The organism is Aureimonas endophytica (assembly GCF_014642635.1).
Classification (GTDB): Bacteria; Pseudomonadota; Alphaproteobacteria; order Rhizobiales; family Rhizobiaceae; genus Plantimonas; species Plantimonas endophytica.
Genome location: NZ_BMIQ01000005.1, coordinates 111,933 through 223,011 on the forward strand (window position 1 = coordinate 111,933; position 111,079 = coordinate 223,011).

Annotated in this window: 107 protein-coding genes and 1 pseudogene (1 of these 108 running past the window's edge); 60 read left to right on the forward strand and 48 right to left on the reverse strand. The window is 70.4% G+C overall.

Annotated elements, in window-relative coordinates; genetic code table 11:
• Positions 1-802 carry the 5' portion of a putative bifunctional diguanylate cyclase/phosphodiesterase gene (locus IEY14_RS16200; protein ID WP_188910315.1) on the reverse strand. Its footprint begins 620 nt before the window's first position, so the window shows 802 of its 1,422 coding nt (coding positions 1-802); its start codon is at positions 800-802; the stop codon falls past the left edge of the window.
• 83 nt (positions 803-885) lie between these two features.
• The gene (locus tag IEY14_RS16205; RefSeq protein ID WP_188910317.1) at positions 886-1,833 is read right to left on the reverse strand and encodes a hypothetical protein; all 948 of its coding nucleotides are present in this window, start codon (positions 1,831-1,833) and stop codon (positions 886-888) included.
• A 396-nt stretch (positions 1,834-2,229) separates the two neighbouring features.
• On the opposite strand from IEY14_RS16205, the gene IEY14_RS25760 reads away from it, so the two are divergent.
• Positions 2,230-2,370 carry a hypothetical protein gene (locus IEY14_RS25760; protein WP_210318479.1) on the forward strand — a complete coding sequence of 47 codons (141 nt, stop codon included), beginning with the start codon at positions 2,230-2,232 and terminating at the stop codon, positions 2,368-2,370.
• A 117-nt stretch (positions 2,371-2,487) separates the two neighbouring features.
• Here the strand turns inward: IEY14_RS25760 and IEY14_RS16210 are convergent, their stop codons facing one another.
• Entirely contained in the window at positions 2,488-3,381 is an 894-nt protein-coding gene (locus tag IEY14_RS16210) for a LysR family transcriptional regulator (protein WP_188910319.1), read from the reverse strand.
• Positions 3,382-3,486: 105 nt separating this feature from the next.
• Between IEY14_RS16210 and IEY14_RS16215 the strand changes: the two genes are divergently transcribed.
• The 9 genes from IEY14_RS16215 (at position 3,487) to IEY14_RS16255 (ending at position 14,260) form a co-directional block, all read left to right on the forward strand.
• Positions 3,487-4,365, forward strand: coding sequence for an SDR family oxidoreductase (locus IEY14_RS16215; protein ID WP_188910320.1), 879 nt, complete (start codon positions 3,487-3,489; stop codon positions 4,363-4,365).
• A 148-nt stretch (positions 4,366-4,513) separates the two neighbouring features.
• Entirely contained in the window at positions 4,514-5,290 is a 777-nt protein-coding gene (locus IEY14_RS16220) for a class I fructose-bisphosphate aldolase (RefSeq protein WP_210318455.1), read from the forward strand.
• 98 nt (positions 5,291-5,388) lie between these two features.
• Positions 5,389-6,156 (forward strand): GntR family transcriptional regulator, encoded by a 768-nt coding sequence (locus IEY14_RS16225; RefSeq protein WP_188910324.1) that lies wholly within the window; start codon positions 5,389-5,391, stop codon positions 6,154-6,156.
• A gap of 125 nt (positions 6,157-6,281) precedes the next feature.
• The gene (locus tag IEY14_RS16230) at positions 6,282-7,622 is read left to right on the forward strand and encodes an FGGY family carbohydrate kinase (RefSeq protein ID WP_188910327.1); all 1,341 of its coding nucleotides are present in this window, start codon (positions 6,282-6,284) and stop codon (positions 7,620-7,622) included.
• Complete coding sequence (dhaL, locus tag IEY14_RS16235; RefSeq protein ID WP_188910329.1) at positions 7,622-9,319, forward strand: dihydroxyacetone kinase subunit DhaL; 1,698 nt, start codon at positions 7,622-7,624, stop codon at positions 9,317-9,319. The genes IEY14_RS16230 and dhaL overlap by 1 nt, the downstream gene beginning before the upstream one ends.
• Before the next feature lie 98 nt (positions 9,320-9,417).
• On the forward strand, positions 9,418-10,356 hold the full coding sequence (locus IEY14_RS16240) for an ABC transporter substrate-binding protein (protein WP_188910331.1): 939 nt from the start codon (positions 9,418-9,420) through the stop codon (positions 10,354-10,356).
• Positions 10,357-10,435: 79 nt separating this feature from the next.
• Positions 10,436-12,013, forward strand: coding sequence for a sugar ABC transporter ATP-binding protein (locus tag IEY14_RS16245; RefSeq protein WP_188910333.1), 1,578 nt, complete (start codon positions 10,436-10,438; stop codon positions 12,011-12,013).
• Positions 12,010-12,999 carry an ABC transporter permease subunit gene (locus IEY14_RS16250; RefSeq protein WP_188910335.1) on the forward strand — a complete coding sequence of 330 codons (990 nt, stop codon included), beginning with the start codon at positions 12,010-12,012 and terminating at the stop codon, positions 12,997-12,999. Before IEY14_RS16245 ends, IEY14_RS16250 begins: the two co-directional genes overlap by 4 nt.
• 52 nt (positions 13,000-13,051) lie before the next feature.
• A complete protein-coding gene (locus tag IEY14_RS16255) occupies positions 13,052-14,260 on the forward strand; it encodes a transglutaminase-like domain-containing protein (RefSeq protein WP_188910337.1) in 1,209 nt (402 codons plus the stop codon).
• A gap of 228 nt (positions 14,261-14,488) precedes the next feature.
• On the opposite strand, the gene IEY14_RS16260 is transcribed toward IEY14_RS16255, so the two are convergent.
• Positions 14,489-15,241: a glycosyltransferase gene (locus IEY14_RS16260; protein WP_188910339.1), complete on the reverse strand. Its 753-nt coding sequence runs from the start codon at positions 15,239-15,241 to the stop codon at positions 14,489-14,491.
• Between the two features lie 98 nt (positions 15,242-15,339).
• Here IEY14_RS16260 and IEY14_RS16265 point away from each other — a divergent pair, with 98 nt between their 5' ends.
• Positions 15,340-15,708 carry a hypothetical protein gene (locus tag IEY14_RS16265; protein WP_188910341.1) on the forward strand — a complete coding sequence of 123 codons (369 nt, stop codon included), beginning with the start codon at positions 15,340-15,342 and terminating at the stop codon, positions 15,706-15,708.
• Positions 15,705-17,060, forward strand: coding sequence for an SGNH/GDSL hydrolase family protein (locus IEY14_RS16270; protein WP_188910343.1), 1,356 nt, complete (start codon positions 15,705-15,707; stop codon positions 17,058-17,060). The genes IEY14_RS16265 and IEY14_RS16270 overlap by 4 nt, the downstream gene beginning before the upstream one ends.
• Here the strand turns inward: IEY14_RS16270 and IEY14_RS16275 are convergent.
• Genes IEY14_RS16275 through IEY14_RS16300 form a run of 6 tightly spaced genes read right to left on the reverse strand, consistent with a single transcriptional unit; the run spans position 17,053 to position 21,964 of the window.
• Positions 17,053-17,352: a lipoyl domain-containing protein gene (locus IEY14_RS16275; RefSeq protein WP_188910345.1), complete on the reverse strand. Its 300-nt coding sequence runs from the start codon at positions 17,350-17,352 to the stop codon at positions 17,053-17,055. The two genes, IEY14_RS16270 and IEY14_RS16275, sit on opposite strands and share 8 nt — an antisense overlap.
• Entirely contained in the window at positions 17,349-18,368 is a 1,020-nt protein-coding gene (locus IEY14_RS16280; RefSeq protein ID WP_188910346.1) for an alpha-ketoacid dehydrogenase subunit beta, read from the reverse strand. The genes IEY14_RS16275 and IEY14_RS16280 overlap by 4 nt, the downstream gene beginning before the upstream one ends.
• Positions 18,358-19,284 carry a thiamine pyrophosphate-dependent dehydrogenase E1 component subunit alpha gene (locus IEY14_RS16285; RefSeq protein WP_210318457.1) on the reverse strand — a complete coding sequence of 309 codons (927 nt, stop codon included), beginning with the start codon at positions 19,282-19,284 and terminating at the stop codon, positions 18,358-18,360. The genes IEY14_RS16280 and IEY14_RS16285 overlap by 11 nt, the downstream gene beginning before the upstream one ends.
• On the reverse strand, positions 19,281-20,150 hold the full coding sequence (locus IEY14_RS16290; protein ID WP_188910348.1) for a hypothetical protein: 870 nt from the start codon (positions 20,148-20,150) through the stop codon (positions 19,281-19,283). The genes IEY14_RS16285 and IEY14_RS16290 overlap by 4 nt, the downstream gene beginning before the upstream one ends.
• On the reverse strand, positions 20,143-21,168 hold the full coding sequence (locus IEY14_RS16295) for a glycosyltransferase family 2 protein (RefSeq protein WP_188910350.1): 1,026 nt from the start codon (positions 21,166-21,168) through the stop codon (positions 20,143-20,145). Before IEY14_RS16295 ends, IEY14_RS16290 begins: the two co-directional genes overlap by 8 nt.
• Positions 21,158-21,964 carry an SGNH/GDSL hydrolase family protein gene (locus IEY14_RS16300; RefSeq protein ID WP_188910352.1) on the reverse strand — a complete coding sequence of 269 codons (807 nt, stop codon included), beginning with the start codon at positions 21,962-21,964 and terminating at the stop codon, positions 21,158-21,160. The genes IEY14_RS16295 and IEY14_RS16300 overlap by 11 nt, the downstream gene beginning before the upstream one ends.
• Positions 21,965-22,334: 370 nt before the next feature.
• On the opposite strand from IEY14_RS16300, the gene IEY14_RS16305 reads away from it, so the two are divergent.
• Positions 22,335-22,580 carry a hypothetical protein gene (locus tag IEY14_RS16305; protein WP_188910354.1) on the forward strand — a complete coding sequence of 82 codons (246 nt, stop codon included), beginning with the start codon at positions 22,335-22,337 and terminating at the stop codon, positions 22,578-22,580.
• Here the strand turns inward: IEY14_RS16305 and IEY14_RS16310 are convergent.
• Positions 22,568-23,041: a DUF4126 domain-containing protein gene (locus IEY14_RS16310; protein WP_188910356.1), complete on the reverse strand. Its 474-nt coding sequence runs from the start codon at positions 23,039-23,041 to the stop codon at positions 22,568-22,570. The two genes, IEY14_RS16305 and IEY14_RS16310, sit on opposite strands and share 13 nt — an antisense overlap.
• A gap of 437 nt (positions 23,042-23,478) precedes the next feature.
• On the opposite strand from IEY14_RS16310, the gene IEY14_RS16315 reads away from it, so the two are divergent.
• Positions 23,479-23,790 (forward strand): hypothetical protein, encoded by a 312-nt coding sequence (locus IEY14_RS16315; protein WP_188910358.1) that lies wholly within the window; start codon positions 23,479-23,481, stop codon positions 23,788-23,790.
• A 51-nt stretch (positions 23,791-23,841) separates the two neighbouring features.
• Entirely contained in the window at positions 23,842-24,183 is a 342-nt protein-coding gene (locus IEY14_RS16320) for a CsbD family protein (protein WP_188910360.1), read from the forward strand.
• On the opposite strand, the gene IEY14_RS16325 is transcribed toward IEY14_RS16320, so the two are convergent.
• The gene (locus tag IEY14_RS16325) at positions 24,180-24,935 is read right to left on the reverse strand and encodes a GntR family transcriptional regulator (protein WP_188910362.1); all 756 of its coding nucleotides are present in this window, start codon (positions 24,933-24,935) and stop codon (positions 24,180-24,182) included. The two genes, IEY14_RS16320 and IEY14_RS16325, sit on opposite strands and share 4 nt — an antisense overlap.
• Before the next feature lie 218 nt (positions 24,936-25,153).
• Between IEY14_RS16325 and IEY14_RS16330 the strand changes: the two genes are divergently transcribed.
• From IEY14_RS16330 to IEY14_RS16370, 9 genes and pseudogenes are all read left to right on the forward strand, one after another.
• Complete coding sequence (locus IEY14_RS16330; RefSeq protein WP_188910364.1) at positions 25,154-26,143, forward strand: ABC transporter ATP-binding protein; 990 nt, start codon at positions 25,154-25,156, stop codon at positions 26,141-26,143.
• A gap of 49 nt (positions 26,144-26,192) precedes the next feature.
• Complete coding sequence (locus tag IEY14_RS16335) at positions 26,193-27,479, forward strand: ABC transporter substrate-binding protein (RefSeq protein ID WP_188910366.1); 1,287 nt, start codon at positions 26,193-26,195, stop codon at positions 27,477-27,479.
• A 191-nt stretch (positions 27,480-27,670) separates the two neighbouring features.
• Positions 27,671-28,549, forward strand: a complete 879-nt coding sequence (locus IEY14_RS16340) for an ABC transporter permease (protein WP_188910368.1) — start codon at positions 27,671-27,673, stop codon at positions 28,547-28,549.
• 2 nt (positions 28,550-28,551) lie between these two features.
• Entirely contained in the window at positions 28,552-29,436 is an 885-nt protein-coding gene (locus IEY14_RS16345) for an ABC transporter permease (RefSeq protein WP_188910370.1), read from the forward strand.
• Between the two features lie 9 nt (positions 29,437-29,445).
• Positions 29,446-30,054: pseudogene (locus IEY14_RS25985) on the forward strand (aspartate/glutamate racemase family protein); the annotation flags it as partial.
• A gap of 48 nt (positions 30,055-30,102) precedes the next feature.
• Positions 30,103-30,501, forward strand: a complete 399-nt coding sequence (locus IEY14_RS25990; protein ID WP_188910790.1) for a nuclear transport factor 2 family protein — start codon at positions 30,103-30,105, stop codon at positions 30,499-30,501.
• Positions 30,502-30,696: 195 nt separating this feature from the next.
• Positions 30,697-31,251, forward strand: coding sequence for a Panacea domain-containing protein (locus tag IEY14_RS16360; protein WP_188910372.1), 555 nt, complete (start codon positions 30,697-30,699; stop codon positions 31,249-31,251).
• An 18-nt stretch (positions 31,252-31,269) separates the two neighbouring features.
• Positions 31,270-31,659, forward strand: a complete 390-nt coding sequence (locus IEY14_RS16365) for a hypothetical protein (RefSeq protein ID WP_188910375.1) — start codon at positions 31,270-31,272, stop codon at positions 31,657-31,659.
• A 153-nt stretch (positions 31,660-31,812) separates the two neighbouring features.
• Complete coding sequence (locus tag IEY14_RS16370) at positions 31,813-32,373, forward strand: YciE/YciF ferroxidase family protein (RefSeq protein WP_188910376.1); 561 nt, start codon at positions 31,813-31,815, stop codon at positions 32,371-32,373.
• Between the two features lie 32 nt (positions 32,374-32,405).
• Here IEY14_RS16370 and IEY14_RS16375 read toward each other — a convergent pair whose 3' ends face one another.
• Both IEY14_RS16375 and IEY14_RS16380 read right to left on the reverse strand, forming a co-directional pair.
• Positions 32,406-33,911, reverse strand: coding sequence for a DUF2252 domain-containing protein (locus IEY14_RS16375; protein WP_244639522.1), 1,506 nt, complete (start codon positions 33,909-33,911; stop codon positions 32,406-32,408).
• Between the two features lie 207 nt (positions 33,912-34,118).
• Positions 34,119-35,417, reverse strand: coding sequence for an MFS transporter (locus IEY14_RS16380; RefSeq protein WP_188910378.1), 1,299 nt, complete (start codon positions 35,415-35,417; stop codon positions 34,119-34,121).
• 413 nt (positions 35,418-35,830) lie between these two features.
• Between IEY14_RS16380 and recQ the strand changes: the two genes are divergently transcribed.
• Together recQ and IEY14_RS16390 are read left to right on the forward strand one after the other, a co-directional pair.
• A complete protein-coding gene (recQ, locus tag IEY14_RS16385; RefSeq protein ID WP_188910379.1) occupies positions 35,831-37,636 on the forward strand; it encodes a DNA helicase RecQ in 1,806 nt (601 codons plus the stop codon).
• A 130-nt stretch (positions 37,637-37,766) separates the two neighbouring features.
• Positions 37,767-38,738 (forward strand): dihydrodipicolinate synthase family protein, encoded by a 972-nt coding sequence (locus IEY14_RS16390; RefSeq protein WP_188910381.1) that lies wholly within the window; start codon positions 37,767-37,769, stop codon positions 38,736-38,738.
• Positions 38,739-38,766: 28 nt separating this feature from the next.
• Here the strand turns inward: IEY14_RS16390 and IEY14_RS16395 are convergent, their stop codons facing one another.
• Entirely contained in the window at positions 38,767-39,075 is a 309-nt protein-coding gene (locus IEY14_RS16395) for a hypothetical protein (protein WP_188910383.1), read from the reverse strand.
• A gap of 633 nt (positions 39,076-39,708) precedes the next feature.
• On the opposite strand from IEY14_RS16395, the gene IEY14_RS16400 reads away from it, so the two are divergent.
• From IEY14_RS16400 to IEY14_RS16450, 11 genes are all read left to right on the forward strand, one after another.
• Complete coding sequence (locus IEY14_RS16400; RefSeq protein ID WP_188910385.1) at positions 39,709-41,115, forward strand: LLM class flavin-dependent oxidoreductase; 1,407 nt, start codon at positions 39,709-39,711, stop codon at positions 41,113-41,115.
• Between the two features lies 1 nt (position 41,116).
• Positions 41,117-41,887, forward strand: a complete 771-nt coding sequence (locus tag IEY14_RS16405) for an ABC transporter ATP-binding protein (RefSeq protein WP_188910387.1) — start codon at positions 41,117-41,119, stop codon at positions 41,885-41,887.
• An 11-nt stretch (positions 41,888-41,898) separates the two neighbouring features.
• Complete coding sequence (locus IEY14_RS16410) at positions 41,899-42,780, forward strand: branched-chain amino acid ABC transporter permease (protein WP_188910389.1); 882 nt, start codon at positions 41,899-41,901, stop codon at positions 42,778-42,780.
• A gap of 6 nt (positions 42,781-42,786) precedes the next feature.
• Entirely contained in the window at positions 42,787-43,842 is a 1,056-nt protein-coding gene (locus IEY14_RS16415) for a branched-chain amino acid ABC transporter permease (protein ID WP_188910391.1), read from the forward strand.
• Between the two features lie 52 nt (positions 43,843-43,894).
• Positions 43,895-45,232 carry an ABC transporter substrate-binding protein gene (locus IEY14_RS16420; RefSeq protein WP_188910393.1) on the forward strand — a complete coding sequence of 446 codons (1,338 nt, stop codon included), beginning with the start codon at positions 43,895-43,897 and terminating at the stop codon, positions 45,230-45,232.
• 32 nt (positions 45,233-45,264) lie between these two features.
• Complete coding sequence (locus IEY14_RS16425; protein WP_188910395.1) at positions 45,265-46,041, forward strand: ABC transporter ATP-binding protein; 777 nt, start codon at positions 45,265-45,267, stop codon at positions 46,039-46,041.
• 22 nt (positions 46,042-46,063) lie between these two features.
• Entirely contained in the window at positions 46,064-47,320 is a 1,257-nt protein-coding gene (locus IEY14_RS16430; protein ID WP_188910397.1) for an acyl-CoA dehydrogenase family protein, read from the forward strand.
• Positions 47,321-47,494: 174 nt separating this feature from the next.
• A complete protein-coding gene (locus tag IEY14_RS16435) occupies positions 47,495-48,046 on the forward strand; it encodes a flavin reductase family protein (RefSeq protein WP_188910793.1) in 552 nt (183 codons plus the stop codon).
• Positions 48,047-48,099: 53 nt separating this feature from the next.
• Positions 48,100-49,275 carry an FMNH2-dependent alkanesulfonate monooxygenase gene (gene ssuD / locus IEY14_RS16440; protein ID WP_188910399.1) on the forward strand — a complete coding sequence of 392 codons (1,176 nt, stop codon included), beginning with the start codon at positions 48,100-48,102 and terminating at the stop codon, positions 49,273-49,275.
• Between the two features lie 7 nt (positions 49,276-49,282).
• A complete protein-coding gene (locus IEY14_RS16445) occupies positions 49,283-50,725 on the forward strand; it encodes an FAD/NAD(P)-binding protein (protein WP_188910401.1) in 1,443 nt (480 codons plus the stop codon).
• Between the two features lie 17 nt (positions 50,726-50,742).
• Positions 50,743-52,101 carry an LLM class flavin-dependent oxidoreductase gene (locus IEY14_RS16450; RefSeq protein WP_188910403.1) on the forward strand — a complete coding sequence of 453 codons (1,359 nt, stop codon included), beginning with the start codon at positions 50,743-50,745 and terminating at the stop codon, positions 52,099-52,101.
• Positions 52,102-52,127: 26 nt separating this feature from the next.
• Here the strand turns inward: IEY14_RS16450 and IEY14_RS16455 are convergent, their stop codons facing one another.
• The 7 genes from IEY14_RS16455 to IEY14_RS16485 form a co-directional block, all read right to left on the reverse strand.
• Complete coding sequence (locus IEY14_RS16455) at positions 52,128-52,979, reverse strand: ABC transporter permease subunit (protein WP_188910405.1); 852 nt, start codon at positions 52,977-52,979, stop codon at positions 52,128-52,130.
• Positions 52,976-53,764, reverse strand: a complete 789-nt coding sequence (locus IEY14_RS16460) for a taurine ABC transporter ATP-binding protein (protein WP_188910407.1) — start codon at positions 53,762-53,764, stop codon at positions 52,976-52,978. Before IEY14_RS16460 ends, IEY14_RS16455 begins: the two co-directional genes overlap by 4 nt.
• 74 nt (positions 53,765-53,838) lie before the next feature.
• Positions 53,839-54,849: a taurine ABC transporter substrate-binding protein gene (tauA, locus tag IEY14_RS16465; protein WP_188910409.1), complete on the reverse strand. Its 1,011-nt coding sequence runs from the start codon at positions 54,847-54,849 to the stop codon at positions 53,839-53,841.
• Positions 54,850-54,996: 147 nt separating this feature from the next.
• Positions 54,997-56,457, reverse strand: a complete 1,461-nt coding sequence (locus tag IEY14_RS16470; RefSeq protein WP_188910411.1) for a sensor histidine kinase — start codon at positions 56,455-56,457, stop codon at positions 54,997-54,999.
• A complete protein-coding gene (locus IEY14_RS16475) occupies positions 56,454-56,747 on the reverse strand; it encodes a circadian clock KaiB family protein (protein WP_244639524.1) in 294 nt (97 codons plus the stop codon). The genes IEY14_RS16470 and IEY14_RS16475 overlap by 4 nt, the downstream gene beginning before the upstream one ends.
• 52 nt (positions 56,748-56,799) lie before the next feature.
• On the reverse strand, positions 56,800-58,479 hold the full coding sequence (gene kaiC / locus IEY14_RS16480; RefSeq protein WP_188910415.1) for a circadian clock protein KaiC: 1,680 nt from the start codon (positions 58,477-58,479) through the stop codon (positions 56,800-56,802).
• 135 nt (positions 58,480-58,614) lie between these two features.
• Entirely contained in the window at positions 58,615-60,270 is a 1,656-nt protein-coding gene (locus IEY14_RS16485; RefSeq protein ID WP_188910417.1) for an NAD(P)/FAD-dependent oxidoreductase, read from the reverse strand.
• A gap of 276 nt (positions 60,271-60,546) precedes the next feature.
• Here IEY14_RS16485 and IEY14_RS16490 point away from each other — a divergent pair, with 276 nt between their 5' ends.
• A complete protein-coding gene (locus tag IEY14_RS16490; protein ID WP_188910419.1) occupies positions 60,547-63,000 on the forward strand; it encodes a putative bifunctional diguanylate cyclase/phosphodiesterase in 2,454 nt (817 codons plus the stop codon).
• Positions 63,001-63,110: 110 nt separating this feature from the next.
• Positions 63,111-64,316 (forward strand): multidrug effflux MFS transporter, encoded by a 1,206-nt coding sequence (locus IEY14_RS16495; RefSeq protein WP_188910421.1) that lies wholly within the window; start codon positions 63,111-63,113, stop codon positions 64,314-64,316.
• Between the two features lie 7 nt (positions 64,317-64,323).
• On the opposite strand, the gene IEY14_RS16500 is transcribed toward IEY14_RS16495, so the two are convergent.
• The 4 genes from IEY14_RS16500 to IEY14_RS16515 are packed head-to-tail and all read right to left on the reverse strand — an operon-like array spanning position 64,324 to position 68,376.
• Entirely contained in the window at positions 64,324-65,334 is a 1,011-nt protein-coding gene (locus IEY14_RS16500; RefSeq protein WP_188910423.1) for an aldo/keto reductase, read from the reverse strand.
• Between the two features lie 24 nt (positions 65,335-65,358).
• The gene (locus tag IEY14_RS16505; RefSeq protein ID WP_188910425.1) at positions 65,359-66,861 is read right to left on the reverse strand and encodes a mannitol dehydrogenase family protein; all 1,503 of its coding nucleotides are present in this window, start codon (positions 66,859-66,861) and stop codon (positions 65,359-65,361) included.
• Complete coding sequence (locus tag IEY14_RS16510) at positions 66,861-67,601, reverse strand: SDR family NAD(P)-dependent oxidoreductase (RefSeq protein WP_188910427.1); 741 nt, start codon at positions 67,599-67,601, stop codon at positions 66,861-66,863. Before IEY14_RS16510 ends, IEY14_RS16505 begins: the two co-directional genes overlap by 1 nt.
• 31 nt (positions 67,602-67,632) lie before the next feature.
• Positions 67,633-68,376, reverse strand: coding sequence for a GntR family transcriptional regulator (locus tag IEY14_RS16515; protein ID WP_188910429.1), 744 nt, complete (start codon positions 68,374-68,376; stop codon positions 67,633-67,635).
• A gap of 139 nt (positions 68,377-68,515) precedes the next feature.
• Between IEY14_RS16515 and IEY14_RS16520 the strand changes: the two genes are divergently transcribed.
• The 4 genes from IEY14_RS16520 to IEY14_RS16535 all read left to right on the forward strand — a co-directional run bounded on the left by IEY14_RS16520 (position 68,516) and on the right by IEY14_RS16535 (position 73,173).
• Positions 68,516-69,538, forward strand: coding sequence for a sugar ABC transporter substrate-binding protein (locus IEY14_RS16520; RefSeq protein ID WP_188910431.1), 1,023 nt, complete (start codon positions 68,516-68,518; stop codon positions 69,536-69,538).
• 79 nt (positions 69,539-69,617) lie between these two features.
• Entirely contained in the window at positions 69,618-70,649 is a 1,032-nt protein-coding gene (locus IEY14_RS16525; RefSeq protein ID WP_188910433.1) for an ABC transporter permease, read from the forward strand.
• Positions 70,646-71,653, forward strand: coding sequence for an ABC transporter permease (locus tag IEY14_RS16530; protein ID WP_188910435.1), 1,008 nt, complete (start codon positions 70,646-70,648; stop codon positions 71,651-71,653). Before IEY14_RS16525 ends, IEY14_RS16530 begins: the two co-directional genes overlap by 4 nt.
• Positions 71,650-73,173, forward strand: a complete 1,524-nt coding sequence (locus IEY14_RS16535; RefSeq protein WP_188910436.1) for a sugar ABC transporter ATP-binding protein — start codon at positions 71,650-71,652, stop codon at positions 73,171-73,173. The genes IEY14_RS16530 and IEY14_RS16535 overlap by 4 nt, the downstream gene beginning before the upstream one ends.
• Positions 73,174-73,201: 28 nt before the next feature.
• On the opposite strand, the gene IEY14_RS16540 is transcribed toward IEY14_RS16535, so the two are convergent.
• Positions 73,202-74,437 carry an ROK family transcriptional regulator gene (locus IEY14_RS16540; RefSeq protein ID WP_188910438.1) on the reverse strand — a complete coding sequence of 412 codons (1,236 nt, stop codon included), beginning with the start codon at positions 74,435-74,437 and terminating at the stop codon, positions 73,202-73,204.
• Between the two features lie 242 nt (positions 74,438-74,679).
• Here IEY14_RS16540 and IEY14_RS16545 point away from each other — a divergent pair, with 242 nt between their 5' ends.
• The 3 genes from IEY14_RS16545 (at position 74,680) to IEY14_RS16555 (ending at position 78,665) form a co-directional block, all read left to right on the forward strand.
• A complete protein-coding gene (locus tag IEY14_RS16545; protein ID WP_373288997.1) occupies positions 74,680-75,693 on the forward strand; it encodes a substrate-binding domain-containing protein in 1,014 nt (337 codons plus the stop codon).
• Between the two features lie 65 nt (positions 75,694-75,758).
• Positions 75,759-76,844, forward strand: coding sequence for an ABC transporter permease (locus IEY14_RS16550; protein ID WP_188910440.1), 1,086 nt, complete (start codon positions 75,759-75,761; stop codon positions 76,842-76,844).
• Positions 76,845-77,114: 270 nt separating this feature from the next.
• Positions 77,115-78,665, forward strand: a complete 1,551-nt coding sequence (locus IEY14_RS16555) for an FGGY-family carbohydrate kinase (protein WP_188910442.1) — start codon at positions 77,115-77,117, stop codon at positions 78,663-78,665.
• Positions 78,666-78,697: 32 nt separating this feature from the next.
• Here IEY14_RS16555 and IEY14_RS16560 read toward each other — a convergent pair whose 3' ends face one another.
• Positions 78,698-79,072: an ArsR/SmtB family transcription factor gene (locus IEY14_RS16560; RefSeq protein WP_188910444.1), complete on the reverse strand. Its 375-nt coding sequence runs from the start codon at positions 79,070-79,072 to the stop codon at positions 78,698-78,700.
• A 107-nt stretch (positions 79,073-79,179) separates the two neighbouring features.
• Here IEY14_RS16560 and IEY14_RS16565 point away from each other — a divergent pair, with 107 nt between their 5' ends.
• Positions 79,180-79,926, forward strand: a complete 747-nt coding sequence (locus IEY14_RS16565) for a glucose 1-dehydrogenase (protein ID WP_188910446.1) — start codon at positions 79,180-79,182, stop codon at positions 79,924-79,926.
• 35 nt (positions 79,927-79,961) lie between these two features.
• Here IEY14_RS16565 and IEY14_RS16570 read toward each other — a convergent pair whose 3' ends face one another.
• Entirely contained in the window at positions 79,962-80,345 is a 384-nt protein-coding gene (locus IEY14_RS16570; protein ID WP_188910447.1) for a winged helix-turn-helix transcriptional regulator, read from the reverse strand.
• A gap of 104 nt (positions 80,346-80,449) precedes the next feature.
• On the opposite strand from IEY14_RS16570, the gene IEY14_RS16575 reads away from it, so the two are divergent.
• The 3 genes from IEY14_RS16575 to IEY14_RS16585 all read left to right on the forward strand — a co-directional run bounded on the left by IEY14_RS16575 (position 80,450) and on the right by IEY14_RS16585 (position 85,968).
• Positions 80,450-81,463 (forward strand): zinc-binding alcohol dehydrogenase family protein, encoded by a 1,014-nt coding sequence (locus IEY14_RS16575; RefSeq protein WP_188910450.1) that lies wholly within the window; start codon positions 80,450-80,452, stop codon positions 81,461-81,463.
• Between the two features lie 115 nt (positions 81,464-81,578).
• A complete protein-coding gene (locus IEY14_RS16580) occupies positions 81,579-82,760 on the forward strand; it encodes an efflux RND transporter periplasmic adaptor subunit (protein ID WP_244639525.1) in 1,182 nt (393 codons plus the stop codon).
• A gap of 25 nt (positions 82,761-82,785) precedes the next feature.
• Positions 82,786-85,968 carry an efflux RND transporter permease subunit gene (locus IEY14_RS16585; protein WP_188910454.1) on the forward strand — a complete coding sequence of 1,061 codons (3,183 nt, stop codon included), beginning with the start codon at positions 82,786-82,788 and terminating at the stop codon, positions 85,966-85,968.
• A 34-nt stretch (positions 85,969-86,002) separates the two neighbouring features.
• On the opposite strand, the gene IEY14_RS16590 is transcribed toward IEY14_RS16585, so the two are convergent.
• The 5 genes from IEY14_RS16590 to IEY14_RS16610 form a co-directional block, all read right to left on the reverse strand.
• On the reverse strand, positions 86,003-86,887 hold the full coding sequence (locus IEY14_RS16590; protein ID WP_188910456.1) for an ROK family protein: 885 nt from the start codon (positions 86,885-86,887) through the stop codon (positions 86,003-86,005).
• A 94-nt stretch (positions 86,888-86,981) separates the two neighbouring features.
• Positions 86,982-87,995 carry a sugar-binding protein gene (locus IEY14_RS16595; protein ID WP_188910458.1) on the reverse strand — a complete coding sequence of 338 codons (1,014 nt, stop codon included), beginning with the start codon at positions 87,993-87,995 and terminating at the stop codon, positions 86,982-86,984.
• Positions 87,996-88,039: 44 nt separating this feature from the next.
• On the reverse strand, positions 88,040-89,020 hold the full coding sequence (locus IEY14_RS16600) for an ABC transporter permease (protein WP_244639544.1): 981 nt from the start codon (positions 89,018-89,020) through the stop codon (positions 88,040-88,042).
• A gap of 41 nt (positions 89,021-89,061) precedes the next feature.
• Positions 89,062-89,805: an ATP-binding cassette domain-containing protein gene (locus IEY14_RS16605; protein WP_188910462.1), complete on the reverse strand. Its 744-nt coding sequence runs from the start codon at positions 89,803-89,805 to the stop codon at positions 89,062-89,064.
• A gap of 167 nt (positions 89,806-89,972) precedes the next feature.
• Positions 89,973-90,443, reverse strand: a complete 471-nt coding sequence (locus IEY14_RS16610; RefSeq protein WP_188910464.1) for a MarR family winged helix-turn-helix transcriptional regulator — start codon at positions 90,441-90,443, stop codon at positions 89,973-89,975.
• A gap of 138 nt (positions 90,444-90,581) precedes the next feature.
• Between IEY14_RS16610 and IEY14_RS16615 the strand changes: the two genes are divergently transcribed.
• The 4 genes from IEY14_RS16615 (at position 90,582) to IEY14_RS16630 (ending at position 92,984) form a co-directional block, all read left to right on the forward strand.
• Entirely contained in the window at positions 90,582-90,950 is a 369-nt protein-coding gene (locus tag IEY14_RS16615) for a nuclear transport factor 2 family protein (RefSeq protein WP_188910466.1), read from the forward strand.
• A gap of 119 nt (positions 90,951-91,069) precedes the next feature.
• The gene (locus IEY14_RS16620; RefSeq protein ID WP_188910468.1) at positions 91,070-92,080 is read left to right on the forward strand and encodes a lysylphosphatidylglycerol synthase domain-containing protein; all 1,011 of its coding nucleotides are present in this window, start codon (positions 91,070-91,072) and stop codon (positions 92,078-92,080) included.
• Between the two features lie 122 nt (positions 92,081-92,202).
• Positions 92,203-92,547 carry a hypothetical protein gene (locus IEY14_RS16625; RefSeq protein WP_188910470.1) on the forward strand — a complete coding sequence of 115 codons (345 nt, stop codon included), beginning with the start codon at positions 92,203-92,205 and terminating at the stop codon, positions 92,545-92,547.
• 104 nt (positions 92,548-92,651) lie between these two features.
• Complete coding sequence (locus IEY14_RS16630) at positions 92,652-92,984, forward strand: hypothetical protein (protein ID WP_188910472.1); 333 nt, start codon at positions 92,652-92,654, stop codon at positions 92,982-92,984.
• Between the two features lie 48 nt (positions 92,985-93,032).
• Here IEY14_RS16630 and IEY14_RS16635 read toward each other — a convergent pair whose 3' ends face one another.
• The 3 genes from IEY14_RS16635 to IEY14_RS16645 form a co-directional block, all read right to left on the reverse strand.
• Complete coding sequence (locus IEY14_RS16635; RefSeq protein WP_188910474.1) at positions 93,033-93,365, reverse strand: type II toxin-antitoxin system PemK/MazF family toxin; 333 nt, start codon at positions 93,363-93,365, stop codon at positions 93,033-93,035.
• 3 nt (positions 93,366-93,368) lie between these two features.
• On the reverse strand, positions 93,369-93,596 hold the full coding sequence (locus IEY14_RS16640) for an AbrB/MazE/SpoVT family DNA-binding domain-containing protein (RefSeq protein ID WP_188910476.1): 228 nt from the start codon (positions 93,594-93,596) through the stop codon (positions 93,369-93,371).
• A 198-nt stretch (positions 93,597-93,794) separates the two neighbouring features.
• Positions 93,795-94,016, reverse strand: coding sequence for a hypothetical protein (locus IEY14_RS16645; RefSeq protein WP_188910477.1), 222 nt, complete (start codon positions 94,014-94,016; stop codon positions 93,795-93,797).
• Between the two features lie 86 nt (positions 94,017-94,102).
• Here IEY14_RS16645 and IEY14_RS16650 point away from each other — a divergent pair, with 86 nt between their 5' ends.
• On the forward strand, positions 94,103-94,324 hold the full coding sequence (locus IEY14_RS16650; RefSeq protein ID WP_188910479.1) for a hypothetical protein: 222 nt from the start codon (positions 94,103-94,105) through the stop codon (positions 94,322-94,324).
• Between the two features lie 89 nt (positions 94,325-94,413).
• On the opposite strand, the gene IEY14_RS16655 is transcribed toward IEY14_RS16650, so the two are convergent.
• Entirely contained in the window at positions 94,414-95,532 is a 1,119-nt protein-coding gene (locus tag IEY14_RS16655) for an ABC transporter substrate-binding protein (protein WP_188910481.1), read from the reverse strand.
• 354 nt (positions 95,533-95,886) lie between these two features.
• Here IEY14_RS16655 and IEY14_RS16660 point away from each other — a divergent pair, with 354 nt between their 5' ends.
• Complete coding sequence (locus tag IEY14_RS16660) at positions 95,887-96,459, forward strand: DUF4142 domain-containing protein (protein WP_244639526.1); 573 nt, start codon at positions 95,887-95,889, stop codon at positions 96,457-96,459.
• A gap of 117 nt (positions 96,460-96,576) precedes the next feature.
• Here IEY14_RS16660 and IEY14_RS16665 read toward each other — a convergent pair whose 3' ends face one another.
• Positions 96,577-97,695: a hypothetical protein gene (locus IEY14_RS16665; protein WP_188910483.1), complete on the reverse strand. Its 1,119-nt coding sequence runs from the start codon at positions 97,693-97,695 to the stop codon at positions 96,577-96,579.
• Positions 97,696-97,743: 48 nt separating this feature from the next.
• The gene (locus IEY14_RS16670; protein WP_373288990.1) at positions 97,744-99,297 is read right to left on the reverse strand and encodes a xylulokinase; all 1,554 of its coding nucleotides are present in this window, start codon (positions 99,295-99,297) and stop codon (positions 97,744-97,746) included.
• 293 nt (positions 99,298-99,590) lie between these two features.
• Between IEY14_RS16670 and IEY14_RS16675 the strand changes: the two genes are divergently transcribed.
• The 4 genes from IEY14_RS16675 to IEY14_RS16690 all read left to right on the forward strand — a co-directional run bounded on the left by IEY14_RS16675 (position 99,591) and on the right by IEY14_RS16690 (position 103,518).
• Complete coding sequence (locus IEY14_RS16675; RefSeq protein ID WP_188910801.1) at positions 99,591-100,205, forward strand: glucose-6-phosphate isomerase; 615 nt, start codon at positions 99,591-99,593, stop codon at positions 100,203-100,205.
• A gap of 82 nt (positions 100,206-100,287) precedes the next feature.
• A complete protein-coding gene (locus IEY14_RS16680) occupies positions 100,288-101,172 on the forward strand; it encodes a shikimate dehydrogenase family protein (protein ID WP_244639545.1) in 885 nt (294 codons plus the stop codon).
• A 5-nt stretch (positions 101,173-101,177) separates the two neighbouring features.
• Entirely contained in the window at positions 101,178-102,068 is an 891-nt protein-coding gene (locus IEY14_RS16685; protein WP_244639527.1) for an MBL fold metallo-hydrolase, read from the forward strand.
• Between the two features lie 4 nt (positions 102,069-102,072).
• Positions 102,073-103,518 (forward strand): FAD-binding oxidoreductase, encoded by a 1,446-nt coding sequence (locus tag IEY14_RS16690; RefSeq protein WP_188910487.1) that lies wholly within the window; start codon positions 102,073-102,075, stop codon positions 103,516-103,518.
• Positions 103,519-103,895: 377 nt separating this feature from the next.
• Here IEY14_RS16690 and IEY14_RS16695 read toward each other — a convergent pair whose 3' ends face one another.
• The 8 genes from IEY14_RS16695 to IEY14_RS16730 all read right to left on the reverse strand — a co-directional run bounded on the left by IEY14_RS16695 (position 103,896) and on the right by IEY14_RS16730 (position 109,819).
• Positions 103,896-104,282, reverse strand: coding sequence for a response regulator (locus tag IEY14_RS16695; RefSeq protein WP_188910489.1), 387 nt, complete (start codon positions 104,280-104,282; stop codon positions 103,896-103,898).
• 142 nt (positions 104,283-104,424) lie between these two features.
• Positions 104,425-105,312 (reverse strand): Hpt domain-containing protein, encoded by an 888-nt coding sequence (locus tag IEY14_RS16700; RefSeq protein WP_188910491.1) that lies wholly within the window; start codon positions 105,310-105,312, stop codon positions 104,425-104,427.
• Between the two features lie 35 nt (positions 105,313-105,347).
• A complete protein-coding gene (locus IEY14_RS16705; RefSeq protein ID WP_188910493.1) occupies positions 105,348-105,716 on the reverse strand; it encodes a response regulator in 369 nt (122 codons plus the stop codon).
• On the reverse strand, positions 105,713-106,018 hold the full coding sequence (locus IEY14_RS16710) for an STAS domain-containing protein (RefSeq protein ID WP_188910495.1): 306 nt from the start codon (positions 106,016-106,018) through the stop codon (positions 105,713-105,715). Before IEY14_RS16710 ends, IEY14_RS16705 begins: the two co-directional genes overlap by 4 nt.
• Positions 106,019-106,320: 302 nt before the next feature.
• Positions 106,321-107,130: a helix-turn-helix domain-containing protein gene (locus tag IEY14_RS16715; RefSeq protein ID WP_244639528.1), complete on the reverse strand. Its 810-nt coding sequence runs from the start codon at positions 107,128-107,130 to the stop codon at positions 106,321-106,323.
• 730 nt (positions 107,131-107,860) lie between these two features.
• Complete coding sequence (repB, locus tag IEY14_RS16720) at positions 107,861-108,868, reverse strand: plasmid partitioning protein RepB (RefSeq protein ID WP_188910497.1); 1,008 nt, start codon at positions 108,866-108,868, stop codon at positions 107,861-107,863.
• Complete coding sequence (locus IEY14_RS16725) at positions 108,865-109,449, reverse strand: nucleotide-binding protein (RefSeq protein ID WP_244639529.1); 585 nt, start codon at positions 109,447-109,449, stop codon at positions 108,865-108,867. The genes repB and IEY14_RS16725 overlap by 4 nt, the downstream gene beginning before the upstream one ends.
• Positions 109,334-109,819 carry a hypothetical protein gene (locus tag IEY14_RS16730; RefSeq protein ID WP_188910501.1) on the reverse strand — a complete coding sequence of 162 codons (486 nt, stop codon included), beginning with the start codon at positions 109,817-109,819 and terminating at the stop codon, positions 109,334-109,336. Before IEY14_RS16730 ends, IEY14_RS16725 begins: the two co-directional genes overlap by 116 nt.
• Between the last annotated feature and the right edge of the window lie 1,260 nt (positions 109,820-111,079).

The following is a 111,079-nucleotide window of genomic DNA, read 5'->3' on the forward strand; positions in this document are numbered from 1 at the left end:
CATCGGTGATCCGCAGGCCGAGCAGCGGATGGCGCAGCGCATCGGAGAAGTCCTGCGGGCCGACGATGCCGTTCCGGCGGGTTTGCAGCCGCACCAGCGCCTCGACCCCGATGATCCGTGCCGTGCGCGTGTCGACCAGCGGCTGGTAGAACGGCACGATGCGCCCCTCGTTCAAGGCGCGGCCGACGCGCTCGGCGACGGAATTGGTCCGGGCGAAGGCGCGGCGCATGCCGGGGCGATAGGCGAGAAAGTCGCCGCGCGCATGTTCCTTCGCATAGCAGAGGGCGAGATTGGCTTCCCGCAGCAGGCGCCGGGGATCGCACGGGCCGTCCCCGCCGAGCGCGCCGCCCATCGTGACCTTCGGCAGGCTCGCCGCCGCCCCGGCTTCGGCGACCATCAGCGCGTCGAGGATGGCGGCGGCGGCGGCCTCCAACTGTTCCGGCACCGCGCAGTCGTCGAGAAGAAGGGTGAATTCGTCGGAGCCGGTGCGGAAGGCCGCGAGCTTCGGCGCTTCGGCGAGGCGGCGGGCGATGGTCCGGAGCACCGCGTCGCCGGCCGGCCGGCCCTCGGTCTCGTTGACGATGCGCAGATGGTCGATGTCGAGGACGATCAGCGCCACCCGCCGCGCCGGCTCCGTGTCCAGCCGGCGCAGCGCGGCATCGAGGCCCTTGCGATTGGCGAGCCCCGTCTGCGGATCGGTCTCGCCGAACGTGCCGTAGATCGCCGCCAGGCGGGTGACGGCCGTGATCCGCCCGAAGGCTTCGTGCTGGTGATGCGGATCGAGAAGGAAATCCTCGCGCATGAAATCGTCCCGTCCAAGGTGAGGGCCCGCGGGCCATGGGAAGGAAGCCGGCCGCGCCGGAACGCGGCCGGCAAAAACGCGGATCAGCGCAGGAGCCGGCAGACCTGGACGAGCCCGTCCTCATAGGCGTCCGGGCTGCGCATGATGCCGCGACAGGTTCGGCGCATCTGGGTGCGCTCCCGGTCGCTCATGTCGCTGATGCGCAGGGCGGCGTCGCGGCGGAAGAGCGGACGCGGCGACCATGTCCAGCCGGGCATCTCCACCGCCGCCGGGCCGCGCGGCCGCGTCGGCGTCGCGGCGGGCGGCGTCGATTCGCCCGTCACGCCGCCTCCGCCGCCGCCGCTCCCGCCATCCGTGTTCCCGCCGCCCCCGACGCCGCCGCCCGGCCCACCGCCGCTTCCCGAGCCGCCGAGGCTGGCGCCGAGGCCCGCCCGGATGCCGCCGGTGCCGAGCGCCGCGCCGAGATTGGCCGACACGCCGTCATTGCCGCCGAGATTCGCCCCGGCCCCGGCGCGGATGCCGCCGCGTCCGCCGATCGAAGTTCCGAGATTGGCGGAGACCCCGTCATTGCCGCCGATCGAGGTTCCGAGCCCGGCATTGATGCCGCGCCCGCCGCCGATCGAGGCTCCGGCGCCGGCGCCGATGCCCTGGCTGCCGCCGACGGAGGCGCCGAGGCCGGCCCGGACGCCGCCGGTGCCGCCGACGGACGCCCCGGCGCCGAGGCCGAGGCCGCCGCCGGTCGCGGCGGAGGACGATCCGCCGCCGCCATTGCCGCCGATATTGGCGCTGACGCCGCCATTCACGCCCCGCGATCCGCCGAGGCCGAGCCCCAGGCCGGCGCCGATGCCGCGCGAGCCGCCGACGCTGACGCCCGCCCCGAGCCCCAGGCCGCCGGAGCCGCCGGAGCCGCCGAGACTGGCGCCGAGGCCGCCGTTCCGCGGGCCGCCCGCCTCCTGCGCCTGCGCGAGTGCCGGAAGCGTCATGGCGACGACGACGGCGGCCAGACATAGCATGCGATTGATCTTCGACATTGGGTTCCTCCTTTCTATACTTGGACTTCCGGAGGAATAATCATCGCAGCAACTCGTTGTTTCACAGCGATAATTCCGACATTTCATGATGGTTCACGAACCGTTAACGGCCTGGAGACAGTCGTTTCTGTCGGATTTCAAAGTAACATTCTGTAACGTTGCTTTCTTCCGCAATATACGTCAGTGAGCCCATCCGAGGCGGCACCTGGTACGGACGATCGTCGGCGACATTCCGCGAGCTAAATCAGACTCCTAGATCGGCTCTCAGCTATTCAGTAGATCCATCGACACCTTCGGGCCGCCGCAGGACGCGACGGGACGGGTGGGGCGGGGCGCGAGACGGCCTACGAATTGTTGAGGCGGCCGCGTCGAAAGCATGCGAGGCTGCGCCGTCGAGTGAGGAAGGAGCAGCCCATGGGTGAAAAACGGATCGCCTCCAAGGAAGCGCGCAAGCCCAAGAAGGAGGTCAAGAAGACGATCGCCGCGGCGCCGAGCCTGAAAGGCGGCCTCTCGGCGCCCGGCAAGCCGGCGAAATAGCCAGCGTTCGACGAGGCGGCGGCGCCCGCCGCCTCGTCACCCCCTCGCCGCGAGCGCGACGCGGCGAAGCGATCGCCAATCCCGGCTCATCGGTGCCGGTGCGGCGCCGGCGGGCGGTCACGATCCGACATAGGCGGCGAGCTCGTCGGGCGTGCCACCCGGAAAGGCCTCCTTCAGGAAGTCGAGAAAGGCCGAAACGCGGGCGCTGAGCAGGCGGCGGCTCGGATAGAGCGCCCAGAGGGCGATCTCCGATCCCTCGACATCACCCCAATGCGCCAGCCGGCCGGCGGCCAGATCCTGGCCGACGAGGGAGATGGGCAGGCGGGCGACGCCGACGCCCATCCGCACCGCGTCGCGGATCATCACCAGCGAGGACAGGCGCAGGACAGGCTCGACGGCGAGGCGCGACCGGCCCGTCGCGGTCGCGAGATCCCAGAGCGCCGCCGGATCGGCCGAGCCCCGCACGACCGCCGGCACGGGCGAGCCGTCCGGCGGCGGCGCGAGGCCCGGCCCCGCCACGACCACCAGCCGGTCGCGCAGGAAGACGCGGCCGACGAGACTCTCGTCGGGTTCCGGGTTCACGCGGATCACGAGGTCGAAGGCCTCCTCCACCATATCCACCGGGCGATCCTCGGACGTCACCTCCAGCCGCACGTCCGGATATTTCAGGGCGAAGCCGGCGGCGAGACGGCCCATCGCCACCTGCGAGAAGAGGAGCGGCGCGCTGAGGCGCAGCCGGCCGCGCGGCCGATGGCCGCCGGACGCGATGGCCGAGGCGGATTCCTCCAGTTCGGTCAGCAGCATCGCCGTGCGCTCGAACAAAGCGCGCCCTTCCTCGGTGAGCTTGAGCTGGCGCGCGCCGCGCTCGAACAGGCGCAGGTCGAGCGCCGCCTCCAGCTCGGCGACGCGCCGCGACAAGGTCGCCTTCGGCCGGCCCGCGGCGCGCGCGGCGCGGCCGAACCCGCCATGCCGGGCGACGAGGTTGAAATCGGCGAGCGCCAGCAGATCCATCCGTTCCACCCATGAGACGGCCCGTCCCGATCGAGCGTCTATCGGTCGGAATGTGGATCACCGATCTTCGCCTTGTCCACTCGGGACAAGCAAGGGAGAGTTTCCATGACCATTCTCGTCACCGGCGCCACCGGCCGCGTCGGCCGCCATGTCGTCGAAGAGCTGGCCCGGCGTGGCGCGGCGACGCGCATCCTGACGCGCGATCCCTCGAAGGCGCGGGTCCCGGCCGGCGTCGAGACCGCCGAGGGCGACCTTCTCGACATCGACGCCCTGCGCCGCGCCTTCGCCGGCATCCGCACGCTGTTCCTTCTGAACGCCGTCACGGGCGACGAATTCACGCAGGCCTTGGTCGCCCTCAATCTCGCCCGCGAGGCCGGCGTCGAGCGGGTCGTCTACCTGTCGGTGATCCATGCCGACCGCTTCGTCAACGTGCCGCATTTCGCCGTGAAGTCCGGCGCCGAGCGCATGCTGGCGGCGATGGGGTTCGGCGCGACGATCCTGCGCCCGGCCTATTTCATCGACAACGAAGCGATGATCCGTGACGTCGTCCTCGACCACGGCGTCTATCCGATGCCGATCGGCTCCAAGGGCGTCGCCATGGTGGATGCGCGGGACATCGCCGAGGTGGCCGCGATCGAGCTGATCCGCCGCGACGAAGCCCCCGGCCTCCTGCCGAGCGAGACGCTCAATCTCGTCGGCCCGGACACGCTGACCGGCCCGGGGATCGCCGCCCTCTGGTCGGAACGGCTCGGCCGTCCGGTCGCCTATGGCGGCGACGATCCGAGCGGATTCGAGACGATCATGGCGGGCGCCATGCCGAAATGGCAGGCCTACGAGATGCGGCTGATGGCCGAGCGCTGGGTCAGCGACGGCATGGTGGCCGCGGCCGGCGACGTCGAACGGCTGGTCGGCATCCTCGGACGCCCGCTCCGGTCCTATCGCGATTTCCTCGCCGGCATCGCCGAGCGCGGCCCCGGCGAATGAAAATCGGCTTGACGGGCCGGCCCGCCCGGTCCTAGATCGCGCTCGTACCTATTGTCCGTACAGAACGTACGAGACGACGGGCGCGAAACGATCGCGAGGGCGGGCCGGAGGGGCCCGTCTCCGCAGAGGGAGGTCCGACCCGATGTCGATGGAATACCGTCTCCGCCGCACGCTGCCGAGCGACCGCGTGGCGATCATCATGCCGGTCGACCATGGCCTGATCTTCGACCGGATCGCCGGGCTGGAAACGCCCTCCTCGCCCTTCCCGGCCTGGGCGGACAAGGACGTCACCGGCTTCATGATGACGCCCGGCCAGGTCCGGCAGACGGAAAAGTTCTTCGCGCGCCATCCGCATCTGACGCGCGTCCTCACCATCGACACCTATTACGACTATCGCGAACTCGACGGCACCGGCTCGCACGGGCTTATCACCAGCGTCGAGGAGGCGGTGCGCCTCGGCGTCGACGCGGTGAAGATGCTGTTCCCGTGGAACATGTCGAAGAAGGAGCGCGTCGAGATGTGCACGCGCGTCGGCAAGGTGATCGCCGCCTGCGACCGCTGGGACATCCCGCTGGTGCTCGAGCCGGTCATCATGGGCGCGCCGCGCACCGAAGAGGTGGTGGTCGAGGAGGAGAAGGTCGCCCGCATCGCCTACGATCTCGGCGCCCATATCATCAAGATCGCCTTTCCGGGCGAGGAGCGCACCCGGCGCCTCGTCGAGGAGCTGAAGGTGCCGCTCGTCATCGCCGGCGGACCGCTGGCCGGCGCGCCGGGCGAGACCATCGAGGCGGTGGCCGGCACGATCCGCGCCGGCGCGCGCGGCGTCATCGTCGGGCGCAATATCTGGCAGCGCGAGCCGGGTCCGGCGGGCGAGGTCCTGGCCGAGATCGCCAGGCTGACGCGCGCCACTCGTTTCGACGACTAACGGCTCCCGCCGCATCCCGCCCCGCCCGCCCCTTGCCAAACGGCACGGCGGGCGGAATCCATGACATCCGCACTGTACGAACAGGACGGACGGGAAGGATGAACCAAGAGGCCGCGATCGATCGCTTCGGGTCCGAGCCCTATTATCTGCAACTCCACCGCCTGGTGGAGCGGCAGATCCGGGAGGGGGTGCTCGCGGCCGGCGATCGGCTTCCGTCGGAAAGCGAACTGTGCCGGACCTACGACCTGTCGCGGTCGACGGTGCGCGAGACGCTGCGCAGCCTCCAGGACAAGCGGATCATCAGGATGGTGCCGCGCCGCGGCGCCTTCGTGCTCGATCCCGCCGAAAGGAGCTGGCGGCTCCAGGTTCCCGCCGGCTTCTTCGAGGCGGAGGTGGGGGGCAACCATCGCAGCGTCGAGACCACGGTGCGCGAAGCGGCCCTGCGCGAGCTGCCGCCGGAGATCGGCAAGGCGCTCGCGCTCGGCCGGGGCGAGAAGGGCTTCGTGCTGGCGCGCCTGCGGCGCCTCGACGGAAGGGTGGCGCTCTATTCGGTCAACTATCTCCTGCCGGAGATCCGCGACCTGCTGCTGCCGAGCGGCGTCCTCGAAGGGCGCGCCTCGCTGAACCGCACGCTGCGCGAGGCCGGCTTCTCGGTCTTCGGCGCCCGGCGCTCGGTCGCGGCGGTGGCGGCCGACGCGGAACTTTCCGGCCTTCTCGAAGTCGAGCCGCGCTCGCCGCTGCTCCTCGTCACCTCGGTGTCATGGAACCGTGAGGGCCGGAACTTCGACTATTACACATCATGGATCCGGAACGACGTGGTGCAGGTCACGGTCGAGGCGGAGGCGGATTCATCGGGGACTGCATGAGCCGCGTCTGAAGGCGGCTCGCCAGGGAGGGAGACCATGGCGGTTTGGGAGAGCGGCCGGGCCTTGCGGAGCCTGCGGCGCGGCGGAAAGCCGGCCGGGCGCGCGGCCGAGTGCGGCCCGGCATCATGACCGCGCTCTGCTGCGGGCTCGATATCGGCTCCACCAATCTGAAGGCCGTTCTCGCCGACGCTTCGGGCCGCGTGCGCTGGGCGAAGGCCGTCGCGACGCCCCGGATCGAGGCGGACGGCGCGGTCGCGACCTCGGCCGAGGCGCTTCTCGGTGCGGCCGAGACGCTGATCCTCGAAGGCTGGCGCGCGACCGGCGCCGGGGCGCCGCTCGCGGCCGTCGCGACGGCCGGCGTCGGCGAGGACGGGCTGGCGCTGACGCCGGATCTCGTTCCGGCAGCGCCCGCCCTCCCCTGGTTCGACGAACGGGCGAGCGCCGAGGCGGAGGAGCTCGCCGCCGGCTCGGCCGCCTCGCCCCGTCTCGGCCTCGCCGTCGACCGGTTCCGCACCGCCGCGAAATGGCTCTGGCTGGCGCGCCATCGCACCGAGGCATCGAACAAGGACGCGCTCTGGGTGGCGCTGACGGACTATCCGGCGATCGCCTGGAGCGGCCGGCCCTTCATGAGCGAGACGCTGGCGGCCCGCACCGCTGCCTACGACGTCTATCGCCGCGCCTGGGACGCGCCGATGCTGGAAGCCGCCCGCGCGCCGCGCCTGCCCGCCACCGTCGCGGCCGGGACGGTGCTCGGCCCCCTCCGGCCGGGTCCCTTGCGCGACGCGGGCGCGGCGGATGCCGAAACCCTCGTCGTCGCCGGCGGCCACGACCATCCGGTCGCCGCCTCCTATATCCGCCGCTTCGAGCCGGGGGCCGTGATCGATTCCATGGGAACGGCCGAGGTCGTCTATGGCGAGAGCGCCGCGCCCGCCCGTCCCCGCCTCGATCCGCGCCTCGCCTTCTCGGTGCCGGTGCTCGGCGGTCCGGGCCTTGCCTGCCTCGGCGTCCTCGAATTCGCCGCGACGCTCGCGCCCTATCGCGAGGGTCCGCATGGCGACCTCGTCGCGGCCTTCCTCGCCGGCGAGCGGCCGGCCGGCGGCGCGTCTCCGGGCGAGGCGCCGGACGGCGCGGCGCCGCCGGTCGCCGCCCTCGATCGCGACCGGGCGCTCGCCGCGACGGCGGCGGCGATCGCCGGGCTCGTCCGGGCGAGCGCCGACCTGATCGGCGCGATCGGCGCCACCGGCGATCTCTATACGACGGGCGGCTGGTCGCGCTCCGACGCCTTTCTGCGGCTGCGGGCCGAGGCCTTCGCGCGGCCGATCTTCCGGTTCGACGAGGACGAGCTGACGGGCGCCGGCGCCGCGCTGATCGCGGCGAGCGGCCGGGCGCCGCTCGACCCAGCAACGCTGGCGCGCCCGAGCCTCCGGCGTTTCGACCCGCCCCCGAGAAGCGAAGCGAGACCGTGATGAAGAAGCTGATCAACGATCCGAGCCGTGTCGTCGTCGACATGATCGAGGGCCTGGTGCTGGCGGCGGAGGGGCTGGCGCTCCTGGAAGACGAGCGCGTGGTGGTGCGGGCCGACGCGGACGCGTTCCGCGCCTCGGGCACCGTCGCGCTGATCTCCGGCGGCGGCTCCGGCCACGAGCCGGCCCATGCCGGCTATGTCGGGCCGGGCCTCCTGACGGCGGCCGTCTGCGGCGACGTCTTCACCTCGCCCTCCACCGACGCGGTCCTGGCGGCGATCCGCGCCGTGACCGGGCCGGCGGGCGCGCTGCTCATCGTCAAGAACTATACCGGCGACCGCTTGAATTTCGGCCTCGCCGCCGAGCTCGCCCGCAGCGAGGGGCTGGACGTCGAGATGGTGGTCGTCGCCGACGACATGTCGCTGGCCGCCGGCGGCGAGAATGCCGGGCGGCGCGGCATCGCCGGCACGGTCCTCGTCCACAAGGTGGCGGGCGCTTCCGCCGCCGCCGGCCAGCCGCTCGACGCGGTGAAGGCGGCGGCCGGGCGCGCCATCGCCGGACTCGGCACGATGGGCGTCGCCCTCCAGCCCTGCACCGTGCCCGCCGCCGGCAAGCCGAGCTTCACGCTCGGCGAGACCGAGATCGAGCTCGGTCTCGGCATCCATGGCGAGGCCGGCGTCGAGCGCGTCGCGATGGAGCCGGCGGACGCGCTGGCCGAGCGGCTGATCGAGCGCGTCGCGGCCGGGCTCGGCCTTGCCCGGGGCGACCGCGTCGCGCTTCTCGCCAACAATCTCGGCGCGACGCCGGCGATGGAGATGCAGATCGTCGCCCGCGGCGCGCTCGCCGCCGCGCGGCGGCGCGGGCTCGAGGTCGAGCGGATCTTCGCCGGCACCTTCCTCACCGCCATCGAGATGGCCGGCTGCTCGCTGTCGCTCCTGAAGCTCGACGAGGCGATGCTCGCCGCGCTCGACGCGCCGGCCTCGGCCGCCGCCTGGCCGGGCCGGGGCGCCCGGCCGCCGGCCGAGCCGCCGGTTCTCGCCTTCGCCCATGCCGGCGCGCCCGATCTCGCGGCCGGCGCGGCCGATCCCCGGCTCGTCGCCGCGATCCGCGCCGCCGCCGAACGGCTGATCGGCGAGGAGGAGCGGCTGACCGAGCTCGACCGCGCGGTCGGCGACGGCGATCTCGGCGCCAATCTGGCGAGAGGCGCGCGGGCGGTCCTCGCCGAACTCGGGACCTACGAGAACCGGAGCGCCGCCGCGGTGCTGCGCGCCCTTTCCGCCACGCTGCGCCGCACGGTGGGCGGCACGTCGGGCGCGCTCTACGCGGCGGGGCTCCTGCGCGCCGCCGGCGCCCTGGAGGGCAAGGCGGCGCCGGGCGCGGGCGACTGGGCCGGCGCCCTCGCCGCCGGGGCGGGCGCGATCGCCACGCTCGGCGACGCGAAGATCGGCGACCGGACGATGCTCGACGCGCTTCTGCCGGCGGCCGAGCGCCTGGGCGGCGCGGCGCCGGGCGATCTCGCGGCGGCCGTTTCGGCGGCGCGGGACGGCGCGGCGAGGAGCGCCGACATCGCGCCCCGCCGGGGCCGGTCCAGCTATCTCGGCGAGCGCGTCCTCGGTCTGCCCGATCCTGGCGCCGAGGCGGTCGCCGCCTGGCTGGCGGCGATCGCGGCGGCGCTCAGGCCCCGGCCGGGCGGCGCATGAGGTTCAACGGGCGGCGCTAGCGCCGTTTCTTGAAGGCGGCCCCCGAACCCGGCGGAGGACGGGTGGGCCGGTAGAGTTCCGCAATGGGAGGACCATCCATGAAGATCATCAAGACAATCGTCGCGGCCGCCGCGATCGCCGCCGCCATGTCGGGCGCGCAAGCCCAGGATGCCGACATGCAGGTCGGCGTCACCGTCGGCACGCTCGGCAATCCCTTCTTCGTGCCGCTCGTCGCCGGCGCGAAGGACGCGATCCTGAAGGCCTATCCGAAGGCCAATCTGACGGTGCTCGGCGCCGATTACGATCTCAACAAGCAGACCTCGCAGATGGAGAACTTCATCGCCTCCGGCGCCAAGCTCATCATGCTGAACGCCGTGGACGTGAACGCCATCGCCCCGGTCGTCGCCCGGGCGAAGGCCGCCGGCATCACGATCGGCGCCTTCGACGTCGCGGCCAAGGGCGCGGACGTCACCGTGATGACGAACAACGTCCAGGCCGGCCAGATCGCCTGCGACTATCTGGCGGAGCGGCTGAACGGCAAGGGCGAGGTCGTGATCATCAACGGCCCGCCGGTCTCCTCCATCGTCGACCGGGTGAAGGGCTGCAAGGACGCCTTCGCCAAGCACAAGGACATCAAGATCCTGTCCGACGACCAGGACGGCAAGGCCTCGCGCGAAGGGGGTCTCGCGGTGATGCAGAGCCTTCTCACGCGCTTCCCGAAGATCGACGCCGTCTTCGGCGCGAACGATCCGACGGCGATCGGCGCCGATCTGGCGGCGCGCCAGCTCGGGCGCAGCGAGATGATCATCGCCGGCGTCGACGGCGCGCCGGACGTCGTGACGGCGCTGAAATCCGGCTCGACCCGGATCGTCGCCTCCTCCTCGCAGGACCCCTACGGCATGGCCGAGAAGGCGGCGCAACTCGCCCTCGGCGTCATCAAGGGCGAGAAGCCGGCCGAGACGACGGTGCTGCTCGACACCAAGCTGGTGACCGCCGACAACGTCAAGGACTATGTCGGCTGGGACGCCAAGCGCTGATCCTCGCCGACGCGAGATCCGCAACCCCGGCCCTGGCGCGATCCCGGGCCGGGGCCCGAAGCCAGCACAGGACGATGGGATGAATCCTTCTGCCGCTTCCGCGCCCCGGCTGGAGATGCGGGGCATTTCCAAGACCTTCGGGCCGATCCGGGCGCTGAGCGGGGTGACGCTGAGCGCCCATGCCGGCGAGGTGCACGCCCTGATGGGCGAGAACGGCGCCGGCAAGTCCACCCTGATGAAGATCCTGTCCGGCGCCTATCGCGCCGATCCGGGCGGCGAGGTGCGGATCGACGGCCGGCCGATGCCGATGGGCGACCCGATCCGCGCCAAGGCGGCGGGGGTCGCGGTCATCTATCAGGAACTCTCCCTCAGCCCGAATCTCTCGGTGGCGCAGAACATGTTTCTCGGCGCCGAGCCGAACCGCTTCGGCCTCGTCGACAAGGCGGAGATGCGCCGCCGCGCCGCGCCGATCCTCCAGCGGCTCGGCATCGGCTTCGGGCCGGACACCAAGGTCGGTTCCCTGTCGCTCGGCGAGCGGCAGATGGTGGAGATCGCCCGGGCGCTCACGACCGACGCGCGCCTGATCGTGATGGACGAGCCGACGACCTCGCTGACCGAGCGCGAGACCGAGCGCCTGTTCGAGGTGATCGCCGGGCTGAAGGCGGCCGGCATCGCCGTCATCTATATCAGCCACCGGATGGAGGAGGTCTATCGCCTGTCGGACCGCGTCAGCGTGCTGCGCGACGGCGCCTTCGTCGGCTCGCTCGATCGGGGCGAGCTCTCCGCCGACCGGCTCGTCTCGATGATGGTCGGCCGCGACCTTTCCTCCTTCTACAAGAAGGAGCACCGGGCGCCGCAGGCGGATCGCCGGACCGTGCTCGCGGTGCGCGGCCTCGGCGACGGGCGGCGGGTGCGGGACTGCTCCTTCGACGTCTTCGCCGGCGAGGTGCTGGGCATCGCCGGCCTCGTCGGCTCGGGCCGCACCGAGCTCGCGCGGCTCGTCTTCGGCGCCGACCGGGCGACGGGCGGCACGGTGGAGCTCGACGGGCGGCCGCTCGCCCTCGCCACGCCGCGCGACGCGATCGACGCCGGCATCGCCTATCTCACCGAGGACCGCAAAGGCCTCGGCCTGTTTCTCGACATGTCGCTCGCCGACAACGTCAATATCGGCGTCATCGGCCGCGATGCCGGGCGCGGGGGCCTGCGCGACTTCGCCAAGGCGCGCGCGCGGGCCGAGGACGCGGTGAAGCGCCTGTCGATCCGCACGCGCGGCACGCGCATCAATGTCGGCGCCCTGTCCGGCGGCAACCAGCAGAAGGTGCTGCTCGCCCGGCTTCTGGAAACCAGGCCGCGCGTCATCATCCTCGACGAGCCGACGCGCGGCGTCGATGTCGGCGCGAAATCGGAGATCTACCGGATCATCGACCAGCTCGCCGCCGCCGGCATCGGCATCGTCGCGATCTCCAGCGACCTGCCGGAGATCGTCGGCATCGCCGACCGCGTCCTGGTGATGCGCGAGGGCCGGATCGCCGGCGAAGTGGCCGCCGCGCCGGGGCGGCCGATCGACCAGGAGGCGATCATGTCGCTCTCGACCGGCTCGGCCGGACCGCACCAGACCGCGTCCGCGCGGACCCCCATCAAAGGAGAGGCCCGATGACCGCCGCCGATACCGGCTCCGCCGATCGTCGTTCGGATCGCGCGCGGCTGCGATCCACCCTGACCGCGCTCGGCATGCTGCCGGTGCTCGTCCTCCTCGCCATCGGCTTCCACCTGCTCAGCGGCCGGTTCCTGACCATCAACAACCTGTCGATCGTCACCCAGCAGGCCTCGATCAACACGGTGCTGGCGGCCGGCATGACCTTCGTCATCCTCACCGGCGGCATCGATCTCTCCGTCGGCTCGATCCTCGCCGCCTCGGCCATGGTCGGCGTCATCGTCTCGCTCTGGCCGGATGTCGGCATGCTCGGCATTCCGGCGGCCATCCTCTTCGGCCTCGCCTGCGGCGTCGCCAACGGCGCGGTGATCGCCGGGCTGAAGCTGCCGCCCTTCATCGTCACCCTCGGCTCGCTGACGGCGATGCGGGGCCTCGCGCGTCTCCTCGGCAACGACACGACCGTGTTCAACGCCGACCTGCCCTTCGCCTTCATCGGCAACGCGACGCTCTTCGGCATTCCCTGGCTCGCGGTCATCGGCCTCCTGACGATCGTCGCCTCCTGGTTCATCCTGAAGCGGACGGTGCTCGGCAACTGGATCTACGCCGTCGGCGGCAATGCGGAGGCGGCGCGGCTGACCGGCATCAAGGTGCCGCTGGTGCTGCTCTTCGTCTATTCGATGTCGGGCCTCCTCGCCGGCGTCGGCGGCCTGATGTCGGCGGCGCGGCTCTACGCGGCCAACGGCCTCCAGCTCGGCCAGGCCTACGAGCTCGACGCCATCGCCGCCGTGATCCTCGGCGGCACGAGCTTCGTCGGCGGCGTCGGCTCGATCTGGGGCACGCTGATCGGCGCCCTCATCATCGCCGTCCTGTCGAACGGGCTCATCCTCGTCGGCGTCTCCGACATCTGGCAATATATCATCAAGGGGCTGGTGATCATCGTCGCGGTGGCGCTCGACCGCTACCGGCTGAAGGGCGTCGACCGGACCTGAGACGCGGAAAGGCCGGAGGGCGGCCGGAACGACGGGAGGCTGGAGCCGCGCGATGCCGACGATCCCGCTTCCGACCCGGCTGGCCTTCGGCGACCGCTATCGATGCGTCGGCGCGCCGCGCATCCTCGACATGCTGCTGCTCGGCGGCTTCGCGGAAGGGCGCGAGCGGCCCGAGGCGCGGCGCGCCTGCGAGGCGGCGCTCGCGGCCGCCTTCGATCTCGGCCTCCGGCACCGCGCGGCGCCGGATGGCGGGCGCCTTCTCGACCCCGTCGAGGTCCTGCATGTGCTGAAGGCCGCCGCCTTGTCCGGCCGGCACGGCTTCTGGCGCGAGCGCTTCGTCGCCACCGGGCGGCGCATGGTCGAGGATCTGGCGCGGCGCGACCCGGCGAGCGACTTCGAACTGTCCACGGAGCGGCGCTTCGCCCTCGGCGCGGTCGCGCCGGGCGCGCGGCTGCGGCTGCGCCTGCCGCTGCCCCTGCCCGGCGCGCACGAGGCGCTGGCGGTCGAGCCCTTTCCCGCCCCGCCGGGGGCGAGCCTCGCCGTCACGCCCGGCCGGCTCGAGGCGCGGCTCGTCGCCGGCGGCGAGGCGGCGGCAGAGCTCGGCGCGCGGCTGCGCTTCCGGCCCGGCCCGCCGCCGGACGACGCGCCGGGCGAGGCGCATCTGCGGCCGCGCGAGGGGCTGATCGTGGTGACGGACCGCGTCGCCGCGCTGGCGCGCCGCCTCGCCGGCACGCAAGGCGCCGAGGCGGCGGTGCGCGCCTTCTGGGACTTCCTGATGGAGCGCTTCGCCTGCCTGCCCCTCCATTACGACCAGATCGACCCGGCCGCCCCTTGCGACTTCGCGCTGGAGACCGGCGGCTACGACTGCCAGCTCGGCGCCGCCCTTCTCGTCGCGCTCTGCCGGGCGCGGGCCATCCCGGCGCGGCTCGTCGGCGGCCATGTGCTCTACCGGGCGGCGCCGACCAACCATTTCTGGGCCGAGATCCATCTCGGCGAGGCCGGCTGGGGCGCCTTCGATCTACTCGGCTGGGATCTTTCGGCCGGCGGCGCGGACGCGGCCTGGCGCGACCGCTTCTTCGGCGCGGTCGACGCGCGGATGATCACCGAGCGCCGGCCCTTCGACTTCACCGGCGCCGCCGGGGTCCCGATCCCGCCGATCTGGCATCTTCTGCAAGTCCCGTCGGGCGACGGCGTGCTGCTCGATCTCCTCGACGCGGCGGGCGAGACCCTCCATGCCGACCGGCTGGAGCTTCTTCCCTGACCGGACCGCAACGCCTCGGCAAGGACCCGCCCACCTCGCCGCTTCGTCATCCCGGCCTTGAGCCGGGATCCATTCCAAGCCGGTCGCGATAGGCTGTAAGCGATGCGGAAGGACGCGCATCTCCGCCCTTATCCATGCGCTTCCGCCGAGGCATGGATCCCGGGTCAAGCCCGGGATGACGAAGCTGAAAGGGAGTCGGCCAGGGTCAGCGCATAAGGCGGGCCGGCATCACAGGGTGAAGGCGAGGCCGTTGCTGCCCCAGAGCTCGATCGTGCCGGCGGGAAAGCCGAAGGGCGCGAGGCCGGCGCGCAGCGCGCTCTCGCGCCGCTGGAGGAGGCCGCGCGACACCGCCAGTTCGTTCGCCAGCATGGCGTGATGCTCGCCGTCCCAGGTGTTGGTGCCGTGCGTCGCGTAGACATAGAGTTCCGGCGCGCCCTGGAGGAAGGCGAGTGCGCCCGCCTCGCGGAAGGCGAGCGCGACTTCGAGGTCCTCGCCGCGTGCCGCCGCCGCGCCGGCCTCGGGATAGGGCCGCATGGCGGTCCGCCGGGCGAAGAGCGTGCCCGGATGGCCGCCGGCCGGCGTCGAGTGCCAGTTGACGAGATGCAGCACCCGCCGCGCCGGAAAGTAATGCATCAGGTCCTGGAGGGTGCAGGCCGAGGCCGCCCCGGCGGCAAGGCATTCGTGCTGCCGGCGCAGGCGGTCGGGATGGTGCCAGTCGTCGTCGTCCCACTGGCAGACGAACTCGCCCGCCGCCAGCGCGACGCTCCGGTTACGCAAGGCCCCGAGCTTGAGGTCGTCCGGGGCGAAGTCCAGCCGGATATCGGCGCGGCCGAGCGCTTCGAGATGGGCCGCGAGCGCCGCGCGCATCTCCGGCGTGCCGCGATTGGCGACGAGGACGAGCTCGGTATCGGGCAGCGTCTGCGCCAGATAATGGCCGATGCTGCGCCGGGCGAGATCCAGGCGCTCGGGCAAGGTGACCATAAGACAACTTACCAAAGGCATGACGGTATTTTCCCTTGGACTTCCCCGACGAAGCACGGAATCATCTTAGTATGACTTCGGCCGGGATGTGAGGCCCCATGATCCTGCATGTCACCCTGACCGCCATGATGCCGCATATGCGGGACGCGACGATCGAATGCCTCCATGCCGGACCCGGCCAGCGCCTGGCGCCCGGAAGCCGGCTCCTCGATTTCAGCGTCGATCTCGGCGCCAGCTTCGCGCAGGACTGCCCGCCGATCTCCTTCCACCGCATGGTGCTGCGCGAGCCCGTCTTCCTGCGCCGGCTGGACGTCGCGGCGGGCGACCGGCGCGATGTCGGCGCGCTGCTCGCGCTCCTCTCCACCGAGCCGGAGGAGGATCTGAGCGCGCCGCCGGCGCGGCCCGCGCGCCTTTCCAGCGCGGCGATCATGCATCATGCCGAGATGTGGACCGGGGGCCTGCGATGACCGCCCTGCCGCTGACGCTCGGGCCGCTGCGGGCGGACGGCTTCGCGCTCTACCGTTCGGGCGTGCGCTGGCTCGTCCCGTCCGGCCAGCGCGTGCGCGCCGGGCAGGTGATCGGCTATTGCAACGTCAAGCTGGAGCCGAACGCCCGGCTGGCGGCCGGCCTGTCCTTCGCCGACGAGCTGGAGCTCCAGGTCGCCTTCGCGGCGCGGATCGACGGGCGCGTCGCGCTGGCGGCGCAGGCGATGTCCGGCGGCTATCTCGACCTTCACGGCATCAAGCTCTGGAGCGCGGAGGAGACGGTCGGCGAAATCGAGCCTGCCGCGCCGGAGACGGGCGGCGAGGCGGCCGGGCGGCTGCGGCTCCTGGCGCTGGCCGGGCGGCGGATGACGGCGCTGGCGGATGTCCATTCCGGCCTGATGCCCGGCTGGCTGGGGCGGATTCGCGGCTGGTGGTGCGAGGAGGACGAGGCGCCGGTGACGCTGCTCAGCCTCGGCATCTGCGACGCGACCGGCGTGGTGCTCGGCGCCGCCTCCGCCTTCTTCGAGATGTTCGAGCACGCGCCCTTCCCGGCGCAGATGGTCTTCGTGCCCGACCATCCGCTCGCGCCCGCCGCGCCCGTGCTGCTCGACCAGCTGCGCCGCACGCCGGCGGAGATGGCGGAGATCGCAGCCGATCTCCAGGCGGCGCTGCACGCGGCGCGGCCGGCGGCGACGGCCGAGGACCACATGATGGCCGGCGCCCTTCTCGCCACCATGCGCCGCAGCCCGCTGACGGACAGCTATCCGGTCTTCACCGGCAGCGGCTCGCGCCGGCTCGGGCCGGCGACGGCCGTGCTCCTGTCCTTGAATGCCGAGCCGCAGGTGATCCTGCGCCATCGCCGGCTCGGCTACCGGCTCCACATGCTGCGCCACCACCAGGCGGCGGCCGGGCCGGCCTTGCGCCAATGGCTCGCCGCCGCCTTCGAGCCGGTGCGCCGCTCGGTCGAGGACATCCGGCGCGACTATGCCGAGCTGATCGACACGCTCGGCCGCGAGACCGGCGCCCGCGTCCTGATCCTCAACCGGATGTCGACCTCCGGCCTCGAGACCGTCTCGAACTATGCCGCCTTCGACGCGCCGCTCGGCGACACCCTCGCCAATGTCGCCTCGAAGGAACTGAACCTGATGCTGGAGGATCTCGCCGAGACCCATCCCCTCCAGATCGTCGATGTCGACGCCATCGCCGCCGATCTCGGCGGCGCCGAGCACCTGCCGGACGGCGTGCATCAGAGCAGCCTGATGCAGACCGCCATCCGGGGCGAGATCCTGGCCGCGCTCAGGGGCGCTGGCCGGGAGGCGCCCCGCCTCAGCTGACCTCGAACTCGACGCGAAGGTCGTGCGCGGCGGCGCTTTCGAGCGCCTCGCCGGCCTCGTCGGCGAAAAGCGCCAGCGCCGTGCCGATGGCGCGCCAGTCGCCCGGCTCGGCCTCGATGCGGCGGAGCACGCCCGCCTGGTTGGCCCGCACCTCGACGATCGCCTTGTGCGTTTCCAGTTCGACGATGAGATCGCCCGGCGCGAAATGCGTGCCGACCGCGCCGTGCCATTCGAGAATGCGGATTTCCGCGACATTCGGCACCGCCGGCGGCACCGAGAGCTGGTAGATCATGGTCGCTCCTGTTCGGGAATAGCGGGACTCGGGGCCGCGAGGAGGCCGAGCACCGCATCGCGGACCCGCGCGGCGTCGGGAATGCAGGCCCGCTCGAAGACCGGATTGGACGAGACCGGCGCCGGCAGCGCGCCGACGCGCGCATGCGGATGGGCGCCGAGGCGCTGGAACAGCCGGAAGGCGAGCTCGGCGCCGATGCCGCAGGTCGGCTGGCCCTCTTCCAGCGTGACGAGACGCCGGGTGCGGCGGAGCGAGGCGGCGACCGTGTCGAGATCGAGCGGCGCCAGCGAGCGCAGATCCACCACCTCGCAGGAAATGCCGCGCTCCGCCAAGCTCGCGGCGGCGTCGAGCGCGACGAGGGTCATGAAGCCGTGCGTCGCGATGGTGACGTCCCGCCCGGCGCGGCGGACGATCGCCTCGCCGAAGGGCACGGGCGTCTCCGCGACGGGCACCTCGCCCGGGATCGGAAAGAGCCGCTTGTGGTCGATGAAGACGACGGGGCCGTCGCCGCGCAGCGCCGTCTTCAGGAGGCCGTAGGCATCGGCCGGCGTCGAGGGCGCCACGACCTTCAGGCCCGGCACGCTGATCAGCCAGGCTTCGAGACATTGCGAATGGGCGACGCCCTGGCCGAGCGCCCCGGCCGTGGTCTTGACGACGAGCGGCGCGCAAAGGCGTCCGCCCGTCTTGTAGCGCAGCTTCGCCGCATAGTTGATCAGCGGATCGAAGCCGAGCATCAGGAAGTCCATGTAGGTGATGGAGACCAGCGGGCGAAAGCCTGCCGCCGCCGCCCCGGCGCCGATGGCGATCGTCGCGTTCTCGGCCACCGGCATGTCGCGCACCCGCGCCGCGCCGAACTCGGCGAAGAGCCCGTCGAACTCGCGATAGGAGCCGCCGAAGGCGCCGACATCCTGGCCGAGAACGAGGACGCGCGGCTCGCGCCGCATCTCCTCGCGCATCGCCTTGGCGATCGCCTCGCGGAAGAACATCTTGTGGGTCGCCGGCGCCTCACTCGACATCGCGGAGCACCTCCCCGACCGGCGGCAAGGGCGAGGCATCGGCGAAGGCGAGAGCCGCCTCGGCGCCCGCCGCCGCCTCCGCCTCCAGCGCCCGCAGATCCGCTTCGCCGAGGCCGAGCCGCGCCGCCTCGCGCGGGATCGGATCGGACAGGCGCAGCTCCGCCAGCTGCTCCCGCGTGCGCGTCTCGCGCGCCGAGGTCGAATGGGCGCGGAGGCGGATCGACCGGCATTCGACGAAGGCGGGGCCGCCGCCGGAGCGCGCCCGCGCCGCCGCCCGGCCGAGACCTTCCGTGACGGCGGGAAGGTCGAGCCCGTCGAGCGTCTCGGCCGGCAGGCCGAAGCCGGAAGCGAGATCCGCGAGACGGCGCGCGGCGATGCCGGCTTCGGGCGGGGTCGACACGGAGAAGCCGTTGTTGTTGCAGACGAAGACGAGCGGCAGCCGCCAGAGCGCCGCGACGTTCAGCGTCTCGTGCAGCATGCCGGCGCCGCAGGCGCCGTCGCCGAAAAGGACCGCGACGATGCCGCCGGCGCCCTCCAGCTGCCGGGCGAGCGCGACGCCGGCCGCGACGCCGATATTGCCGCCGACCACCGCATGGGCGCCGAAGAAGCCGGATTCCGGGTCGGCGACATGGCCGCGCCCGGCCCGGCCGCGATTGAGCCCGGCGTCGCGGCCGAGAAGCTCGGCCATCAGCCGGTTCGGATCGACGCCGCGCGCCAAGGCCGGGCCGATCGACCGCCCGCCGGTCAGAAGCTGGTCGCCCGGCCGCAGCGCGGCGGCGAGCCCCACCGCCACCGCCTCCTCGCCGGAGGAGATGAGCTGGAAGCCGTGATCGGGCCGCGCGGACAGCGCCGTCTCGAAGGCCCGGATGCGCAGCATGGCCGCGAGCCCGGCCGTTTCCGCCCCCGCCGCGCTCATGAGGTGGATTTCACGAGATGGAGAAGGGCCGAATAGAAGAGCCCGGCGCTTTCGCGAAAGCCCCTTCGGCGCAGCGCCAGGAAGAGGCGCGTCGCAGCGTCCCTCGGCCCGATCTGGCGCTTCAGCACCTGCCGGATCAGCCGCCCCGCATGGTCGGACTGCACGTTGCTGGTGACGACCGCCGCCAGCTGCCGGCGCCGGCCCCGGCTCCAGTTCATGAGGTCGGCCGGGGCGAAGTCGATCCGCTCGACGCGCGCCGCCTCGAAGGCGGCGACGCGGCGCACCGTCTCGTCCTGCCATTCGACGGAAACGAAGGGGTCGAGCGCATCGGTGGCGAGGCCGAGCGCCAGCGCCCGGCCGGCATGGGCGAGCGCCTTCTCGCCGCCGAGCCGGTAATCGGTCGCCAGCCGGCTGGCGCCGATATCGGCGAGCGCCCGGTCGAGATCGACGACGAAGAGGCCGAACTCGCGCGACAGGTCCAGTACCAGGAGATCGAGGCGGCGGATGCGCAGGAGAAGCGCGCGGGCGCGCTCCGCCGCCGGATCGACATGCCGGAAGAGCGTGCAGACGAGAACCGGACCGCCGTTCCGCGACAGGGCCTCGAAGGCGGCGCGCAGCCGCCGCTCCTCCTCCGCCCAGGGCGCGTCGAGGCGATCGAGCTCCGGCTGGAGGGAGACGACCGCGATGGCGCCCTCGGCTGCCTCCGCCAGGGCCGTCAGATCGTCGTAGAACCGGGCGCGGCATTCGGGCTCCGCCCCCGACGCCTCGCCGAGCGCCGCCGCGAGGCGGGACAGGGCCTCGGCGAGGATCGGGCGCTCGTGCTCGGCGAGACGGGCGGCGATCGGGATCACGGTCCGGTCAGACATGGGCGCCCTCCCCCATGCGGGCGAGATGCGCCGCGCGCACCGCCTCGCGGCCGCTGATGCCGGCGAGCGGCCGCGCGGCCGCCGCGAGCGCCGGCAGCGAGACAAGGCGCGCGGCGACGGGCAGGTCCGGGGCCTCGCCGAGGCTTTCCCAGAGGAGCGGCAGGAGCGCCACGGCCGGCAGCGGATGGGCCTCGTAGAAGATCCGCGCCCAGTCGGGATCGGCCAGCGGATCGCGCCAGCCGCTGCGGTGGATGAGATGGTAGCTGCGCGCGGCCGAGGGCACCATCCGAAGGCCCTGCCGGCAGAGCTTCAGCGCGAGTTCCCGATGCTCGTTGATCGAGATCTCCGGATGGAAGCCGCCGACCGCCAGGAAGGCGGCGCGGGGGACCGACTGGTTCGAGCCCGACGCGGCGGCCCAGAGCACCTCGCAATCCGGCGCCTCGCCGAGCGCCGCCATTTCGAGCTCGAACAGGCGGCGCGGACCGAAGCCCGGATAGATGCCGGGCTGCGCGCGCCGTTCCAGCGCCGGAAACTCGTCCCGCACCTGACGCGCTGAGACGAGCGAGCGGGCGCGCTCCGCCTCGGACAGGCCCGCGACCTTCGCCTCCTGGCCCGGCATCGGCGTGCCGCGCTCCGGGTCGAGAAACGGGCGCGTGCCCCGGATATGATAGGTCTCGCCGCGCGCCACCACGGCGCGGGCGTCCCGATGGCAATGGAGATGGCGTTCGACGAAATCGGGCGCGGCCAGGGTGTCGCCGTCGAGAAAGATCAGGATGTCGCCGCTCGCCCGCGCCGCCCCGGCATTGGCGGCGCTGGAGCGGCCCTCGGGCGCCTCGTGATGGAGGGCGACGAGATCGAGCCCCGGATCGGCCTCGGCGAGAACGGCGCGCGTATGGTCGCGCGATCCGTCGTTCACCACCACGATCTCGGCCGGCACGCTCTGGCCCGCCAGCGAGACGAGCACCAGCCGCAGCCGGTCGGCCTCGTCCTTGGAGCGGACGATGACGCTAGCGCGCATCGGCACCTCCCGCGAGGTCGATCAGCCCGTGATCGGCGAGGATGCGCGCCACCTCCGCCGCCACCAGCCCATAGGCTTCCGGATCGAGATGGATCCAGTCGAGCTTCAGCCGCTCCGCCCCGGCGCGCGCCACGATCGCATCGACGTCGACGATCGAGATGCCGGTCGCCTCGGAGACGTCGATCAGCGCCAGGTTGAAGCGCTTGATGCGGGTCGAGAGGGCGTCCGCGAAGCCCTGGAAGCAATGCGCCGCCTCGCCCGGCACGATGGAGGAGACGTTGTAGACGAGGATCGGCCGGTCGTGCCGCTCCCGGAGGCGCCGGACGATCGCGACGAGATTGTCCCGGAACGCCTCCGGCGCCGGCGCCTCGGCCGGCTCGAACTCGGCCCGCAGCCAGTCCCGCTGCGCCGCCGGCCAGTCGGCGAGCCGGTCGGGATAGAGAAGGTAGCGCTCGGCCCGGTGCCGCATCAGCCGGGTGGCGATATCGGGCTGGATCGACAGCACGATCGCGTCGGCCGCCGTCTCGAACAAAGCGGTGCTGAACTGCGCCTCGCGCCAATGGGCGCCGAGCGGCAGATCGGGCGCCGAAAGCGGCGCCGGCAGCGCGCCCCCGGCGGCGAGCAGCGCGTCGGAGCGCGAGAAGGTCTCGTGGATCACCCGCGCGGTGGTGCCGGGCGCGAGAACCCGCAGCGCCTCGTTGAGGCCGTTCCAGCGGATCGCGCCGCCGATCCGGCACGAATGCAGGGAATCGTGGACGTCGACATTGCCCTTGGCGAACAGCGTGATCCGCTTCACCGGCGCGCCCCCCGATTTCCCCAGCGGATCATGGCCTTCCCTATCGTCGCGACGCGGGCCTTTGCTTGCGGCTTTCTTGCAGCATGACACAACGGAACGGAGCAGGGAAATATTGCGCCGATCGTCGTTAACGCTGACGCGGCAAGTCTCGCGTCAGCGAACCTTCATGCGAAGACGAGGACAAGGCTTCGTCTGGAAGGCGACCGCGTCTCTACTCTCCTCTCGGTTGCGCGACGTTTTCGGGATGCTCCGCCGGTGCCTTCGTTCCTGTGGATCGGACGACGGGGACCCGCCTTCGTCGCGCGGGCGATGGACGGCGGGTCCCGTCCGGCGCATGAGGGGGCATGGAAGCGCGAGGGAGTTGGCGACCATGGCCGAGAAGGTGCTGTTCATCGTCCAGCAGTTCGAGCGGCGCGGCAAGAAGCTCAATCCCGGCCGCTCGGTCGAATACCGCACCGAGGCCGAGGCGGTGGCGCGCGCCGAGCGCGACGCGGCGAAATTCGCCGGCGTCGTCGCTCTGACGCTCACGGTCGACACCGATACCGGCGAGGTGGTCGAGGAGCCGCGCGTCCTCGCCCGCTTCGGCGAGGTCGGCAAGGAATTTCAGGAGGAGTGATCGCCGGCCCGGCGCCGGGCCCCGGCCGCGACGGCGAGCGCCGCGAGGAGGACGGCGAGATCCTCCGCCGCCCCGGTCGGGCGCTGCCCGCCACGGCGCATCGCCCGCCGGCGCAGCGCGAAGCTCGCATAGGCGGCGCCGACCGCGACGCCGGCGCCGAGAAGGGCCGCGCCGGGCGCGGCGCGCGGGCGGGCCAGCGCCGCGCCGGCAATGGCGCCGCTCGCGACGCGGGCGAGAAGGCCCGGCAGGACGATGCGGTCCGGGGCGGAGCGCAGCTTGTCGCCGAGAAGCTCGCCGAGGGCGAGCGCCGAGGTCGCCGCGACGACCGGCCCTTGCGCCAGCCATCCGGCCAGCGGCCCGTCATTCGGCAATTCGCGCCGCCGCGCCAGGACGGCGACGGTGGCGAGCGGCAGTATCGAGCGCGCGCCGGCGACGAGGCCCATCAGGATGGAAGAGAGCATGAGAAGGGTCCCGCGCAGGGTTGTCCCGGCCCCAACGGCGCACCACCCGCGAGGTTGCCGCTCCCTACGCCCCCGGGCCGAGGAACCGGCGCGCGACACCCCCGTCCCACATGGCGGATTCTTGCGAAAATCACGCCTCAAACCGTTGGAAATATTGGCATAACTCCTGCCGGCTTCCTATATGTGACACTGTGGCGCCGTTGCAGAAACCCCGCCCACCTCACCGCTTCGTCATCCCGGCCCCCGAGCCGGGATCCATGCCAAGCCGGCCATGCGAGCCGGTGACCGGTCCGGACGAATGCCCATCCTCGTCGCTCATCGAGGCGGTCCCGCCGAGGCGTGGATCCCGGCTCGGGGGCCGGGATGACGAGGCTGAAACGGCGCGGCCGGGATCGAAGAACGGGCGCGACGGTCCGAGCCATCTCAGGAGACGATGAATGCTGACGCTTTCCGCACGGGTCACACGGGGCCCGCACAAGGGCCGCCCGCTGGTGCTGGCCCGCAACCGCCAGGGGCGTTTCGTGACCGCCCCGGCGAAGGACGCGGCCGCGCGCCGCGAACATGCGAGCGAGGAGGCCGCCGCCCAGGCCGTCTATGCCGAAGGGCACGGCGCCTGGTTCAGCCGCGATGGCCGGGGCGGCCATGCCGCATTCCACAAGCCGCGCCGCCGGCCGCGCGGGCGCCGCGCGCCGGCCTCTGCCGCCGCCCGTCAGGGAGACACTGAACAAATGAGCTTCTCGATGGTTTAGGGCTGCGGCAGCGGAATGGCCGTTGCGTTGCGTAGATCGGGAGCCACGAGCTTGGACAGGAACCGTCTCGAAGGAGCCGCGAAGGAATTCGGCGGCAAGGTGCAGGGCGCGATCGGCGATGCGGTCGGCTCCGACGGCAATTCGGCCGAGGGCCGCATCCGCGAGGCGGAAGGCGCCGCGCAGAACCTCTACGGCCAGGGCCGCGACGCCCTGCGCGGCGCCACGGCGGAAGCCTCGCGCTATGCTTCCGATCTCTACGAGAATGCCGGCGCCTATGCGCGCGACGGCGGCGAGGCGGTGCGGCGCCAGGTGCACGGCAATCCGCTTTCGGCGCTCATCGTCGCCGGCGCGGTCGGCTTCGTGCTCGGCCTCAGCTTCCGCGACCGCCACTAGAGGCCGTCGTCGGCCCTCGACAGCGCCTCGGCGATGGAGGAGCGGCGCAGCGGCCGCTCCGTCAGGTCGAGCCCGGCGAGAAGGGCGGCGATATGCTGCTGCATCAGCCGGGCCGCGCGCTCGCCGTCGCCGCCGGCCAGCGCCTCGACCAGGGCGTGATGCGCCTCGTTCTCGCAGAAGGCCTCGGGCCGGCGCCAGTAGAGCGCCAGCACCAGCGAGGAGCGCGACAGGAGATCGCCGAGCATCGTCGTCAGCACCGCCTGGCCCGAGGCGGCGGCGATGACGCGGTGGAATTCCGCCGACTGGAACAGGCCCTCGCCGAGATTGTCGGCGTGAAGCGCCCGATGCTCGGCCTCGATCGCGGCGCCTAGCCGCTCGACATCGCCGGGCGACAGCCGCGCCGCCGCCAGAAGCGCCAGACGCGGCTCGATCAGTTCGCGCGCCTCGAAGATCTCGCGCGCCTCGCGGGGCGAGGGCCGGGCGAGCCGCGCGCCCTTGTTGCGCTCGATTACCACGATGCCGTCGCGCCCCAGCGCCTGGAGGGCGGCGCGCACGATGGTGCGGCTGACGCCGAAGAGCTCGGCCAGTTCCTCCTCGACGATCTTGGCGCCCGGATCGAGCCGATGGCGCATCACCGCCTCGCGCAGCGCGTCGTAGATTTCCTGCCAGGAGGCGCGCGAGGGCGCGGGAACAGGCACGCGCGCCGACGCGCCCGCCGCCTCGGCCTTCGGTTTCGACAGGACCCGACTCATCGCGCCAGCATGGCAGAGGCGCACGCGCGGCGCAAAATCTTTTCGCATACAAGGATTGTGCACAATTTTGGCAGAGCGGCGGGCCGATTGCGCAGCTTCTGCGCAGCCGCTTCGCTCCGTTGCGAGGCACAAACGCCCGAAGCCCTTTGCGCCAAGGGATTCCGTGACTTGGCACGCCGCCTGCATCGCCTGTCCCGACGGAAGGAAGGATTGGCGGCATGGCGGATGGCAGCCTCGAACTCGTGAAGGTGACGAAGCGCTATGGCGAGACGCTGGCGGTCGACGCGATCGACCTGCGCGTTCCGGCGGGCACCTATTGCTGCTTTCTCGGGCCCTCCGGCTGCGGCAAGTCCTCGACCATGCGCATGATCGCCGGACACGAGATCGCCTCCTCGGGCGACATCATCCTCGGGGCGCAGAACATCACCGAGCTCGCGCCGGCCAAGCGCGGCACGGCGATGATGTTCCAGAACTACGCCCTGTTCCCGCATCTCACCGTGCTCGACAATGTCGCCTTCTCCCTGAAGATGCGCGGCCAGAGCAAGGCCGAGCGCTATCGCAAGGCCGGCGAGGTGATGGAGCTCGTCGATCTCACGAAATTCGCCTCGCGCCTGCCGGCTCAGCTGTCCGGCGGCCAGCAGCAGCGCGTCGCGCTCGCCCGCGCGCTCGTCACCGATCCCGGCATCCTGATCCTCGACGAGCCGCTTTCGGCGCTCGATCCGTTCCTGCGCCTGAAGGTGCGCACCGAGCTGAAGCGGCTCCAGCGCGAGCTCGGCATCTCCTTCCTCCACGTCACGCACGGCCAGGACGAGGCCATGGCGCTCGCCGATCTCGTCGTCATCATGAAGGACGGGCGGATCGAGCAGGCGGCCTCGCCGCAGGACGTCTTCCACCGGCCGCGCACCGCCTTCGTCGCGAAGTTCATGGGCGGCCACAATGTCGTCGACGTCGAGGAGGGCGCCGTCTCGGTGCGCGCCGACCATGTGCGCCTCGGCGCCGGCGGCGCGGCGGCCCGCACGCTCGAAGGCGAGGTGCGCGGCGTCGAATATCAGGGCGCCACCGTCACCGTCGTCCTCGGCACGCCCGCCGGCGGCGAGATCACCGCCGTGATCCCCGAGGACCGCTTCTTTCCCGAGCCCGCCGAACTCGGCGAGACGCGTGCGTACCATTGGGCGAAGAGCGCCGAATACGTGCTCGAACCCGCCTGATCCCGCCCCCACCCCCACCCGCAGCCTGTTTCCAACTGGAGGATCAACGATGAACGAGACCAGGACGGGCGGCCTCAGCCGCCGCAGCTTCCTCAAATCCACGGCCGCGCTCGGCGCCGCCGCCGCCGGTTCCGGCGCCATCACCGGCTTTCCCTATGTCATGGCCGCCGAGAAGGTGACGCTGCGCTATCTCGGCACGGCGGTGAACCAGTCGAAGGAGATCGCCGACAAGGTCAAGGAAGACCTCGGCATCACCATCGAATACGTGCCGGTGACGACCGACGAGGTGGCCAAGCGCGTGCTGACGCAGGCCAACACCTTCGACATCGTCGATTCGGAATATTTCTCGCTGAAGAAGCTGATGCCCTCCGGCCATCTCCAGGGCATGGACGCCAAGAAGATCAAGGAATTCGACAATATCACGCCCGTCTTCACCAAGGGCGAATTGCCGGACGGCAAGAAGATCGGCGCCCAGGGCACCGCGCCCTGGAAGGTCCTCTACAAGGAGGAGCGGATGGGCAAGAAGTTCGCCGCCGCCCCGACCGAATGGATCACGCTGATCCCGACCGTCTACAACGCCGACACGCTGGGCATCCGCCCCGACCTCATCAAGCGCCCGATCGAGAGCTGGTCGGAGCTCCTGAACCCGGAGTTCAAGGGCAAGGCCTCGATCCTCAACATCCCCTCGATCGGCATCATGGACGCCGCGCTCTGCATCGAGGGCATGGGCAAGTACAAGTATCCCGACAAGGGCAACATGACGCGCGACGAGATCGACATGACGATCGAGACGCTGATCGAGGCCAAGAAGGCCGGGCAGTTCCGCGCGCTCTGGCAGGACTTCAACCAGAGCGTCAACCTGATGGCCTCGGGCGAGACGGTGATCCAGTCCATGTGGTCGCCGGCGGTGACGGCGGTGCGCGCCAAGGGCATCGACTGCGTCTACCAGCCGCTGAAGGAAGGCTATCGCGCCTGGGCCTCCGGCTTCGGCCTGCCCTCGACGCTGGAGGGCAAGAAGCTCGACGCGGCCTACGAGTTCATCAACTGGTTCCTGTCCGGCTGGGCCGGCGCCTTCCTCAACCGGCAGGGCTATTATTCGGCCGTCCTCTCCACCGCCGAGAAGTCGATGCAGCCCTATGAATGGGCCTATTGGATGAAGGGCGAGAAGGCGGAGAAGGACATCATGTCGCCGATGGGCGACAAGATCGCCGCCGCCGGCTCGGTGCGCGACGGCGGCTCCTTCGAGGCCCGCATCGGCGGCATCTCCTGCTGGAACTCGGTGATGGACGAGGACGCCTACATGGTCAGGAAGTGGAACGAGTTCGTGGCCGCGTAAGGCGCGAACCGTCGCGAGCGGGCGCCCCCCTCTCCCGAGCCGGGAGAGGGTGGTTCGCGCCAGCGAACCGGGTGAGGGAGCCGTAGGGCGGAAACGTCCGAGCCCCGTCGCTCCCTCATCCGCCTGCCGGCACCTTCTCCCGACTCGGGAGAAGGCGGCGGCTTCTCCCCCGCACCCACCCGGAACGCCCCATGAGCCAACGCGTCGGCATCGCCCCCTATCTCCAGGCCGCGCCCTTCGCGCTGATCTTCCTCCTGTTCCTGGTCGTGCCGCTCGCCATCATCGTGATGGTCAGCTTCTGGACCTATACGGACTATTCGATCGAGCCGGACTTCCAGTTCCAGAACTATCTCGACGTGTTCGACCGCTGCCTGGTGCGGCTGCCGAGCCTCTGCACCACCTTCGCCACCTATCTCTCGACGCTGCAATTCTGCCTGACGGTCTGGGCGATCACCTTGGTGATCGGCTTCACCATCGCCTATTTCGTCGCCTTCGAGGTGCGGACGCCCGAGGTGCAGTCGGCGCTCTTCCTCGTCTGCACCATTCCCTTCTGGACCTCCAACGTCATCCGCATGATCTCCTGGATCCCGCTTCTCGGGCGCGAGGGGCTGGTGAACCAGGGGCTGCTCGCCCTCGGCTGGGTCGACCAGCCGCTCGACTGGCTGCTCTATTCACGCTTCTCGGTGACGCTGACCTTCGTCCACCTCCTCACCTTCTTCATGGTGGCGCCGATCTACAATTCCATGCTGCGCATCGACCGCTCGCTGATCGAGGCGGCGCGCGACGCCGGGGCCACCGGCTGGCAGATCCTCTGGAACGTCATCGTGCCCCTGTCGAAGACCGGCATCGCCATCGGCTCGATCTTCGTCGTCACCCTGGTGATGGGCGACTTCATCACCGTCGGCATCATGGGCGGCCAGCAGATCGCCTCGGTCGGCAAGTCGATCTCGGTGGAGATCAGCTATCTCCAGTTCCCGGTCGCCGCCGCCAATGCCGTCGTGCTGCTCGCCACGGTGCTGATCATCATCCTGGCGCTGACGCGCCTCGTCGACATCCGCAAGGAGCTCTAGCGATGAGCGAAACGCGCGGCCCCGCCTTCTATCTCCTCGCCGGCCTCTTCACCCTCTTCGTCCTGTTCCTCTACGGGCCGACGCTGACGATCTTCGTCCTGTCCTTCCAGGGGCCGGAGGGCGGCCTCACCTTCCCGATGCGCGGCCTGTCGCTGCACTGGTTCGGGGTGCTGTGGGAAGGGCTCGGCGTCGTCGACGTCTGGGCGGCCTTCCGGCGCTCGCTCGGCCTCGGCCTCGTCGCGACGGTGCTGACGGTCGTGGTCTCGCTCGCGGCCGGCCTCGCCTTCCGGCGCCGCTTCCTCGGCTCGACGCTGCTCTTCTACGTGGCGATCGCCAGCCTCATCCTGCCCTCGATCGTCGTCTCGCTCGGCATCGCGCTGGAATTCCGCGTCTTCGACGACCTCCTGAAGGCCTATGGCCTCGTCGGCGACGACTACGCCTCCTCGATGGGGCTCTTCACCTCGGCCCTCGGCGCGCATCTCACCTGGACGCTGCCCTTCGGCATGCTGATCATGCTCGTCGTCTTCAACCGCTTCAATCCGGCCTATGAGGAGGCGGCGCGCGATCTCGGCGCCTCGCCCTGGCAGACCTTCCGCCATGTCGTGCTGCCCCTGGTCGCGCCCTATCTGATCGGCGTCGCCCTCTTCGGCTTCACCCTTTCCTGGGACGAGATCGCCCGCACCTCGCAGGCGATCGGCGGCCCGAACACGCTGCCGCTCGAACTCCAGGGCCTGACGGCGACCGTCACCAGTCCGGCGATCTACGCGCTCGGCACGCTGACGACGGCGATCTCGCTCCTCGTCATCGGCGGCACGCTCGGCACCGGCCTCGCGCTGCGCCGCCGCCGCATGCGCGGCGCCTCCGACGCCGGCAAGGGCACTCTCTAAGAAGATCCGATGCGCATCCTCTTCATCAATCCGAACTCCACCGCCTCGATGACCGAGAAGATGGCGGGCGCCGCGCGCGCCGCCGCGGGGCCGGGCACGGAGATCCGCGCCCTCACCAATCACGCGGGCCCGGCGGCGATCCAGGGCGAGGCGGACGGCGCGGCGGCCGTGCCCGGACTGCTGCGCCTTCTCGCCGCCGAGGACGCGACGGCGGACGGCTTCGTCATCGGCTGCTTCGACGATACGGGCCTCGCCGAGGCGCGGCGACTGACGGAGAAGCCCGTCACCGGCCTCGGCGAGGCGGCCTTCCTCGCCGGCGCGGCGCGCGGGCGCTTCTCGGTGGTGACGACGCTTTCCGTCTCGATCCCGGTCATCGCCGCCAATGTCGCGGCGGGCGGCTTCGCCGATGCCTGCGCCAGGGTCCGCGCCTCGGAAGTGCCGGTGCTGGAGCTGGAGCGCGAGGGCGGCGACGCGGAGGAAATGGTGGCGGCCGAGATCGCCCGCGCCCTCGCCGAGGACGGCCCCGACGCCGTCGTCCTCGGCTGCGCCGGCATGGCGGATCTGGCGGAGCGCTTCACCGCCCGTTTCGGCCTGCCGGTGCTGGACGGCGTGGTGGCGGCGGTCCATCTCCTCGAAACCGGCCGGATCGCGGAAAGGCAGAGGACGATGCGCGACGAAACCCTCGATGACGCCGCCATCGTGCGCGCCTATCTCGAAGCCTCGATGGTGCCCGATCCCGACCGGGCGGCGACCTATATGGCGCCGGGCTGCACCATCACCTTCACCGGCGGGCGCGTCTTCGACCATCCGCGCGGCCCGACCTCCGTCAACGCCGCCCGCTACAAATGGGTGAAGAAGCGGATGGAGCGCTTCGACGTCGCCCCGGCCGGCGACCGCACCGTGGTCTATTCGATCGGCAAGCTCTATGGCGAATGGCCGGACGGCACGCCCTTCGACCACAACCGCTATGTCGACCGCTTCGAGGTGATGGACGGCCGGATCACGAAGATGGACGTCTGGAACGACAGTGCCGAATGGCTCCTCGACCCGGCGCTGCGGCGGTAGGGGGCGGACGAGGACGCGACTGTCGCAAGGCCGGGCGGCCGGCCGCCCTCGCCGGCTCGCCCCCCCCCGGGCGGATCGCGATCGGCGCCGATCCCTTCGCATGGGAAGCACCATGCGGGGCACCGAAGCGTGGTGAAAATCGCCCCGCGCTTTGCTACATGAGGACGGCGGCTCGCTCTAGCGGGAGATGTTCCGATGTATAATTCGGCGAAGGCAGCGCAGATCATCGCCTATTTCGCGCTCAAGACCGAAGCGCGGTCGATCAATGTGCTGAAGGCGGTCAAGCTCGTCTATCTCAGCGACCGGGAAGCCCTGAAGCGCCACGCGATCCCGATGCTGGACGAGCCTCGCGCCTCGCTGCCGCATGGTCCGGTGAACTCGTGGACCTATGACAATGCGAAGGGCGAGGTGGAAGACGCGGACTGGTCCGCGATCCTCGACGATCGCGCCGATCATATGATCGGCGTCAAGCCGGGCATTCTGGCCGAGGCTCTCGACGAGTTAAGCGAGGCCGAGATTTCCGTGCTCGACGACATCTGGCACCGCTTCGGCCGGATGAACCAGTGGGAACTGGTGAAATGGACGCATAACAGCGACAACATCCCGGAATGGGAGGATCCGCACGGCAGTTCGAACCCCATTCCCCTCGAGCGCCTGCTGCATGCCGTGGGGATCGAGAACACGGCCGAGCACGCGCAGTTCCTGCGGGAGCGATCCTCCATCAGCCAGCTCATCGCCGAGCTCGCCTGACGGTCCGGGCGCTCCGCCATGACGATCGCGAAGAAGGGCACGCTGCTGATCGTTTCGGGGCCGAGGCACGACCCGGATCGCAAGCATCTCCATGTGATCTGCAACGATCCCGATGCGGAGGGAAGAGTGCTGATCGTCGGCATCTGCTCGGTGACGGCGGCGCCGCATGACGAGACCTGCATCCTTGCGGCCCACGAACACGACTTCCTGAGACATCCGTCCTACGTGCTCTATGCCAGGGCCGAGATCGTGCTCGCGGCCGCGCTCGCGAACGGCATCGGCCAGGGTGTCATCGCCATTCACAGCGCCATGAACGGCCAGACCTTTCTCAAGGTGGCGAAGGGCCTGTGCCGCTCGCCGCAGACCCCGCGCAAGATCAAGGCCTATGCGGGCTGCCCCGACCGATAGCGTTCCCGGCCGGGTGCGGGCGGGCCGCTTCGTGGTCTCTCCACCCGCCCCGAATTTTCCCCGCAATCCCCAGGAACGGATTCCCGCCGAGCGGCCTTTTCCCGGTCACGAAACGCCCGGCGGCGGGCCGGGCGGAGATGCGAGGACAGGATCATGGCCACCGAGAAGACGCTTGCGGACGCGTTTCACGAGACCCTGAAGGACGTCTACTACGCCGAGAAGCAGTCGGTGAAGGCGCTGAAGAAATCGGCCAAGGCGGCGCAGTCGCCGGAGCTGCGCGAGGCCTTCGAGACCCATGCCGAGGAAAGCGCCGAGCAGGTCGAGCGGCTGGTGCAGGTGTTCGAGATCATCGGCAAGCCGGCCCGGGCGAAGACCTGCGAGGCGATGCAGGGCATCGTCGGCGAGATGGGCGAGGACCTGGAGGATTTCGGCGGGACCGACGCCGCCGACCAGGTGCTGATCGGCTGCACCCAGGCGGTCGAGCATTACGAGATCGCGCGCTACGGCCTCCTGAAGACCTGGGCCGCCAAGCTCGGCTATGACGAGGCGGCGGCGCTGCTCGACCAGACGCTGGAGGAGGAGAAGAAGACCGACGCGCTCCTCACCGAGATCGCCGAAGGGCTCGACTATGCGCGGCCGGAAGCCGAGGGCGAGACCGACGCCCCCGCGCCCGCCCCGGCGCCGAAGGCGAAATCGGCCAAGAAGGCCGCCTGACGAAAAAAGGGGCGTCCGCCGTTCGGGCGCCCCTATCCTTCCGCCGCGGCGGCAAGGCGCCCGTCGGCGATCGCCGCGACGAAGGCGGCGTGATCGCGCTCGTTCCGTTCGGCATAGCCTTCCGCCCATTCGACGAGGGCCGCGTCGAAGCCGGCATTCTCCACCCCGCCGCAATAGCCCGAGATCGCCGCCGCGTCGCCGGTGCGCGCATGGGCGTGGGCGAGCAGCGCCCCGTAGCCCCAGGCGAAATAGGCGAAGGGGCGGCCGGTCAGCACCGCGAGCGGGATCTCGCCCTTCATGTTCTTCATCTGGCGCACGTAATAGGGCCGCTCGTCGATCGTCGTCCAGCCGAGCAGCGGGTCGCCGACGCCCTGGAGCAGGCGCTGGCCGTAGACGACGCGCGTCCCCTCATGCGAGCGATAGGGCTCGGGCAAGGGCCGGACGAAGGGGGCGAGCGCCGGCCGGACGGCCTCCTTCACCTGGAGAAACAGCGCATCCTGGTCCGAATTGCCGAAGAGCAGCGCGAGATAGGCGCGCGTTCCCACGCTGCCGACGCCGACCACCCGATGCACGACATCGACGACATGATAGCGGCTCAGCATGAAGCGCCGCTCGCGCGGCAGCGACTCGGCATAGCGCTCGAGGCCCGAGATCACCGCTTCGCGCACCCGCTCGTCCACCGCCGTCAGGATCGGGGCGTCCTCCCGCAACCGCCAGCCGCCGTCGACGCGGCGTTCGCCGACCTCTTCGAGCAGCGAGCGGTTGTTGCGCCGCCGCGCCTTCTCCACGGCCTTGCGCACGACGGCCTGCGATTCGGGGTCGATGTCGATGCCGGGAAAGTCAAGCGACTCGGCCTTGGCGGCGCGGTGCCAGACCTCGATCGGCCCTTGCGGGGCGAGATCGTGCATGGTGATGCGATAGCCGGCGACGCAGCCGGCGATGGCGCGCCGCCGTTCGCCGCGCCCGATCGCGCGATCGCGCGCGGCGACCGCGAGACTGGCGACCAGCCGTTTCAGGTCCCATTCCCAGGGGCCGATCGTCACCTCGTCGAAATCGTTGAGGTCGAGCACGATGTCGCGCTGCGGCGTGCCGAACAGGCCGAAATTGCTGATATGGGCGTCGCCGTCGATCACCGCGTCGATGCCGCTTCGCGGCGTGTGCGCTAGGTCGAAGGCCATGACGCGGCTCGCGCCGCGCAGGAAGGCGAAGGGCGAGGCCGCCATGCGGGCATTGCGGAGCGGCACGAGATCGGCCTGCCGCCCTTCGTTCGACTGCTCGATCAGGGAAACCGGATCGGGCCGGTCGTCAGCTGGCACGCATTCGGCATGGGCGGCATGGGGCACGGCGCCGCGCAGCACCTTGCCGGCCGCCCGGCGCTTTTCCCAGGGCTCGCCCTGCGCCCTGAGATCGATGCGCGGATAGGCCTCCGCCGGCGCCAGCACGAGCTCCGCCGCGCTCGAGGCGCCGCGCGCCGCCGCCGGCTCGCCCTCGAAGGCGTCGTCGCCCGGCCGCTCGCCCGTCGCCATCCGCTCGTCCATCGACATCCTCCCGCTCGCGTCCTTCCGGGGCCCCGACGGAAACCGGCGGCGTTCCGACGAGCCTCTCAACGACAAGCGCTTGGCATGCCGAACTTGCGCCTGGAGTGCGCCCGATCGGCGGGCGAAGGCAAGCGCGACATGTTCGACCGCGCGGCGCGGGCGTCGGCGGGTTCAGCGAGATCGCGGCGATACGCGAACTGGCCGGCGTCAGGCCGCGACGGCGGTCGGGCGGCGCGCGCCGCCGCCGCGATAAAGGAACAGCGTCGCGGCGAGGCCGCAAAGCGCGGCCGCGCTCATCCAGTAGCCGGGCGCGGCCTTGTCCTGCGTCGCCTCGATCAGCCAGGTGGAAATGGCGAGCGACGAGCCGCCGATCGTCGTCGCCAGGCTGTAGGCCAGCGAGAAGCCCGCCGTGCGCACCGAGACCGGCACGATCTCGGTGAGGGCGACGACCATCGCGCCGTTATAGCCGGCATAGAGGAAGGACAGCCACAGTTCGACGGCGAGCATGCGGCCGAAGGTGATGTCGCGGATCAGCCAGGACAGAGCCGGATAGGCCGTCGCGACGGCGAGGACCGTGAAGGCGATAAGGAGCGGCTTGCGGCCGATCCGGTCGGACAGGGCGCCCGAGAGCGGCAGCCAGAGGAAGTTCGACAGGCCGACGGCGACCGTCACCAGGAGCGCGTCGGATTCGGAGAGATGGAGAACGCTCTTGCCGAAGGAGGGCGTGTAGACCGTGATGAGATAGAAGGACACCGTCGTCATCATCACCATGCCGACGCCGCCCGCGACGACGCGCCAATTGGCGCCGAGCGTGCGGAAGATCTCGCCGACGCTCGGATGATGGCGGCGCGCCGAGAATTCCTCCGTCTCGCGCAGCGAGCGGCGGATGACGAAGATGAAGGGCACGATCATGCAGCCGATGAAGAAGGGGATGCGCCAGCCCCAGGCGGCGATCGCCTCGGGGGCGAGCGTGTGGGTGAGCGTATAGCCGATCAGCGCGGCGACGATGATCGCCACCTGCTGGCTGGCCGACTGCCAGCTCACGTAGAAGCCCTTGCGGCCGGGCGTCGCCATTTCCGCCAGATAGACCGAGACGCCGCCGAGCTCGACGCCGGCTGAGAAGCCCTGGAGCAGCCGGCCGACGAGCACGAGGATCGGCGCGGCGATGCCGATCGTGGCGTATCCGGGCACGAAGGCGATCAGCACCGTGCCCATCGCCATGATGACGAGCGTGACGATCAGGCCCTGCCGGCGGCCCATGCGGTCGATATAGGGCCCGAGCGTCAGGGCGCCGATCGGGCGCATCACGAAGCCCGCCGCGAAGCTGAGGAAGGCCGACATCATCGACACGAATTCGTTGTCGTTCGGGAAGAAGGTGTGCGCGATATGCGAGGCATAGATGCCGAACAGGAAGAAGTCGAACATCTCCAAGAAGTTGCCGCGGGTGACGCGCAGGATCGTCTTCAGCTTCTCGAAGCGATCACCCTCGAACCGATGCTCGGCCATGCACTCTCACCTCAGCGTCCGTGCCGATCGCTCGCCACGAAGATCCTTGCGCCTGCCCCGAACCGTCTGGGAGGTTCCGCCGCGCCAGTAGCGCCCGCCCGGCGAGGTTGTCCAGCCGGGCCGCCGAGGATTTCCCGGTTCGGTGAAGAAGTTCTGATCCGGGCGAATGCCGGAATGGCAAAGGGCCGGTCTCATCGACGATAAGGACGGCACCCTCGTCCGCCGGATGTTCCACGAACTCCTCCCGCGCGAGGCATCGGCATGCCAATGACGCGAGCGACGACCGCCTTCCGTCGCCGCGCGACAGGCGAGGCGGTGCGGATGCGCGGCGGCGGCCCATCGCCGCGCCGAGGCCCGTTGCCGGAGCGGACCTGCTATGAGGGGGAATTCCCGCGATTCTCCAAGCCTCGCCGATGATTGCCAGCCCTCTCGAAATCCTCAAGACCGTCTATGGCTACGATGCCTTTCGCGGGCCGCAGGCTGCGATCGTCGAGCATGTCGTCGCCGGCCGCAACGCCTTCGTCCTGATGCCGACCGGCGGCGGCAAGTCGCTCTGCTACCAGATCCCCGCCCTCGCCCGGCCCGGCATGGGCCTCGTCGTCTCGCCGCTCCTGGCGCTGATGGCCGATCAGGTGGCGGCCCTGCGGCAGGCCGGCGTCCGGGCGGCGGCGCTGAATTCGGATCTCGCGCCCGACGAGCGGCGCGCCCTGTGGAGCGCCGTCGCGGCCGGAACGCTCGATCTCCTCTATGCCGCGCCGGAAACGCTGCTGCGCGACGGCACGCTGGACCGGCTCGCCGAGGCGCGGCTGTCGCTGATCGCCATCGACGAGGCGCATTGCCTGTCGCAATGGGGCCACGACTTCCGCCCCTCCTACCGCCAGCTCGACGTCCTGGCCGCAAGGTTTCCCGGCGTGCCGCGCATGGCGCTGACCGCGACCGCCGACGAGCCGACGCGCGCCGAGATCCTGGCGCATCTCGATATCGCCGAGGAGGATGCCTTCGTCGCCGGCTTCGACCGGCCGAACATCCGCTACGCGATCGAGGAGAAGGACAATCCCCGCGCGCAGCTGAAGGGCTTCCTGAAGCGCCATCCGGGCGAGAGCGGCATCGTCTACTGCCTGTCGAAGAAGAAGACCGAGGAGACGGCCGCCTGGCTGCGCGAGGAGGGCCACGACGCGCTCGCCTTCCATGCCGGCATGGACAAGGCGGCGCGCGAGGCCAACCAGACCCGCTTCCAGCATGGCGAGGCGGTGGTGATGGTCGCAACAATCGCCTTCGGCATGGGCATCGACAAGCCGGACGTGCGCTTCGTCGCCCATATCGACCTGCCCTCCAGCATCGAGGCCTATTACCAGGAGACCGGCCGGGCCGGGCGCGACGGCCTGCCCGCCGACACGCTGATGCTCTACGGCTCGGACGACATCGCGCTGCGCAGCCGCTTCATCGAGGAATCGGAGGCGCCCGAGGCGCGCAAGCGGATGGAGCGGCAGAAGCTCGACGCGCTTCTCGGCCTCGCCGAGACGGCGACCTGCCGGCGGCAGGTGCTCCTGTCCTATTTCGGCGACGCCTGCGAGCCCTGCGGCAATTGCGACACCTGCGCCGCGCCGCCGCAGCTCTTCGACGGCACGGTCTCGGCGCTGAAGGCCCTGTCCTGCATCTATCGCACCGGCGAGCGCTTCGGGCAGGCCTATATCGTCGACGTGCTGCTCGGCGTCTCGAACGAGCGCATCACCCAGTTCGGCCACGACCGCGTCTCGACCTTCGGCATCGGCACGGAACACGACAATCGCGCCTGGCGGGCGATCCTGCGCCAGCTCATCGCGCTGCGCCTCGTCGAGGTCGATCTCGCCGGCCATGGCGGGCTGTCGATCGCCCCCGCCGGCCGCGACTTCCTGCGCGACCGACCGGCTTTGATGCTGCGCGTGCCGGAGGCGGCGCGCGAGCGGCGCCGGCAGAAGGCGGCGCGCGGCGCGGCGCCGGCGACGCTGGCCGAGGCCGATCGCGACCTCTTCCAGGCGCTCCGCCAGAAGCGTCTCGACATCGCGCGGGCGCAGAACCTGCCGCCCTACGTCATCTTCCACGACAAGACGCTGAGCGAGCTGGCCGCGGCGCGCCCGGCCTCGCGGGCCGAGATGGCGCTCGTGCCGGGGGTCGGCGAGGCCAAGCTCGACCGCTACGGCCCGGCCTTCCTGAAGGTGATCGCCGACCACGCGGACTAGCGACGCGCGAAGGTCTCGGCGACACCGTCGAAATCCTGTCGACAAACATTATACAATGCGCGATACTGCTCTCACCGGCCTTGACGCGGCTTCGTCGCGCGGCCCCGCTTCAGAGCCACGAGGTATCGCGATGAAAGCCGAAATCTTCTCCGGCGTCGTTCCGGCGCTGATGACCCCCTGCCGCCCCGACCGGACCCCCGATTTCGACGCGCTCGTCGCCAAGGGCCGCGAGCTCATCGGCGCCGGCATGTCGGCGGTGGTCTATTGCGGCTCGATGGGCGACTGGCCGCTCCTCACCGACGCGCAGCGCATGGAGGGCGTCGCGCGCCTCGCCGAGGCCGGCGTGCCGGTCATCGTCGGCACCGGCGCGGTCAACACCGCCTCCGCCGTCGCCCATGCGGCGCATGCGCAGTCGGCCGGCGCCAAGGGCCTGATGGTCATCCCGCGCGTCCTGTCGCGCGGCCCCTCGCCCGCCGCCCAGCGGGCGCATTTCAAGGCGATCCTGTCGGCCGCGCCGGACCTGCCGGCGGTGATCTACAACAGCCCCTATTACGGCTTCGCCACGCGCGCCGATCTGTTCTTCGCGCTCCGGGCCGAGCATCCCAATCTCGTCGGCTTCAAGGAATTCGGCGGCCCGGCCGATCTGCGCTATGCGGCCGAGACCATCACCAGCCGCGACGACGACGTGTCGCTGATGATCGGCGTCGACACCGCCGTCTTCCACGGCTTCGTCAATTGCGGCGCGACGGGCGCGATCACCGGCATCGGCAATGTCCTGCCGCGCGAGGTCCTCCATCTCTGCGATCTGGCGAAGGCGGCCGCCGCTGGCGACGCCGTGGCGCGCCGCCGCGCCCAGGAGCTCGAACAGGCCCTCGCCGTTCTCTCCTCCTTCGACGAGGGGCCGGATCTCGTGCTTTACTTCAAGCATATGATGGTGCTGAAGGGCGACGCAAACTACGCCCTCCACTTCAACGAGACCGACGCCCTGTCGGAAAGCCAGCGCGGCTATGTCGAGGCGCAGCTGAAGCTCTTCGACGCCTGGTATGCGAGCTGGCTCGCGGCCGAGGGCCTTTCCCCGGCCGCGCGCGCCGCGGCGGCCTGACCCCGCCCACGGCTTGCGGCCGAGGCCGCTAGGACGCCTCGACCCCCCGCGCCTCGAATTCGGCGAAGGCGCTGCGGACGCGGCCCGCCAGGGCCTCGTCCTCCAGATCGACCGAGACCTCGATCGCGCCGTTCAGCGCCGCGTCGTCCCGGTCGCCGCCGCCCGGATCGCCGCCCTGCCGGTCGGAACCGGCCGGCGCCTCGCCGGCCGTGTTGTCGCGCCCGGTCGCGGCGACGAAGATGTCGGTGCGCTCGATCCCGTATTCCTGCACCAGACGCTCCACCGTCATCTCGGCCTCGCGCCGCGTCTCGAACCGGCCGGTCAGTGTCGTTCCCATGCGCTCGTCCCTTGGCGATTGGTTTCGCCTGCAACGCGCGAGACGGCGAAACGATACCGAGCCTCGCGGGAAGACCGCCGCGCCTACGCATCGACCCCTGCCGAAAGCGTTTCGGCTTCGCCCTCCCCTTTGGCGGCTTCGTCATCGCGTTTCAGCTTCGTCATCCCGGCCTTGAGCCGGGATCCATGCCGTCCGCGACACCGCCTCGGGACGGTTGGAGGAACGTCTCCTTCCGGATCGCTTCCGGCCTGTAGTGACCGGCTTGGAATGGATCCCGGCTCAAGGCCGGGATGACGAAGCGGTGAGGTTGGGGGGTCTTGGCGGGACGGCGGATCGAAGCCGCCGGAGACCGCCGGACCTGGAGGGTCGAATCGCCCTCGCCCCGGATCGCGTCGCACCGAATCCCCGGGCACGACCATAGGTTTAGAGCGGCACGCCGGTGCGTGCGCCGCTGGCGCCGGCTAGCACGCTTGAGCAGGCCCGCGTTGCGGCGGGCGGGCCGTGCGCAAAAGAGAATGCTCCTGATATATCCATAAAAGAAATGGATTTACTCAACATAGCGCGGCGCCGAGCCTAGCCTTCCAGACATCAGAGCGGTGCCCTCCCGACGCGCCGTCCCGCCTGGAGAAGTGCATGGCCCGCCCGATCCGCTTCAACGCCTTCGACATGAACTGCGTCGGCCATCAGTCGCCCGGGCTCTGGGCGCATCCGCGCGACCGGTCCTGGACCTATAAGGATCTCGACTACTGGCAGGATCTCGCCCGCACGCTGGAGCGGGGCATCTTCGACGGCATCTTCATCGCCGACGTCATCGGCTATTACGACGTCTACAAGGGCTCGAACTTCCACGCCCTGCATCAGGCGGCGCAGATCCCGGTCAACGATCCGCTCCAGCTCGCCGCGCCGATCGCGCTGGCGACGGAGCATCTCGGCATCGGCATCACCGCCTCCACCTCCTTCGAGCATCCCTATACCTTCGCGCGGCGCCTCTCGACCGCCGACCACCACACCAAGGGCCGCGTCGGCTGGAACATCGTCACGTCCTATCTGGAAAGCGGGGCGAAGAATGTCGGCCAGGGCGGGCTGAAGGGCCACGACAACCGCTACGAGATCGCCGCCGAATATGTCGAGGTGCTCTACAAGCTGTTCGAGGGCAGCTGGGAGGACGGCGCGGTGCTGCGCGACCGCGAGAAGCGCATCTTCACCGATCCGGCGAAGGTCCACGAGATCGGCCATCGGGGCAAGCATTTCGAGGTGCCGGGCTACCATCTCTGCGAGCCCTCGCCGCAGCGCACCCCCGTCCTCTATCAGGCGGGCGCTTCCGGCCCCGGCAAGGCCTTCGCCGCCGCCCATGCCGAATGCGTCTTCGTCGCGGCGCCGACGAAGAGCCTCCTCAAGGCCTATGTCGCCGAGATCCGCGCCAAGGCGGCGGCGGCGGGCCGCGACCCGCGCAAGCTCTATATCTACAACCTGACCACCGTCATCGTCGACGAGACGGACGCGAAGGCCGAAGCGCGCTTCGCCGACTATCGCAGCTATTCCTCCTATGACGGCTCGCTCGTCTTCCTGTCCGGCTGGAGCGGCATCGATTTCGGCCAGTACGCGCCGACCGACCTCATCCGGAAGGTCGAGACCAATGCCATCGTCTCCATGGTCGAGACCTTCGCCGGCAAGGACCGGGCCTGGACGATCGAGGAGCTGGCGCAATGGGGCGGCGTCGGCGGCCTCGGCCCGGTCTTCGTCGGCTCGCCCGGAACCGTCGCCGACATCCTGCAGGACTGGGTGGAGGAGACCGATGTCGACGGCTTCAACCTCGCCTATGCGGTGACGCCCGAGACCTTCGAGACGGTGGTCGATCTCCTCGTGCCCGAGCTTCAGAAGCGCGGCGCCTATCCGACGGCCTACCGCCCCGGCACGCTGCGCGAGAAGCTGTTCGGCGAGGGCCCGCTCCTGCCGAAGACCCATCCGGCCGACGCCTATCGCGACATCGAGGCGGTGAAGGCGCGCGAGGCCTCGGCCCATCGGGAGGCGGCGGAATAGGATGGCCCCGCCCCTTCTCACCCTCGACGGCGTCTCGCTGTCCTTCGCCGGCGTCACGGCGCTGAACGCCCTGTCCTTCCAGGTGGCGGAGGGCGAGATCTGCGCCCTGATCGGCCCGAACGGCGCCGGCAAGAGCTCGGCGCTCAACATCGTCAACGGCGTCTACCGGGCCGACCGGGGCGAGATCCGCTTCGACGGCGTGGCGCTCGCCGCCCGGCGCCCGGGCGACGCGGCCCGGCTCGGCATCGGCCGCACCTTCCAGCACAACGCCCTCTTCCACCGCCTGACCGTGATCGAGAACGTGATGGCGGGCCTGTCGCGGAAGGGCGGGACGAGCTTCTTCGAGAGCGTCTTCCGCTTCGGCCGCGACGCGGCGGAGCGGCGCCGCTTCCGGGCGAGAGCCGAGGAGGTGCTCGCCTTTCTCGGCCTCGCCAAGGAGGCGGACCGGGTGGTCTCGACCCTGTCCTACGGCACGCAGAAGCGCGTCGACCTGGCGCGGGCCCTCGTCGCCGAGCCCAAGCTCCTCCTCCTCGACGAGCCGATGGCCGGCATGAACGCCGAGGAGAAGCAGGCGATGGCGCGCGTCACCGCCGAGGTCAACCGCCAGCTCGGCACGACGATCGTCCTCATCGAGCACGATGTCGGCATCGTGCTCGGCCTCGCCCACCACGTCGTCGTGCTCGACTACGGCCGGAAGGTCGCGGACGGCCGGCCGGACGAGGTGCGCGACGATCCGGCGGTGATCGAGGCCTATCTCGGCACGGTCCACTGAGGGCGGCGGACATGAGCTTCTTTCTCGAAACCCTCATCGGCGGCCTCTTCGCCGGCCTGATGTACGCTCTCGTCGCGATCGGCTTCGTCTTGATCTACAAGGCGTCCGGCGTCTTCAACTTCGCGCAGGGGGCGATGCTGCTCTTCGCGGCGCTCGTCTTCGTCACCCTGACGGAGAAGGGCCTGCCCTTCGCGCCCGCCTTCGCCCTTTCGGCGCTGACCATGGTGGCGATGGCCGTCGTCATCGAGCGCCTCGTGCTCCGGCCGCTGCGCAATCGCGACGCGCTGACGCTGTTCATGGCGACGCTCGGCCTATCCTTCGTGATCGAGGGCGCGGCCCAGCTGCTGATGGGCACCGACGTCCATATGCTCGATCTCGGCATCGAGGATATCGGCCTCGACGTCGGCGGGCTCTTCGTCAGCCAGTTCGATCTCGCCGCCTCCGGCATCGCCCTCGTCCTCGTCGCCGTCCTGTCGATCGTCTTCAGCCGCACCCGCATGGGCATCGCGCTGCGCGCCGTCGCCGACGACACGCTGGCCGCGCAGTCGATCGGCATCCGCCTGCCGCAGATCTGGCGCATCGTCTGGAGCGTCGCCGGGCTCGTCGCCCTCGTCGCGGGCCTGCTCTGGGGCGCGCGCCAGGGCGTGCAATATTCGCTGTCGCTCGTCACGCTGAAGGCGCTGCCCATCCTGATCATCGGCGGCTTCTCCTCCATTCCGGGCGCGATCCTCGGCGGGCTCGTGGTCGGGGCGAGCGAGGCGCTGGCCGACATCTATCTCGGCCCGCTCGTCGGCGGCGCCGTCTCCCCCTGGTTCGCCTATATCCTCGCCGTCGCCTTCCTTCTCGTGCGGCCGGCCGGGCTCTTCGGCGACATGGCCATCGAAAGGGTCTGACCTCCCATGTCCGCCACCGACAACGCCCTCGCCCCCGCGGGCGGGCTCGACCTCGCGCCCCGCGCGCTGCGCGCCCTCGCCCTTCTCGTCGCGCTTCTCGCCCTCTTCGGCCTCGTGCCGCTGGCGGCGAGCGACTACTGGCTGAGCTCCATCCTCATCCCGGCCCTGGTGATGGGCCTCGCCGGCATCGGCCTCAACCTCCTCATGGGCTATGCCGGCCTCGTCTCGATCGGCTCGGCCGCCTTCATGTCGGTCGGCGCCTTCGCCACCTACAATCTCCTCCTGCGCGCGCCCTTCCTGCCGCTGCCGGTCGTGCTCGTCCTCGCCGGGCTGATCGCGGCGGCGGCGGGCACGCTCTTCGGCCTGCCGGCCCTGCGCATCAAGGGCTTCTATCTCGGCGCCTCGACGCTCGGCGCCCAGTTCTTCTTCGAATGGCTGTTCACGAACTATGCCTTTTTCTCGAACAACAGCCAGTCGCTGACCATCTCGGCGCCGCGTCTCGAATTCCTCGGCTTCGATCTCCAGTCGGCGACGGGCCGCTATCTGCTGGCCGCCGGCGTCGGCGCCCTTCTCGTCGCCTTCGCCTTCGCGCTGGTGCGCAGCCGGGTCGGGCGGGAATGGATGGCGATCCGCGACATGGAGACGGCCAGCGCCGTGATCGGCCTGCCGGTGGCGCGCCGCAAGCTCCAGGCCTATGCCGCCTCCTCCTTCTTTCTCGGCATCGTCGGGGCGCTCTGGGCCTTCGCCTATCTCGGCACGGCCGACGGCCATGCCTTCAATCTCGACAAGTCCTTCCAGATCCTCTTCATCGTGCTGATCGGCGGCACGGCCACCATTCTCGGCAACTTCCTCGGCGCCGCCTTCATCGTCCTGACGCCGATCCTGCTCGACCGCCTCGCCGGCTCCTCCGGCCTCGGCCTCCTGTCCGATCCGGGCGCCGCCGCCAATCTCCAGCACATCGTCTTCGGCGCGATCATCATCCTGCTGCTCGTCAAGGAGCCGGACGGCCTTTCGGCCCTCATCGTCCGGGCCGCGCGGCGCCTGCGCCGCCCGGCCGCCTGACCCGGCCGCCACCGCAACCACCGCGATCCACACATCAACCGAGGGGACATCCATGTCGATCATCAAGCGTCTCGCCGGCCTCGCCGCCGGCATCAGTCTCGCCGCGGCGCTGAGCGCCGGGGCGGCCAGGGCCGAGGAGGCCAAGGGCGAGCAGCTCTTCCCGCTCTTCTCCTACCGCACCGGCGCCTATGCGCCCTCCGGCATCCCGCAATGGGCGGCTTATAACGACTACTTCAACTACGTGAACGCCCATGGCGGCGTGAACGGCGTGAAGATCCGCCTGGAGGAATGCGAGACCGCCTATACGGTGGAGCGCGCCTTCGAATGCTACGAGCGCTACAAGAACGGCCAGCCGGACGCGCCGCTCGCCGTGCTCTTCACCACCTCCAGCGGCTTCGACGCGGCGATCTCCGACAAGGCCCGCATCGATAAGGTGCCGATCATCTCGGTGGCGGGCGGGCGCGGCGACGCGGTGGACGGCAGCGTCTTCCCCTACCAGTTCCCGCTGCTCTTCGACTACTGGACCGAGGCCTCGATCGTCGTCGAGCATATCGCCAACACGCTCGGCGGCTTCGACAAGCTAAAGGGCCAGAAGATCGCGACGCTCTATCACGACTCCGGCTACGGCCGCGAGACGATCGAGCCGATGGCGATCCTGGCGAAGAAATACGGCTTCGAGGACATCCAGATCCCGGTGCCCCATCCCGGCGAGCAGCAGCAGGCGCAGTGGCAGCAGATCAAGCGCTCGGGTGTCGACTGGGTGTTCTTCCGCGCCTGGGGCGTCATGTCGCCGGTCGGCATCAAGACGGCGGCCCGCGTCGGCTTCCCGCGCGACCATGTCATCGGCGACATCTGGACGGGCTCGGAAGAGGACGTGAAGCCGGCGGGCTCGGCCGCCAAGGACTATCTCGCCGTCTCCGTCTTCCCGCCGGGCACCGATTTCAAGGTCAGCCAGGTGCTGAAGACGGAGATCATCGACGCCGGCAAGGGCGATCTGAAGGATCTCTCCAAGTTCGGCTCGGTCTATTACAATGCCGGCCTCGTCCAGGCGATCCTCTATACGGAGATCCTGCGCACCGGCCAGGCGAAGTTCGGCAACCGGCCGCTGACCAAGGCCGAAGGCCAATGGGCGGCCGAGCATCTCGACCTCACCGCCGAGCGGATCGAAGAGCTCGGCGCGACCGGCCTGCTCAGCCCGCTGAAGATCACGCCCGAGGATCACGAGGGCCAGCCCGCCGCCAAGATCCAGCAATGGGACGGCGAGAAATGGGTGGCGAAGACCGACTGGCTGAAGGGCGACCGGCCGCTGTTCAAGGAGGCGATCTACGCCCGCGCCGCCGCCTACGCCAAGGAGAAGAACCTCCCCGCCCGCGAGCCGGCGACGAACTGAGCCCCGGAACGAGCGACGAAAGGACGGCAACGATGCGCGACAAGTCCGAACCCGGCAACGGTCTCCTCGAGGTCGAGGCCATCGAGGCCGTCTATGGCGACGCGGTCCTCGCGGTCCGCGACGTCTCCCTGAAGGTCGGGAAGGGCGCGATCGTCGCCCTTCTCGGCGCCAATGGCGCGGGCAAGACGACGGTGCTGAAGGCCGTCTCGAACCTTCTCGGGCCGGAGCGCGGCGCGGTCAGCCGCGGCGCCATCCGCTGGGAGGGCGAGCCGGTGAGCCGCCTCTCCGCCTCCGGCCTCGTCGCGCGCGGCGTCGTCCAGGTGCTGGAAGGCCGGCGCGTCTTTCCGCAGCTCACCGTCGAGGAGAACATCCTGTCCGGCACCTTCCTGCGCCGGCCGAGCCGGGCGGAGACGGCGGCCGGCCTCGAACAGGCCTATGCCTGGTTTCCCCGCCTGAAGGACAAGCGGCGCACGAAGGCCGGCCTCACCTCCGGCGGCGAGCAGCAGATGGTGGCGATCTCCCGCGCCCTGATGACCCGGCCGCGCCTCGTCCTCCTGGACGAGCCCTCGATGGGCCTCGCGCCCATCGTGGTCGAGGAGATCTTCGAGATCGTCCGGGGCCTCAACGCCTCGACCGGCGCGAGCTTCCTCGTCGCCGAGCAGAACGCCCATCTGGCGCTGCGCCATGCCAGCTACGGCTATGTGCTCGACACCGGCCGCGTCGCGGCGGAGGGCACGGCGGCCGAGCTCCTGGCGCGGGGCGACATTCACGACCTCTATTTCGGCGGCGCCGCCGCCACCCGGCATTGAGCCGCCAGACGAGACGAGACCCATGTTCCTGTCATCCCACCAGAGCGCCACGGCGCAGACCGATCTCGCCTGGGGCGAGGGGCCGAGTCCCGATTACGAGGCGCTGGCGACGCCCTTCCGGCCGATCTTCGCCCGCATCCGCGCCGGCGCCGCCGAGCGCGAATTGCAGCGCCGCCTGCCGGTGGAGGAGATCGGCTGGCTGAAGGCGGCGGGCTTCGGCGCGCTGCGCCTGCCGCGCGCGGAGGGCGGCGCCGGCGCCGGCCTGCCCGACTTCTTCAACCTCCTGATCGAGCTGTCCGAGGCCGATTCCAACATCACCCAGGCGCTGCGCGGCCATTTCGGCTATGTCGAGAATGTCGTGAACGCGCCGGCCGGCCCCTTTCGCGCCCGCCAGGCGGAGCGCATCGCGCGCGGCGAGATCGCCGGCAATGCCTGGACCGAGATCGGCAATGCCACGGTCGAGGGCTTCTCGACGCGCGTCCTGCCGAAGGATGGCGGCCTCGTCCTCAACGGCGCGAAATATTACACGACCGGCTCGCTCTATGCCGACTGGATCGATACCGGCGCCAGTGACGCGGCGAACGAGGGCGTCACCGTCCTCGCCCCGCGCCACCATCCGGGCGTGTCCGTCGTCGACGACTGGGACGGCTTCGGCCAGACGCTGACCGCCAGCGGCACCACCACCTTCGCCGACGTGCCGATCGATCCCCTCGACGTCATCCGCGACGACGACAAGTTCCGCTACGCCTCTGCCTTCTACCAGACGGTGCATCTGGCGACGCTGGCCGGCATCGGCCGGGCGCTTGCCGGCGACGCGGCGGCGGCGGTGGCCGCCCGACGGCGCACCTATACGAACGCCGCCGCGACGCGCTCGGCCGAGGACCCGCAGGTGCTCCAGGTCGTCGGCCGCATCCGGGGCGCCGCCTATTCGGCCGGCGCGATCACGCTCCAGGCGGCGCGGGCGCTGGAGCGGGCCTTCGCCAGCCACGGCGCCGGCGACGAGGCGGCGGAGGAGAAGGCCAACGCCCTCGCCGAACTGGAGGCGGCGCAGGCCCAGACCGTGATCTCCAATCTCGTCCTCGACGCCGCGACGATCGTCTTCGACGCCCTCGGCGCCTCGGCGATCAAGAAGCCGGCCGGGCTCGACCGCCATTGGCGCAACGCCCGTACCCTCTCCTCGCACAATCCGCGCATCTACAAGGACCGCATCGTCGGCGACTTCGCCGTCAACGGCACGCCGCCGCCCTATCAGTGGCGCATCGGCCTGCCGGCGGCCTGACGACGCGCCGGGCGCGCCGGCCGGGCGAAACGGCTCCGGCGCGCGCCGGGGCCGGATTGCCAATCCTCGTCCGTCCACCAAATTAGTATATATTTCGTGCGGCGCCGCGCCGATCCGGCCTATCTTCGGCAGCAAGCGCGGACGGCTCCGCCATTCGGAACAAGGGTGTCCCTCATGTCTCTCGCCAATGCGAGCTTCAATGCCGGCAGGCTCGATCCCTCGCTCATCGGTCTCGGCGACGCGCCGCGCCCAGCCCTGAAGGAGGCGATGCGCCATCTCGTCGGCGGCGTCTCGGTCGTCACCGCCGGCCTCGGCGAGGAGCGGACGGGCGCGACGGTGACGACCGCCCATTCGCTCGCCGTCGATCCCGAGACCATGCTCGTCTCGATCAACCTTTCCTCCTCGTCCTGGCCGGTCATCCGCCGCTTCGGCCATTACTGCGTCAACCTTCTCGGCAGCCATCAGCAGGCGGTGGCCGACCGCTTCGCCGGACGCGGCGGCGTGAAGGGCAAGGACCGCTATCTCGGCGCCGACTGGACGGTGCTGGAGACCGGGGCCGGCGTCCTCGTCGGGGCGCTCGCCTCGATCGACTGCGAGGTCGAGCATGTGGTCGAGCGCCACAGCCACGCGCTGATCTTCGGCGCGGTGCGGGCCGTCAGCGTCTCCGGCGGCGAGCCGCTGGTCTACAGCCACGGCCGCTACGGCGCCTATCCGCTCGCCGGCTGACCGCCGCCCCGCCGCGCCCGTTTTCCCGCCCGCATTCGGAAGGCTAAAAGCCCATGTCGATCGAGACGCCCGACAAGATCAACGTCCTCTGGTTCCTGCCGACCCATGGCGACAGCCGCTATCTCGGCACCAGCGAGGGCGGCCGGGCGGTGGACCTGCCCTATCTGCGCCAGGTGGCGCAGGCCGCCGACCAGCTCGGCTATTACGGCGTGCTGCTGCCGACCGGGCGCTCCTGCGAGGACAGCTGGGTCGTCGCCTCGGCGCTGGCGCCGCTGACCGAGCGGCTGCGCTTCCTCGTCGCCGTGCGCCCCGGCCTCCAGTCGCCGACGCTCGCCGCGCGGATGACCGCGACGCTCGACCGGATCTCGGGCGGCCGCCTTCTGATCAACGTCGTCACCGGCGGCGATCCGCAGGAGAACAAGGGCGACGGCATCTTCCTCAGCCACGAGGAGCGCTACGAGGTGACGCGCGAATTCCTCGACATCTACAAGCGCGTCCTCGCCGGCGAGACGGTGGAACATACGGGCAAGCATTTCCACATCGAGGACGGGCGCCTGCTCTTCCCGCCGGTCCAGACCCCGCATCCGCCGCTCTATTTCGGCGGCTCCTCGCCGGCGGCCAACGACGTCGCGGCCGAACAGATCGACAAGTATCTTACCTGGGGCGAGCCGCCGGCCCAGGTGGCGGAGAAGCTCGACACGGTGCGCGAGCTCGCGGCGAAGAAGGGCCGCAAGGTCTCCTTCGGCATCCGCCTCCACGTCATCGTGCGCGAGACCGCCGCCAAGGCCTGGGCGGCGGCGGAGGAGCTGATCAGCCGGCTCGACGACGCGACGATCGCCGAGGCGCAGAAGGTCTTCGCCCGCATGGATTCGGTCGGCCAGTCGCGGATGAGCCAGCTCCATGGCGGGCGGCGCGACCGGCTGGAGGTCTCGCCCAATCTCTGGGCCGGCGTCGGCCTGGTGCGCGGCGGCGCCGGCACGGCGCTGGTCGGCGACCCGGACACGGTCGCCGAGCGCATCGACGAGTACCGCCGGCTCGGCATCGACAGCTTCATCCTGTCCGGCTACCCGCATCTGGAGGAGGCCTATCGCTTCGGCGAACTGGTGCTGCCGCGCCTGCCGCTCGGCCACCCGATCGCGGCGCGCGGGGCGAATGTGAACACCGGCCCCTTCGGCGAGACGATCGCCGGCGACCGGCGGCCCGAACAGCGGCTCGCCAGCCAGTCGTGAGCCAGTCGTGAGCCGGGCGGAAGCGGCGCCGCGCCCCTCGGTCGCGGTGATCGGCGGCGGCTTCTCGGGCGCCGCCGTCGCCTATCATCTGGCGCGGCGGCTCGGGCCCGGCGCCGCGCCGATCCTCGTCGTCGAGCCGCGCGAGACGCTGGGGGCCGGCCTTGCCTATTCGACCGCCGAGCCGAGCCACCGCATCAACGTGCCGGCCGGCCGGATGAGCCTCGACACAAGCGAGCCCGACCAGTTCGCCCGCTGGCTCGCCGCCTCTGGCGCGCTTTCCGGCGATCCGGCGGCGTTCGACCGGCGCGGCGAGGCCTTTCCGCAGCGCGGGCTCTTCGGCCGCTATGTCGCCGAAATGCTCGCGCCCTTCCTGGCGGAGGGCCGGATCGTCCATCGCCGGGCGCGGGCCGAGACGGTGCGCCGCGCCGCCTCCGGCGCCTTCGAGATCGCCCTTGCCGACGGCACGCGGCTCGAATCCGCGATCGTCGTCCTCGCGGCGACCCATCCTCTGCCCGCCGTGCCGGCGCCGCTGGCGGCGATCGCCGCCGCGCCCGGCTTCGTCGCCGACCCTTACGATCCCTTAGCGCTCGCCCGGATCGCGCCGGACGCACGCATCCTCGTCCTCGGCAACGGCCTGACGGCGGCGGATGTGGTCGCGACGCTCGATCGCCTCGGCCATCGCGGCCGGATCACCACGCTGTCGCGCAACGGGCTGCGCTCGCGCGGCCACGCGCCGGTGCCGGTCGAGCCCTTCGGCGCCTTCGACCGCGCCCCCGCCGGCACGGCGCTGGCGCTTCTCCGCCGCGTCCGCCGCACGATCGCCGAGGCGGCGGCCGAGGGCCTGTCCTGGCATGCCGCGCTCGACGCCGCGCGCGGCCAGGGCGGGGCGATCTGGCGGGCGCTGCCCGAAGCCGAGCGCGCCCGGCTGGTGCGGCACCTGCGCAGCTTCTGGGACGTCCACCGCTTCCGGATCGCGCCGCAGGTCGAGGCGGTGCTCGACCGGCTGACGCGGGACGGGCGGCTCGACAGTGTCGCCGCCTCGCTGCGCGACGCCCGACCGGAGGCCAGGGCGCTGGCCGTCACCACTCGCGAGCGGCGGAGCGGTCGCCTCGTCACGGAGCGCTTCGACGCCGTCGTCAACACGACCGGCCCCGCCCATCGCGCCGTCCTTCACGCGGCGCCCTTCGCCAGCCTCCACGCGGCGGGGCTCGTTTCGCTGGACCGCGTCGGGCTCGGCCTCGCCACGGCCGAGGACGGGCGCGCCATCGGCACGGACGGCCGCGCCGTGCCGGACCTCCTCGTCGCCGGGCCGCTGGCGCGCGGCACCTTCGGCGAACTGATGGGCTTGCCGCAGGTGACGCTCTATGCCGAATTCGTCGCCGAGGAGCTCGCCCGCCGCCTCGCGCTGCCCCGCCCGGACGCGCCGGCGCCCTCCCGCCTCGCCAGCTGATCCCTTCGAACGAGACCATGCCCGCCCGCCGCCCCATCCTCCTCAACGCCTTCGCGATGAACTGCGTCGGCCATATCAATCACGGTCTCTGGACCCATCCGCGCGACCGCTCGGACGAGTACCGCCATCTCGACCATTGGACCGATCTCGCCCGGACGCTGGAGGACGGGCTGTTCGACGCCCTGTTCCTCGCCGACATCGTCGGGGTCTACGACATCTATGGCGGCTCGATCGACCTTGCCGCGCGCGAGAGCATCCAGCTGCCGGTCAACGATCCCGTGCTGCTCCTGCCCGCCATGGCGGCGGTGACGCGCCGTCTCGGCTTCGCCGTGACGGTGAACACGGCGATCGAGCATCCCTACAGCTTCGCGCGGCGCCTCTCGACGCTCGACCATCTGACCGGCGGGCGCGTCGGCTGGAACATCGTCACGGGCTATCTCGACAGCGCGGCCCGGGCGGTCGGCCGGGAGGCGATGGCCGAGCACGACAGCCGCTATGACCGCGCCGACGACTATCTCGACTTCCTCTACAAGCTCTGGGAAGGCAGCTGGGAGGACGGGGCGGTGCTGCGCGACAAGGCGGCGCGGCGCTTCGCCGATCCGGCGCGGATCCACGAGATCCGGCACGAGGGCCCCTATTATCGCGGCCAGGGCTATCATCTCGCCGAGCCCTCGCCGCAGAGAACGCCCGTCCTCTTCCAGGCCGGCAGTTCCGGCCGGGGCCAGCGCTTCGCCGCGCGCCATGCCGAGGGCGTCTTCATCAATGCCCGCGACCCGGTCGCGGCGGCGAGGACGGCGCGCTCGCTGCGGGAGGCGGTTGTGGCGGCGGGCCGCCGGCCGGAGGATATCCGCATCTTCGTCGGGGTCAGCGTGGTGACCGGCGCGACGGACGCGGAGGCCCAAGAGAAGCTCGCCGACTATGTCGCCCATGCGAGCCCGGAAGCCGGCATGGCGCATTTCTCCGCCGGCAGCGGCATCGACCTCGCGCCGCTCGGCCTCGACGACGAGATCGTCACCGGCCCGACCAATGCCATCCAGTCGACCACGGCGGCCGCGCAGGCGGCGCGGCTGACCAAGCGCCGCCTTCTCGGCGATCTGGCGCTCGGCGGGCGCTATCCGCTGATCGTCGGCTCGGGCGCGACGGTGGCCGCCGAGATGCGGCGCTGGCGCGACGAGGGCGAGATCGACGGCTTCAACCTGACGCGCACGGTGGTGCCGGAATGCTGGCGCGATTTCGTCCGCTTCGTCGTGCCGGCGCTTCAGGAGCGCGGCCTCTACAAGACGGCCTATGGCGAGGGCACGCTGCGCCGCCGCCTCTTCGGCGAGGGCGACCGCCTGCCCGACCGCCATGCCGGCGCGCAGGCATGGCGGGGCTGAACGCGCCTGCGCCCGCCCGTTCCGCCTCAGCCCCGGCCGCGCCAGGGCACGAGGCGGCGCTCGGCGAGGCGCATCAGCAGCGTGAAGGCGAAGGCGCAGAGGGCGATGAGGCCGATGCCGACGAAGACCGCGTCGGTCGCCAGAAAATGCGAGGCGGACATCACCATGAAGCCGATGCCGCGATTGGCGGCGATGAGCTCGGCCGCGACCAGGGTGCTCCAGCCGACGCCGAGCGCGATGCGCAGGCCCGTCAGGATCTCCGGCAGGGCCGAGGGCAGCACGATGTCGGTGAAGAGCTGCCAGCGGCTGGCGCCGAGCGTCAGCGCGCCGTTCACCCGCTCCAGCGGCAGGGCCCGCACCCCCGCCTGCGCCGACAGGCAGATCGGCGCGAACATGGCGAGGACGAGAAGCGTGATCTTCGAGGTCTCGCCGATGCCGAGCCAGATGATCATCAAGGGCAGATAGGCGAGCGGCGGCAGCGGCCAGTAGAACTCGATCGGCACGTCGAGGACGCCCTTCGCCCAGCGGTTCAGCCCCATCAGCAGGCCGAGCGGCACGCCGAGCGAGCCGGCGATCAGCGCCGCCGAGACGATGCGGGTGAGGCTCGCCGAGACATGCTCCCCGAGCGAGGCGCCGGCATAGCCCTCGCGGGCGATCAGCGCGGCCGCCGACACGACCTCCTCGGGACTCGGCAGGAAGAGCGGCGAGACGAGGCCGAGGCGGGCGACGAGCCACCAGAGGCCGAGAAGCGCGAGCGCCGTCGCCAGGCTGATCGCCCGGGTCGGCCGCCCCTCGGCGCCGAAGCCGTGCATGGCGACGAGGCGCGGCGCGGCGGCCGGCGCCAGCACGGCGGGGTCTTCGCGGACGAGATCGCTCATGCGGCGAGGCTTCCCGGTTCGGAACGGTGGATGAGCGCCCGGATCTCCTCGCCGAGCTCGGCGAAATCCGGCCGGGCGCGCGCGGCGAGCGCGCGGCCCTCGCGGGCGAAGTCCTGGACGAAATCGGGCTTGAAGCGGGCGACGATCCGGCCCGGACGCGGCGACATCACCACCAGCTCGGTGCCGAGCAGCAGCGCCTCGTCGATCGAATGGGTGATGAAGAAGATGCGCTTGCCCGTGCGCTGCCAGAGATCGACGAGAAGCTCCTGCATGGTCTCGCGCGTCAGGCTGTCGAGCGCGCCGAAGGGCTCGTCCATCAGGAGGATGTCGGGATCGGTGGCGAGCGCCCGGGCGATGCCGACCCTTTGCCGCATGCCGCCGGACAGCTCGTAAGGATAGGCGCGGCCGAAATCCCGCAGGCCGACGAGCCCGAGCAGCTCCTCGGCCCGCGCCCGCCGCTCGGCCTTGCCGACCCCGGCGAATTTCAGGCCGAGCGCCACGTTGTCGGCGACGGTCTTCCAGGGCAGGAGCGTGTCCTTCTGGAAGACGACGCCGCGATCGGCGCCGGGCCGCTCGATTGGCCGGCCGTTCAGCGTGATCGCCCCCTCCGAGACCGGCAGGAAGCCGGCGATGGCATTGAGGAGGCTCGATTTGCCGCAGCCCGACGTGCCGAGCGCCACGACGAAGCCCCGCTCCGGGATCTCGAGCGAGACGCGGTCGAGCGCGTGGACGGCGCGGCCGTCGCGGCCGGCGAAATGGATGCTGACGTGATCGACCTTCAGCATGGGTCCGGAATCTCCTTGCTGGCCGGATCGGGGGCCGTGCCGGGGAGGGACGGCACGGCCCGCCTTCCGTCGCCTCAATTGGTGAGCGCGACGGCGTCCGGGGTGACGAAGGCGGCGTAGCTGTCGAGGACGCGGGAGACCTTGCCCTGGTCCTTCAGGAACTCGGCCGTCTTCTTCAGGATCTGAGCCGCGCCGGCCTTCTCGCCGCCGCCGAGCCAGGCCTCGGAGGCCTGCGCCTCGGGGGTGAGAAGGTTGAGGTTCTTCAGCGCCGAGGCCTGCTGGGCCGGCGTGCCGCCGAGGAGTTTCGCCAAGGCCTTCGCATTGTCGCTCTCCGGCCCCCAGGCCGCCGGCTCCTTGGCGAAGGAGGCGTAGTATTTGTTCACCACCCCGGCGAAGCTCCTCAGGAAGTCCGGGTTGGTCTTGGCGAAGTCGCCGGTGGCGACCCAGGCCGAGAAGGTCGGCGAGCCCTTTTCCGCCACGTCCTTCGACGTGACGAGCACCTTGCCGTTCTTCTTGAGCTCGGTCAGCGCCGGGTCCCAGACGAAGCCGCCGTCGATATCGCCGCGATTATAGGCGGCGACGATCTCCGGCTGCGGGATGGCGAAGACCTCGACGTCCTTCTCGCCGAGGCCGAGGCTCTTGATGAGCGCGAGGAGCTGGTAGTGATCGGTCGAGACCGGGGCGGCGGCGAGCTTCTTGCCCTTCAGATCGTTCAGGGATGCGATCCCCGAGCCGTCGCGCACCACCAGCGCCTCGTCGGTGCCGGAGATCGAGGCGAGCTGGAAGGCCTTCACGTCGAGGCCGCGCGACGTGGCGGCGGCGAAGGGGCTGGAGCCGACATAGCCGATCTGCACGTCGCCGGAGGCAATCGCCGCGAAGATCTCGGCGCCGGAATCGAACTTGCGGAAATCGATCTCCGTGCCCGTCGCCTTGGCGAACTCGCCATTGGCGATGGCGACCGAGGAGGGCAGCGCGTCGGTCTGATAGGCGACGGTCACGTGCTTGTCGGCGGCCAGCGCGCCGCCGGCCCCGAGAAGCGCCGTGCCGGCCGCCAGCGCGGCGAAAAGGGTTCGCCTGGTGATCATGTCGTCCATCCCCTTGTCCGGCGGACGGTCGGTGTCGTCCGCGCCGTCGCCATCCGACGGTGTCGACCGAAGATGGAAGGGACGGCGCGGCGGCGACAGTTAAATCGATCTAGATTATAGACATTAGGTAGAAAGTTTGACCTCGCGTCAGGCGACCTGCACGTCCTGCCAGGGGATGCTGATCGTGCATTCGACGCCCTCCGGCGCGAAGCGGAGCGTCGCGCCGCCATCCTCGACATAGGCGAGGCTGCGGGCGATGACGCTGCGCCCGAAGCCCTTGCGCTCCGGCTCCGTCACCATCGGCCCGGCGCGCTCGCGCCATTCGAGCGTCAGGCTCCGGCCTTCCGGGTCGAGCCTGCCACGGACCGAGACCCGGCCCTCCAGGGTGGAGAGCGCGCCGTATTTCGCGGCATTCGTCGCCAGCTCGTGGGTGACGAGGCCGAGGGCCGTCGCGGCGCGCGGACTGATCCAGACCTCGAGCCCTTCGAGTTCGAGCCGGCTGTCGCCGAGCGTGACATAGGGGGCGAGTTCCGCCGCGACGACGTCGAGGACGCGGATATTGGCCCAGGACTTCTCGGCCAGGAGATTGTGGGTCGCGGCCAGCGCGTGGATGCGGCCGAGAAAGGCCTTGCGGAAGCCTTCCACCGTATCCTCCGAGGAGGCGGTGCGGGCGCAGATCGAGACGACCAGCGCGAGCGTGTTCTTCACCCGGTGGTCGAGCTCCTTCATCAAAAGATGCTGCTGGCGCTCGGCCTCCTTGCGCTGCGTGAGATCGACCAGCGTGACGACGCAGCCGCGGATGTCGTCGCCGGAGACGACGAGCGGCGCGGCGCTGAAGAGGAGGCTCTTGCGGGCGCTCGGCGCCTCGAAGGCCATCTCGATGCCCTGGACGAGGCCGCCGCCATTGGCCATGGCGATGAGGTCCTCGCCGGCGAGCAGCCCCGTCACGTCCGGCAGGGTGAAGGGAAAGGCCTGGTCGAACATCGCGCCGATCGGATTGTCGCGGCAGAGCGCGAGGCCGGACCGGCTGATATGGGTGATGCGCCCCGAAAGGTCGCAGACGATGACGGCCTCGCTCGCCGAGGCGATCACGGCGCGCGCGAGGCGTTCCGATTCCTCCGTCGCCGCGAGGCGCTGGCGCTCGGTGAGGTCGGTGACCGTGAGGGCGAGCCCGAAGCTCGGCCCGAGCCGCAGCGGAGCGGCGGAGAGATGGAGCTGGCGCTCCGCCGCGGCGCCCGCGACGCGGAACTCGGCGGCATGCGGCTCGCTCCGGCCCTTGGCCAGGAACTCGGCGAGAGGCTTCTCGACCGCCTCGCCCAGCATTTCCGGCAACGCGCGGCCTTGAAGCTCCTCCATGACGCAGCCGAAGAGGGTGCAGAAGGCCTTGTTGGCGAAGAGCACCCGGTTGGCCTCGTCCAGCGCCGCCGCGCCGAGCTCCATCGCCTCCATGAAGACGCGATAGGGCTCGGGTCCGGCTTCCAGCGTGAAGACCTCCGCCGGGCGGGCCCCGCCGATGACCAGCGCGTCCACCTCGCCCTCGCGGATGGCGCGCAGCGTCTCCTCGGCCTCCTCCAGGCGCTGTCGGAGTTCCGCCTCCTCGCCGGTCACTGGTCCACCATCGAAAGGCCGACCAGGACCTTTTCCGTATCCGACAGGTCGCCGATCAGCTTGCGGATCGGCGTCGGCAATTCGCGCACCAGCGTCGGGATGGCGACGATATTGTGCTCGCGCGCCAGTTGCGGATTGGCCCTGAGGTCGATCAGCTCGATCTCGAAGCGCCCCGGAAAGTGCTCCTCGCAGATCCGCTCCAGATTGCGGATCGCCGCGAGGGATTTGGGCGTCTGTCCGGCGATGTAGAGACGCAGCCGGATCGGCGGCTTCGGTTCGCTCGCGCTCAAGATGCTCGTCCTCGTCTCCATCCGGTCGCGGCCGGCGCGGCGCCGCGCCGCCTCATCGAACCTGCCGCGCCTCGGCCATGGCGGATGCGTCCGCCTCGGCCTGCCGCCCGTAATCTTCCTCGTCCGCTACGAGATGGCGCAGCTCGGCCTCGTCGGCCGCGATCTCGGCGCGCAGCGCCTCGATCTGGGCGAGGGTGCGTTGCCGCCGCTGCGCGACCTCGGCCTGACGCCGCTCCGCCTCGGCGCGGCGCCGCGCCTCCTCGCGCCGCTCCCGCGCCTCCTCCGCCCGCCGGGCCGAGCCGGTGAGGACGACGCCCTCGCCGATATAGGGTGCGACGAGACGGATGCCCTTCTCGCTCATGACGAATTCGCGCACCTGATTGGAATGGGCGATGCCCCTTGCCTTCAGGAGATAGAGTTCGCGGTTGAACTCGCCATTGGCCTCGCGGTTGAGCAGGAGGATCCAGGCATCCATCAGCGAGGAAAGGCCCGCCTCCGTTTCGAGCGCCGTCGCGACATGGGCGAGATGGGTGAAGATGCCGCTGATGCCCTCGACCTTCAGATAGTCGACGATGCGCAAGAGCATCGCATGGACCTCTCGGTCCTCGCCCGAGCCGAGAAAGGCCGAGATCGGATCGAGGATCACGGTCCGGGGGCGATGGCGCGCGATCTCGCGCAGCATCATCGCCAGATGCATCTCCAGGCTGTAGAAGGTCGGCCGCGCCGCGATGTGGTGGAGAAGCCCCGCCTCGATCCAGCGCCCGAGATCGATCCCGATGGAGCGCATGTTGCGCACCGTCTGCGCCGCCGATTCCTCGAACGAGAAATAGAGCGCCTTCTCGCCGCGCCGGCAGGCGGCATCCGCGATGCTGGCCGAGAGCGAGCTCTTGCCCGAGCCCGCGACGCCGGTGACGAGCACGCTGCTGCCCCGGAAGAAGCCGCCGCCCGTCAGCATCGCGTCGAGATCGGCGATGCCGGTCGAGATCCGCTCCTCCGACACCTGATGTTCGAGGCCGAGCGCGCTGACCGGCAGCACGCTGAAGCCCTCCTCGTCGATGAGGAACGGATATTCGTTCGTGCCATGCGCCGTGCCGCGATACTTGACGATCCGCAGCCGCCGGGTCGAGACCTGGCTCGACACGCGATGGTCGAGCAGAATCACGCAGTCGGAGACGTATTCCTCCAGCCCCTGCCGCGTCAGCGTGCCGTCGCCGCGCTCGCCGGTGATGACGGCGGTGACGCCCCGGTCCTTCAGCCAGTCGAAGAGCCGGCGGATCTCGGCCCGGAGGATCGCCTCGTTGGTGAAGGCCGAGAACAGGCTCTCGATCGTGTCCAGCACGATGCGCTTGGCGCCGACCTGATCGATGGCGAGTTCGAGGCGCAGAAACAGGCCTTCGAGGTCGAACTCGCCGATCTCCGCCACTTCGGACGCGTCCACCGCGATATGCTCGATGACGATCCGCCCCTCCTCCACCAGGGCGTCCAGCCCGAAGCCGAGCGAGGCGACGTTGGAGATGATGTCGGTCGGCCGTTCCTCGAAGGTCACGAAGACGCCCGGCTCGCCATAGTCGCGGGCGCCGTGGATGAGGAAGGTGGAGGCGAAGAGCGTCTTGCCGCAGCCGGCCGAGCCGCAGACCAGCGTCGGACGCCCCGTCGGCAGCCCGCCGAGGGTCAGTTCGTCGAAGCCGTCGATCCCGGTCCGCGACTTGGTGATGCCTTCACTCGACGCCATGCCGCGAAATCCCCTGCAAACGCTTCCTGTTAGAGGACGGCGAAGGGCTTGCCAACACGCGCTTCGCTTCGAACCGATCGGGTTTTCGGGAACGATGAATCGGCTTGTCCGGGGCTGACGCGCCGCGTCCGCGCGCTATCGCGCGGGCGCGAGGCAGCGCGCCGCCGGCGCCTCTTCGCCCGCGAGCGCCAGTCCCACCGCCTCCGCGACCTTGATCCCGTCGATCGCCGCCGAAAGGATGCCGCCGGCATAGCCCGCCCCCTCGCCCGCCGGAAACAGGCCCGCGACGTTGATGCTCTGGAAATCCGCGCCCCGGCGGATGCGCACCGGCGAGGAGGTGCGCGTCTCGACGCCGGTCATCACCGCGTCGGGATGGTCGTAATTGGCGATCTGGCGGCCGAAGACCGGCAGCGCCTCGCGGAAGGCCTCGATCACGAAGGGCGGCAGGCATTCCGCGAGATCCGTCGGCGTCACGCCCGGCTTGTAGGAGGGCGCGACCGTGCCGAGCGCCGCCGAGGGCCGGCCCGCCAGGAGATCGCCCACCGTCTGGGCGGGGGCCGAATAGTCGCCGCCGCCGGCCGCGAAGGCGCGGGCCTCCAGCTCGCGCTGGAGCGCGATGCCGGCCAGCGGGTGGCCGGGATAGTCGCGCTCGGGATCGATGCCGACGACGAGGCCGGAATTGGCGTTGAACTCGGCCCGCGAATATTGGCTCATGCCGTTGGTGACGACGCGCCCTTCCTCGGAGGTCGCGGCGACCACCCGCCCGCCCGGGCACATGCAGAAGCTGTAGACGGTGCGTGCGTTGCGGCAATGATGCGACAGCGTATAGGCCGCCGCGCCGAGATCCGGATGCCTGGCGCAGGCGCCGAAGCGGGCGCGGTCGATCCAGGACTGCGGATGCTCGATGCGCACCCCGATCGAGAAGGGCTTCGCCTCGACATGGACGCCGCGCTCGTGGAGCATCGCGAAGGTGTCGCGCGCGCTGTGGCCGATGGCCAGCACCACTGCCTCCGCCGCAAGGCGCTCGCCGGTGGAGAGATGCAGCGCGGCGAGCCGGCGCGTGCCGTCCGGCCGCGTCATGAGCTCGACATCCTCGACGCGGGTCTGCCAGCGGTATTCGCCGCCGAGATCCTCGATCGTGCGGCGCATCGCCTCCACCATGGAGACGAGGCGGAAGGTGCCGATATGGGGATGAGCCTCGGTGAGGATTTCCGCCGGCGCGCCCGCCGCGACGAATTCGGTCAGCACCTTGCGGCCGAGATGGCGCGGGTCCTTCACCTGGCTCCAGAGCTTGCCGTCCGAGAAGGTGCCGGCGCCGCCCTCGCCGAATTGCACGTTGGATTCCGGCTGCAGCTCGCGGCGGCGCCAGAGGCTCCAGGTGTCCTTGGTGCGCTCGCGCACCACCTTGCCGCGATCGAGAATGATCGGGCGAAAGCCCATCCGCGCCAGGATCAGCCCGGCGAAGAGGCCGCAGGGTCCGGCGCCGACGACGACCGGGCGCCGGCTCTCGCCGGGCGCCGCCCGCGTCACGTAGCGGTAGTCGGTCTCCGGCCGTGGCCGGACATTCGGATCGCCCGGGAAGCGGGCGAGGACGGCGGCCTCGTCGGCAAGGTCCAGATCGACGGTATAGACCATCACGATCGCGGATTTCTTGCGCGCGTCATGGGCGCGCCGCACCAGGACATGGCCGAGAAGCTCGCCCTCGCGGAGGCCGAGCCGGGCGCGGATCGCGGGCAGGAGCGCCTCCGGCGCATGGCCGAGCGGCAGTCTGAGTTCGGAAAGACGGAGCATGGCGGCGTCTTAGCCGCTCGTCCCGGCGCGCGCCAGACGGAAGGCGATCCGCATGCCCGGCCCGGATCGCCGCTCCACCCTCCGGGCTCGGCGACGGGGGCGGGCGCGGAAACGGAGCCGGCAAAGATCAAAGAAGGCCCGCGCAGGCATGAATTCCCATGGCTTTGGCCGCGCGTAGGCTCGCGTTCATAATTGCGGGCTAGGCTCTTGTCCCGCAACGGCTTTTGCCGACGCGGCATCCATGAGGACCGAGACCCCGACAGCCCTTCGTCCAGCATGAACGAGCCTGAGATCCTGGCGCTCGCCTTCGAGCGCACCGCCGACTGCATCGCCGTGATCGCCGCGGATGGCGGGCTCCTGCGCCTCAACGCCGCGGCGGCATCGGCCTTCGCCCCGGCGCCGGGCACGCGCTGGGTCGAGCTCTGGTCGGGGCCCTGCCATGCGGCGGCCGAGGCGGCGCTGGCCGAGGCCCGCGACGGCGCCGAGGCGCGGCTGCGCACGACGCGACAGGGCGCGGGCGCCGCCGAGGAGCCCTGGGAAAGCCTCGTCCTGCCGATCCCCGGCGCCGGGGACGGGCGCGTCCTCGCCCTGTCGCGCTCCGGCGCCGCCGAGCGGCGGGCGGCGCTCGCCCTCGACCGTTCGGCCGGCCTCAACGAGACGCTGATCAAGGCGACCTCCGAGATCGTCTGGCACCTCGACACCCGCACCGCCGTCACCGAGCGCCGGGGCTGGGCCGCCTTCACCGGCGAAACCGACGATCCCGAGGCCGCCGAGGACTGGCTGAACTTCCTCCATCCCGACGACCGCGCCGAGGCCAAGCGCCGCACCGACGCGGCGATGGCCGGCAACGCGGCCTTCCTCATCGAATATCGCCTGCGCCACCGCAGCGGCGAATGGCGCTGGGTCGACGACCATGCCGTGCCGCTTCTCGCCGAGGACGGCGGCGTGACCGACTGGGTCGGGCTGATCAGCGACATCCACGAGCGGCGCGTCGCGGCCGAGGCCGTGCGGGCGAGCGAGGAACGGCTGCGCCTCGCCATCGAGGCGACGGGCCTCGCCACCTGGGATCTCGACGTCGCGACCGGCATGCAGACCTGGTCGGCCGAACTCCCCGCGATGCTCGGCCTGCCGCCCGGCACGGCGCCCGGCCACGAAGCCTTCCTGCGCCACATCCATCCCGAGGACCGCCGCCGCGTCGATGCCGAATTCGCCGCCGTCGCGGCGCAAGGGGCGGGCCGGATCAGCACCTTCCGCCTTCGCCTGCCCTCCGGCGAGGAGCGCTGGATCGAGGGGCGCGACCGGGCGATCCGCGATGGCGAGGGGCGCCTCCAGCGTCATCTCGGCACGCTCCAGGACATCACCCGGCGCAAGGCGGCCGAGCACGAGATCTGGCGCGCCGCCCATACCGACGGGCTGACCGGCATCGCCAACCGGGCGCTGTTCCAGATCCGGCAGGCGGAGGCGCTGGCGGCGGCGCGGCGCCAGGGCGGGCGGCTCGCGCTGATCCTCGTCGATCTCGACCGCTTCAAGGGCATCAACGACACCTATGGCCACGAGGCCGGCGACGCGGTGCTCCGCGAGGCGGCGGCGCGGCTCAGCCGTGCCGCGCCGCCGGACGCGACGGTGGCGCGCTTCGGCGGCGACGAATTCGGCATCGTCCTGCCGCTCGGCGGCGCGGCGCGGGCCGAGGCGGTGGCCGAGGCCGCCCTCCATGCCCTGCGCCGGCCGATCCGCCATGGCGGGATCGAGATCGAGGGTTCGGCCAGCATCGGCTTCGCCGAGTTCCCGACGCATGACCCGGACCCCGAGGCGCTGGTGCGCAATGCCGATCTGGCGCTCTATGCCGTGAAGGCCGCCGGCCGGAACGGCCTCGCCGGCTTCGGCCCGGGCCTGCGCGGCGCCTCGACCCGGCGGCTGACGGCGCTCCAGCTCGCCCGCACGCTCCTCGAGCGCGACGACATTCTGCCCTTCTACCAGCCGAAACTCGCCCTCGACACGATGCGCGTCACCGGTTTCGAGGCGTTGCTGCGCTGGCGCGACGCGGCCGGCACCTGCCATCCGCCGGCGGCCCTCGCCGAGGCCTTCGAGGATTCCGACCTGGCCCTGCGGATCGGCGAGCGGATGCTGGCGCGCCTCCTGGCGGACATGACGGACTGGCGCCGGCGCGGCGTCGAATTCGGTCACGTCGCCCTGAATGTCGGCTCGCCGGAATTCCAGCGCGACCGGCACGGCGCCTGTCTCGCCGACCGCATCCTCGGCGCGCTCGCCGGGGCGGGCCTGCCCGCCGGCACCCTGCAGATCGAGGTGACGGAGCGCGTGCTTCTCGACGAGAGCGGCGCGCTGGTCGAGCCGCCCTTGCGCCGCCTCGCCGGGGCCGGCATCGCCATCGCGCTCGACGATTTCGGCACGGGCTACGCCTCGCTCGCCCATCTCCAGCGCTTTCCCGTGTCCTGCCTGAAGATCGACCGGTCCTTCGTCTGCCGCCTCGGCTCCGACCGGGGCTCGGCGGCCATCGTCCATGCGGTGGCGGGGCTCGCCCGCAGCCTCGGCATGGCGGCGGTCGCCGAGGGCGTGGAGGCCGAGGACCAGGTCCAGGCCCTGAGGCTCGCCGGCTGCGGCGAGGGCCAGGGCTATCTCTTCGCCCGGCCGATGCCCGCCGCCGAGGTGCCCGCCTTTCTCGAACGCTCCGCTTCGGCTATGCCTGCCGGCGAGCGGCGGTCGAACCGCTAGACGGAACCGCCCCGCCGCCCGGCGCCCGGGCCCCGCGCCCCGGCTCGCCGCCCATCGGCGCCGCCGCCGGGGCCACGGCCCCCGCCATCGCCAGACGCCTCGGAGCCCTCATGCATTCCTCGCTCTTCCGCTCGGCCCTCGTTCTCGGTCTCCTGTCGGCCGTCGGACCCTTCTCGATCGACATGTACCTGCCGGCCATGCCGGAGATCGGCCAGTCGCTCGGCGTCTCCGCCACCGCCGTGCAGCTCTCGATCACGCTCTATCTCCTCGCCTTCGGCGTGACGCAGTTCATCTGGGGGCCGATGGCCGACGCCTATGGCCGCAAGCCGCCGCTCGTCGCCGGCATCGCGCTCTTCATCCTCGGCAGCATCGGCTGCGCGCTCGCCCCCTCGCTCGGCTGGCTGCTCGCCGGGCGCGTCGTGCAGGGGATCGGCGCGGCCTCGGTCGGCGTCGTGCCGCGCGCCATCGCGCGCGACCGCTTCACCGGCGCGGAGGCGACCCGCCTTCTCGCCATGGTGATGCTGGTCATCGCCGTCTCGCCGATGCTGGCGCCGCTGGTCGGCTCGCTCGTCCTCGTCCATGGCGGCTGGCGGCTGGTCTTCGCCATTCTCGTCGGCATCGGCGTCATGAGCCTTCTCGTGACGCTCCTGGCGCTGCCCGAGACGCTCGACGCCCGGAACCGGACGCCGGTGAACCTGCGCTCCATGGCGCGGGGGTGCCGGGTGCTCCTCGCCGATCCGGTCTTCATGAGCCTCAGCTTCGTCAGCGCCTTCGGCTTCGGCAGCTTCTTCGTGTTCATCGCCGCCGCCTCCTTCGTCTACACGATCCATTTCGGGCTCGGGCAGACCGAGTTCGCGCTCGCCTTCGCGACGAACGCCTTCGGCTTCTTCGCCGCGAGCCAGGCCGCCGCCGGCCTCACCGAGCGCTTCGGCGTGATGGCGATGGTGCGCTATCCGCTCGTCGGCTTCGCGGCGACGACGCTCGCTCTCCTCGTCCTCACCGGCCTCGGCTTCGGCACGCTGCCGGTGATCATCGGCCTGCTCTTCGTCGCCAACGCCTTTCTCGGCCTGGTGATGCCGGTGGCGTTCGTGATGGCGATCGAGGAACATGGCGAGATCGCGGGCCTCGCCTCCTCGCTGAGCGGCACGCTGCAGATGGTGACGGGCAGCCTGGTGGTGACGCTGCTGGCGCCCTTCTTCGACGACACGCCGCTGCCGATGGTGGCGGCGATCGCCCTCTGCGGCGCCTGCGCCGCCCTGGTCGGCCTCGCCGCCTTCCGCCGCGTGCCCGTGGCGGCGGCGGAAAAGACCGGCTGAGGGCCGCTCAGCCGGCGCCCGGATGCGGCACGCCTTCGGCGAGGAGGCCGCGTTCGGTAAGGGCGGTCCAGAAGTCCGGCGGGATCTGTGTCTCGAACCAGGCCGCGTTGGCGCGGATCTGGGCGGCGTTGCGGGCGCCGACGACGACCGAGACCACCGCCGGATGGGCGAGCGGGAATTGCAGCGCCGCCGCCTGGAGGGGAATGCCGAACTCGGCCGCGACGCCGCGCAGCCCCTCGGTGCGCCGGATCATCGCCTCCGGCGCCGTGCCGTAGTTGAAATTGCCGTTGCCGGCGAGGATGCCGGAATTGAAGACGCCGGCCGCGACGATGCCGGCGCCCCGCGCGTGGCAGGCGGCGAGGAGGTCGAGGCTCTCCTGTTCGAGCAGCGTGTAGCGGCCGGCCAGCATCGAGACGTCGAGATCGCATTCCTCCAGCGCGTCGCGCACCGCCTGCGCGTCGTTGACGCCGAGGCCGAAGGCGCCGATCGCGCCGGCCTCGCGCAGTTCGCTCAGCGCCCGGAAGCCGCCGCCCTTGGTCAGCGCCGCCCAGTGCCGGCCATGCGCCTCGCCATGGACGCCCGTCTCGATGTCGTGGACATAGAGGATGTCGATCCTGGCGAGGCCGAGGCGCTGCCGGCTCGCCTCGAAGGCTCGGAGGATCGCGTCGTAGGAATAGTCGTAGAGCTGGACGAAGGGGCTCGGATCGACGAAGCCCGCATCCTCGGCGCGCGGCGCCGGCTCCGGCACCATCAGCCGGCCGACCTTGGTCGACAGGCGGAACTCGGCGCGCGGCCGGTCGTCCATCAGGGCGCCGAGCCGGCGCTCGGAGCGGGTGAAGCCGTAGAAGGGCGCCGTGTCGAAATAGCGGATGCCGAGGTCCCAGGCGGCCTCGGCCGTCGCCTGCGCGTCCGCGAAGGGCGTGTGCTTCAGGAGATGGCCCATCTGGGCGCAGCCGAGGCCGAGGGCGGTGAGCGCGATGTCGGCGCGGGCGAGCGTTCTCGTATCGGTGATCTTCATGCGAAATCTCTCAAGCGGGACGGATCAGCCGAAGCGGGCCGCCATGGCGGCGAGGACGCCCTCGGCGGCGATATCGGCGACGGCGCGGCTGAGCGGCACGGCGAAGCGCGGATCCTTCGGCAGATCGGCGCCGAACACGGCCTCGAAGCGCAGAAAGGCCTCCGTCTCCGCCTCCGGGCCGAGACGCGGCGCGGGCCGGCCGGGCCAGGCGAGAAGCGCGGGATCGGCGACGGCGAAGGCCTGTCCCGCATCGTTCTCGCCGGACGAGGAGCGGATCCAGGCGGCGACGGCGAAGACCAGCGCCTCGATCCCCTCCCCGCGCGCCAGCCGCTCGCGGGCGGGGCTGACGAGGCGCTGCGGCACCTTCAGCGAGGCATCCGTCGCGATCTGCGCGGTGCGGTGCGGCAAGGCCGGATTGGCGAAGCGCGGCAGGAGCGCCGCGCGATAGGCGGCGGCCGTCGCGGCGTCGATCGCGAGCGTCGGCTCCGTCTCGGCCCAGTAGCGTTCGAGGAAGCGCCGCACGCCCGGATGGGCGACGGCCTGCGGCACGGTCTCGAAGCCGGCGAGCCGGCCGATCGCGGCGATCGCGGTATGGGCGCCGTTGAGGAGGCGCAGCTTCATGTGCTCGTAGGGCTCGACATCGGCGACGAAGCGCACGCCGCTCGCCTCGAAGGGCGGGCGCTCGCCGGCGAAACGGTCCTCGACGATCCAGTCGAAGGCCGGCTCGGCGAGAACCGGCCAGGCGTCGAAAAGGCCCGTCAGCGCCGCGACCTCGCGGCGATCGGCCTCGGTCGTCGCCGGCACGATGCGATCCACCATGGCGGAGGGAAAGGCGATCGTCTCCTCGATATAGGAGCGGAGCGCCGGGTCGCGGGCGGCGGCGAATTCCGTCAGCACGGCGCGCAGCATCGCGCCGTTCTTCGGCAGGTTGTCGCAGGAGACGATGGTGAGCGGCGGCGCGCCCGCCTGCCGGCGCCGGTCGAGGCCGGCGGCGAGGAAGCCGAGCGCCGAGACCGGCGGGCCAAACGCGGCGAGATCGGCGGCGACGGCCGGGTCGGCGCGGTCGAGCCGGCCGGTCGCGCGGTCGATACCGTAGCCCTTCTCGGTGATCGTCAGGGTGACGAGCTTCACCGCCGGATCGGCGAGGGCGGCGATCAGCGCCTCCGGCTCCTCCGGCGCGACGATGATCCTGAGGAGCGAGCCGACGACGCGGGCGGAGACGCTCGCCCCGTCGCGCAGCGCGAAGGTGTAGAGACCGTCCTGCGGGCACAGCGCGTCGCGCGTCTCGGGCGAGCGCAGCGAGGCGGCGACGATGCCCCAGCCCATGTCGCCGCGCCGGAGCGCGTCGTCGGCGAAGACGGCCTGATGGCCGCGATGGAAGGCGCCGAGGCCGAGATGCACGATGCCGGGCCGGGCGGCGGCGCGATCGTAGCGCGGGCGGCCGATCGCCGGCGGCAGGCGGTCGAGCGCCCCTTCCGAGAGGCGCGGACGCTCCGTCGCGGCGGGTTCCGAAGGCGAGGACAGCATCAGCCGAACTCCATGCCGCCGTTCATGTCGATCACCTCGCCGGTGATGAAGCCGGCGAGCGGCGAGGAGAGGAAGGCGACGGCATGGGCCACCTCCTCCGGCTCGCAGAAGCGGCCGACGGGAATGGCCTTCAGCTGCCGGTCGCGCTGCTCCTGCGTCAGCTGTTCGAGGATCATCGGCGAGACGACATAGGCGGGGGCGACGGCATTGGCGGTGATGCCGGTGCCGGCGAGCTCGCGCGCCGAGGAGAAGGTGAGCCCGACCAGCGCCGCCTTGGAGACGGCATAGCCGGTGCCGGCCGTCAGCCCGCCCGACTTCCAGGCATAGGAGGCGATGTTGACGAGGCGGCCCCAGCCCGCCGCCTTCATCGCCGGGACGAAGGCCTGGGTGAGAAGCAGCGCCGCGTCGAGATTGACCGCCATCAGCGCGCGCCATTCGGCGAGCGTCGTCGCCTCCAGCTTGTGCGGCGACAGGATGCCGGCATTGTTGACGAGGATGTCGACGCGCCCGAAGCGGGCGAGGATCTCGCCCGTGCCGGCCGCGACGGCATCCGGATCGGCGAGGTCGATCGCGAAGGGCGCGGCGCCGTCGCCGAGCGCCAGCGCCTGTTCGAGAAGCGCCTGGCCTTCCCGGTCGACCAGCGCGACGCGGGCGCCGGCCGCCCTCAGCACCGCGACGATGGCGCGGCCGATGCCGCCGCAGGCGCCCGTCACCACCGCCGTCTTGCCGCTCAGATCCATGGCCTGTCCTTTTCCTGGCGCGCCCTACCGCTCACGGCGCGTAATGGCGTCGTTCCTCGTCGGGCAGGTGCTCGAAGAGAATGAAGATCTTGTCGAGATGGGCGGTCAGCGCCGCTTCCGCCGCCGGCGCGTCGCCCCGGTCCAGCGCTTCGACGATGCGGCGATGCTCCTCCACCACGACGGGCAGGCGCTCCGGGCTGCCGGAAAAGCGGATGAAGCGGGTGAGCCGCGTCTTGGCGGCGAGAACCGTCGGCCAGACGCCCTCGCGGCCCGCCTGGAGGGCGATGAGCTGATGGAAGCGCTCGTCGTCGCGGTGGAAGCCGTCGACATCGCCGCGCGCGATATCCGCGCTCTGCGCGTCGAGCGAGTCGGAAAGGGCCCGGCTCGCCGCCGGCGTCCAGCGCGCCGCCGCCTCGCGCAGGAGTTGCGCCTCCAGCGTGCGGCGCACGAAATGGCTGTCGTGGATGCCGCCGAGCCGGATGCGCGAGACGAAGCTGCCCTGCTGCGGGAAGACCTCGACCAGCCCCTCCTCGCCGAGGCGCTGGATGGCGGCGCGCACCGGCGTGCGCGACACGGCGAACTGGCGGCAGATGGAATTCTCGCTGATCGCCGCGCCGGGCGAAAGGCGCACGGTGAGGATCGCCTCGCGCAGGGCGGCATGGACCTGGTCGGCCATGGACAGGCGCCGGTCGAGCGCGAAGGGCAGATCGGCGAGCCCCCCCGCCTCCGCCTCCTCGCCCGCCATCGGCGGCCTCTCGGTCACGTTCGAAACCATGCGGGCGAATTTCCCGTTGCAGCTTGGATACAAGGATACTAGGATCGCAGGGCGAAGCGCAAGGCGTCGCGAGCGGTCCGGGACGGAAAACGAGGATCGCCGCGATTCGGCGCCGTGTCATTCATGGGGAGGACCAGAAATGTCGATTTCCATCCGGCGGGCCCTGGCGGCCGCGCTCGTACTCGCATCGTCCGGCACCGGGGCGCTCGCCGCCGACGACAGCCGGATCGGCCTCGTGCCCGGCGGCCCGCATCCCTATTTCGCGGCCTGGGACCAGGCGGCGAAGGATGCGGCGAAGGATTTCGGCCTCTCCGGCGCCGACTACAAGGTGCCGCAGAAATGGGAGCTCAGCCAGCAGAACCAGCTGCTCGAAAGCATGCTGAGCCAGGGTTATAACGGCTTCCTGATCTTCCCGGGCGACAGCGTCGGCACCGTCTCCACCGTGTCCGAGATCGTCGGCAACGGCGCGCCCGTCGTCACCGGCGCCGGCTGCCTGAAGGACCCGTCCGAGGCCGCCTTCTGTCTCGGCACCGATACCGGCAATTCGGCCTATCTCGGCACGCAGGAACTCCTGAAGATCCTCGGCCCCGGCAAGCGCATCGCCCATTTCACCGGCTTCCTGGTCGATCCGAACACGCAGCTGCGCATCGACGCGGTGGCGAAGGCGGCCAAGGAAGGCGGGGCGACCGTCGTCCAGGTCATCGCCGACATCGACGCGCCGGAGCCGGCGGAGGAGAAGATCAACGCCTATCTCGCCGCCCATGCCGGCGAGGTGGACGGCATCGTGACGACGGCCTGGGTGCCGGCGGTGGTCGCCGCCAACGCGTTGCGCAAGATCGGCGACAAGCGCATCAAGATGGTCGGCATCGACCATGACGAGGTGGTGCTGAAGGCGATCAAGGACGGCTTCGTCTCGGGCACCATGCTGCAGAATCCCTATGGCCAGGGCTATATCGGCGCCTTCGCGCTCGACAAGCTGCGCAAGGGCTGCACCGTGAAGGCGGACGCGCCCTTCAAGTCGAACGCGCTGACGGCGAAGTTCATCGATTCCGGCACGATCTATGTCGCGGCCGACAAGGTGGACTCCTATGTCGACGCGATGCGCGAGAAGACCAAGACGCTGCTCGCCAGCTTCGGCGACACCTATCTCGCCTGCCCCTGACGCCCGAAGGTCCGGCCGGCCCGGCCCTCGCCGCGCCGGCCGCCTCCCGTTTCGAACCCGCCCGCTCGAGGAGCGCTCCATGACGATCGACGAAGCGCCCGCCGGCGCGCCGGCGCGCGCGGCAAGGTCCCGCCGCGAGCCGAGGCCCGGCTTCTGGCTGACCAACGAATTCGGCCTTCTGGCGCTGATCCTCCTCTTCGGCCTCCTCTTCGCCACGCTGGCGAACGGCTTTCTCTCGCCCTTCAACCTCTTCGCGCTCGGCCGCACCGCGGCGGTGAACATCGTCATCGGCCTTTCGATGATGGCGGTGATCGTCACCGGCGGGCTCAACCTTGCGGTCGGCGCCATCGGCGTCTCGGCCGCCATGGCCTGCGGCTACGGCGTGGAGACGCTCGGCCTGCCCTGGCCGCTCGGCCTTCTCGGCGGGCTCGGCCTCGGCGCGGCGCTCGGCTTCGTCAACGGCTGGACCGTGGTGCGCACCGGCCTCCACAGCTTCATCATCACGCTGGCGACGATGAGCATCTTCTTCGGCGCGATGATCTTCCTGACGCGGGCGGAATCCTTCCGGCAGCTGCCGCCCGCCTTCGCCGCCTTCGGCCGGGCGAAGCTCGGCGGCACCGTCTCGCCGCTGCTCCTCGTCACCATCGCGGTGATGCTCGCCCTCGTCTATCTCTATCGCTTCACCGCGCTCGGCCGCGAGATGCTGGCGGCGGGGGCGCGGCCGGAAGCGGCGGAACTCTCCGGCATCCGCGTCGGCCGCGTCTTCGTCCTCTGCCACGTCCTGTCCGGCCTCCTCGCCGGCGTCGCGGCGCTGATGCTCGTCGCGCGCAACGGCGCGGCGATCCCCTCCATGGCCGGCCAGCTCGGCCAGGACTGGCTGCTGCCGGCCTTTCTCGGCCCCGTCCTCGGCGGCACGCTGCTGAACGGCGGCAAGGTCTCGGTGATCGGCACCGCGCTCGGCGCGCTCCTCGTCACCATGCTGACGAGCGGGCTCCTCCTGCTCCAGCTCGGCGAGTTCTGGATCCAGTCCTTTCTCGGCCTGCTCCTGCTGCTCGCGGTGCTGATCGACAAGGCGCGCCGCTCCTATCTCGCCCGGAGGAATCTCGCATGAGTCCCGCCGCCCTTCCCGCCGCCGGCCCGGACGGCGCCCTCGCCCGGCTGCTGCGCGCCGACTGGTTCGGCCCCGGCCTCGTCACGCTCGCGGCCATGGCGCTGATCGGGGCGCTCAGCCCCTCCTTCCTCTCGCCGCTCAATCTCCAGATCCTGGCGCTGGCCATCGCGGTGAACGCGCTGATCGCCTTCTCGCAGATGATCATCATCGCCATCGGCCAGATGAACCTCTCGGTCGGTGCCATCGGCGGCCTTTCCGCCATCACCTTCGGCGGGCTGATGGACGCGTTCGGCCTGCCGGCGCCCCTCGCCGCCGGCGCCGCCCTGCTCGTCGGCCTCCTCTGCGGCGCGCTGAACGGGCTCTTCATCGTCTGGACCGGCATCTCCGCCTTCGTCATCACCCTCGCCAGCCTGTCGATCTACAAGGGCATCAATCTCGGCGTCACGCGGGCCGAGCCCTTCTACGGCATCGCCGAGGGCGTGAAGGCCTTCGGCCAGGCGCTCGTCCTCGGCCCCCTGCCCTGGCTCGCCGTGCCGACGATCCTCGTCGCGCTCGGCCTCAGCTTCATGCTGGCGCGCCTGCCGATCGGGCGCTTCGTCCTGGCGGTCGGCGGCAACGCCCATGCGGCGGAGCTCTCCGGCGTCTCGGTCGGCCCGACGGTGGTCTTCGCCCATGCCCTGTCCGGCATGCTCGCCGCGCTCGCCGGCATCCTTCTCGTCGCCCGCCTCCAGATCGGCCAGCCGACCATCGGCGACGACTGGCTGATCCTCTCCTTCGCCGCCCCGGTCATCGGCGGCGCGGTCCTCGCCGGCGGCCATGTCAGCGTCGCGGCGACGCTGTTCGGCACCGCCATCGTCGCGATCATCACCCAGGCCCTCGTCCTCTTCAACATCGATCCCTTCCTCGTGCAGATCGTGCTCGGCGCGCTGATCCTGGCGGCGGTCGGGCTCAACCGGCTGCGCGAGGCGAGGCTCGCGGCGACCCGGCGGGGAGCGGCGCGATGACGGCGATCTTCGAGGCGCGTGGCATCGAGAAGTCCTTTCCGGGCGTCAAGGCGCTGAAGGGCGTCTCGCTGACGCTCGACACCCATTCCATCCACGCGCTGCTCGGCGAGAACGGCGCCGGCAAGTCGACGCTGATCAAGATCGTCACCGGCGTGCAGCGGCCGGATGCCGGCACGCTCCTCCTCGACGGCCGGACCGTCGCCTTCGCCAATCCGCGCGAGGCGATCGCGCAGCGGATCGGCGTCGTGCACCAGGAGCGCAATCTCATCCCGCGCTTCTCCGTCGCCGAGAACATCCATCTCGAACAGATCGCCGGCCACCTGACGAAGCCGGTCGACCATGCCGAGCTGAACCGGCAGGCGGCGCGCTGGCTGGAGATGCTCGGCCTCGACATCGATCCGCGAACGCCGGTCTCGCGGCTCAGCGTCGCCCAGATGCAGCTCGTCGAGATCGCCAAGGCCCTGTCGCTGCGCTCGCGCGTCCTCCTTCTCGACGAGCCGACCGCCTCGCTCACCTCCAACGAGACGGACCGGCTCTTCGCCTTCCTGAAACGCCTGCGCGACGGCGGGGCGAGCCTTCTCTTCGTCAGCCACAAGCTGGAGGAGGTGCAGGAGATCTGCGACAGCGTGACGGTGCTGCGCGACGGGGCGAATGCCTGCGCCAGCCGGTCGATGGCCGGCATGGGCCGGCAGGATATCGTCCGCCTGATGATCGGCCGGGCCGAAAGCGAGAGCCCGCGCCGCGACGGGGCCGCGAAGGCCCGGCAAGCGCCGGTGGCCCTCAGGCTCCGCGGCGTCGAGACCGCGCTCGGCCATCGCGCCATCGATCTGGAGGTGAAGGAAGGCGAGATCCTCGGCCTCTACGGCCTCGTCGGCGCCGGCCGCACGGAGCTCGCCCGCTGCATCATCGGCCAGTCCGCCATCACCGCCGGCACGGTGGAGGTGGCCGGGCGGCCCGCCCGGATCCGCGACGTCGCCGAGGCGATCCATCGCCACCGGATCGGCTATGTCAGCGAGGACCGCAAGGGCAACGGCCTGGTTCTCGCCCATTCGGTGCTCGACAATGCCGGCATCGCCGTCTGGCGGGCGCTGTCCGGCCGCTTCGGCTTCCTGACGAACGGGCGCGTGCGCGCCGCCGTCGCCCCCTTCATCGACAAGCTGGAGGTGAAGACGCCGAGCCTGTCGCAGACGGTCGGCCTCCTGTCCGGCGGCAACCAGCAGAAGATCAGCGTCGCCAAGTGGCTGGCGGCGGGGGTGAAGATCCTGATCGTCGACGAGCCCTCCGTCGGCATCGACATCAAGACCAAGGCCTATCTGCACGATCTCCTGAGGGAACTGGCGAGCGCCGGCACGGCGGTGATCGTCATCACCAGCGACATGCCGGAAATGATCGCCCTCGCCGACCGCATCGCCGTGATGGACGGCTACCGCCTCAACGGCGAGATCCAGAACAGCGGCGTCTACGAGACGATGAGCGAGGCGATCATGGGCCTCATCCACCGGACCGAGGCGGCGGCCTGACGCGCCGCCCCGGCGGGGCCGCGCTCGGTCAGCGCGCCGACCGCCGCGCCGCGCCGTGGCGCGCGATCACGTCCTCGACCGCGCCCGGCGCCAGCCGCGTCTCGCGCACGAGGAGCGCGGCGCCGGTGATCCCGGCATCGCCCGAGGGACGGGCCGTCACGATCGCCAGCTCGCGCGTCGCGAGCGGCAGCGAGCGGTGATAGATCACCTCGCGGATGCCGGCGAGGAGGGTGTCCTCGGCATCGGCCAGCGTCCCGCCGATGACGATGGTCGAGGGGTTGAGGATGCTGACGACGCTCGCCAGCACGTCGCCGAGGATGCGGCCCGCCTCGCGCACGAGATGGATCGCCAGCGGCTCGCCGAGGCGGATCAGCGCCACGACGTCCCGCGCCTCGCGCGCCTCGATCCCTTCCGCCCGCAGCTCGCGCGCGATCGCCCAGCCGGCGGCCCGCGCCTCGACGCAGCCGACCTTGCCGCAGCGGCAGAGCGGGGCCGGCTCGCGCAGGAACTGGATATGGCCGATATCGCCGGCGCCGCCCTGCGCCCCGCGATAGATGCGCCCATCGGTGATGATGGCGCTGCCGATGCCGGTGCCGATCTTCACATAGACGACGTCGCGCGCGAGGGGCCGCAGGCGGCGATGATCGGCGAGCGCCAGGAGATTGACGTCGTTCTCGGCGAAGACCGGCGCGCCGAGCCGCGCTTCCAGCCAGGAGCGGATGTCGAACTCGTCCCAGCCCGGCATGACGGAGGGGCCGACGACCCGCCCCCGCGCGAAATCCACCGGCGCCGGCAGGCTGAGCCCGATGCCGAGAACTTCGCCCGCCGCCCGGCCGAGCCGCGCCAGCAGCGCGCGAAAGCCCCGCGCCATCCAGTCGAGCACGGGTTCCGGGCCGCGCCGCAGGTCCATGGCCTCGGACGTTTCTTCGAGGATGCGCCCGTCGAGATCGGTCGCCGCGAGGCGGATGCGCCTTTCGCCGAGATCGGCGGCGAGGATCACGGCGAAGCCGGCGCGAAGGCGCAGGACCCGGGCCGGGCGGCCGCCGCTCGGCAAGGTCTCCTCGGCCTCCTCGACCAGCCCGGCTTCGAGAAGCGCCGAAAGGCGCTGCGCCACCGTGGCGCGCGACAGGCCGGCGCGGTCGGCCAGCGCCGAGCGCGAGCGCGCCTCGCCGGAGGCGATCAGCGCGAGAAGCTCGCCGCCCCCCGCCGCCGCCCCCGGCTCGCGTCCCGTCGCGGCGCGCGCGCCCTCCACCTTCACCGTCATGCCGTCCGTCCTCTTCGGTTCTCCAAGCCTAGCGCGTTCCAACCCGTCAGGGTTATGTCTAAAAAAATGCATATCTTGTGATCATTTCGATTGACGCCGAGCCGATCATGGCGCCATCCTGCCCTTGTTGAGCCGAAGGCGCGGGATGGGAGCCCCGCGCCCTGCGATCGGCTCTCGGGGAGGAAACATTGACCGACTTGCTCGATGCGGCCCGCAAGGGCGCGCCGCGGCGCCTGCGCGCCCTGGCCTATGCCGGCACCGTCCTCGCCCTCGGGCTCTGCGGCCCGACGGCATCGGCCTTCGCCGAGGACATCCTGATCGGCGTCGTCACCAAGACCGAAGCCAATCCCTTCTTCGCCAAGATCCGCGAGGGCGCCACCGCCAAGGCGAAGGAGATCGGCGGCGTCACGATCCAGAGCTATGCCGGCAAGTTCGACGGCGACAATGACAGCCAGGTCACGGCGGTGGAGAACCTCGTCTCGGCCGGCGCCAAGGGCATCCTGCTCGTGCCTAGCGATTCCAAGGGCATCGTCCCGGCCGTCGAGCAGGCGCGCAAGGCCGGCGTCTATGTCGTGACGCTCGACACCCCGCTCGATCCGCCGGACGCGGCTGACGCGACGCTCGCCACCGACAATTTCAAGGCCGGCGAGATGATCGGCGCCTGGGCGGCGAAGACGCTCGGCGACACGTCCAAGGCCAAGGTCGCCTTTCTCGACGCCCTGGAGAACCAGCCGACCGTCGACGCGGCGCGCGACCAGGGCTTCATGAAGGGCTTCGGCATCGATCCGAAGGACACGAGCCGCTATCTCGACGAGGACGATGCGCGCATCGTCGGCCATCAATGGGGCAAGGGCTCGGAGGAAGGCGGGCGCACCGGCATGGAGACGCTGCTCCAGAAGGACCCGGAGACCAACGTCGTCTACACGATCAACGAGCCGACGGCGGCGGGCGCCTACGAGGCGCTGAAGGCGATGGGCAAGGAAGGCGCGACCCTTCTCACCTCCGTGGACGGCGGCTGCCCCGGCGTCCAGAACGTCAAGGCCGGCGTCATCGGCGCGACCGCCATGCAGTTTCCGCTGAACATGGCGACGCTCGGCGTCCAGGCGATCGTCGACCACGTGAAGTCGGGCAAGACGGTGGCGCCGACGCCCGGCCTCGCCTTCTTCGACACCGGCGTGAAGCTCGTGACCGACAAGCCGGTGGACGGCCTGCCCTCGATCACCTCCGACGAGGCCCTGAAGCTCTGCTGGGGCTGAGGCCCGCCGCGTTTCCGGCCGCCGCCGCTTCTCCGGCGGCGGCCGTTCCATGAGAGGGCCGCGCCATGAATTCCGTCCCCGATCCGCAAGCCTCCGGCCCCGCCGGCTTCGAGCGGGCGCTCGCCGGCAGCGACACGCGCGAGGCCGCGTTCGAGGACGCGCCGCGCGGGCCCCTGCAACGCCTCCAGCGCTTCCTGCATCTCTATCCGACGCTGGTGCCCTTCATCGTCCTCGCGGCCAGCATCGCGGTCTTCTCCGCCATCGTCGGCACGCGCTTCTTCCAGCCCTTCAACCTGTCGCTGATCCTCCAGCAGGTGACGATCATCGGCATCATCGGCATCGCCCAGACGCTGGTCATCCTGACGGCGGGCATCGACCTCTCGGTCGGCGCGATCATGGTCCTCGCCTCGACGCTGATGGGGCGCCTCGCCATCCTCGCCGGCCTGCCGCAGGAACTCGCCTTCGCCATCGGCATGCTGACCGGGCTCGGCTGCGGGTTCCTCAATGGCCTGCTCGTCACCGCCTTCCGCCTGCCGCCCTTCATCGTGACGCTCGGCAGCTGGAGCGTCTTCGGGGCGCTCAATCTCTGGTATTCGGGCAGCCAGACCATCCGCGCCCAGGAGGTCGCCGCCTCCGCCCCGATGCTGCAATGGATGGGCGCGGCGATGCAGATCGGCGGCGCCCGGATCACCGCCGGCACGCTTTTGATGCTCGGCCTCGCCGCCGTCGTCTGGTATGTCCTCAACTCGACGGCCTTCGGGCGGCACGTCTATGCGACGGGCGACGACCCGGAGGCGGCGACGCTCGCCGGCATCCGCACAAGGCGGGTGCTCCTCGCCGTCTATGCCTCGGCCGGCCTCATCTCGGCGATCGGCGCCTTCGCGCTCATCGGCCGCGTCGGCGCCATCAGCCCGACCTCCGGCGCGACCGCCAATCTCGATTCCATCACCGCGACGGTGATCGGCGGCACCTCGCTCTTCGGCGGGCGCGGCACCATCGTCGGCACCCTGGTCGGGGCGCTGATCGTCGGCGTCTTCCGCAACGGCCTGGCGCTCGCCGGCCTCGACGCGCTCTGGCAGGAATTCGCCGTCGGCATCCTGATCATCGCGGCGGTGGGCGTCGACCAGTGGATCCGCAAGGTCTCGGCATGAGCCCCGCTCCCCTTCCCCGCCGCGCCTGACCGGACAGCATCGCATGCCGCCAGACCATCGACGCATCGAGGTTCGCCGTCCCCGTTTCAGCCTCGTCATCCCGGGCCCGACCCGGGATCCATGCCTCGGCGGCGACGCGCCGGCGCGGTCGACGATCGATGTCCTTCCCCGCAGGTCCCGTTCCGTGGCGATCGACCCGGCATGGATCCCGGCTCAAGGCCGGAATGACGATGCGGCAAGGCGGATGGGTACCCGCAAAGGCGCATTGCTATGACAGCCTATCTCATCGGCATCGATTTCGGCTCGGAATCGGCGCGCGGCGTGCGGATCGATCTCGCCACCGGGCGTCAGGAGGCGAGCCGCGTCCATGCCTATCGCCACGGCATCGTCACCGGCGCGCTCGGCGGCCGCGCGCTACCGCCCGGCTTCGCGCTCCAGGTGCCGGCCGACTATCTGGCGGCCGCCGAGGACATCCTCACCCATCTGGGGCAGGGCCGCGAGATCGCCGGCATCGGCATCGACTTCACCGCCTCCTCACCCCTGCCGGCGAGGGCCGACGGCACGGCGCTGGCCGATCTTCATCCCGACGCGCCCCATGCCCAGGTGAAGCTCTGGAAACATTCGGCCCAGGCCCAGGCCGACGCGATCAACGCGCGCGGCGGCGCCTTTCTCGCCCCCTTCGGCGGCCGGGTCTCCGGCGAATGGCTGCTCGCCAAGGCGGCCGAGACGGCGAGCGCCGCGCCCGAACTCTGGGACGAGACCGAGCGCTTCATCGAGGCGGGCGACTGGCTCGTCTGGCAGCTGACCGGCGAGGAGGCGCGCAGCCTCGATTTCGCGGCCTATAAGGCGCAATATTCGGCGGAAGCCGGCTATCCCGAAGGCGTCGTGCCGGGCCTTGCCGCCCGCCTCGCCCCGCCGCGTCCCGTCGGCAGTCCGGCCGGCGCGCTGACGCCGGACTGGCGCCGCCGCACCGGCATCGTCGGCGCCGCCACGGTCGCCGTCGCCGCGATCGACAGCCACGGCGTGCTGCCGGCGGTCGGCGCCGTCGCGCCCGGCCTCTTCGTCGGGGCGCTCGGCACCTCGGCCGGCTTCCTGGTGCTCGACGGCACGGCGCGCGGCCTGCCGCCCGGACTGGAAGGCGCCGCCTTCGGCGCGGCGCTGCCGGATCTCTGGTGCCACGAGGCGGGTCAGGCGGCCTTCGGCGACATGCTCGCCTGGTATGTGCGCGCCTTTCCGCGCGACGGCGACCTGTCGCGCAACTTCGCCCTCCACAACGCGGCGGCGGCCAGCGTCCCGCCGGGATCGGACGGGCTCATCGCCCTCGACTGGTTCGCCGGCAACCGCGTGCCGCTCGCCGATTCCCGCCTGTCGGGCCTCGTTCTCGGCCTCAGTCTCAAGACGCGGCCGGAGGCGATCTACCGCGCGCTCATCGAGGCGCTCTGCCATGGCACGCGCGCCATTCTCGACACGGCGCTCGCCGGCGGCGTGCCGATCGAGCGGGTGATCATGACGAGCGGCCTGACGCGCAGCAATCCGCTGCTCGTCCAGATCCTCGCCGACACGCTCGACCGGCCGGTGGAGGTGCCGGAGATCGACAATCCGACGGCCGTCGGCGCGGCGATCCATGGCGCGGTCGCCTGCGGCGCCGTCGCTGGTTTCGCCGCCGGCGCCGCCCGCTTCGGCGCGCGCGATTGTCTCATCTACCGCCCCGATGCCGGCCGCGCCGCGCTCCACGACCGGCTCTACGACCAGTATCGCCGTCTCGCGGCGGACACTGCCCTCCGGGAGAGCATGCACGCGCTCCAGGCCTTCCGCCCCTAGAGGCCGTCCCGGACCCCGGACAGGCGTCGCGCCTAGCCCGCCGGCCGGCCCTCCGGCGCCCGCGCCGGGTCCATGTTCATGTTAGTGCCCGATGCATAGGCCGTCATGATCGCACCCAGCAGTCCCGGAAAGCGCGTCTCCACCTCGGCGCAGCGCGCATGGTTGCGCATCTCGACGCCCTGGCGCTCGCTGCGGATCAGCCCGGCCTCGCGCAGCACCCGGAAATGCATCGACAGGGAGGATTTCGGGATCACCCGGTCGCCGATCGCCGCCACCGTCGAGCACGAGCCGACGCAGCCTTCCCTCGCGACGCGGATGAAGATCGCCGCGCGGTCGGGGTCGGACAGGGCATGGAGGATCGCGTCCGGCCGCAGGTCCTCGATCGCGGGATGGAATAAAGGTCGCATGATCCATCCATATAGGATCTTGACGCCGATTTCCTTAGTTCCAATATTCAGAACTATGGGACTTGAGGCGCCGTCTCGACGCCGGCCCGGATCGAAGGTCAGGACATATGTCGAAACTCGACGGCAAGGTCGCGGTCGTCACGGGCGCGTCGAAGGGCATCGGCGCCGCCATCGCCAAGGCACTGGCGAAGGACGGCGCGAAGGTGGTGGTCAACTACGCCTCCAGCGGGGCGGGCGCGGAGGCCGTGGTCGCGGCGATCAAGGCGGAAGGCGGCGAGGCCATCGCGGTCCGGGGCGACGTCTCCAAGGCGGCCGAGGCGGAGGCGCTGGTTGAGGCGGCGGTCGAGACCTTCGGCCGGCTGGACATCCTCGTCAACAATTCCGGCGTCTACGAATTCGCCGCGATCGGGGACGTCACCGAGGAGCACTATCGCCGCCACTTCGACATCAACGTGCTGGGCGTCCTTCTCACCAGCAAGGCGGCCTCGCGGCACCTGACGGAAGGCGGCAGCATCGTCAACATCTCGTCGGCCGTCACCAGCATCCATCCGGCCTCGACCGCGGTCTATAGCGGCACGAAGGGCGCGGTGAACGCGATCACCGGCGTTCTCGCCAACGAGCTCGCCCCTCGCAAGGTCCGGGTCAACACGGTCAGCCCGGGCTACGTGGTGACGGAGGGCACGCATACGGCCGGCATCGCGGGCTCGGAGATGGAAGCCGGCATGGTGGCGCAGACGCCGCTCGGCCGCGCCGGCCGGCCGGACGACATCGCCGGGGTCGTCGCCTTCCTCGCCTCCGACGACGCGCGCTGGGTGACAGGCGAGGAGATCACCGCCAGCGGCGGCGTGCGCTGAAGGTCCGGCGGCCGGGCGGCGAGACGGGGCCGCCGCTATTTCGCGGCGTCCCGGACCGCCGGCCCGGCCACGCCCGGCTTGCCGTAGAGGCCGAGATTGGCGTCGCCCCAGACCTTGAGGGCGGCGAGGATCGGCTCCATCGTCCGGCCGAGCGGCGAGAGGCTGTATTCCACCTTCGGCGGCACCTCAGCATAGACCTTGCGCTCGATCAGCCCGTCCTCCTCCAGCTCGCGGAGCTGGTTGGTCAGCATGCGCGGCGTGACGTTCGCCACCTGCCGCTTCAGCTCCCCGAAGCGCAGCGTCCCCGAAAGGAGATGGAAGAGGATCACCGACTTCCACTTGCCGTCGATCAGCCCGACCGCCGCCTCCACGGCGCAGCCGGGGCTGCAATCGAAGCGCGAGAACCGGGCCTTGGCCATCACGGTATCCTTTTCGACACTAGGGGCGAATTTTGTGCGTATTGATCTCCCATGACGATAGCGCCAGTTTCCGCGTCCATCAACGACGACAAGGCAGGACGGACATGAAGGCCATCGGCTATCAAAGCCCCGGAGCGATCGACCGCGCCGACGCGCTCGTGGATATCGAGCTGCCGCGTCCCGTGGCGACCGGGCGCGATCTCCTCGTGGCGGTGGAGGCGGTGTCGGTGAATCCGGTCGACACCAAGGTGCGCCGGAGCGCCGCGCCGCCGGAGGGCGAGTGGAAGGTCCTCGGCTGGGACGCCGTCGGCCGCGTCGTCGCCACCGGCGAGGCGGTCACGGGCTTCGCGCCGGGCGATGCCGTCTTCTATGCCGGCTCGATCGCGCGGCCCGGCGCCAATAGCGAGTTCCATCTCGTGGACGAGCGCATCGTCGGGCCGAAGCCCGCCACCCTGTCCAAGGCCGAGGCGGCGGCGCTGCCGCTGACGGCGCTCACCGCCTGGGAGATGCTGTTCGACCGGCTGGACGTCGCCCGGCCCGTGCCCGGCGCGGCGAAGGCCATCCTCGTCGTCGGCGGCGCGGGCGGCGTCGGCTCCATCGCCATCCAGCTCCTCCGGGCGCTCACCGACCTCACGGTGATCGCGACGGCCTCGCGCCCCGAAACGCGCGGCTGGGTCCGGGATCTCGGCGCCCATCACGTCGTCGATCACGCCCGGCCGCTCGCCGAACAGGTCGCGGCGCTCGGGCTCGGCGCGCCCGCCTTCGTCTTCTCCACCACCGAGACGCATCGCCATCTCGGCGAGATCGTGGAGTTCATCGCGCCGCAGGGCCGCTTCGGCCTGATCGACGATCCGGCCAGCCTCGACGTGCTGCCCTTCAAGCGCAAGGCGGTCTCGATCCACTGGGAGCTGATGTTCACCCGCTCGCTCTTCGAGACGTCCGACATGGACGAGCAGGGCCGCATCCTCGCGAAGGTCGCGCGGCTGGTCGACGAGGGGCGGATCCGCACGACGGCGACCGAGAGCCTGACGCCCATCGACGCCGCCAATCTGAAGCGGGCGCATGCCGTGCTGGAAAGCGGCAAGGCGCGCGGCAAGATCGTGCTCGAAGGCTTCTGAAAGGCCGCGACCCCAAGGGTCGGAAAGGCCCGATCCGCTCGAACTCGAAAGACCTTTCAATTGGTTACGGGTTCGACATATCATCCCCTCCGGTACCCTTGAGGAGTGCTCGATCGTGCCTTTCGCATTCGCATTGGATAGAGCGGCGAGATCGGTCGGTCTCGGTCTCGCGACCTTCGGCCTCCTCGCGGCCCTCCTCGGACGGGCCGGGGCGCAGGAGGCGCCGGCCGCCCCCGTCACCGTCGCCAAGCCGGTCGTGAAGCCGATCGTCGAGGACGACGAGTTCATCGGCCGGTTCGAGGCCGTGGATCAGGTCGACATCCGCGCGCGGGTCGCCGGCTACGTCGCCGAGATCACCTTCTCCGACGGGGCGCTGGTGAAGGCCGGCGACCTGCTGATGACGATCGACAAGGCGCCCTACAAGGCGGCGCTCGACCAGGCGCAGGCGACATGGGAGGCGGCGAAGGCGCGGCTCGACTTCGCCCGGACCGACCTCGAACGCGCCACGACGCTGCAACGCACCGGCGACATCACCACCCAGCTCGCCGACACGCGCCAGCAGAACTTCGCGACCGCGCAGGGCGACTTCAACAGCGCCAAGGCGGCGCTGGACCGCGCCCAGCTCGACATCGGCTATACCGAGATCCGCGCGCCCATCGCCGGCCGCATGTCGCGGCGTCAGGTGTCGATCGGCGATCTCGTCACCGCCGACCAGACGGTGCTGACGAACATCGTCTCCGTCGATCCGATCAACTTCTACTTCGACGTCGACGAGCGCACCTACCTCGCCTATCAGCAGCTCAGCGCCGGCGGCCTCAACACGCCGGTCGGCGACAGCCGCAACCAGGTGAAGGTCGCGGTCGGCGCGGAGCCGCGCCCGATCCATCCGGGCTATCTGGACTTCACGGAAAACCGGCTCGACGCGGAAAGCGGCACGATGCGGGCGCGGGCGGTTCTGCCGAATGCCGACGGGCGGCTGATCCCGGGCCTTTTCGGGCGCATCGCGCTGCTCGGCTCGGAGCCCTATGACGGCGTCCTCATCCCGGACGAGGCGGTCGCCGCCGACCAGGATCGCCGGATCGTCTATGTCCTGAAGCCGGACAACACGGCCGAGATGCGCCCCGTGCGGCTCGGACCGAAGATCGACGGCTATCGCGTCATCCGGGCCGGCCTGAAGGGCGACGACACGATCGTCGTCAACGGTCTCATGCGCGTGCGCCCGGGCGTCAAGCTCGCGCCGCAGACCACCGAGCTGCAGCCCGTCGCCGAGACGCTGGCCGAAGACGCCGCGCGCTGATCGACGCATCCCGGGAAGCCCTTCCATGCGCCTCGCCCATTTCTTCATCGACCGGCCGATCTTCGCCTGCGTCGTCTCGATCCTGATCTCGCTGGTCGGGGCGATCGCCTATCTCGGCCTGCCGGTCGCGCAATATCCCGAGATCGCGCCACCGACCGTGGTGGTGCGGGCCTCCTATCCCGGCGCCAATGCCGAGACCGTCGCCGCCACCGTGGCGACGCCGCTGGAGGAGCAGATCAACGGCGTCGAGAACATGCTCTACATGTCGTCCTATTCCTCGGGCGACGGCAGCCTGTCCCTCACCATCACCTTCCGCCTCGGCACCGATCTCGACCAGGCGCAGGTCCTCGTGCAGAACCGCGTCTCGATCGCCGAGCCGCGCCTGCCCGAGGAGGTGCGCCGTCTCGGCGTCACGACGCTGAAGAGCTCGCCCGACCTGATGATGGTCGTGCACATGCTCTCCCCCGACAAGCGCTACGACCAGCTCTACATCTCCAACTACGCCCGCAACAACGTCCGCGACGAACTGTTGCGCCTCGAAGGGGTCGGCGATCTCCAGATCTTCGGCGAGCGCCTCTATTCGCTGCGCGTCTGGCTCGATCCCGACAAGCTGACGACCTTCGGCCTCACCTCCGCCGATGTCGTGCAGGCGATCCAGGCGCAGAACGTCCAGGTCTCCAGCGGCGCGCTCGGCCAGGAGCCCGCCCCGACCCGCAACGCCTTCCAGCTGACCGTCAACACGCAGGGGCGCTTCAGCGACGTCGCCGAGTTCCGCAACGTCATCGTGCGCTCGACCGACGACGGCCGCCTGGTGCGGGTGCGCGACGTGGCGCGCGTCGAACTCGGCGCGCAGGACTATGTCACCAATTCCTATCTCGACGGCAATCAGGCGGTGGCGCTCGCCATCTTCCAGCGGCCGAACACCAACGCGCTCAACGCCGCCGACGAGATCATCGCCAAGATGGAGGAGCTGAAGGCCTCCTTCCCGCCCGGCATCGACTATCGCATCGTCTACAACCCGACCGAATTCATCTCCGAGTCCGTCAACGCCGTCTATCACACGCTGGGCGAGGCGGTGCTCCTCGTCGTCCTCGTCGTCCTCGTCTTCCTCCAGAGCTGGCGGACGGCGCTCATCCCGATCATCGCGATCCCGGTCTCGCTGATCGGCACCTGCGCGGTGATGGCCGCGCTCGGCTTCTCGCTCAACACGCTGACGCTCTTCGGCTTCGTGCTCGCCATCGGCATCGTCGTCGACGACGCGATCGTCGTGGTGGAGAATATCGAGCGCAACATCGCCGAGGGCCTCAGTCCGCGCGACGCGGCGCATACGACGATGGACGAGGTCGGCACGGCGGTGATCGCGATCGCGCTCGTGCTCGGCGCGGTCTTCGTGCCGACCGCCTTCATTCCCGGCATTTCCGGCCAGTTCTACCGGCAGTTCGCGCTGACCATCGCGATCTCGACCTTCATCTCGGCCTTCATCTCGATCACCCTGTCGCCGGCCCTCGGCGCGCTGATGCTGAAGCCGCACGAGGCCCATGCGCCGGGGCGGAGAGCCGGCCTCGTCCGCCGCGCGGCGGACGGCTTCAACCGCGGCTTCGACCGGATGGCGAGCGGCTATTCCGGCGGCGTCCGGCGCCTCGTCAACCGCAAGCTCATCGTCCTGCCGATCTATGCCGGGCTCGTCGCGGCCACCGTCTTCGTCGGCAACCGCGTGCCGCAGGGCTTCATCCCCTCGCTCGACCAGGGCTATCTGATCGTCGTCGCCCAATTGCCGGACGGCGCCTCGCTGTCGCGCTCGGACGCGGTGACGCGGCGCATCTCCGAGATCGCGCACGAGACGCCGGGGGCGCAATATGCCGTGGCCTTCGCCGGCTTTTCCGGCGCGACCTTCACCAACGCGACCAATGCCTCGACGGTCTTCATCGGCCTCGCCCCCTTCGAGGAGCGGGTGAAGGAGGGGCTGTCGGCCGACAAGATCCTGGCCGACCTGAACGCCCGCCTTCAGTCGATCCAGGAGGCCTTCGTCATCGTGATCCCGCCGCCGCCGGTGCGCGGCATCGGCAATAGCGGCGGCTTCAAGATGCAGGTGCAGGAGCGGCTCGGGCCCGAGATCGGCCGCGTGCTCGCCGCCAGCCGCGAGATGATGGGCAAGGCCGCCGGCGATCCGAAGCTCCAGGGCGTCTTCACGACCTTCACCGCCTCCTCGCCGCAGATCTTCCTCGACATCGACCGGCGCAAGGCGGAGATCCTGAACGTGCCGGTGGAGAATATCTTCGCCACGCTCCAGCAGAATCTCGGCACGGCCTATGTGAACGACTTCAACGCCTTCGGCCGCGTCTACCAGGTGCGCGCCCAGGCCGACCAGCGCTTCCGCATGGAGCCGCGCGACATCGAGCAGCTGCGCGTGCGCTCCTCCAACGGCGCGCTGGTGCCGCTCGGCACCCTCGTCCGGGTGGAGGAGACGGCCGGTCCGAACCTCGTCCAGCGCTACAACATGTATACGTCGGTGCCCCTGCAAGGGAACGCGGCGCCCGGCGTCTCCTCGGGCGAAGCCTTGCAGGAGATGGAGAACCTCGCCCGCGAGACGCTGCCGCAGGGCGCGACCTTCCAATGGACGGAACTCGCCTTCCAGCAGAAGAACACCGGCGACACCGCGATCTTCGTCTTCGCCCTGTCGCTGCTCTGCGTCTTCCTGGTGCTCGCCGCGCAATACGAGAGCTGGAGCCTGCCGCTGGCCATCGTGCTGATCGTGCCGATGGCGGTTCTCTCGGCCCTCGTCGGCGTGATGCTGCGCGGCATGGACAACAACATCCTGACGCAGATCGGCCTCATCGTGCTCGTCGGGCTCGCCGCCAAGAACGCCATCCTCATCGTGGAATTCGCCCGCGAGGCGGAGGTCCGCGACGGCAAGAACCCGGTGGAGGCGGTGGTGGAGGCCTGCCGCCTGCGGCTCCGCCCGATCCTGATGACGGCCTTCGCCTTCATCCTCGGCGTCGTGCCGCTGGTGATCGCGACGGGGCCGGGCGCCGAGATGCGCCAGGCGCTCGGCACGGCCGTGTTCTTCGGCATGATCGGCGTGACGATCTTCGGCCTGTTCCTGACCCCGGTCTTCTATGTCGCGATCCGCTGGATCGACGGCCGCATCGCCCGCTGGCGCGGCAAGCCGGCCGCCGCCGCCCCGCCGGAGCCCGCCCCGGCCGAATGAGGCGGCGGCGCGTCCGGCCGAGGCGCGGCGGCGCTCAGGCCGGGCGGCGCGAGCGGATCAGGTCGATGGCGCCCCAGAGGGCGGCATCCGCGCCGAGCCGCGCCCGGCGCACCGGCCGCCGCCCCTTGCCGATCACCGGCGAGAGCCTGTCGTCGACGAGGGCCGCGAGCGCGTCGAAAGGGTAGCCCGCCATCTCGACCACGCCGCCGCCGACCACCACCACTTCGGGATCGACGAAGCTCATCGCCATGGCGATCGACAAGGCCTGGTCGGCGAGGAAGGTCCGCAAGGCGTCGCGCAGCCGCGCGTCGTCGCTGGTGAAGGCCTCCGCGATCGCGACGCCATGCCCGGCCGCCAGATCGCGCAGCACGAGGCCCGAGGCATAGGCCTCGACGCAATCGACGGCGCCGCCGGTGCCGATCCGCCCCTCCCCGCGCAGCGGGACATGGCCGAGCTGCATGCGATAGGGACCGCCCGGCAGCGCGCCCGCGTCGAGGAAGGCCGCCCCGACGCCGGTTCCGAAATAGATGCCGAGCACGCGGCCATAGCCCGCCCCGGCGCCACGCAGGGCCTCGCCCCGCGTCTGGAGGGTCGCGTCGTGGTCGAGGATCACCGGCACGCCGCACCGCGCCTCCAGCGCGTCGGCGAAATGCTCGATCCGGAGCGTCGGGACGAGCGGCGTCTCGAGGATGCCGCGCCGCGTGGCGTCGAGAATGCCGGGAATGCCGACGACGATGCCGTCGAGGCCGGCGGGAAGATCCCGCGCCGTATCGCGCGCCATGTCGGCGAGCAGCGACAGCGGGTCGCCGGCGAGGAACCGCTCCGTCGCCATGTCCGCCCTCGCGACGACGGCGCCGGCCGCGTCGGCGACGAGCGCGCGGACATGGGTGCCGCCGATGTCGAAGACCAGGACATGCATGGCCGGGACGGCTCCTATGCGCGGACGGCGGCTTGAGGCCCGGCGGGGGATGTCGCGGCGGGGCGAGGCGGCCTCGGCCCCGCCGCGCCTTGGGTCAGTTCGCCGACTTGCCGCAGGTCGTCTGGGCGTTTTCCGGGGTGCAGACCTCGGTGCCGGTGATGATCATCGGCTCGACCTTGCCGCCCTTCGTCAGCTTGTCGAGCGCCATGATGGTCTCGTAACCCATGTCATAGGGCCGCTGGCCGACATTGAAGTGGCTGAGCCCCTTGGCGAGAAGCGGCAGCTGCGGACCGAAATTGTCGCCGAAGACGACCACGAGATCCTTCTTGTCCAGCCGGTCCTTCAGCGGCTCCATCGTCTGGGTATAGGCCTGGGGCGCGTATTGCGCCCAGCCGCCGACCGCGACGAAGGCGTCGAGATCCGGGTGGCTGGTCATCACGTCGCGCACCTGCTGGGCGGCGAGGTTGATGTCGTCGTTGTTGTAGACCGGGCAGCCGGCGGGCTCGGTCCAGCCGTTGGTGTCCTTCAGCGCCCCGGCCGGCTTGTCCTTGGTCGTGCCGGCGAGCGTGTCGCGGATGCCCTGGATGCGGCCGTTGAGATTCTCGGAGGCCGGCGCGCCGGACTGGATGCAGACCGTGCCGCCCTTCTTGCCCGATTCCAGCACCTTCTGCGCCAGCACCTTGCCGAACTCGTAATTGTCGGTGCCGATATAGGTCGCCCTCAGCTTGGCGTCCTCGGGCAGGACGTCGGTGTCGAAGGTCACGACCGGGATGTTCGCGTCGTTGGCCATCTTCAGGATGCGGGCCATCGCCTTCGGATTGCCGGCGGAGATGCCGATGCCGTCGACGCCGCGCGTGATGACGTCCTGCGCGAGCTGGACCTGGCGCGCCTCGTCATATTCGGTCGGGCCGATATAGGTGCATTTCACGTCGCCGAGCTTCTTGGCGGCGGCCTGGCAGCCGGCATCGATCGGCGGGCTGAAGGCATTGTTCAGGACCTTGAAGACCAGCGCGAACTCGCGTTCCGCCGCGCTGGCCGGCGCGGCCAGGGCGCCGGCGGCGAGACAGCCGGCGGCGACCATCGTCGCCAGTCTTGGTGTGGTGATCATCGTGTTCCTCCCCAGGTTCGATGTTCCATTCGTCCCCTCCGCCGTCACTTCCTGGCGGAACGGACCCTTTCGAGCAGCACCGCTCCCAGAATGAAGCTGCCCACGAAGAAGCCCTGCCAGAACGGGTTCACGCCCGCGATCAGCAGCGAGTTGCGGATGACCTCGACCAGCACCGCGCCGATCGCCGCGCCGATGGCGGTGCCGAAGCCGCCGACGAGGCTGGCGCCGCCGATGACGGTGGCCGCGATGACCTGGAGCTCGTAGCCGGTGCCGAGCGCGTTGGTGACGGCGCCGAGCCAGCCGACCAGGAAGATCGAGGTCAGCGCGGCCATCAGCCCGCTGAAGGCATAGGCCGAGACCTTGATCAGCTCCACCGGGATGCCGCAGAGGCGGGCGGCGTTCTCGTTGCCGCCGACGGCGAAGACATAGCGCCCCCAGCGCGTCTTCGTCAGAAGGAAGTGGAGGACGAGAATGCCGAGGGCGAGCGCGTAGATGACGTTCGGCAGGCCGAAGGTCTTGCCGCCGCCGAGCGCCAGGAGCTCGGCCGTCCAGGGCCCGAACTCGTAGAACACGGTGTTCTGGCTGACCACGAGGGCGAGGCTGCGCCCCATCGACAGCGCCGCCAATGTGACGACGAAGGGCGGCAGCTTGAGATAGGCGATGATCGCGCCGTTGAAGGCGCCGCAGAGGGCGCCGAGCGCCAGGACGGCGAGGATCGCCAGCGGCAGCGGCCAGCCGGCGACGAGCACGATGCCGAGCACGATGCCGCAGAGGCCGAGGATCGAGCCGACCGAGATGTCGATGCCGCCGCTGACGATGACCGGCGTCATGCCGAGCGCCATGATGCCGATGAAGCAGGCGTTCTGGAGGACGTTGAGGAGATTGCCGGCGGTGGCGAATTTCGGCGAGATCAGCGAGACGAGAAGGCCGAGCACCAGGATCGCGACGGCGATCCAGGCCTCCTGCGACGTCGCGAGACGCTTCACCGCCGAGTGCCGGGGCGCCGTCAGGAGATCGACATTCATGCCGTGCGGATCGGAGGACGAGGTCATGACGGTTCCGTTCCTCAGGCGGCCGCGATGGCCCCGGTGATGAGACCGGTGACTTCCTCGGGGCTCGACTCGGAGATCATCTTGTCGGCGACCTTGCGGCCGCGACGCATCACCACGACGCGGTCGCAGACCTCGAAGACGTCCGGCATGCGGTGGCTGATCAGGATGACGGCGAGCCCCTGGTCCTTCATGCGCCGGATGAGCGCCAGGACCTCGGCGACCTGCCGGACGCTGATGGCGGCCGTCGGCTCGTCCATCAGCACGATCTTCGACCGGGCGAGACGGGTCCTCGCGATGGCGACGGCCTGGCGCTGGCCGCCCGACATCCGCGCGACGAGATCCGCCGGGCGCGTCTCCGACTTCAGCTCGCGGAAGAGCTCGTCGGCCCGGGCGTTCATCCGCTTCTTGTCGATGATCCTGAACGGGCCCCAGCGCCGCATCAGCTCGCGGCCGAGAAAGACGTTGGCGGCGGCGGTGAGATTGTCGCAGAGCGCGAGGTCCTGATAGACGACCTCGATGCCGTGGCGGCGCGCATCGGACGGGCCGCTGAGATGCAGCGCCTTGCCTTCCATCATATAGGTGCCGGCCGTCGGCAGGAAGTTGCCGGCGATCGTCTTGACGAGCGTCGACTTGCCGGCGCCGTTGTCGCCCATCAGGCCGAGAACCTCACCCTCGTGGATGTCCAACGAGACATCGTTCAGGGCCCGGATCGCGCCGAAGTCCTTCACGATGCCTTCGAGGCGAGCCAGGACCGGCATGAGCGTATAACCCGAGATTCGCGACTGGAAGGAATAGCAAACACGCCCGTCTCGAAGCGTCAATCGCGAAGGTGACGCCGAGGCGGCGGAAGTCGTTCAATCCGTTGGACAAAACGCGCCGCGCACCACCACCGGAAGCATTCGGCCCGTTTGGCGGGCACCGCGGCTCAGCCCGGCTCCGCATCGCCGCGGGCGAGGCGGTCCAGATTCCCGATGACGCGTTCGAGGAGGGCGACGAACCGGGCGGCCTCCGCGTCGGACAAGCCGGCGAGCGCCTCGCGATTGCCCTGGAAGAGGGCCGCGCAGGCCTCCGGCAGCCGCGCCCGGGCGGCGGCGGTGAGCGCCACGCGGCTGCTGCGGCCATCGGCCGGATCGGGCGTGCGCCGGATCAGTCCGTCCCGCTCCATCCGCCCCAGCATCTGCGCCATGGAGGGCTGCTCGATCTTGGCGAAGCGCGCCAGATCGCGCTGCGTCGTCGCGACGCCCTCCTCCAGCGCGACGAGGACCGGCAGATAGCCCAGCCCGAAGCCGAGCGGCTTCAGGCGCGCTTCGCTGAGACGGGCGAAGCCGCGCGCCGCGACGCTGACGAGGTGGCCGGGGGTGACGAGAACGTCGGCGATGCGATCCGGGTCTTGCATAGGAGCCTATCTTGATGCATAGGTTCCTATATAGCACGGCGGACGGGTGCGGCAAGACGGCCTTTCCCTGGGGCTCGCGCCGTCGCGAGGATCGCGCCCGCCGCCCGCCGCATCGGTGTTTTTGGAAAGGCAGACGGGATGAGCCAGACGATCGAGACCCTTCGACATCTCTACGAACGCTTCAACGCCAAGGACCTCGACGGCGTCCTCGCCCTCCTGGCGGAGGATGTCGTCTGGGCCAATGGCATGGACGGCGGCCATGTCGAGGGCCATGCGGGGATCAGGGACTATTGGACGCGCCAATGGTCGCTCGTCGATCCGCATGTCGAGCCGCTGCGCTTCGACGCGGAGGGGGACGGGTCCGTCCTTGTGGCGGTCCGGCAGACCATCCGCGATCTCGCCGGCCATCCGATCGTGGAGAAGGGCCTGAAGGACAAGACGGTCGGCCATCTCTTCCGCTTCGCCGGCGGCAAGGTCGTCCGGTTCGACATCCGCGACATGGAATGATCGGGGCGCCGACGCGCGACGCGCCATTCGCCCATTCGCACGCAGTCGTTACAAGAACGCCATCGATCTTGCCGAGCCCGCCCTCTACCACTCGTTGGATCGACAGCGGGGCGATGGGCATGAAGCGGTTGCGAGAGTTTCTTTGGCCACTGATCGGATTGGCGGCCGTCGCGATCTCGGGCTATCTGCTCTATCATCGGCTGCAAGGCGTGTCCGTCGCCGATCTGAAGGCGAGTTTCGCGGCGATCCCGGTGCATCGCTTCCTGCTGGCCTCGGCCTCGACTCTCGTCGCCTATGCCGCGCTCGCCTGGTACGACCGGATCGCGCTCCTGCATCTCGGCGTGCGGCATATTTCCTGGCTGTTCATCTCCGTCTGCTCGTTCACGACCTACGCCCTTTCCCACAATATCGGCGCCTCGGTCTTCTCCGGCGCGCTGGTGCGCTACCGGGCCTATTCGGCCAAGGGCCTTTCGGCGGCGCAGGTGGCGGTGCTGGTCGCCCTCTGCTCCTTCACCTTCGGCCTCGGTACGCTGCTTCTCGGCGGCTTCACCCTCGCCTACGATCCCGCTCTCCTGGCCCGGCTCGAAGGCCAGCTGCCGCATGCGCTCACCAATCCGACAATCGCCCGGACGCTCGGGCTGGCGCTTCTCGCCGTCGTCGCGCTCTATGCGGCGGGGTCCATCCTGCATCTCCGCCCCGTCGCCATCCGCCAGTTCAAGCTCGAATATCCGCGTCCCGCCATCATGGCGCGGCAGCTCCTCGCCGCGCCGCTGGAGCTCGTCGGCGCCGCCGGGATCATCTATTTCGCGCTGCCGGAAGCCGGCAATCCCAGCTTCGTCACCGTGCTCGCGGTGTTCCTGGCCTCCTTCTCCGCCGCGCTCGTGTCGCATGCGCCGGGCGGGCTCGGGGTGTTCGAGATCATCTTCATCACCGCCATGCCCGATATCGAGGAGGCTGACGTGCTCGCCGCGCTCCTCGTCTTCCGGCTCTTCTATCTCCTCATCCCCTTCGCCATCGCGATCGTCGTGGTGCTGCTCTACGAACGCTCGCGGCTCCTGGGGAAATGGCGGGCGGAACGGCGGATGTCGCCGGAGACGGTGCCGGAGACACCGGCCCGGCGGCCCGAGTAGACGCCGCGGCCCGCGCCCGCGATCAGACATCCCGGGTGCCGGCAAGCCCCAAATCTCATGAGGATCGATGCCGGTTCGTTCGAGTTTTACGCATCAGACGACACGAGAACGGTCTTCCCGCGATGCGCAATCCCGAAATCGCCCCTGACGGCACCCTCTACGAGACCACCAGCTTTCGAACTCTCGGCTGGATCGGCGCGGTCTGCTTCACGCTCGGGCCGCCGGCCTTCCTCTACGAATGGTGGCTGATGTTCTACACGACGGCGGTCGAGGAGAATCCGAGCATCGGCCCGCTGATGGTGATCGCGTGCCTGGCGAGCTTCGCCAGCCTTCCCCTGATGATCGCCGGCCGTCGCAAGCGGATCTCGCCTTCGCCCTCCGTCGATCCGCTGCCGCGAATGGCGGCGCTCCGCCGGCACCGCGCCGATCCGACGCTCGCGCCCCAGCCGGGACACGCGCCGGTCTGACGGCTCCGCCCGCGCGGCGAGGAGCGGCATCGATGCGTTGGAACCGCCCCTCGTCTTCCGCGACGCGCCGCCCCTGCACCGCCCTCCCCTTCCAGGATCGAGCCATGAACCGCTACCGCCCGAACGAGCCGACCAGCCCGGTGCCGCTCGATCTTCTCACCTTGCTCCTGCGCTCGGACGAGGCCCGCATCGCCGAGACGGTGTCCAAGCTTTCGGAACGACAGCGCGCGGCGCTGGCGGTCTATTGCTATGCCCGCGCCCATATGCGGCCGCTCGGCCTCGTCGTCGCGCGCGGCTGCGCGCCCGGCGTTCTGGAAGCGGCGGGCGGAACGCTGGGCTTGGCGATCGCCGAGCAGGCCGAGAGCGGCGCGACCTTCGACGCCGATCCGCAGCGGCCGGGAAAGAAGAAGGTCACCCTCGCGAAATTCGCCGCCTGACGCGCCGAGGCGGCGGGACGGACGGGTGCGCGCGCAGGCGCGACGGCCTCATTCGAGGATGGCGGCGATCCTGGCGCCGATCTCGTCCAGAATATAGCCGGGAGCGGTCTCGACATATTGGCCGCCCCGCGCCCGGATATCCAGCGCTCGGACCTGGTCGCAGAGAGCGACGCCCGTCGTTCGAAGTCCCGTCCCCATCAAGGAGACCGCGAAGCCGGCGTTTCGTGGCGCGTTGCCGCCGAGCGTGATGGGCACGACCAGGGGGCGCCGCATCGCCGCGTTGAAGGCATCGGCCGAAACGATGATGACGAACCGTCGTCCCGCCTGTTCCGTCCCCTTGATCGGATTCAGGTCGACATGCCAGATCTCGCCGCGCTTCATCGCTCAGACGTCCTCGGCCCCCATCGGTCCGTCGTCGTACCAAGCCTGATCCTCCGCGCCGACCGGCGCCTCCGGATCGCATTGCGCCAGGAGATCCTCGAGCCTGTAGCGGGGCTTCCGAGAGACGATGACGATCGTCTTCGCCGCCTCGTCGAACTCGACGTCCAAGGCCGCATCCAACAGGAAGCCGCTCCGTTCGGCTTTTTCGACGACGGATGCGGGCATCGTCATGATCCGGGATCCGCCCGAGCGGCGGAGATGCGCGACGGCCATTGCTAAACCCCCACCGGCAAGTATCAGAAATATAACACTAGCGGGGCCCGTTGTCAGCAGGCATTCCGATCGCGGTCGACTGCGACCCTTGTCGGCGACCTCCGCCGTGACACCGCGTCCTCGAAGAGGTCGGGTCTCCGCGAACGCGCGCCTGTCTCAGACGTCCGGCGCGCTCCCCTTGTCCAGGATCGCCTTCAAGGCCTGGACCTCGGGACTGCCGGGGTTTCTTTGAATAAATTCCTGCACCGGCAACAGAGTTTCCTGGCCGCCCGAGGCTGCATTCGCGCGGTGGCGCACCATCATGCCCTCCGACCCCTCCTCCCGCAGGAGGAGCCAGTCGTCGCCATTGGAACTGCGATGGAACGTCAACGGAGGCATGTCGCGATCTCTCCTTCGGGCGATCAACGCGCGAAGGCCTCCCTTGGCTGCGCGACGGGCTCCCGGACCTAAGGAACGACCGAGCGATGCCATCCGAAACGAAGATCGAGAAGGCCGAGCGCCGCCTTCAGGAGGCCGAGGCCAATGTCGAACGGCATGAGGAACGGCTGGCGGAGCTGGAAAAAGGCGGCAATCCGGCCGCGACGGAGGCCGGGCATTCCATCCTGCGGGGCTTTCGCGACATGGCGCGCGTCATGAAGCTGCGCCTCTCCGAATTGCGGCACCGGCGGGACGGAACGCGGCGCTAGGTCGCGGCCTGCGCCTCTTCAGAGGCCGCGGCGCCGCGAAAGGCCCGGGCCGGTGAAGGCCCGGCCCGGGCGCGTGGCAGTGCGATCCGTTATTGCGGGATCGCCGAATATTTTCCGTCGTGCCAGCGGTTGATGTCGTAGCTGGCATTCTTCAGGTCGCCCTTCTCGTTGAAGATGACCGGGCCGACGACCGTGTCGATCGGCTGGCCGTTCTTCAGCGCCTCGGCGACCTTGGCCGGGTCGTCGGACTGCGCGCGCTCGATGCCGGCGGCGAAGGCCTGGATCACCGAATAGGAGAAGAGGGTGAAGCCCTCGGGCGAGAAGCCGCCGGCCTTGATCTTCTCCACGGCCGCCTTGGCCTCCGGCCGGCCCTGGGGATCGGCCGGGAAGACGAAGAGCGTGCCCTCGCCCGCCGCGCCGGCCACCTGCCAGAATTCGGGCGTCGCGATGGAATCCGGCATGATCATCTGGAACTTCGTGTCCCGCTCGGCGGCCTGCCGCAGGATCAGGCCGGCTTCCGGGTGATAACCGCCGAAATAGACCACGTCCGCCTTGAGCGTCTTCAGCTTGGTGACGAGCGCGGAATAGTCCTTCTCGCCGGCATTGAGGCCCTCGAAGCTGACCTCCTTCAGGCCGTTGGCGTTCATGCTCCTGCGCACCGCCTCGGCGATGCCCTGCCCATAGGCGGACTTGTCGTGCAGAATCACGATATTCTTGCCGGCATAGGTCTTGGCGATCCAGGGGCCGATGAAGTCGCCCTGGGCGTCGTCGCGGATATAGAGGCGCATGATGGTCGGCCAGCCGCTCTCGGCGGCGGTGTCGGTCAGCTTCGGGTTGGAGGAGGCGGGCGTCATCATCAGGGCGCCGCCATCGGCATAGACGGCCGCCGCCGGAATGCTGGAGCCCGAGCAGGCATGGCCGTCGATGAACATGATGCCTTCGCTGATGATGCGGTTGGCGACCGACACGGCCTGCTTCGGATCGCAGACGTCGTCCTCCATCTGAAGGCTGATCTGGCGGCCCATCACGCCGCCCTTGGCGTTGATCTCGGCGGCCGCCGCCTCGGCGCCCTGCTTGAACTGGTCGCCGAGCGCGGCGAGCGGGCCGGTCAGCGGGCCGGCGACGGCGATCCGCAGATCCTCCGCCTGCGCGGCCGTGCCGAGAACGAGGGCCGCCACGCCGGAAACGAGTGTCAGGGGCAGTCGCATGGAATTCCTCCGCAGATGCCCGCCTCCTGGCCGGTTCGCTCTTCGGGCGGGCGCGCCTTGCCTATGAATCGTTTGGGGAGACGAGTCCACCGCCCGGCCGGGCCCGGCCTCGGGCAAGGCGCGGGAATTGGCGTCGTGCCTGTCGTTCGGCGGCGGGCACGCGCCGCGACCCTTCGCCGAGGTCGCTACAGAGTGTCGCGGCGCCGGCCCGGAAAGGCCGCCGGGCCTGCCGGCGCGGGAACCCGCATGAGACGGCTACCCAATCGCCGCGCGCCGGACGATCGATCCGCAACGTCTCCGCCCTTTCTCCCGCTTCCTTGATGAACCGCTCCGGTTCGAATTCGGGAGGCTCCCATGCACCGCCGCCAGATGCTTTCGTCCGCCATCGCCATATCCGCCGTCCTCGTCGCCGGCTCGGCCTTCGCGCAGGAAACCGCCAAGACGACCGATCCCGAAAAGATGGGCGAGGCCGAGACGAAGCATTCGATGATGACCATGAAGGTCGGCGCCCTGTCGCTGGCCACCAGCCGCATCGCGGCGAAGAAGGAGACGGGGCCGAAGGTGGCGGAATTCGCCATGTTCGAGGTCGCCGAGCAGGAGACCATCGCCGACATCCTGAAATCCATGAAGATGGACGAGAGCGCCGCCAAGGGCGAGGTCGCCAAGCCGACCGACGCCGAGGTGATGGAGATGCTGGATGCCGAGGGCCGGCAGATGGTCGAGAAGCTGGACAAGCTCTCGGGCAAGGAATTCTCCACCATGTATGTGACGGCCCAGACCGAAGGCCACCAGAAGCTTCTCGCCATCCAGGAGGACTATCTGAAGGTCGGCAAGAACCGCGAGCATCTGAACGTCACGAAGCTCGCGCGCGGCCAGATCAAGGAGCATCTGAAGCTGCTCGCCGATCTCAAGACCGAGCTCGGCTGATCGCGCGCCGTCGCGGGTTCTCCGCGCCGGGATGACGAAGCGGCGCGACGGCTTGACCCGGCCGCGCGCCCCGGACCCTTGCAAAGTCCGGAGCCTCGGCGTCGCGCCCGGAGGCGGTCAGGCGGCGCCGAGGAGCGGCGCCAGCACCTCGGCTTCGTCCTCGTGGTCGAGAAGGCGCTCGGCGCAGGCCTCCGCCCGGCCGAAGAACTCGTCGGCATCCAGCCAGACGAGATCCGCCGGGGCCGAGAACGGCCCGACCGCGACCTCTCCCCAGACCGCCGAGGCGACGAGCCGGCCGTCCTCCGTCGTCGTCCAGTGGAGGATGTCGGGCCGCCCCTCCGGCGCGCCGCGCGGGAGGAGCGCGGCGGTCAGCGGCAGGCGGATCATCTCCCAGGCGAGGGCCGAGGCCGAGGCCGGCCAGTCGAGCGGCGCGCCGAGCGCCAGATCGGCGAGCCCGTCCGCATAGGAATCGGACCAGGAATCGAGGGCGGCGGCGCGCGCCATCGCCTCGGCCTCCAGCTCCTCCTCCGTTGCCTCGTCCCTGCTGGCGCGCGGCGGCGGCACCAGCTCGATGCCGACGAGGGCGCCGAAGGCGATGGCGCCCGGCGCGTCCGACCGTTCGTCGCAAAGCGCCGAAAGAACGGCGGGCACGGACTCGCCCGAGGGGGCCGCCGCGCCGGACAGCGTCGCGGCGAGGATCTCGGCGAGGGCGTCATGCAGGGCGCGGACGCGCCCCGGCCCCACCTCGTCCGGCGCGAAGCCGGAGAACGGCAGGAGACGCGGCAGGACGAGGCAGGTTCCCCGTTCGGCGACGACGCCGGACTCGTGCAGCGACGCCGCGAGCCGGCCGGTCTCCGCCGGATCGCCCGCGAAGGCGGCGACGGCCGCCGGCGCCCCGGCCAGCGGGCAGAGGAACAGCCGCGTCCCCCAGGCCTCGCCGGCGCCGCCCGGGGCGGAGGCGAGCGTCAGACCGCCGAGCCCGGCCTCGGCATAGGCCTCGGTGCGGAAATCGACATAGGCGTCTTCCAGGATGTCGTGGAGATCGTCGGCGAGGCGCCGCCAGGCGGCGTCGAAATCCGGGCGCGACAGGCTGGCGCCGAGCGTGCGGGCGCCGTCGTCGCCGGCGGCGAAGGCCGCCGCCGCCTTGAGGATCGCGCTCTCGGTCGGCGTCCTCGCCCGCTTCACCGCCTGTCGGGCGATCTTCGCCGATGCGCGCCTGTCTGCCCGGTTGGCCATGGAACGTCCCGTGTTTCGCGGCGTGACCGCCGCCCTTCGCGGGGTTGCCTAGTCCGGTCGGGCGGCTTCGTCCACCGTGCCGCGCGGGGCGGCCAGCGCGTCGAGCGCGTCGTAGAGCGGCTGGCTCTGGGCGTAGAGCCGGTCGAAGATGGGCTGCATGCGGGCATAGAGCTCGGCCCAGGCAGGCTCCGGGGCGATCTCGGCGCCGTGGCGCACCAGGGCGCCCGCCGCCGCGACGAGATCGCGGTGCCGGCCCGTCGCGGTCTGGGCGAGCGCGGCGCAGCCGACGACGCCGCATTCCGCCTCCTCCGGCACCAGGATCGGCACGCCGTAGATGCTGGCCTTGATGCGCAGCCAGAGCTCGGTCTTGGCGCCGCCGCCCGACGCGATCACCCGCTCCACCGGCCGCCCGGCGGCGCGCTCCATGATGCGCAGATGCCGTGCCGCCGCGAAGCCGACGCCTTCCAGAATCGCGCGCTGCATCTCGGGCAGGCCGTGGGCGGCGGCGAGGCCGAAGAACTGCGCCCGCGCATTGCGGTGCCGCCCCAGCCGCTCGCCCGCGAGATAGGGCAGGAAGAACAGGGCGTCGGAGCCGGGCCGGGCCTCGGCCGCCTGCGCCACCAGCCGCTCGTAGCCGCTCGCATTGCCGTGGAGCGCCCGGCGCGCCCAGCGCATGCCGTCGCCGCCGGTCTCCAGCAGCACGAAGGGCCCCCAATTGCCCTCCACCGTCGCCACGTTGCAGATCTCGGGATCGAGCAGCGGCGCCTTCGCGATGAGGGTGAGGATGCAGGACGTGCCGGTGACATCCGAGGCGAGGCCCGGCCGACAGGCGCCGGAGCCGTAGAGCGCCATCGGATAGTCGGCGCCGCCGACCAGCACCGGCGTGCCCTCGAGGAGCCCGGTCTCCCGCGCCGCCTCGCGCGTCACGGTGCCGAGGATCTCCAGCCCGTCGCGGATCGGCGGCAGGAGCGCGCGGTCGAGGCCGAAGAGCGCGGCGAGCTCCGCCGACCAGGCGCCGCTTCCGGCGTCCATCAGGAAGGAGCAGGAGGCGTCGCCCCGGTCCATCGCCACCTCGCCGGTGAGGCGGAGATTGACGAAGTCCTTCGGCATCAGGACATGGGCCGCGCGCGCGAAGGCGGCCGGATCGTCGTCGCGCAGCCAGGCGAGCTTGAAGGCCGGCCAGGCGGGCGTCGCCGGATTGGCGGTGAGCGGCAGATAGTCCCGTGCGGCATGGGTCGCCTCGAAGGCGGCGACGCGCTCCACCGTGCGCTTGTCGTTCCAGAGCGGCGCGGTCGGCCGCACCGGGCGGCCCTCGGCATCGACCAGCACCGTGCCGTGCATCTGGCCGCAGGCCGCGACGGCTTCGATCCGCGCGGCGGCCTCCGGCACGCGGTTCAGCACCGCGCGCACGGCCCGCGCCGCGCCGCGCCACCAGCCCTCCACCTCCTGCTCGGCCCAGCCGAAGGCCGGCACGATCTGCTGCTGCTCCACCGCGTCCAGCGCCAGGATCGCGCCGCCGCGATCGACCAGCGCCGCCCGGACGCTGCCGGTGCCGACATCGATGGACAGAGTGAGGTCCTTCACCAAGGGGGCGCGCGCCATGGCGTCAGCCTCCCCGAACCGGCCGCATGTCCGGCTCGGCCGCGCCGGAGCGGCGGCGATCCGCAAGCTTCAACATCGTCACCCCCCTGCCGGCCTACACCGGATCATGTACTAAACTTACAAGAAATTGCCTCGCACGCCACGATCATTCGTTGCTGCGGCGCAAAAAGCACCGCGTAAGCGCGTTCGCGTTGCGGAGCGCCGATTTTTGTGTAGTTTAATTACAGGAATTGGCGGCTCGGACCTCGGTCCGCCCGCCCGCATCGCCTGGGGGAGGATCAAGCGTGACGATCATGGAGCCGGTCCGCTGTACCGTCGAGATCGAAGAGGGACGGCTCGCCGGGGGCACGGGCCGCTACGAGAAGCGCCTGTCGGACCTTCACGGCATCTATGCCGACGAGGCGGCCTTCGCCGCTCTCCTGGCGTCCGGCGACCCGGTCGTCTACGCGGTGGAGGACCTGAAGCCGACGCTCGGGGCGGGCGACATGATCTTCGGCATCACCCGCATGGCGCCCGGCCGGGTGGGCGAGGAATATTTCGTCACGCGCGGCCATATCCATGCCGTCGCCAACCGGCCCGAGATCTATTACGGCGAAAGCGGCGCGGGCCTGATGCTCCTGGAATCGCCGGACGGCGAGATCCGCATCGTCGAGATCGGCCCGAAGACCGTCTGCTACGTGCCGCCCTACTGGATCCACCGCTCGGTGAATGTCGGCGCGGAGGATCTGGTGATGACCTTCGCCTATCCGGCCGATTCCGGCCAGGACTACGACATCATCGCCCGCGCCGGCGGCATGCGCCAGCGCATCGTGGCGGACGGGGCGACGGGCTGGCGCGCGGTGGACAATGCCGCCTATCGCCCGCGCGACGCCGCCGAAGTCGAGCGCGTCTTCGCCACCGCCGCCTGACCGGACGATGCCCGTGACCCTGGAGCCCGCCACGCGGCCGACCTTCTACTTCATCGGCGTGACCACGGCGAAGAGTTCGATCATGCGGGTCTTTCCCGCCTGGGCGCGCCATCTCGGCCTCGGCGAGGCGGTGATCAAGGGCCTGGACTTCCCGCTCCATGCCGATCCCGCCGCCTATCGCGAGGCCGTCGCCTTCATCAAGGCCGATCCCCTGTCGCTCGGCGCGCTTGTGACGACGCACAAGATCGACCTCTTCAAGGCCTGCCGCGACCTCTTCGACGAGATCGACCCGCTGGCCGCCGCCATGGACGAGACGAGCTGCCTGTCGAAGCGCCAGGGCCGGCTCGTCTGCCATGCCAAGGACCCGATCACCTCCGGCCTCGCGCTTGACGCCTTCCTGCCGCCGGACCATTTCGCGCAGACGGGGGCGGAGCTTCTCTCCATCGGCGCCGGCGGCTCGACCATCGCCATCGTCTGGGCCCTGACGCGGCTGGAACGCGGCGCGAACCGCCCCTCGCGCATCACCGTCTCCGACCGCGATCCGGAGCGGCTCGCCGAGATCCGCCGCCTCCATGCCGCGCTGCCGCCGGGCGTGCCGATCCACTATGTGCTCGCCGAGACGCCGGTGACCAACGACGCGCTGGTCGGGGGGCTGAAGCCCGGCTCGCTCACCGTCAACGCCACCGGCCTCGGCAAGGACGCGCCGGGCTCGCCGCTGACGGAGGCCGCCCGCTTTCCGAACGGCGGCATCGCCTGGGACCTCAACTATCGCGGCGATCTCGTCTTTCTCGATCAGGCGAGAGCGCAGGCGGACGCAAGCGACCTCCAAGTGGAGAACGGCTGGGTCTATTTCATCCATGGCTGGACGCGGGTGATCGCCGAGGTCTTCGCCATCGACATCCCGACCGCCGGGCCGGATTTCGACGCCATCTCCCGCATCGCCGACGATCTCGGCAAGGCGGCCTGAGCGCCGTGGCGGCCAGTCTCACCGAAACGCGCGTCGCGGCGCCGCTGGCCGAGCGCCTCGTCGCCGACAGCGGCGCCGATGTCGTGCTGCACTGGCTCGGGCAGGCCGGATTCCTCATCCAGGCCGGGCGCCACCGGCTGCTGATCGATCCCTATCTCTCCGACACGCTGGCCGAGAAATATCGCGGCCGCGCGACGCCGCACGAACGGCTGATGCCGGCGCCGATCGAGCCGGAGGCGCTCGGCGCCGTCGATCTCGTCATCGTCACCCATCACCATACCGACCATATGGACCCCGGCACGCTCGCCCCCCTCGCCGCCCGCCTGCCGGGCCTGCGCTTCGTCGTGCCGAAGGCGAGCGCGGCGGAGGCGATGCGCCGGGCGGGCGTCTCGCCCGAACGGCTGATCGCGATGGAGGCCGGCGAGAAGACAGAGCCGCTGCCCGGCCTCGTAGTGACGGCGACGCGCGCCGCGCACGAGACGCTGGAGCGCGACGCGGAAGGCCATCACCGCTTTCTCGGCTACGGCCTTTCCTTCGCGCATCCGGCCCGCGCGCCGCTCACCCTCTTCCATTCCGGCGACACGGTGCCCTTTCCCGGCCAGGTCGAGGAGGTGCGGGCGCTCCGCGCCGATCTGGCGCTTCTGCCCGTCAACGGCCGCTCCGCCGCCCTCGCCGCGCAAGGCATCGCCGGCAATCTGACGCTGGACGAGGCGCTGGCGCTGACGGGCGCCGTCGGCATTCCGGCCATGATCGCCCATCATCATGGCCTCTTCGCCTTCAACACGCGGTCCCTGCCGGAGATCGAGGCGAAGGCGGCCGAGCCCGGTCTCGGCGCCCGGCTCGTTCCTGCCCGCATCGGGTCGGAAATCCGGCTTGCCGCCGCAGACAGGGCCTGACGCGATGAGTTCCTCCCTTTCCCCCCTCCCCTCGCTCGCCGAGCTGGCCGCCGGCTTTCCGGCCGACTTCCTCGTCGCCGATCCCGATCTTGCCGCCGGCTATGGCCGCGACCGGACGGGCGACTATGCCGGCACGAGCTTCGCCGTCGCGCGGCCGCGCTCGGCGGAGGAGCTCGCGGCGCTCGTCCGCCGCTGCGCCGCGCTCGGCCTCGGCCTCGTGCCGCAGGGGGGTCTCACCGGCCTCGTCGGCGCGGCGGTGCCGGGCGAGGCGCCGCCGGAAGTCGTCGTCTCGCTCGACCGGATGAGCGCGGTGCGCAGCCTCGATCCCATCGGCTATACGATGGTGGTGGAGGCGGGCTGCGTCCTGGAAACGGCCAAGCAGGCGGCGGATGCCGCCGATCTCCTCCTGCCCATCACCTTCGGCGCGCAGGGCTCCTGCCGCATCGGCGGCAATGTCTCGACCAATGCCGGCGGCTTCAACGTGCTGCGCTACGGCATGACGCGCGACCTCGTGCTCGGGCTCGAAGTGGTGCTGCCGGACGGGCGGATCTGGAACGGGCTGCGCACGCTGCGGAAGGACAATCGCGGCTACGACCTGAAGCAGCTCTTCATCGGCGCGGAAGGCACGCTCGGCATCGTCACCGCCGCCGCGCTGAAGCTGTTTCCGAAGCCGACGCAGGTCGAGACGGCGCTGATCGGCCTTGCCAGCGTCGAGGAGGCGATGGCGCTCTATGCGAGGGCGCGGCGCAGCTGCAGCGATCTGCTGTCCGCCTTCGAACTGATCCTGCGCGACGGGCTGGATCTCGCCCTCGCCCACCGCCCGGAGCTCGGCGATCCGCTGGAGACCCGCTGTCCGGTCTATGTGCTGATGGAGCTTGCCGCCGGCGGCAGCGTCGATCTGCGCGCCGTTCTCGAACGGGCGCTGGAGGAGGCGGGCGAGCATCTTCTCGACGGCACGATCGCCACCAGCCGCGCCCAGGCGGACAGGCTCTGGTTCTATCGCGAGGCGATGGTCGAGGCGCAGAGCCGGGGCGGCCCCTATTACCGCACCGACGTCTCCGTGCCGATCGCCGCGATCCCGGCCTTTCTGGACAGCGTCCTCGCCGAACTCGCCGGCAGCCTGCCGGAGGGGCGGCCGATCACCTACGGCCATGTCGGCGACGGCAATATCCACCTCAACGTCGTGCCGCCCGCCGACTGGTCGAGAGAGGCGCGCAAGCGCCTGTTCGCCGAGGCCGAGGAGGTGATCTTCACGGCGGTCGACCGCTTCGCCGGCTCGATCAGCGCCGAGCACGGCATCGGCCGGTCGAAGAAGCGCGCGCTGATGGCGCGGATCGACCCCGTGACGCTCGACCTGATGCGCGGCCTGAAGGACATGCTCGACCCCGACCACCGCTTCAGCAGCGGCCGCATCTTCGACCGCCGCCCGGCCGAGCCGCCGGCCCCGTGACGATCCGCGAGCGCCGCCGCAAGTCGTCCTTCAGTATTATCTAACTATAGGACGGGCCGAGACACTATATCCTCGGCAAAGATTCGACGGTCTTGCGTCCAGCGATGGACGCAGCGCGCCATACAGTGCCTCGCATCGCTGCGGCCATGCCTGCAGTCCTCGGCACCCCCGTTTCCGCGTCGTCATCCCGGCCCCGAGCCGGGATCCATGCCTCGGCCGAACCGCCTGGGTTATATTAGAGACCGACCTTCGTCCGCCACGCTCCCGGCCTGACGCGACCGGCTTGGAATGGATCCCGGCGCAAGGCCGGGATGACGAACTGGCGAGGCGGTGCGAAGCGGCGAGGCAGGGCCGGACTTGCGAAGATTCAGGCGCCGTCAGAGCCGCCCGACGACCGCTTCGATCGTCTTCTGGAGGACGGGAACGGTGATGGGTTTCACCAGGAAGTTGTTGACGCCGAGGGCGGCGGCCTTCTGGACGAGCTCCTTGTTGCCGCGGCCCGAAAGGATGATGAAAGGCACCTTTTTGGTGGGCGCGTAGGAGCGGATGGCCTGGAGGAGCTGGAGGCCGTCGAGTTTCGGCATGTTGAAGTCGGAGATGACGATATGGCAGGGCGAGGCCATCATGGATTTGAGGGCCTGTTCACCGTCTTCGGCGGTGACGATGTTGCGGATGCCGAGCTGGTCGAGGGCGTCGCGGATCAGCATGCGGCTGGTGCGCTGGTCGTCGACGATCATGACCTTCAATTGTGCCCTGAGGCTCATGGTCGGATTTCCTCTGATCTTCTTGTTCCGCTCTGCCCGCACCCGCCGAAGCGATCGTCCGAGCCAGCGTTCACCTTGGGTTTCTCGAAAGTTTCGAGCCGCCGCCCCGGCGGCGGGGCGGAAGCGATGCGGCGCGACCGCCTCAAGCCGGTTCCACCGCCGGTTCCTCCTCGTCGGGAACGAATTCCGCGCCGGGTTCGGACTGGATCTGCATGAGCAGCGAGGCGAAGGCGGCGTCGAGCGAGGGCGCGCCCTCCCCCGTCTCCTCCGGCATCGCCTCGACGGCGAGCTCGCAATCCCATTCGGCGAATTCGAAGACGGCGCGGATATCGGCTTCGCTGGAGCGCGTCGTCAGCTCGATCGTCCAGGTGAAATAGGCGCCTTCCGGCTCGATCTCGGCGAGCGGCGGCAGGTCCCCCGTGTCGCAGCGGACGCTGCCCGTGCCGAGCGCCAGACAGTCGCGGATGAGCCGCGCCGCCTCGTTGGCCTTCTGGTAGAGTTCCGGCTGGGGCCGGAAGGTGATGCGATAGGTGGTTTCCGGCAGGGCGCCGAAGACGTCCGACAGGTCGATCTCGACCGGCACGAATTCCAGCCCCTCCATGCCGTCGTCGCCTTCCGGCGCGCTGCCGCCCGACCAGAAGCGGGCGATGGCCGCGCCCTTCTCGCCGGAATAGGCCTTCAGTTCCTCGACGAGGCCCATCATCCGGTCCCGGTCGCGCGCGGCGGCGACGAGATCGGCGAGCTGCCGGGCCGAGCGCTGCGCCAGATCGAGCACCGGCGCGCTCGGCTCCAGCCGCTCGTTGCGGATCTCGTCCAGCATCGCCTCGAACAGATGGGCGAAATGCACGAGATCGTCGAAATGGAAGGCGCCGCCGCCGCCCTTGATCGAATGGACGGCGCGAAAGGCGACATTGGCCGTGTCGAGGCTGCGGTCGCCCCCGCCGATCGCTAGCAGGCTCGCGTCCAGTTCGCGCAAGCCCTCGGCGCATTCCTCGAAGAAGGTCTGCCGGATTTCGGCCATCGCATCCATGCGAAAGTTCCTTGGCTGCTCGGTCGGCTTGCGGCTCAGGCGGCGACGCGGTTGATGGCGTCGACGAGCTTGACGGGGTCGAAGGGCTTGACGATCCAGCCGGTGGCGCCGGCGCGGCGGGCGCGAGCCTTCTTCTCGGCGTCGCTTTCGGTGGTCAGCACCAGGATGGGGATGGCGCGGCGCTCGGCATCGGCGCGCACATGCTCGATGAATTCCAGCCCGTCCATGCGCGGCATGTTGACGTCCGTCACGATCACGTCCGGCAGGTCCATGCCGTCCAGCACTTCCAGGCCATGCACGCCGTCCTCGGCCTGCACCACGTTGAACCCCGCCCCGTTCAGAGCCTGAAACAGCATCTGCCGCATCGTGCGGGAATCATCGACCGTCAGAATGGTCATCGTCATTGTACGGCGTCCTTGCCGGTGAGCGATTGAATGGTGAAGCCGAGAAGGGCGAGCCCTTCCTCGAAATTGCGCGACGGCGCCGCAATCGTGACCGCGCGGCCCTCGTCCTGCCAGGCGGCGACCGCGCCGCAGAGGATCTGGAGGCATTGGCCGCCGAGGCGCTGCACCTGCGAGGCGTCGAGCACGAGATCGGCGCCGCGCCGGGCGAGCACCGCCTCGTGCAAGGATGCCGCGGCCTTGATGTCGAGGATCGCCGGCAAGTCGAGCCGGGGCGAGGACGACAGAGGCGGTGGCTGATTCATCAAGGTTCTCCGAACAAACCGCGATGGCATGGCTGAGGTTTCGCCCGACGCCCGTCAACAACGGCCCCGGACAACCTTCGAGATGCATGATGCCGCCGAAGCTTTAAACGAGCGTGTCGAACTATGTTGAAGCGAAGATTTACCCGTCGGTAGCGCTTCATTTACTCTACTCGGTCCATGCTGCGGATCGCGGCAACCGGGAGGAACGGATGAGCGGGAGCCGCGACGGATCTGGACCATGGCTCCGCCCCGCGCCTGCCGAAGACAGGGCGAAAATCGCCAGAACGGGCCCTGGACGCGCCTCAGGAATCGGGCATGGAACTTGCTCCTCCTCTTTTCCAAAGCTTTTCAGAAGCCGCTTGTCGGCTTCTGGCCATGGGTCTGGAGGACTCTGGAGGATGGATGGTTTGGGTTTGGTTTTTGGATGACAGAAGTGTCACCCTATCCAACCCAAGCGCCTTGCCGGCGAAGGGGCGGAACAGGGCGGCGGGCGTTTCGGCGAGCCAGCGCGCGAGGCCCTTCGCCTCCTCGTAGAAGGGCAGCACGCGTTCGGTGAGGCGGATCGTCAGGCCGAGATGCAGGCCGCGCGCATTCTTGGCGATCGCCAGCTCCACATAGCCGAAGCGCACCAGATCGACGAGATAGCGGCGAATGGTGCGGGTGGAGCGCGCCATGATGTTGCCGGCGGTGCCCTTGGTGATGGTCGTCTCCCGCCCCTTGCCGCAGCGGGCGCGCAGCACCTGGAGGAAGGCCTTGGCATTCGGCGTCAGGCGGTCGTCGCGCGCCGCCGTCGTCGCCATGTCGCGGGCATATTGCCGGCTCTGGTTCGGTTCGGCACGCGTGTGGCGCGGCCGGGCGGGGGCAAGGCGCCGCGCCTCCCGCACCGCCGCCGCGCGGCCGATATTGGCCGAGCGCCGCTGCGCCTCGGCGAGCGAGATCAGCCCGTCGGCCTGCATCCGCCAGATCGCGACGCGGGCCGCGAAATCCGGATGCGGCGCGAGGTCGGGCGCCGGCAGAAGGCTGAGCAGATCCGCTCCCGCGCCCTCCCCGTCCCGCGAGGCAAGCGTCGGCCGTGGCACGCCGATGGGCGTGCGATATCGATCTGCCACCATGGTGCCGTCCTTGCGCGAGGCAAAGCGAGCCCGTGGCGGAAAGCCGCGTTGTCACTTGACGATGAGATCGGAGGAGCTTAAGTCTGACCGCGACCAAGCAGATCAGAACGAGGCTCCGGCGGCTCCCGCTTCGGGGCCTTTTTCTTTGCCTATGGCGTCTCCCTGTTGATGCGAAGCGGCGGCGGGCGGCGCGCGCCCAGGCGGCGCCCCTTCCAGCCGATGAGGTTCACGGCCGCTGGGTGAGAGCACGGGCGACGGGTCGAGGCGCGACGCGCCTCGCCTGCCCGCGCCGCCTCAGGGGCCGCGTCGAACCGAAGCGAGGATGAGCAGAGATCGGGACGCGCGCTGGCAGGCCCCGCATGCCGGACGGCATGCATGCGCGCGATCGGGCCCAAAGGCCCACCAGCCTGTTGACGACGGACGCGAGGGTCCGGCGCCCGGAGCGCCGGCTCCGAGATATGCATCGCCATGTCCTTGCCCTTCATCGAGGCAAAGAAATCCGCTCGCCGAATGGGCGTCCCAGGCTTGCAAAGCTGAAGCGGAAATGCGATTCTCGGGTTGCTAGACGACGAGAAGGCTTCCGGGACGTGAGTTTCGGGGGCCTTTTTCTTTTGCCTGTCGGCTCCTCTGCTGAAGTCCCCGGCTCTTCCTCAGAAAGCCCGGCGACGGTGACGTGATCGAGCCCGAAGGGCTCCGGCCGAGAGCCGGGCGGGATACGCCCGGCGCCCGGTCATTCCTGCTCCGGCCCCTCGCCCATCCGCGCCGTGTAATCCTCGTAGAGCGCGGGCAGCCGCGCGGCGAGGAATTCGGCGAAGGACGGACCGAGATCCCGGTCGATGACGAAGCGCGCGTCGCGATCGCCCGCAATCAGCGAAGCGATGCGACGGCCGGAATGGGCGATGACGGAGCGTTCCGTCGGCGGGGCGGCTTTGGTCGCGCTCGCGGCGGCGAGCAGCGCCGTGAAGCGCGCGTCGGACTCCGCCGGGACGCGGTCGAGATCCGCCATGCGGCGCTCGATCCGGGCCCGCGCCTGCGGGTCCTTCAGCGCCTCGGCCAAGGCCAGCCAGCGGCCGCGCCCGATCTTCGGCGCCCGCCCGACATGGCGCAGCACCCGCTCCGGCACGCCCCGCGCGATGGCAATCAGCTTCGAGGCCTCCGCCTTGTCGACGCTGAGCGCCTGCTGGATCACGTGCCGGCTGCGGCCGCTATCCTCCAGCCGCGCCGCGAAGACCGCGCGCTCGATGAAGGTAAGGTCCTGCCGGGCGGAATTTTCCAGCCCCTGCGCCACGGCCAGCGCCTCGTCGTCCAGCGCCCGCACCACGGCCCGCACCGGCCGCGCCAGCGCCCGCGCCGCGCGCACCCGGCGATGGCCGAAGGCGGTCTGGTAGCGCGCGGCATCCAGCGGATGGACGCGCAGCAGCACCGGGATCTCCTGGCCGTTCTCGGCGATCGAGGCCTTCAGCGCCTCGAAGGCCTCGGAATTCTCGTCGTCTGGAAACCGGTCGGCGAAGGGCGAGGGGTCGATGAGGAAGGGATCGACCTCGACGATCTGCGAGCCTTCGGCGAGGCTCTGGCGCAAGGCCTCGTTCTCGCGCTCGACCTGGCTGAAGCTCTCCTTCATCGAGCGCACCGAGCCGGCGGAGACGCGCGGCACCCGCGCCGCGTTGTCTGCGGACAACTCCCCCTCCGCCGGACGCGCCGCGAAGATCGAGGCGAGCGATTTCGACCGCTTGCTCATCGACCCCAGACCTTTCCGACGAGCCCTTCGATCTCGCCATTCACCGCGTTCATGCTTTCCAGCGCCCGGTCATAGGCGGCGCGGCCCACCGAGCCGCGGTCGAGCTCGTAGAGCGACTGCTTGGTGAGGCCGGCATTGGCGATGGCCGTCGATTTCCAGGCGGTCGCCGCCAGGACATCCTCGGCGAAGAGCCCGCGCAGCAACGCGACGATCTGCGCCTCCGGCACGTCGTTCGGGTCGTGCCGCGTCACGACATAACGCACGAAGTCGAGATCGAGTTGGCCGCCCGCCTCCTCGATCACCGACATCAGATCGGCGGTCATCAGCAGGAACTGGCTCATCGAGGCGATGTCGACCATCTGCGGATGGATGGTCACCAGCATGGCCGTCGCCGCGTTCAGCGCCCCGACTCGATCGCGCCGGCGACGCGGCGGAAGAACACGTCGCGGCCCCGCCCACCCTGCATCATGGCGTGCCGTCGAAATAGGTCGGCCGCACCACCTCGCGCATCGGCCGCCGCGCCTGGCGGAGAGCGAAGCCTGGGGATCGAGATCGATCGCCAAGACGCGATAGCCCTGCAAGCAGCACTTGCAGCTTTTCATGCGCGCGGCGGCGCGGCAGAAAGGTGAGGGCCTCCTTGGGCCGATGCGAAGCGAGGAATTGGCGCAGATCGTTCATCTGCGCGAGACTATAGGAGCGCCGACCGCCCGGGGATAAGTTGGGCACCGGGCCGAGCCCGTCGAGCGAGAGCTGGCGGAGGTAACCGTCTGACACGCCGACGAAACGCGCCACCTCGCCGGAGGAAAAACTGCGCAGCGTCTTCTGCGCGGTCGGCGGAAACATCGCGTCGCGCATCATGCGGAGCTGGGCCGACAGAATCTCCGCGTGGCGAGCGATGCGCCCGCTGGCGGAAATGCCGGTTTGGATCGAGGCGGTTTGCGGCGCGGGCATCGGACCTTCGGGATTCCAGACGGAATACGAGCGTCAGACGCTCCATTTCCGTCTTAATTAATGGTCACGATTCGCACCGAGTCGCAAGAGTGGCGCTTTACCGCCTGTTAATGCACGAGTTTCGGAAAAGATTGCACACAGGTTCTTTCGCGGGGGAGGGGGAACGAATCCGGGGGTCGTGCGTAAGGCGGCGGCGTTGTCTGCTGACAACGGCGTAGTGCTGTGATGAGGTGTCGGCCGAGTTCCGTGGTGGCGGTTCGAGGGACCAAGCCGCGCCGCCGCCTTCTTCTCCCCAGCGGGGAGAAGTGCCGGCAGGCGATGAGGGGTCGGCAAAGCCGCGCGGCTCTGGACGATCTCCACAGCCGCATGTCCCTCACCCGGCCCTACGGGCCACGCTCTCCTCGCTGGTGAGAGGAAAGGGCGCACTTCCTTCTACCGCTGTCTTGCTTCGCCCTCGCCTAAAAAGGCTGAGGCCGTGCAGCCTCTTCCTTCTCCCGAGTCGGGAGAAGGTCGCGGCAGCGGGATGAGGGAGCCATAGAGCGCCAGCGTCCGCACCCCAGGGCGAATGCCACCGCCTGTGCCCTACGGCTCCCTCACCCGCCTGCCGGCACCCTCTCCCGGCCCGGGAGAGGGACGCGGTGGTGCCGTTGACGCTCGCTCGCATCGGCCGCTTCTGCGGTGCTTGAGATGACGAAGCCGCCCCGCCGCCTTCTTCTCCCCTGCGGGGAGAAGTGCCGGCAGGCGATGAGGGGTCGGCGAAGCCGAACGGCCGTAGATCATCTCCACCGCCGCATGCCTCTCACCCGGCCGCTTCGCGGCCACCCTCTCCCCGCTGGGGAGAGGAAGGGCGCCTCTCCTCTCCCGTCGTACTGCTTCTCCCGCATCGAAGGAGGCGGAGGCCGCAAAGCCTCCTCCTTCTCCCGAGTCGGGAGAAGGTCGCGCCAGCGGGATGAGGGAATGACGGGCCCCAGCGTCCGCACCCAATGGCGAATGCCAACGTCTGCGCCCGACGGCTCCCTCACCCGCCTGCCGGCACCCTCTCCCGGCTCGGGAGAGGGACGCGGCGGCATCGTCGCGGGGCTCGGCGACAGGACGGCGTTTCCTTTCTCGGCCGCCGACGCCCGGCGCGCGCACAACAGCACCCGGCCGTAACTGATCAGCATTCGAAAAGAACCACTGAGCGGAAACTCGCTGTCATCTGCGTTGCAGAATGCAACATAGATCTCCGCTCGCGTATCCTGCGTGTCGTTTCGCAATATA

Bases quoted from the DNA above. Each gene is read 5' to 3' on its own strand.
- IEY14_RS16205 (WP_188910317.1), bottom strand. From the start codon at position 1,833: ATGTCGAAGATCAATCGCATGCTATGTCTGGCCGCCGTCGTCGTCGCC.
- IEY14_RS16210 (WP_188910319.1), bottom strand. From the start codon at position 3,381: ATGGATCTGCTGGCGCTCGCCGATTTCAACCTCGTCGCCCGGCATGGC.
- IEY14_RS16215 (WP_188910320.1), top strand. From the start codon at position 3,487: ATGACCATTCTCGTCACCGGCGCCACCGGCCGCGTCGGCCGCCATGTC.
- IEY14_RS16220 (WP_210318455.1), top strand. From the start codon at position 4,514: ATGGAATACCGTCTCCGCCGCACGCTGCCGAGCGACCGCGTGGCGATC.
- IEY14_RS16225 (WP_188910324.1), top strand. From the start codon at position 5,389: ATGAACCAAGAGGCCGCGATCGATCGCTTCGGGTCCGAGCCCTATTAT.
- IEY14_RS16230 (WP_188910327.1), top strand. From the start codon at position 6,282: ATGACCGCGCTCTGCTGCGGGCTCGATATCGGCTCCACCAATCTGAAG.
- dhaL (WP_188910329.1), top strand. From the start codon at position 7,622: ATGAAGAAGCTGATCAACGATCCGAGCCGTGTCGTCGTCGACATGATC.
- IEY14_RS16240 (WP_188910331.1), top strand. From the start codon at position 9,418: ATGAAGATCATCAAGACAATCGTCGCGGCCGCCGCGATCGCCGCCGCC.
- IEY14_RS16245 (WP_188910333.1), top strand. From the start codon at position 10,436: ATGAATCCTTCTGCCGCTTCCGCGCCCCGGCTGGAGATGCGGGGCATT.
- IEY14_RS16250 (WP_188910335.1), top strand. From the start codon at position 12,010: ATGACCGCCGCCGATACCGGCTCCGCCGATCGTCGTTCGGATCGCGCG.
- IEY14_RS16255 (WP_188910337.1), top strand. From the start codon at position 13,052: ATGCCGACGATCCCGCTTCCGACCCGGCTGGCCTTCGGCGACCGCTAT.
- IEY14_RS16260 (WP_188910339.1), bottom strand. From the start codon at position 15,241: ATGGTCACCTTGCCCGAGCGCCTGGATCTCGCCCGGCGCAGCATCGGC.
- IEY14_RS16265 (WP_188910341.1), top strand. From the start codon at position 15,340: ATGATCCTGCATGTCACCCTGACCGCCATGATGCCGCATATGCGGGAC.
- IEY14_RS16270 (WP_188910343.1), top strand. From the start codon at position 15,705: ATGACCGCCCTGCCGCTGACGCTCGGGCCGCTGCGGGCGGACGGCTTC.
- IEY14_RS16275 (WP_188910345.1), bottom strand. From the start codon at position 17,352: ATGATCTACCAGCTCTCGGTGCCGCCGGCGGTGCCGAATGTCGCGGAA.
- IEY14_RS16280 (WP_188910346.1), bottom strand. From the start codon at position 18,368: ATGTCGAGTGAGGCGCCGGCGACCCACAAGATGTTCTTCCGCGAGGCG.
- IEY14_RS16285 (WP_210318457.1), bottom strand. From the start codon at position 19,284: ATGAGCGCGGCGGGGGCGGAAACGGCCGGGCTCGCGGCCATGCTGCGC.
- IEY14_RS16290 (WP_188910348.1), bottom strand. From the start codon at position 20,150: ATGTCTGACCGGACCGTGATCCCGATCGCCGCCCGTCTCGCCGAGCAC.
- IEY14_RS16295 (WP_188910350.1), bottom strand. From the start codon at position 21,168: ATGCGCGCTAGCGTCATCGTCCGCTCCAAGGACGAGGCCGACCGGCTG.
- IEY14_RS16305 (WP_188910354.1), top strand. From the start codon at position 22,335: ATGGCCGAGAAGGTGCTGTTCATCGTCCAGCAGTTCGAGCGGCGCGGC.
- IEY14_RS16310 (WP_188910356.1), bottom strand. From the start codon at position 23,041: ATGCTCTCTTCCATCCTGATGGGCCTCGTCGCCGGCGCGCGCTCGATA.
- IEY14_RS16315 (WP_188910358.1), top strand. From the start codon at position 23,479: ATGCTGACGCTTTCCGCACGGGTCACACGGGGCCCGCACAAGGGCCGC.
- IEY14_RS16325 (WP_188910362.1), bottom strand. From the start codon at position 24,935: ATGAGTCGGGTCCTGTCGAAACCGAAGGCCGAGGCGGCGGGCGCGTCG.
- IEY14_RS16330 (WP_188910364.1), top strand. From the start codon at position 25,154: ATGGCGGATGGCAGCCTCGAACTCGTGAAGGTGACGAAGCGCTATGGC.
- IEY14_RS16335 (WP_188910366.1), top strand. From the start codon at position 26,193: ATGAACGAGACCAGGACGGGCGGCCTCAGCCGCCGCAGCTTCCTCAAA.
- IEY14_RS16340 (WP_188910368.1), top strand. From the start codon at position 27,671: ATGAGCCAACGCGTCGGCATCGCCCCCTATCTCCAGGCCGCGCCCTTC.
- IEY14_RS16345 (WP_188910370.1), top strand. From the start codon at position 28,552: ATGAGCGAAACGCGCGGCCCCGCCTTCTATCTCCTCGCCGGCCTCTTC.
- IEY14_RS25990 (WP_188910790.1), top strand. From the start codon at position 30,103: ATGCGCGACGAAACCCTCGATGACGCCGCCATCGTGCGCGCCTATCTC.
- IEY14_RS16360 (WP_188910372.1), top strand. From the start codon at position 30,697: ATGTATAATTCGGCGAAGGCAGCGCAGATCATCGCCTATTTCGCGCTC.
- IEY14_RS16365 (WP_188910375.1), top strand. From the start codon at position 31,270: ATGACGATCGCGAAGAAGGGCACGCTGCTGATCGTTTCGGGGCCGAGG.
- IEY14_RS16370 (WP_188910376.1), top strand. From the start codon at position 31,813: ATGGCCACCGAGAAGACGCTTGCGGACGCGTTTCACGAGACCCTGAAG.
- IEY14_RS16375 (WP_244639522.1), bottom strand. From the start codon at position 33,911: ATGGACGAGCGGATGGCGACGGGCGAGCGGCCGGGCGACGACGCCTTC.
- IEY14_RS16380 (WP_188910378.1), bottom strand. From the start codon at position 35,417: ATGGCCGAGCATCGGTTCGAGGGTGATCGCTTCGAGAAGCTGAAGACG.
- recQ (WP_188910379.1), top strand. From the start codon at position 35,831: ATGATTGCCAGCCCTCTCGAAATCCTCAAGACCGTCTATGGCTACGAT.
- IEY14_RS16390 (WP_188910381.1), top strand. From the start codon at position 37,767: ATGAAAGCCGAAATCTTCTCCGGCGTCGTTCCGGCGCTGATGACCCCC.
- IEY14_RS16395 (WP_188910383.1), bottom strand. From the start codon at position 39,075: ATGGGAACGACACTGACCGGCCGGTTCGAGACGCGGCGCGAGGCCGAG.
- IEY14_RS16400 (WP_188910385.1), top strand. From the start codon at position 39,709: ATGGCCCGCCCGATCCGCTTCAACGCCTTCGACATGAACTGCGTCGGC.
- IEY14_RS16405 (WP_188910387.1), top strand. From the start codon at position 41,117: ATGGCCCCGCCCCTTCTCACCCTCGACGGCGTCTCGCTGTCCTTCGCC.
- IEY14_RS16410 (WP_188910389.1), top strand. From the start codon at position 41,899: ATGAGCTTCTTTCTCGAAACCCTCATCGGCGGCCTCTTCGCCGGCCTG.
- IEY14_RS16415 (WP_188910391.1), top strand. From the start codon at position 42,787: ATGTCCGCCACCGACAACGCCCTCGCCCCCGCGGGCGGGCTCGACCTC.
- IEY14_RS16420 (WP_188910393.1), top strand. From the start codon at position 43,895: ATGTCGATCATCAAGCGTCTCGCCGGCCTCGCCGCCGGCATCAGTCTC.
- IEY14_RS16425 (WP_188910395.1), top strand. From the start codon at position 45,265: ATGCGCGACAAGTCCGAACCCGGCAACGGTCTCCTCGAGGTCGAGGCC.
- IEY14_RS16430 (WP_188910397.1), top strand. From the start codon at position 46,064: ATGTTCCTGTCATCCCACCAGAGCGCCACGGCGCAGACCGATCTCGCC.
- IEY14_RS16435 (WP_188910793.1), top strand. From the start codon at position 47,495: ATGTCTCTCGCCAATGCGAGCTTCAATGCCGGCAGGCTCGATCCCTCG.
- ssuD (WP_188910399.1), top strand. From the start codon at position 48,100: ATGTCGATCGAGACGCCCGACAAGATCAACGTCCTCTGGTTCCTGCCG.
- IEY14_RS16450 (WP_188910403.1), top strand. From the start codon at position 50,743: ATGCCCGCCCGCCGCCCCATCCTCCTCAACGCCTTCGCGATGAACTGC.
- IEY14_RS16455 (WP_188910405.1), bottom strand. From the start codon at position 52,979: ATGAGCGATCTCGTCCGCGAAGACCCCGCCGTGCTGGCGCCGGCCGCC.
- IEY14_RS16460 (WP_188910407.1), bottom strand. From the start codon at position 53,764: ATGCTGAAGGTCGATCACGTCAGCATCCATTTCGCCGGCCGCGACGGC.
- tauA (WP_188910409.1), bottom strand. From the start codon at position 54,849: ATGATCACCAGGCGAACCCTTTTCGCCGCGCTGGCGGCCGGCACGGCG.
- kaiC (WP_188910415.1), bottom strand. From the start codon at position 58,479: ATGGCGTCGAGTGAAGGCATCACCAAGTCGCGGACCGGGATCGACGGC.
- IEY14_RS16485 (WP_188910417.1), bottom strand. From the start codon at position 60,270: ATGCTCCGTCTTTCCGAACTCAGACTGCCGCTCGGCCATGCGCCGGAG.
- IEY14_RS16490 (WP_188910419.1), top strand. From the start codon at position 60,547: ATGAACGAGCCTGAGATCCTGGCGCTCGCCTTCGAGCGCACCGCCGAC.
- IEY14_RS16495 (WP_188910421.1), top strand. From the start codon at position 63,111: ATGCATTCCTCGCTCTTCCGCTCGGCCCTCGTTCTCGGTCTCCTGTCG.
- IEY14_RS16500 (WP_188910423.1), bottom strand. From the start codon at position 65,334: ATGAAGATCACCGATACGAGAACGCTCGCCCGCGCCGACATCGCGCTC.
- IEY14_RS16505 (WP_188910425.1), bottom strand. From the start codon at position 66,861: ATGCTGTCCTCGCCTTCGGAACCCGCCGCGACGGAGCGTCCGCGCCTC.
- IEY14_RS16510 (WP_188910427.1), bottom strand. From the start codon at position 67,601: ATGGATCTGAGCGGCAAGACGGCGGTGGTGACGGGCGCCTGCGGCGGC.
- IEY14_RS16515 (WP_188910429.1), bottom strand. From the start codon at position 68,376: ATGGTTTCGAACGTGACCGAGAGGCCGCCGATGGCGGGCGAGGAGGCG.
- IEY14_RS16520 (WP_188910431.1), top strand. From the start codon at position 68,516: ATGTCGATTTCCATCCGGCGGGCCCTGGCGGCCGCGCTCGTACTCGCA.
- IEY14_RS16525 (WP_188910433.1), top strand. From the start codon at position 69,618: ATGACGATCGACGAAGCGCCCGCCGGCGCGCCGGCGCGCGCGGCAAGG.
- IEY14_RS16530 (WP_188910435.1), top strand. From the start codon at position 70,646: ATGAGTCCCGCCGCCCTTCCCGCCGCCGGCCCGGACGGCGCCCTCGCC.
- IEY14_RS16535 (WP_188910436.1), top strand. From the start codon at position 71,650: ATGACGGCGATCTTCGAGGCGCGTGGCATCGAGAAGTCCTTTCCGGGC.
- IEY14_RS16540 (WP_188910438.1), bottom strand. From the start codon at position 74,437: ATGACGGTGAAGGTGGAGGGCGCGCGCGCCGCGACGGGACGCGAGCCG.
- IEY14_RS16550 (WP_188910440.1), top strand. From the start codon at position 75,759: ATGAATTCCGTCCCCGATCCGCAAGCCTCCGGCCCCGCCGGCTTCGAG.
- IEY14_RS16555 (WP_188910442.1), top strand. From the start codon at position 77,115: ATGACAGCCTATCTCATCGGCATCGATTTCGGCTCGGAATCGGCGCGC.
- IEY14_RS16560 (WP_188910444.1), bottom strand. From the start codon at position 79,072: ATGCGACCTTTATTCCATCCCGCGATCGAGGACCTGCGGCCGGACGCG.
- IEY14_RS16565 (WP_188910446.1), top strand. From the start codon at position 79,180: ATGTCGAAACTCGACGGCAAGGTCGCGGTCGTCACGGGCGCGTCGAAG.
- IEY14_RS16570 (WP_188910447.1), bottom strand. From the start codon at position 80,345: ATGGCCAAGGCCCGGTTCTCGCGCTTCGATTGCAGCCCCGGCTGCGCC.
- IEY14_RS16575 (WP_188910450.1), top strand. From the start codon at position 80,450: ATGAAGGCCATCGGCTATCAAAGCCCCGGAGCGATCGACCGCGCCGAC.
- IEY14_RS16585 (WP_188910454.1), top strand. From the start codon at position 82,786: ATGCGCCTCGCCCATTTCTTCATCGACCGGCCGATCTTCGCCTGCGTC.
- IEY14_RS16590 (WP_188910456.1), bottom strand. From the start codon at position 86,887: ATGCATGTCCTGGTCTTCGACATCGGCGGCACCCATGTCCGCGCGCTC.
- IEY14_RS16595 (WP_188910458.1), bottom strand. From the start codon at position 87,995: ATGATCACCACACCAAGACTGGCGACGATGGTCGCCGCCGGCTGTCTC.
- IEY14_RS16600 (WP_244639544.1), bottom strand. From the start codon at position 89,020: ATGAATGTCGATCTCCTGACGGCGCCCCGGCACTCGGCGGTGAAGCGT.
- IEY14_RS16605 (WP_188910462.1), bottom strand. From the start codon at position 89,805: ATGCCGGTCCTGGCTCGCCTCGAAGGCATCGTGAAGGACTTCGGCGCG.
- IEY14_RS16610 (WP_188910464.1), bottom strand. From the start codon at position 90,443: ATGCAAGACCCGGATCGCATCGCCGACGTTCTCGTCACCCCCGGCCAC.
- IEY14_RS16615 (WP_188910466.1), top strand. From the start codon at position 90,582: ATGAGCCAGACGATCGAGACCCTTCGACATCTCTACGAACGCTTCAAC.
- IEY14_RS16620 (WP_188910468.1), top strand. From the start codon at position 91,070: ATGAAGCGGTTGCGAGAGTTTCTTTGGCCACTGATCGGATTGGCGGCC.
- IEY14_RS16625 (WP_188910470.1), top strand. From the start codon at position 92,203: ATGCGCAATCCCGAAATCGCCCCTGACGGCACCCTCTACGAGACCACC.
- IEY14_RS16630 (WP_188910472.1), top strand. From the start codon at position 92,652: ATGAACCGCTACCGCCCGAACGAGCCGACCAGCCCGGTGCCGCTCGAT.
- IEY14_RS16635 (WP_188910474.1), bottom strand. From the start codon at position 93,365: ATGAAGCGCGGCGAGATCTGGCATGTCGACCTGAATCCGATCAAGGGG.
- IEY14_RS16640 (WP_188910476.1), bottom strand. From the start codon at position 93,596: ATGACGATGCCCGCATCCGTCGTCGAAAAAGCCGAACGGAGCGGCTTC.
- IEY14_RS16645 (WP_188910477.1), bottom strand. From the start codon at position 94,016: ATGCCTCCGTTGACGTTCCATCGCAGTTCCAATGGCGACGACTGGCTC.
- IEY14_RS16650 (WP_188910479.1), top strand. From the start codon at position 94,103: ATGCCATCCGAAACGAAGATCGAGAAGGCCGAGCGCCGCCTTCAGGAG.
- IEY14_RS16655 (WP_188910481.1), bottom strand. From the start codon at position 95,532: ATGCGACTGCCCCTGACACTCGTTTCCGGCGTGGCGGCCCTCGTTCTC.
- IEY14_RS16660 (WP_244639526.1), top strand. From the start codon at position 95,887: ATGCACCGCCGCCAGATGCTTTCGTCCGCCATCGCCATATCCGCCGTC.
- IEY14_RS16665 (WP_188910483.1), bottom strand. From the start codon at position 97,695: ATGGCCAACCGGGCAGACAGGCGCGCATCGGCGAAGATCGCCCGACAG.
- IEY14_RS16670 (WP_373288990.1), bottom strand. From the start codon at position 99,297: ATGGCGCGCGCCCCCTTGGTGAAGGACCTCACTCTGTCCATCGATGTC.
- IEY14_RS16675 (WP_188910801.1), top strand. From the start codon at position 99,591: ATGGAGCCGGTCCGCTGTACCGTCGAGATCGAAGAGGGACGGCTCGCC.
- IEY14_RS16680 (WP_244639545.1), top strand. From the start codon at position 100,288: ATGCGGGTCTTTCCCGCCTGGGCGCGCCATCTCGGCCTCGGCGAGGCG.
- IEY14_RS16690 (WP_188910487.1), top strand. From the start codon at position 102,073: ATGAGTTCCTCCCTTTCCCCCCTCCCCTCGCTCGCCGAGCTGGCCGCC.
- IEY14_RS16695 (WP_188910489.1), bottom strand. From the start codon at position 104,282: ATGAGCCTCAGGGCACAATTGAAGGTCATGATCGTCGACGACCAGCGC.
- IEY14_RS16700 (WP_188910491.1), bottom strand. From the start codon at position 105,312: ATGGATGCGATGGCCGAAATCCGGCAGACCTTCTTCGAGGAATGCGCC.
- IEY14_RS16705 (WP_188910493.1), bottom strand. From the start codon at position 105,716: ATGACGATGACCATTCTGACGGTCGATGATTCCCGCACGATGCGGCAG.
- IEY14_RS16710 (WP_188910495.1), bottom strand. From the start codon at position 106,018: ATGAATCAGCCACCGCCTCTGTCGTCCTCGCCCCGGCTCGACTTGCCG.
- IEY14_RS16715 (WP_244639528.1), bottom strand. From the start codon at position 107,130: ATGGTGGCAGATCGATATCGCACGCCCATCGGCGTGCCACGGCCGACG.
- repB (WP_188910497.1), bottom strand. From the start codon at position 108,868: ATGAGCAAGCGGTCGAAATCGCTCGCCTCGATCTTCGCGGCGCGTCCG.
- IEY14_RS16730 (WP_188910501.1), bottom strand. From the start codon at position 109,819: ATGCCCGCGCCGCAAACCGCCTCGATCCAAACCGGCATTTCCGCCAGC.